Here is a 115,343-nt window from a genome sequence, read left to right on the forward strand (position 1 = left end):
CGAGCATCCCGACCTCTTCTGGGCGGTGCGCGGCGGGGGCGCCAACCTCGGCGTGGTCACCTCCTTCGAGTACCGCTTGCACGAGGTTGGACCCGTGGTGGGCGGCGGAATAGCATGGCCGCTTGCCCGCGCCAAGCACGTGCTGCCCTTCTACGACGAGTTCGCGCGCGCCTGCCCGGACGAGCTGAGCCTCAACGCCGGGCTCTTCACCTTGGAAGACGGTACCAAGCTGGTCGGCGTCAAGGTCGCGTGGATCGGTCCGCTAGACGCCAGTGAGCGGCTGCTCAAGCCGCTGCGGTCACTTGACAGTCCGATCGCCGACGGCATCGCTCCCATGGGCTTCGTGGATCTGCAGCGGGGCGGTGACGGCGCGTTTCCACTCGGACGCCGGCATTACTGGAAGGCGAGCTTCCTCCGCCGTCTCGAGCAGGGCGCGATCGACGTGCTGGTCGAGTTTGCGGCCACCTGCCCCTCGCCGTACACACAGGTCGGCCTCCAGCAGATGCACGGGCAGGCGGCGCGGGTGTCCCCGACGGAGACGGCGTTCGCGCATCGTCACGACCAGTGGGACTGTCTCATCCTGACGCAGTGGGACGATCCCGCCGACGACGAGCGCAACATTCGCTGGACGCGAGAGCTGCACGCCGCACTGCAGCCGTGGGTGGAGGACGCGGTGTACGTGAACGACCTCGGTGACGACGAGACCGACCGCGTTCGCTCCGCCTACGGCGCCAACTTCGACCGGCTCGTGGCCGTCAAGGCGAAGTACGACCCGGACAACTTCTTCAGGGGCAACCTGAACGTCGCGGAGCATCGCATCTGATGCGCGAGAAGCACGCATTGGCCTACAACGCAGCAGTCCAGTCCTTCCCGGCAACGCACCGTCAGGCGACCTGAGGTTCGCACGACTCATGGCCAAGGTCGAGCGCGTGCTGATTGCGGGTGGCGGACTGGCAGGCTTGGCGCTGATGATCGCTCGTGCCTTGCCGGGCTGGCGCGCGGGGCCATCCAGGCCATCGACTTGTCCGCTGAGCTGTCGCGTCGCGCCGAAAAACTGCTGACCGTAGCGCCAACGCTGCGCGCGAAGGGATCGGATGCCGTGATCGACAAACTCTTGTCCGAAGATGCGGTCGTCGCCTCGGAAAATATTCGCGGCATCAGCGATCGCGGCCTGCGCCGCCTGTTCGACCGGCTTGTCGATCTCGGCGCCGTGCGCGAGTTGTCGGGCCGGTCCACTTTCCGCATCTATGGATTGTGAGCGATGGTGGAGGCAGCAGGCACCACGACGGGAAAAACAAAAGCAGGCAGAGGCCGGCCAGATGGCCACCGACAAGGCGACCGCCGTTCAAATGACCATTTGTTTGATCGTGAGCTCGATCATCTGCCGCCTGACATGCGATGGCGCGAATGGATCGGGCGCGTCGAGGCCGTGGTCTTCGCAGCCGCTGCGCCGGTGTCGCGTGAGACGTTGGCGAAAATTGTCGGCAAAGGCTGCAATCTCATCGACGACATCCGCGAAGAGCTGCGCGGCAGGCCCTATGAGCTGGTGCCGGTCGCTGGCGGCTGGCAGCACCGGACGCGGCCTGCCTACGCCGATGCCATTCGTGCTGCTTCGGGCACAACTGACCAGACCATTGATCAATCGCAGTCGGAAGCGCTGGTGCTGATGACGATCGCCTATTTCCAACCAATCACCCGCGGCGAACTTTCGGCTTTCTTCGGCCGTGAGATCAGCCGCGACCTGATCGCCAATCTGCGCGGAGCCGGATTCATTGCCTCGGGGCCGCGCAGCCCGACCCCGGGAGCGCCCTACACCTATGTGACCACGAAGACATTCCTGGCCCACTTCGGCTTCGACACGCTGCGCGACCTGCCCGACGTGGAAAAGCTCGAGGATGCTGGCCTGCTTAACAAGGCCAAGCTGCTCGCGGATGTTCCAGGGGCACTCGGAATTTTCGGCGGCGATCATCAGGAAGGAATTGGCGATGATTGACATACAGGCCAAGCATAGCGATCTCGCGAAGATGCCCCCGGAAGAGCAAGGGGCCGGCCTCACGCAAAGCCGCGCCGCTGCCGTCCCGCGCGTACCGTCAGCGCGCTTCTCAAAGACCCTTATCCAGCCTACTCTCTACCTACCGGAGGGCAAATGGGTCGCTCATCTGGGACATGACGGCCAAAATCTCAAAGAATTCACCCAGTGGCCACCATGTGGCGTGATAACAGGAGATAACAATGGATTTCAACGACAGGCGCCTCTGGTACGGCGTGGCAGCCGTGATCGTGGTGTTGATCGTGATTGCATATGCGGCTGGTTGGTTCGGCGGCACACCGCCGCCCGCGCCACAACAATGAGAGCGATCGGCGCGCGGCAGATTGCGGATGCCGCGCCTCGTGCGACCCAGAGAAATGGTGCCAGAGAGTTCCCAGGCCGCAGACGGCGTTGTGCCTCGTGCCTTTCCTGGACCGTTTGGCCGTCCATCTCCCAGATCATCACCGTGACCGCGCCCGACATATGCGCATCCACGACACGATCGAAGACGTTCATCCAAATCATGGCTTTGGTTCCTCCCGTTCGGACCAAGGGGCTAGGTCAGCGCCCCGATGATTGCCATGACCAACGCAGCCACAGCGGCGACCCCGGCGAGCCGCGCCCAGAAGAGTGTCTGGGTGTTGAATTCGGTATTCCGCCTCTGAAGCTCCGCCCGTGCCTTGAAGGCAGGCGGGGTGTCGTTGAGGTAAGCAAGCTCGGTCAACTCTTCGTCGGAAAGCTTGCGTGCTTGCTCCTCCATCTCGGCTGAACTGCCGGTTAGTTTTGCCATAGCTGCCTCCCGTGCCTCCCAGAAGGCCGAATATTACACCCGTTTGACTGGGAGCGCAGCGGCGTCAAGCGTAACAAGGTCCGACCACATACGGCTGATCCCCGTCATGATCACGCGTCTGCGGATTCTTAAAGCGGCTGCTTTTCGGAAATCGACCACCGCTCCGGCGTCCGTGGCGGACCGGGCTAGGCGGTATCGATGCTCGTTTGCGCGCCGCCTCAGTCGCACGCCGCCACAGGGGATCGCCAAGCGCAGCCTGCCACATAGTCTTCCCGTCGATCACCTCGACGGGAACGGCCTCGAGTTCGACATCGACGACAGCTACACATTTTCCACGCATTCGCCAATTGAACTGGCCGGACCCTTGCGACGCCTCCACGTTTTCGTGAGCGAAGCCCTGCCGGGCATCATCGTGATTGGACTTCACCATCCGTTGGAGTCACGCTGACCCCTAGGTATGAGTTGGGTATAGGTCGGAAATGGGTGGGACCAACTATCGTCCGAATAGGAGGTCAAAATGAAACACCAGACGATCGAGCAACTGCAGATCGTCGCCGAGATCGATCAGGCCTACCCGCGCCAGGCCATGTCGCGCAGCGAACGTCTTGAACGCTGGGCGGAGCTCCTAGAACGGAAGCCTGACCGGCGCCTCTCGACGCTGCTCCAGACCGAGTATCAGCCGGTTAGAGCACGCGTGGCCATGCGCGGCGACAGCTCGCCGATCTCGGTCGCTTTCGAGGATCCGGTCCTCCGCGCCGCCGGGTTGGAAAACGACAGCTACGGCGAAGCGAAGCGATTCTTCGAACTGACCGACAGGCAATTGCACGAGGTCATCTGCTATTGCCATTTCGGCGCGACGGTCAACGCGGCAACGGCCGCCCGTCACATCCGTGCAGCGCTTAACGGGAGACAGCCCGGCATGTTCGCTCGCTTGCGCGAGGCGTTCGTCGGATAAAGCCGGCGCCATTTCGCAGGATCATTGTTGAAGCGGCTCGCCTGGGCCGGCGGATCGCCGTAAATAACAACGGTGGCGTATTCGATCGGCTGAACGCCCCCGCCGAAGCATGGAGCTGTCAGGCCGAAGCAGTATCGAGCGACAAGCCCCCGAACGCTCAAGGTCTGGTGCTGGCGCGGCCGGGGCTGTCGGCCGAGCTAAAAATCAGCCAGCGCGCGGCGCTCGACCTGGTCGCCGAGCTGGCCGTCCGCGAGGTGACTGGCCGGGGACGCTACCGGGCGTGGGGAATCGTTTAATACTCCTGTCCGTGCGGCGGTGCTTGCCTCGCCACCGATCTCGGCCGTGCTGCGGCCAGCTTTTGGGGCTGTGGGAGACTTCCACATTTGCGCCCGATTAGGTCGGGTTGTATACGGCGCCGACAGGCTCATGCGCAGCGAGATGGGAATGGCAGTCAACTTCAGCGAGCTTCTGGAGGCGTTCGAATTCGTGAGCTCCGGCGGAGGCGGCGAAAATACGGCCTATCTGGGCAAGGAGACAGGCAAGATCTACTGGCATTCCGACTGGGCGGACGATGTTGAAGAACTGCCTGACGACGTCGAGGACAGCGGGAGATATATCCCCATCCCGGACAAGCGAGAACTCGATCTCGGCAAGCCGCTGGTGCTGATATTCGCGCGCCACCACCTGCCCGACGATTGCGATAAGGTTCGGGAGATCTTCAGCCGGGCGGGTGCCTATGCCCGCTTCAAGGATCTGTTGGAGCACAGGGGCGCCGTTGATCGATGGTACGACTTCGGGCAAAAAGCCACGGAAGAAGCGTTGAAGACTTGGTGCGCGGATAACGACATCGAGGTCAGCGGCTGAAGTTGAGGTATCAAGCGTCTGGTGTCAGGATGGTTCCGATGACTGGCCCTGCGGAGCGACGGTTGCAATGCGGACAATGCAGACCTTCGTAAGAGAAGGGGCAATCGGTTTCGCGGCCCGATGCGGTCACTCGGATGTGGATGCGTCGTTGTGTCTACCCGGGCTAACGAATCAACTGGCTGTCCCAGACTTGGAAGAGCAGCTCCTTGAGCTTGGCGAATCGAGCCCGCCCAAGCTCGGCGCGCCATTCGCGTTCGATGTCGCGGAGGGTGTCGTGGACTTTCGCGTAGGCTGAGCGTCCACGTTCCGTTAAGTGGACAGCGCGCGCGCTCCTCGTCAGGTGAGTCGGACCGCTCGATATAGCCGTATCCTTCAAGGCTCCGGAGCAGCTGGTTCATCGCCTGCTTGCTTATTCCAGCACGCTCCGCGAGGAGGCTTGGGCGCATTGCGAAGACGAGTGTTGGCCAGGGTCTCGGAAGGCGCCTATCGTGACCCTTTGAAAAACCCGGAAAGAGCAGCTGGATCAGGCACTTGAGCGTTCCGGTGCTCGGGGTCACTGTTCGGTGCGATTTCACAGCTTGGGCTTGGCAGGGAAATACATAATTACATCAGGACGCGTCTTTCCGAGATGCTTTGAGTGTGGCGTTCAAGCCGCGCCAATCCTGCGCCTGGACGATACGCGCAACAGAGGGAGCCCTATGCGCAATTATTGTTGCGCATAGCTTTGAAAGTTGCGCGTAGATGTGGTTTAATTGCGCATAGAGGGTTACGCGCAACCTGCGCGGTTTACGCGCAACAAAGTGAGGTCAGGTGGTACGGCTCATTCAGACAGAGGATTTGCAGGCAATCGAGGCCGCCGTGCGAAACCATCCCGAGGGAATGACTGCACAGCAGATCGCCGATGCGCTCCCATCCGCCCCGCCGCGCAGGACCCTGCAATATCGCCTCAGGCACCTTGTCGACAGCAAGCGCTTGGTCATGGAGGGCCAAGGCCGCTGGGCGCGTTATCGCGTGCCCCGCATCGTCGAGGCGGTGGGCATGGCCGCAGGTAGAACCGAAGCCAGAGGCGTGGGTGAAGCCTTGCTGCCGCTCTCCAGGTCCGGCGCCGACATACAGGAGTATGTCCGCAGGCCGCCGGAGGCGCGCAAGCCGGTCGGCTATGATCGCGCGTTTCTCGATTCATACCGCCCCAACGAGAGCTTCTATCTGTCGCCGACCGAACGTAAGCACCTTCAGGAAGTCGGCACGCCGAAAATCGCCGAACAGCCTGCCGGCACCTATGCGAAGCAGATTTTGAACAGGCTGCTGATCGACCTGTCCTGGAACTCAAGCCGCCTTGAGGGCAACACCTATTCGCTGATCGACACCAAGCGACTGATCGATCTGGGAGAAGAGGCGGAAGGCAAGGAACGTCTGGAAGCGCAGATGATCCTCAACCACAAGGACGCGATCGAGTTTCTTGTCGGCACGGCCAAGGAAATCGGCTTTAACCGCTACACGATCCTCAACCTTCACGCGCTGCTTGCTAACAACCTGCTTGCCGATCCCGATGCGGCGGGCAGGCTCCGCCATATCGCCGTTGGCATCGAACGCTCGGTCTTTCATCCGCTGGAGGTGCCGCCAATCATCGAGGAGTGTTTCGACCAGATTCTCGCTACAGCCTCCGCGATAGCCGATCCCTTCGAGCGGGCCTTCTTCGTGATGGTGCAGCTTCCGTACTTGCAGCCGTTCGACGACGTGAACAAGCGGGTGTCGCGCCTGTCGGCAAACATCCCGCTGATCAAGGGCAATCTCTCGCCCCTGTCGTTCGATGGCGTGCCGCGCGAAACCTACACCGATGCCGTGCTCGGAGTGTACGAGCTGAACCGAACCGAATTGCTGCGCGACGTGTTCATCTGGGCTTACGAGCGCTCCGCCGCCCGCTATGCGGCGGTGAGGCAGTCGTTGGGGGAGCCAGATCCTTTCCGGCTGCGCCACCGGGCGGCGCTGCGCGAGGTTGTCGGCACGGTCATTCGCGAGCGCATGGACAAGAAGCAGGCGACAGCCCATGTCGGCACATGGACGCGCGAGCATATAGAACCGGGGGACCGAGAGCGGTTTCAGGAGACTGCCGAGAACGAACTTCTGAGCCTGCACGAAGGAAACTTTGCGCGTTACCAGATCAGGCCGTCCGAGTTCGCGGCGTGGCAGGACGCCTGGAGCAGGTGAGCGTCTTCGAGATGATCATCCTGATCACAGGACGCAGATGATTGCCGCCTTGTGCTCCCCGTCGGCCATCACCGCTTCCGACGTTCCCGCAGATGCGGCATCCTGAGAAAACGCTCGGCATCGGCATCTTCGGGCTTGCCGCGGCTGCAATAGCAGTCCGGCTTCGGCTTTGCGGTCGTCAGCCTGGGAACGTGGCCGTAGTAGTTGATCAGCCGCTGAGATTCTCTCATGCCGTCACGGCGACCATGAATTCCGTTGCCGCGAGGGCGGCGACGACGCCGTTGATCGGTGAGACGGACGGGCCGGCTTCCCGGAGCGCGTCCCCTCGGGATGCCGTAGATAGGGGTCATTACAAGAGTAGTGCTTAGGTGTCCGGAATTCATGAACGAAAGAGGAAGTGCGGACACACCGCGGCGTCTACCTGTTCGACGAGATTGATGCGCTTGCGGCGTCGCGAGGGGCGGACAACGATATTGGTGAGGCGCGTCGAATCCTGAATTCGTTCCTGCAGTTTCTTGATGAGAACACAGGCCCGTCGATTGTGGTTGCGACCACGAATCTCCCGGAAATTCTTGACCGGGCCGTTCTGCGCCGCTTCGACCTGGTGCTGCCTTATCAATTGCCGAATGCCGAGGCGATCGAGAAGGCGATGCGCCGTCGGCTGCGAGGCTTTGATGTCGGCACTGTCGACTGGAGGGATGTGGTGCAACACGCCGAGGGTCTGTCCACGGCCGATGTTGTCGCTGCAGGGGAAGATGCCGCGAGACGGGCGGTTTTGGGCAACTCAAGCGAGATCAGGACCGCTGCAGTGGTCGCGTCCCTCGAACGCCGCCGGTCGCTGCATAGCATAGGGGCGGGAACGTATGCCGAGGGACCGACAACATTTCATTCTCAACGCTCTGTCAAAATCCGAAAAGTTCAAGCCAAAAGGCCAGCCGTTAACAAAGCATCCAAGTGACGTTGCCGATCGTGCTGGTCACGCTCAGGCGCTGCTGCAGGCAATCGATCATCTCCCCGATGTAAAAGCCGAAGGAGCTGCAGGCGTCTATCTCGAGGTCGCCGGAAGAACCGGCGAGGTCATGGTTACCACCGGCCTCAACGCAAGTGATCTGACGCTTCTGCGTTTCGAGCCTGCCCAACCCGCTGCCAACCAACCGCCACGAGCAACTGTCTTTGCGACTGGCGATGGTGTGGCCAAGCTACGCCGTAAAATTGAGGATTTCGCACAGAAGAACCGCACGAAGAAGGATGGCACGGAGGGGCGTCCCTACATTGCCGATCTCGTGCAAAGCATCGGCGCCATCGTTGAGGCGGGACTTCGCGCGTTGTGGCGGAGCCCGCCTGCAAAGTTCCCGCCAGGCGATGTCGCGGTTCCATGGGAATTGTGGCTAGACAAGACACAGGCTGCCGGATTTATCGGAATCGCTCCCGAGTATGGGGTCGCGGTCGGTGCGGATCGGCTCGAGTTTCCCGAAGACATAGTAGCCATAGCGACCGCCACAAGAGAGGCGCTTGCGTTGGCGGTGAGGCGTCTCGGTGGCGTTCGTGCTCTAGCAGCTCCCTCGATAACCGCCGACTATTTCGATGCGATGCCGATCGAGGAACAGGCTAATTGGCTCGACAACTTATCGGGACGGACCACATTCGATGCCTCTGACGACCCCAGCTATGTCACGCTGCTCGACAGAGGCGTCAGCCGTGCCCATCCGCTCATCGGGCCGGCTCTCAATGCGGACGATAGGCATGCCGCAGATCCTGCTTGGGATGTGACGGACTTCGTCGGCCATGGCACGCAACTTGCCGGCTTGGCGCTCTATGGCGACCTGACCGTCGCGTTACAAACGATGCTGCCGATAGAAATTCGGCACCGACTGGAGTCGGCAAAGATCATTCCAGATGCGGGACACAATCCTCATCACCTGCTTGGAACTTTGACTCGCGCGGGAATCAATGCCGCGGAAGCGACCGGCGATCGGCGCCGTACCTTCGCCATGGCAAGCACAACGGAGGAGGATACTCCTCATGATGGCGCTCCCACTTCATGGTCCAGCGAAATTGATCAGCTGACGGCTGGTGTCTCGGGAATCAAAAAGTCCCAGAGGCTGATGGTGATCTCGGCCGGGAACACGGTCCAGAATATGTTCGGCAACGCGGACTACCTTGCGGTTTGCGATCATCCGGACAACGAAATTGAATCGCCAGCTCAGGCCTGGAATGCCATTTGTGTGGGCGCGTACACCGAGAAGAACGTCCTTCCGGCCGGCGAAGCGGGAGCCCCACTTGCACCAGTCGGCGACCTTGCACCGTCATCTCGAACCGCAAGCTGGTCCTCGCATTGGCCACTGAAGCCAGATGTCGTGTTCGAGGGCGGCAACTGGGTGGTTAACGGACCTCCGCCACCGATGCAGCATTCTGCATTGTCCCTTCTCACCACGGATCATACTTTCCCCAACCGAGCGTTCACCACCTGCGGGGAAACCAAGTGGCGCCACCGCCCTTGCTGCTCGGGCGATCACAGACCTATGGTCGGACTATCCTGCGCTATGGCCGGAAACGATCCGGGCAATCTTTGTATCGTCTGCTCGTTGGACCCAGCAAATGCTCACCCATCTTCCCGCAAATCCCGCAAAGGGGCATTTCGGTCCGCTGTTCAAACGCTATGGTTTTGGGCTTCCCGACATGGAGCGGGCTCGCCGCAGCGCTTCGAATGCGCTGACGCTGATCGTACAGGATACGATTACGCCATATCGCTTGAGCGACAGCGGCGGCGCTGATCATGTCCACAACGAGATGAGGTTGTTCGAACTGCCGTGGCCTGTGGAGGCATTGCGTAAGCTCGTCAACAGCCCTGTCACTCTAAGGGTCGCTCTGAGCACCTTCATCGCGCCCAATCCATCGGAGCCGGCGCGCGGCTCAAAGTTCCGTTATGCTTCGCACAATCTGCGCTTCAAGCTTAATCGGCCAAACGAAAACAGAGCAGCTTTCATCGCACGTATCAGCAAGGTCGCTGAGCAGACCGAGGAGGAGACCGTCGACGAGGACGATGGCTGGATATTCGGGCGCAATCGTCGCGACGTCGGATCGTTGCAAATTGATCAGCTTGCCTGTCTCGCATCGGATCTCGCTCGCCGCAACATCCTTGCCGTCCATCCCGTTGCCGGCTGGTGGAAGACAAGAGCGATTGCGGATCCACAAGAACGATCCGTTCGGTTTGCCTTGGTGGTTGAGATCGATGCGAGCGAGACCGAGGCGGATCTTTACGCAGAGGTTCAGTCGGCGATCGAGGCGCTCAACGTGGCGCAAGCCGTCGTCTAAGGATTTGAGTCAGCTGTGCGCACACATTGGTGGAAATAGGAGGTTGTCATCATGGCCGCTCCAAAGCGCAGCAAAATGACAGCCCGATTGCCGCCACGCTGCGCCAGTGGGACCAGCCATGGCAGTTGGAAGCTGCCGCCCGGCGTACGGGTCGCTCAAGCAAGAGGCCCAGTCGGCCCGGGACCCGCATCTCTTTGAATTATTTCCCCTGCAGATCAGGGAATCGGATCTCCAATGGCGCCTTGCGGCGCGTGACTCCGGAGAGCCTGACAGAGCTGTCTTCCTTAATTGCGAGGGTCCGAAAAGGATCAGGAAAAATCTTCCAGGACCCTCGAAAACGTCAAAACCGAGATGAGCTTGCAGGTACTCGCCTACAACATGAAACGCATGATCAACATCTTCGGCGTCAAGCCACTGATGACGGCAATCGCCGCCTGATCACGCCCCCGACCGCCAGCAGCCTCATCGCTGCCATGCTCAAACAGTGGCCGTCATACGCAATCTGCAATCGCGTTTTCACACAACCTCGGTCAGGTCACGACGATGCCCACACCAACCTGAATGGCCGCTCTTGAATATTCGCAGCCCGAAGCTGCCGGTCTGCTGTCGGCCCCAAAAACGGTCGTTGCTTCTTCGAGAAGTCGACCTCCGCGACTAGGCTTTGTATGGCACCACTTCTCGTTATAGTGTATGGTGACGCACATCCCGCGTTGTCGGTAGCGCCCCTTGTGAGGACGCTCAATATGACGGTCGTTAAAGAAGTTTTTACCACCCTCCTCACCGCAGCATTTGTTGTAGCCGCGCTAACATACCTTGCTAAAATGGTGATAAGCGGGTTTTTTCAGAAATCGATGGATGTTGAGCTTGCGAGGGCCAAGGCAGCCATCGAGGATGAATATAAAACCAAGCAAAACACTCTAGAGCGCGAGCAGGGCGAGAAGCTAGCTGCCATAAAAGAGCAGGCTGATAGGCGCATGGAGAATCTGAAGGCATACCTTGCCAGAGCGGAACGGCTGGAAGCTGAGCGTTTGAGACGCCGTGGAGAAAGCTACGGTTCAATTTGGGAGCTTACTGGCGCTGTAAATCTTTTCGGGCAAAGCGATGAAGTCAACCAAGTCGCGCTTTCGAAAAAATTGAGAGACTGGTACTTCAAACAAGGCTGGCTGCTCTCAGAAAGCGCCAAAAACCATTACTTTTTGGTGCAGGAAACGCTAAATTTCGCGATCCTCAGGTCGCTCGAATTGAAGCGCCCAATTGACGATAAATTATATGCCAGCGAAAAGCCTCCTGTCGAGGTGCTAAAGCAAATTCGTCGTGAAACGCTTCGTCTGCCTGAAAATCCACGCGAAGTGTCTCCCACACTGGAAGATATCCGAGCAGCCGTTGTTGACTGGAAGAAAAATTCCGGGGATGCCAACGGCTTCACTGCTCAGGAAAGGGCTTGGGTGATCTTCCAGTTTGTTCTGAGCAGTTTTCGAACACGCTTGACAGATGAACTAGGGTCTCGTCAGACGATACAAACACAAACGAGTGCGCTTACTATCGTAGAATAGGCCCAACTCTTGTCCTATTGCTTGCAGCCGATAATCCGAAGGGCCGCCGCATTTGGCCAAGAGAGCAGCTCATGGCCCTAGTTGTTCAGTCCCGGAGTGTGGGGGAATCAGTTTATCTGGTCCTGCATTCCGGGAGGGGCTATGGGACAGATACTTCACGGCAGCGCCGCGACCACGCACGCAGTCCGAACTGCGATACAGCGATCGAAGGCTTCGCTCAAAGAACTCGCCGCCCGGCACGGGCTGAATCCCAAAACGGTCGCCAAGTGGCGCAAGCGCAGCTTCGTGCATGATGCGCCGATGGGACCGAAGGACCCTCGTTCTTCGGTGCTGAGCGCCGAGGAGGAAGCTGCGGTCGTGGCGTTCCGCAAGCACACGCTCCTGCCGCTGGACGACCGCCTCTATGCCCTTCAGGCGACAATCCCGCATCTCACCCGCTCATCGCTGCACCGCTGCTTTCAGCGACACGGCGTCAGCCGCCTGCCGGAGATCGCCGGCGACAAGCCGGCCAGGCGACCGTTCAAGCAATATCCCATCGGTTACTTCCACATCGACATCGCCGAGGTGAGGACCGGGGAAGGCAAGCTCCACCTGTTCGTGGCCGTGGACCGGACTTCGAAGTTCGCCTTCGCTCAGCATGAGAGCGCAAACGTCAGGACCGCCGTTTCCTTTCTCAAAGCCCTGATCGAAACCGTGCCCTACAAGATCCACACCGTGCTCACCGACTAGTCGGAGGTCCGGAGAGGGGTGAGAGCGGCGTCGGCCGCTCCTAGTGCATTGAGACGTGAATGGACGTCGAGCGATGCGCTCGGCTTCAAGAGCTGGAACTGGAACCAGCGTCTCATTCTCGAAGTCGAAACCCCACAGGGCGTCGTCACGAATGGCAGCGTCGTCAGAATCGAGGTCGGAACGACGCCCAAATGGGCTCCCGGTCAGGGTGCCGGCGGCATGGGCGGCCGCGTCGCGGCCGGCGAGGCATCCGTTGTCGAGATCGCGCCCGGCAGATATCTGTTCCCCCTGCTCGACAACGGCACCGAGCAAATACCCTACTACACCTTCTTCCCGGCGGACGACAAAGATCGGGAGAGGCAGGCCGCGGCGCTGGAAACCATGCGCGGCATCCGCAACGTGCCGCACGAGCGCTATCCGCTGCTTGTGACCTTCACCGACATTGCCGACCCGACCACCGTACGGAAGGTCGATCCGGCCGACCTTGCTGAAACCTTCGGCCCCGGCGTGTCGCTCAGGCGCGTTACCTCGAAATGACCGATGAAACGGTCACGACAGGGCAGATTAAGAGATTGCTTTCGTGGATTGCCGACTACCACAGCAAGCGGCTGGACGGAAACCGGTTCGGTACCATCAAAACAGCCACCAGCGCTTTTTCTTCAGCCCGCTAGCCTTGGCACAGTCGCGGCCGTCACTGCCCGTTTCGTGGATGGCCCTACCGAACGCCGTACGTTGCCTTATGCACTTCGATCAATGCCCGCAACTCGCGGGACGGGACCTGGCTCCGCCGCTGCGGTTCCCTGGCGATGGCCCGTTCCGAAAACGGTCGAAGCGATGACGGCACTTGCGGAATTGACGAGCAAGGTGCGGCGGTTGACCCTGGACTATGGTGAGCTCCTGGCACTGTGCTGGCTGTGGGACTGCGCCCAGCCGCACGTTGACGCGTCACCGTGTCTGGCTCTACGGCGAAGTGTCTGAGACGGAAGCGGGGTCAGCCAAGGCGCGACCGCGAGCACGCACCAAGCGGCGCGCCGAGCAAACGCCACCTCAAAAAGCGGCGGCTGAACTGCAGCCGAAGCCGCGACCGGGACGCGCGAGCACGCTCATGGCCAGGATTTCGACCGATACACCGACAGGTGTGGCAGTTGAGACAAAGCGCCGACGCTTATTTCAACAGCCAGGCGCTTAGAGCGAGCGACTCTTCTTCCCAACCGGAATCCCGTTCACTCAAACTCGGGAAAGCACTAGTAGCCAGCAGCATTGGTGACGTTTTCGACAGGGGGCAGCGACATCAACCATACCGGATAGGAGAATGATGCTTCTAGTCGAAGCGGACTTGGACAATCCTCGGCGGCAAAGATGTGCTCGGCCGTCTCGAAAACGTATGCACTCTGTCGGTCGACGGCACCGAAAGCCTCAAAGCCAAGGGTCCAAAACTTGTGCTTTCCGTAATCCAGGGCCGTCAGCTCGAACAGACAACCCTCATTGGGGAGAGGTTCTTTGGATTCGACTGGTTCCGGTCTCCCCTTGTCAAAGGAGTAACGCTGCAGGCTGCGATCCTTGTCGATGTAGAAGAGAGGTGCGCCGCTCGCGATGATTGCGCTCTCGAGTGCAGCGACTGCAGTATCCTCAAGAGAGAATTTGATCCAGGCGTCGGTGTAGCCCGCAACGTCGTTTTTGAATGTGACCTCCCGCGGCGGGTCGCGTTCGGCTTTGACCTCGAAGCGGCCCTGACGCAGCTTGACCCCAACCCTTTTTGACCCCGGAAGAACCAAGTAAGTGTCGGTCCGCAAATCTTCTTTCTTGATCGAAGGCTGCCGCCGAAACCACTCTGATACTGTCCCAGGTATCGGCCCGGAATGGAACCATCGGATTTCTACGCTGGGCTGCAAGATTTCTGTGCTGGGCTTCATGATTTCGCACTCCCTGTTGAATGGTCTCCCCGCGCCCTGCTCTGCGAATACCTCTGTCATACCCGCGGATGGTGCCCGAGTAGCCTTGGATCGTCATTCACATCGGAAAAGCTTGTTCAGAATTTCTCACCTTCCTTCGTAAAATGGTCGCTGCCATCTCCTAGCGTGCTCCGCTTGAACGATTCCTCGGGGTTCTCTACGCATCGTTTGAGCTTTTCGGGCTGATTTCCTCGAATCCCGTCGTTCTCGGTTGCCGCCTATTCAATGCCATGGTTCGCATTTCGCCCGGAAGAAGCCGATAAGGATCGAAATCCGGCCAAGTCCAGAGAGCGACGAGGCGCATGCAGGAGGGCTGGCGTAAAGTGGCAACGCGAGCGATCTTGCTGCCGCCTCTGCAGGCTGTGGGCAGTGCGTCACGGCATGTCCTTTAGCAAGCTTTCTTGGGCCTCCATGACAACTTTGTCGTGGACCTTCGTCCCACGACGGAATTTGTACTGCTTCCCGCCGCGGATGTACTCGTGGCCGATGATGGTGTCGAAGTCGTCGACTTGCGCGCCGAGCATGTCGAGGAAGGGCAGGAGTGTCCGTTCATAGTAATTCTCGTTCACGAACCAGTTCTTGCCGTTCTTCTCCATGATCGGCCTGATGTACTCGTCCCACCGCCTGCCCATCGCTCCTTCGGTCAGGTCAAGGACCTTCCCTAGCTCCTGCTGGGTCAGCTCGGCTATGAGAACGATCTGGGTGTCCGCCCCTTCCCTCTTCAGTTTCGCGTACATCGCAGCGACTTCGTCGGAGGAACTGAAGTAGATGCCCTGCCCGAGGTCGTGGACGAGGTCGGCGACATCTCCCCACCTCCAGCGAATCGTCGTACCCCGGAACACGACGATAGTGGGAACCCCTCGGCGCATCGAAAGGGAGAAGAGGCTGCGCTTGTCCCTGAAGCTTTTCAGCGCGGCCTCCGCGGTCGCCGCGGCCGAGGCGGCGATGCGGCTTGCCACTACCTGGGCACCGCCCGCGACGAAGACATCGGCGACGACTTCCACGATGGAGCGGAAAACGGCATCGTTGATACGCTGTATCTCTTCGCGCGCCAATGTAGGTGACATGAGCCTTTCCTCGACGAACAATCGGAGGTCTCTGTTGAATGCCACATACACCTTGTGGACGAGACGTCCCCTCTGTTCCGACCCCGTAATGTCGACATAAAACTGCTCGTCTTCAGGAAAGTAATTGAACAACTCCGGTTGGCATGTTGTGGTATGGTTCCTACTTGCCAGTAAGCATACACGCTGGACGGCCGAGATGCGAGCATACGTGCGATGACGAATTGGTGGACAGTCGCCGGGACGGGTACCCTCGGATTGACGATCGGCTGGCTTGTGTGGACCTTTGTCGTCCGATCGACGACACTACCCGTCAAAGCGATATCGACCCTTGTAGCAATCGTGGCAGGCAGCGCCAGCTTGCTCGTATGGGAGTTCGCCGCAGACGCTCCCCTTCCAAAAGAAGCCAACTCCTATTTCATCGGCATTTTCGTCTCTGCTCTTATCCTGGGCCTGCTAAATTATAAACCGCCCACAAATTCAAACTGACCCACTACCTAGGGAAAGCTCACGCCCAAGGGACTCATCTGTTGCTCGTCCAGCGAAAGCGGTTCTATCAGCGGCGTGTGCTCGGCGAAGATCTCCCGGATTTGCTGCGAGACCGCCTTGTAGACGTCGAACGGGGGTTTGACGAAAATCAGATCAGGGCATTTGCGCCTCGCCGTCACTGAGGGCATCGCCGAGTGAACGCCGAACTTGCGAGCCTCACAGCTCACAGCTGCGACCACGCCACGTTCGAGGGCGTGCCCGACGGCGACCGGTTTGCCCCGCAGCTCCGGTTGTCGCGCTGCTCTACCGAAGCGTAAACGCGTCCATGTCCACATGGATGATCTTGCGCTGCAGCGCAGCCCTCTCAGCCCCGGCAGCTTCGCTTGTGACTGCGTGTTCCATGACTCGTCTGCCTCGAGTGCCGGCTCACCTCCACATGCCTCTCATCCGAGCGCCGACGTCGACGCTCACTGCCGTGCCTTCGAGCGCGCGGTCTGACAGGCCACAGCGATCGCCCGACGACGTTTGCGTCAGGTGCGGCAGACTTCTTTTGCTCACGCCATCCGAAGGAGTCCGATGGTTACCTTCTCGGGGAATTCCGCCTGTTGCTGCTGGGCTTCGGTGAGCTTTTCGTCGCGCGCCTTCAACGTCGCCTCCAGCTCGGCAAGCTTCTTGTCCTTGTCCTCCAGGTCGACCGAAAGCAGCAATTTTGCCTTGCGGGCTTCCTCGACCGCGATTCCGGCACGCTCAAGCTTGATTTGCTCAGCCACCTGGTTGCCGATGTCCTCTTTGGCGGTGGCGATCTCGGCCTGTTGGCGCTTAAGCTCCTTTTCTTTGGCAGCCATTGATGTGTTGCTCTGCGCCAGGCGCATTTCGTATTCTTCGCGCGTGGCGGCAATCAATGGGGCCGCGAGCGACTCATTGAGCTTGATTTCCGTCTTGCAGCTTGGGCAGCTGATTGTCGGTTCATTGAGAATCCTGTCCCCCTGCAGCATGGAATTGGTGGGCTGGACGGTCATCTGTGCGCTGCCTCCTTGAGGAATCTGTTGAAGGACACGCCAGACTATATCTCGCCCGGCGTTTTCAGAAAAGAACAAAGAGTGAACTGATGGGTTATCCCCCGCCGCAAAGCCAGGGGAGGCGCTTCTTGCACTTATTTTTTGGAATGATCGCCTGCTCGAGCGGCAATCGTGGAATTCACATGCCGCCTGGTCTGATATCCGAACGGACCGGGGGCAGATTCGCAATCAACCTAGGGTCAAAGTCGCATAAGATTGCAGTGCGGAACTAAACGGCGACCTGTGCCGGGGTCGCCCGATCACAACCCGTCCAAAGAGAAGATCCGGCCCTTTCACTACTCTGTCCTTCGCGGCCGCCCAACGGCAGGCCGTGACCCAAAAGCGACTTTTGTAGGCAGAGCCTTGGATGACTGCTTCGCGTCACAAAGGCGACGATGGATAGAGTCGACTAATTGAGATGCCTCAAGGGCGCGAAGTACGCGTATGTCACACTTTAATTGAATTAACTTTACTAATTAAATGTTTCTGATTGTATGCATACAATGCACTGAGGATTATTCTTTCTCATAGACGATGAGCAATGTCGTCGGTGTGAACGCAGTCTGTCCGAAGCGGGAGGGGCGCTATGGTTGACTCGGCTCCTGGGCGTGCTCCGCGGGGCATTCCTTTCGCATCTGCCACCAAGCCCGAACAATCGTTCGCCGACATCCGGGCGAAACTGCCCGTCACCAGTCCGGAAAGCATGCAGCTCGGATGGAAGGGCGTCCGTGAGGTTGGCGTCACTTTCGAGCGGGCGATCGGCCGCTACGTCACGATATCCGCTACGCTCCTGAAGGTGCTCGCCGATCGCAGGCGGGCGGTCGCTCGAATCCAGACGGATGGCATCGACTTTCGCGGCGATCCGGGAGCATGGGGCGGGACGGGCTTCCTCGTGGCTCCGAACCTCTTCCTCACGAACAATCACGTGCTGAACAGCGATGTGGTGGCCGGCAAGGCTCTGGTGGAGTTCGACTATGAAGTCGGCGAGGAAGCGCTGCTCGGGGGCACGAGTACGGTCTCACCTTCGAAGAAGGTCTTCAGGCTGGATCCGCGGCGGCTCTTCATCACCAGTCCTGCGCAAGATGGGCTCGACTACACCTTCGTCTGGATCGACTCTTCCGCCGCGGCTGAATTTGGAACCATCGTCCTCGAACGTTCCTCATTTACGATGATGGAAGGGGAACAGGCCTTCGTCATCCATCATCCGGACGGCCGCCTCAAGGAAGCTTCCGTCGACGACACCGATATTCTGAAGGTCGACAGTCGCGTGGTCCACTACTCCTCGGACACCGACTACGGCTCGTCCGGTGCTCCCGTCTTTAACAGGCAGGGCAACCTGATCGCGCTCCATCATGCCACGAGCGAGCAGGATCTGACGCTGCCGAACGGACACAAGTCGAAATACGTCAACGAGGGCATAAAGATCGCGGCCATCGCGCTCGATCTCGAGACCAAGGCCCAGTCCAGTGGTTCGGATGCCGCAACCGCCCAGGAGGTGCTCTCCGCCATCCGCGGATCCGACACGCTTACCGGCTTCTTCGGCGCGCTTGGCCGACGGCCTGAGGGGGCCAATGACCTCGAGCGCGTCGTCAACGCCTATACCAGTGACGACGCCGACATCGACATCGGGTTCTGGAATATCGAGCATTTGGCGTCGCGCTATCAGGAAGGCCCGAAGCTCGAGGCAGCGGCCGCGGTGCTGGCGGACATGAAGCTCGACATCTGGGGCCTGTCCGAGGTCTCGCCCAATGCAGTCAGGGCTCTGGTCAAGGAGCTCAAGGAGCGCTTCGGAGAAGATTACGGATGCGCGTTCTCGGAACCGGATGCCGGAGACGGCAAGCAGTCAACAGCGGTGATCTGGCGGACTGCCGTGTTGGACGGCTCCTCGGTGGAATGGCCGGAAGAGGTCCAGTTGCTGTTCAAGATGCGCAGCGACAATCCGGCCGCTTCGGAATTCGAAGCCGTGCACGGCAAGATCTTCGATCGGTATCCCGGCCTATTCCGGTTCGTAACTGGCAAGCGCTACGGTGCCGCGCCCGTCACGCTACATGTGATTCCGCTGCACCTTAAAGCCATGTCCGAGGGAAGCCTCCGTCGACGCATGGCCTCCGGAATCCTTCGGCGCGCCCTCGAAGTACTGAAGCGGAATGGTATCGAGGACGTCATCCTCGGCGGCGACATGAACGCGACACTCGCGAGCGGGGATCTCAACCATTTGAAGCATGCGGGTTTCCGTCCGATGGGCGCCGATGACGAACAGGACGGTGCCTTTACCTACCTGAAGAGCCCCTACAAATCCTTCATCGACAACATTTTCCTATCGCCGAACCTCAAGCACACCTTCGGGGACGACGAGTTCTTGGTCGTCGCGCGCGACCGGGAAATCGGCGACTTCGTGAAGACCGTGTCCGACCATAGGCCCATCATGATCCGCCTCGCCCTTCGGGATAAGCCAGCCACGGAGGAACCTGCTGGCACCTCGCTGGGGGCGATTGATGTCGACGGGCTGCTGGATAGCATTCAGCTCCACGCCAGCTTTGCCCGGAGGCCGCCCGCAGCGCTTGGCCTACCCGGCAAAATTACCTTCGAAGAGTTGAAACGCATGCTTAGCGATCCGTCTATACCGGACGCGAGGATAAGACCGTACCTACAGGTTTCGCCACGGGACCACGCACCCTTCTCGCCGATCGTCGAGCCCAATCCGAACAAGGTCATCATGGACCAGATCGACCGCGTAGAGGTGGAGAGCGCCATCAATTGGGGCAACAGCTTCTGCCGGTGGCGAAGGGAGCAGCGATTCGAGCAGAGGCTTAAGATCAACGATCCGAAGCCGATCCTCTTGGTCGAAGGCGACTCTTGGTTCCAGTTTCCCCTGCTCCTCGATGAGGTCGTCGATCATCTGGACGGCGATTTCGTTGTCCGCTGTCTCGGGGCCGCCGGCGACACGGCAGACAACATGATCCACCGCGATCCTGAGTACGCCCGCGAACTCGCGGCGCTGGATGGGCGGCTTGGTAAGGAGAAGCGCAAGGTTTCCGCCTTCCTGCTCTCGGCGGCGGGTAACGACGTTATCGGGGCCGATGCGGAAGGCAACTCGGTTCTTCTCAAGCTGCTCAAGAAATACCAACCTAAAAAGGGTGCCAGCGCACATATCGATCCCAAGGCCTCTAAGGCGGTGTTCTCATACCTTGAGGCGGCCTATCGCAAAGTGATCGCAACGGTCCACGCTATGCCCACGTACAGGGACCTTCCTATCCTGATCCACGGTTACGATTACGCAATCCCCGGCGGCTTCGCGGAGGATCCGCGCCATCCTATCTGGGCGGCGCAGGACAAGTGGCTTGGAGCTCCTATGAGAGCGAAGGGCATCGTCGATCCGATCCTGCAGCGCGAGATCATCAAACTCCTTATCGACCGTCTCTACGACATGTTCGACAAGGTCGCAGGCAATAGCCGCGTGACGAAGGTGCATATGGTGGATGCGCGGGGTGCCCTAGGCCCGGTCGACAGTTGGGCGGATGAAATCCACGGAACGTCGGACGGATTCGCCAATGTCGCGAGCCGCTTCAAGGCGGTGCTGAATCGGGTCATCAGGCTATGACGGCCGATGTCAACGCCCAACCCGCATTGAATCCATGCCCGGCCTTCGGCCGAAGCATTCCAAAACAGGCGAAGAGATGCCCGGAATGCCATAGCGAAATAGAGCGCCAATCAGTCCGCGATCGTCGTCGAAAATCAGCAGTCAGGGTTGCCGCAGCAATTCGCTATGACCGCGGGTATAAGATGAATTTTCGGTAGAGACGACGCCTTTAACTCTCCTCAAGTCAAATCGGAGTGGTCCGTGCTGCATCGGGCAGTCCTAATCGCCGCGATGTTTGGAATGGCCGATGTGGCATCGGTGCAGGCTCAGCCCTCTCAGCCGCAGCAACAGCTGGAGAATCCAGGTCGGAACGCGGCAGAACGCTGGGTCTGGGACGAGCTGCGGGCTGGCCGAGTGGCCGACTTCCACGGCCACTGCAGAGCTGATCTCGATCCACGGGCTGGCGACGATCCCCGCTGGCGTGACCCGTGCCGAGCGATTAGCGCCGCCTTTCTCGAGCGAGTGCTGACTGAGGAGCCCTGGCGCAGCGGCATCCCGTTCCGCGGTCTACGGATTGTTGGGGCACGGTTCTCGGAATCACTCAACCTTGCGGGGGCGCCCGTCTCGGCCGAGGTGTGGCTGGAACGTAGCCGGTTTGAAAGGGAAGTAAGTTTGGTCCGCGCGCGTTTCGACGGCTTACTCTCTCTTGGTGGCTCCACTTTCGAGAACGGGATTAATGCCAATAGCCTACTGGTTGGCAATGATCTCTTATTGAGGAATGGAGCAGTCGTGCGTGGTGGGCCTCTGGTGCTGCTGGGAGCCAAGATCGAAGGCCATTTGGTAATGGACGGCTCCACCTTCGAGAACGGAATTGATGCCGGCAACCTGCAGACCGGCAAACAATTTGTTCTAAGCGAAGGAGCAATCGTGCGTGGTGGGTCCCTCGTTTTGGCAGGTGCCAAAATCGAAGGCGATCTGGGGATGGACGGCTCCACCTTCGAGAACGGAATTGATGCCAACCGCCTGGAGGTTCGCGGTGACTTTGTGCTGAGGAACGGAGCTATCGTGCGCGGTGGCCCTCTGGTCCTGGTCGGGGCCAAGATCGAAAATGATCTTCAGATGAGCAGTTCCACCTTCGAGGGCGGGGTTGATGCGAACAGCCTGCAGGTCGGCGGCAGTCTGCTCCTCACCGAAAGAGCAGTTGTGCGTGGTGGGCCCCTGGAATTGGTATCGGCCAGGATCGGAGGTGATCTTCATATGAGCACTTCCACGTTCGAGGGTGGGATTGATGCGAACAGCCTGCAGGTTGGCGGTAGCCTCCTTCTTCGCCTAGAAGCAGTCGTACGCAATAAGTCCCTGCAGTTGAGCGGGGCCAACGTTGGCACTGACCTTGACCTGAGATTCTCTACGTTTGAAAGGGTTGAGGCGTACAACCTGAGGGTCGGAGCCAATATGTTCCTAGGAGGAGCAACCTTCAAACAGAGGTCGCAGATCACGTTCAGCCAAATCGACGGGATGCTCAACCTAAGTGGTGCAAGACTATCCGGTCTAGATCTCACCCACTCAACGATCGGCTCACTCCATCTCGGCGGCAGTCAGTCTGCGCCGCCGGAATGGACGGCGGAGGCAGATTTGACCCTCCGCGGCACACGCACAAAGATGCTGCTCGATCAATTGGATTCATCCGAATCCTGTCCAGATCAAGACGCATGGCCAAGTGAGCTCGATCTGCAAGGCTTTGTCTATGAACAACTCGGCGCCGACCCAGGTCGCGACAAAGTGGAAATGCGTGAGCGCAAGGACATGCGCGAACGCGATGCTTGCTGGTACGAAAAGTGGCTTGGACGTGACCGCCACTTTGCCCCGCAGTCTTATCAACAGCTAGCCAGCGTTCTGCGGACCTCTGGTGCGCCAGGGCGCGCCGACGCTGTGCTCTACGCTGGTCGGGACCGGGAGCGGGCCGAGGCTTGGACCAGAGGTAAATGCAGCAACCCGTTCGAGGAGTGGCCTTGGCTGAGAGGAGAATGCTGGAAGGCCGCTGGACTAGCTCTGCTGAAGGTGCTGATCGGCTATGGCATCGGCAGCGGACTATTCTTGGTCTTCTACTGGGTCCTAACATTCACACTGGTCGGCATGCTCGTCCTGTCGTTCTCGCCTTCGGCGCGGGCCAAGGGCACAACTTGGATGTTTGGCGCTAGCCTTGACCACCTGCTGCCGATTGTGTCGCTAAACAAAGAGTTCGAAGACTTTTTCGACGATCCCCGGCGTCAGCGCTTAAAAGGATGGCAGCTCAGCTATTTTGCATTCCACGCGCTGTTCGGGTTCCTGCTGGGCTCGTTCGTTGTTGCCGCGCTCGCCGGGCTGACGCAGACCGGATGAATGGTAACCTGCCACTGAAGTTTCGTGCGGCGGTCGTATCTCTTGCTGATACAACCAAAGTAGCTACCGGTCGGGCCGCGTTTTTCCGAGGAATCTTCGGCCAACTACCTCAATGAAGGGGTAAGCGGACCATCCGTCCGAAATGCGGAATAACCGCTTCTGGCGCCGAGTTGCCGACCGACATCGGGTCAAAGTCGCATAAGAGTGCAGTGAGGAACCTTCCCTTGGAGGAAACACACTGAAAGACCCACGGTTGCGGGGGGTCTGATGTGCTCAAGCCTGTGAATAGCGGCCATCGGTCCAGCCCCGAAACGAAGCCTTGCTCGAACAAGCTTGTTTGTGCGTCCGCGATTCGAGCCAGACGTCCGAAGACAAACTGATTGACACGTGGCTTGCGCGTTGGCGGATTTGTCCGATAAAGCTCCGCGGGAAAGGCGAGGCGACGGAACATTCGATCGTCGCCACACGACGCGAGGCAGATCTGATCGGGCGCGTCGTTTCTCATCGAGGAAGAAAGAATGAAGCGCCAGACCCGGCCGTTCATCGTTGAGGTCAAACACAAGCGGGGCAATCCCAAGCAGAGTCGCTCGATCTGGGGCGATCTGGACCTGTCCGCCATTGTCGCCGGAACAACGAGAGAATCTGAGAAGGAGACGTGGCAGCCCCACCGTCAGCTTGTTGACTCTCATGTAACACCCCTGATGTTGAAGATGGGCATCAACCGCGAACGGAGCATCTTATGGCTGACCCTAAGGAAGATGAATCAGCGCAGATCCCAACCGAAGTGCCTGCGACGGTGGAAGCAGCTGTAACGAAGAAGAAAGCTCCACGGGCGAAAGCAGCCAAGGCACAACCAGAACGCCCCGCTCGAAAGGCAGTCGCCAAGCCAGTGCCTGCGACGACTGACGCTTCCACGACAGTTCGCAAGGCGCGCAGGGTTTACTCCGAAAAAGAACGCGGGCAATTGCTTGGACAGATCGAGAAATCGATCGGTCGCGGCGAAAGCGTCAAGAACGCCACAAGCCGGGCCGGCATATCCGAACAGACTTACTATCAGTGGAAAAAGTCCGCTGCACCAGCATCGGACGGCGGCGATCTGAAGGATCTGCTGGCGCTGGAGGAAGAGAATGCTCGCCTGAAGAAGCTGCTGGCCGATCGACTGCGCAAGGAAAACGCGGAGCTGAAGAAAAAGCTCGGGCTCTAAGCTTGGCTCAGCGCGTGCCTTCTTCGCCACCCCGATCAAGCTGGTAGTGGCGGCACCTCGCCGTCCGCGACGCGCCAGACCCACCTGTCCATCTCCGGTCGCGAGCGCGACGGGACGCGGTTGGCGCTGCAGGAACATCGCGACCGCAATCGGGTAATCGGCGGGCAGATTGTAGCGCAAGCCCTTGGTGTCGCTTGGCACTTAAACGGGTTCTTCCTCACTTTGTGTGGAGCGGTGGCAGCATTCGCGCTCTCAGCAGTTCAGGGCCTGCCCTACCGTACATTGCGCGCTTGAGGGTCTTGAGGCGATTGATCTGGCTTTCGGCCTGCCCGTTGCTCCAGGGCAGCTCGATGGCGTTGTTGACGGCATCGATGTCTCTGCGCAGGACGCGGGCGAACCGCATGATCGGAATGAGTTCGGAGTCGATCGCATCGCCTGAAAATTGTCTCCGCTATTGGTGGCGCTCCCATGGAGAATCTGGCCCATAACGCCTCCCTTTGATTCGGATGACAATGATGCGCCATCAAATCCCGGGACTAAACATTTAGACAGCCAGCCTTGTCACCATCCGCGCCACCGCGCAGGTGATGTCGCGGGCGTAAGAGGTATCGACGACCTGATCGGTTTGCCGGTGGTAGTTCGGGTTCGCATCGGCGGCCGGCTCGCTGGTAAGGTTGGCGAAGAAATCCTCGCTCGCCAGCACCGCGCCCCAGCCCTGCTGATGAAAGGCGGCATGGTCCGACCGGTTGATCGCGCCGTCGTAGGCGTTCCGATCCGGCCCGCCCGACGTGCTGGTGCCGCGATAGATCTGGGCCGCGGCCAGCATGCCGTATTCCGCCGCCGCCGCCGCCAGTTTCGTGGCCAGAGGATCGCTGAGGTCGCGGATCGCGGGGTCGGTATAGCCCGCATGCACCTCGAACAGGCGGTTGGCATCGCTGTTGAACCCCATCATGTCGGTGCAGACGACGCCCCGAATGGGCGCCCCCATTGCCTTCAGATGCGCGGCATATGCCTTGGAGCCGACAAGCCCCGATTCCTCAGCGTTGAAGAAACAGAACCGGACAGTATGGGTCAGCTTGCCTTGAAGACCTCTGAACCAGCGCGCCATCGACAGGACGGCCGCCAATCCCGATCCGTTGTCGTCACGCCCCGGTGCCGCATCGGTCGGGGCGTGATAGCCCGGCTCGAACCCCGCCGTGCTGTCCAGATGCGCGCCAACCAGGATGATCCCCGCGCCAAGGCCGGGCAGGGGGCATTTCAGATTCCACCAGGGATACCAGGGTTGCAGTTTCAGCACCCGCTCGATCTCAGCCCGGATCGCCGAGTCGGGCAGGCCATCGAGGCCGCTCTCGTCCATCATCCCTGCCAGGTCATTCAGCAGGAGACGCAGCGGGTGGGGCAGGGGGAGGCGCAGGACCTCGCGGTACTTCTCGAGGATATGCGGCTTGATCCTGAGCCGCCCGAGGCCGGGCAGATCGGCGATGATGTTGGAATGCGTCGCCCCGGCATGCGTGAAATCGTTACGCGAGGGGCAATAGCCCATGGCCCGCAGATCGCGCATCAGTTGCGCTTCTGCCCGCTTGTTGTCTGGATGGGCGGAATGGCGCGAGACGATGGGGCCCTGCGCATCAAGCGCCGTGACCCCGGTATACCGGTCCAGATCGGCGGCATAGTGCGCGGTGACGGCCTTGCAGGTGGGCCGCAGCAGCAGAATGGCCTTGCGGACCCGTGGCAAGATTTCGACTACCTCCAGGATCTCGGGCAGGCGACCGACCTCGGGCGTCTCGAAATCCACGACGTCAGATTGTGTGGCACGCATCAGCCCCGGATCGGGGGCGAGATATTCGCTGTGGCCATGCGCCCCATGGACATGAAACGCCTCGGCCGTGTCTTCGGGGCGCATGGCGATCAGGAACTGACCCGGCTCGGCAAAAAGCACGCGGCGGCCTTTCAGCGCCTCGTCCAGTTCCTCGCGGTCCTCACCGGGGCGGGCCCAGAACAGGTCTTCGGTCAGCGGATCGTAATCCAGGCTCTGGAGCGTCAGCCCGTCCGCCACGGCATCGGTCAGGCGCGGGGGTGAAAGCAGAGCGATCAGCGCCCAGTGGTTGGGATTCTCCGGCGTGGGCTGGAACCACATCGGGACGACCTCTCCAAGGCGGACCAGCCGCTCCAGCGTGGGTCTGGGTCCGATCAGGCGGGCGGCGACAGGCCGCTGGCCGGCGGCCAGCATCGGCAGCAGTGCCGGATGCGGCGCGGGAACCAGACCGGCGGCGGCGGCCTCGCCGCGTAGACGGCGGTCGGCGGCAACAAGGGCGGTGTCGCCCTCGGCCACCGCGCCGATGCCGGTCAGGCCGCCATATTCCAGCGACGGCAGGGCCATGATCCGCAACCCCGCAGGTGCAGCAAAGCCATCAGGCAAGACGTCAAACCCGACCCTCTCCAGCCCAGGCACGGCCAGCGTCACGTCAAGCCCCATCGCCGTTGCGCCATCGGTCAGCGCCGCAAGATCGGGGTTCAGGTCCAGCCCGACTGGCCGCTCATTCTCGTCCCTCCGCAGCGCGCCGCTGGCCTGGTCGAGGATGACGATTGCCTTGGTGATCTTTCTCATCGAAGCCTCCTCTCAGGCTGTAGGGGCGCCATAGCGCAACCGCGTCAGGCGGGTGCCACACCAGTTGCGGGCAATCACAAACATCCGGTCGAACTGGCTATCCGCCAGTTCTCCGATCCCCGGCGCACCAAGGGCGCCGGCGATGTCATCCACCGTGTTGGAATGGGCCACGACCAGAACCGTCCGGCCCGCATGGCCGATGCGGATGGTCTGGGCCAGCGCCGCGCCATCGGTCGCGGGATAGGTCGTCGGGGCCAGCCCTTGTGCGTTCGCAGCCGGCTGCCCGGTCTGCTGCGACCGGAGCGTGTCGGTCACGAAAACAGCCGAGAGGTCTTCGTCCTGCACCATGTCGCGCAGAAGGTTGGCCCGCGCCTGACCGGTGGCCGACAGGGCCGGATTTGCCCCAGCAGCCCTTTCCGCATGACGTACGAGGATCACGGTCGCGGACCAGAGCAAGAGCTTGTACTTGCGCAGGATCGTCACCGTCGGGTCGATCCGGTGGATGCTATGGGGCAACCGATTGAGGATCGGCGTGAATTCATTGGCCATGGGAGCCCTCCCCGAAACGGGCGGGGCTGGCCGCAATGGACCAGCCCCGGCTGGCTTCAATCGTCGAGGTCGAATTCCAGACGCACGGTGCGGATCCTGCCGCCACCGAGGGGCGAGGCGGTGCCGCGCAGGATGCGCAGGATCTCTTCGATTGTCGGGCGCCGGGTCAGGATAGGCGGATCCTTTTGCTTGTCCGGGTCTGGCCGCTCGTCCTCGTCCTCCATGTCGAGCGTCAGCTTGTAGGTCATCCCGCCCGAGACCTCGCCATCCAGAAGCGTGGTCACGGTGATCTGGTCATCGCCCTTGGCAATGGCTTGGCGTGCGGTCTCCAGATCGAACTCGCCGCCCGGCTCGATCGACAGCACTACCTCGCGCTTGTCGCGCGGGCCCATCTCGAACTTCTGCGCGCCGTTCGAGACGACCTTCAACGACCAGCCGAGACGCCGCAGGAACACCGGCAACTCGATCTCGATCTGCGCGACGACCGGGCGCTTCCACGGGTTGCGCACCCAGATCACATGCTTGCGCAGCAGTTTCACCAGGTGTTTCAGGCTGGGCAGCACCGGGTTCACGTTGCGCTGGCCGATGTTGTTGTCGAAGGGTACCAGACGAGATTCCGGGATCGTGCCGGTGATCGTCGTGTCATTGCCGGGGTCGCCATCGGCATGGGCAATGGCCAGTAGGCATTCATGGCCGACCTGCGTGGGCACAAAGGCGAAAGGCCCGACGATGGTGCTGCCGCCCGAGCCGATGGGGGCCGAGGCGGGCAGCGTCGCCGTCGCCATCGGCGCCCAGTCGTCGGGGAAGGCAAGGCCGGTGCCGGGCAGGGCGTGATAGGCATCCACTCGCACCGCATGGGCCGTCTGCGTTCCACGGTTCTTGACGCGGACATACATGTAGTTGGTCTGGTTCACGATCGGGTCCTGATGGGTCAGCCCGCCATCCATCGCGCGCCGCACCCACATGTCCTGGCAGGACCAGTGGTTCGCCAGATGCTGGTATTCGCCCTGCCGTCCGTCGTCGATATAAACATCGACAGCGGGCGGGTTGCCTTCGGTCATCACCGTGTTCGGCTGGCCCGGCGCGGCAGCGGGCTGGAACAGACCCTGTTTCTCGAACGACCACCGCACGACCTTGTGCAGCGCCCCGCCGGGGATGCCCTGGAAGCTGGCGGTGGTCTTGTCGGCCGTCTCCATATTGCCCTCGAAGACCTCGGGGAAGGCGGTAGTCGAGGTCAGTAGGCCGATCGCCTTGAACACCAGATACATTGCCGTATCGGCGGCGCGGCGGCGGGTGGTGACGTTGGACGAATCCCCGCCGATCGAGCGGTAGAGGCGAAAGAGCGTGCTCGAAAGCACCTGCTCGCCGCCATACTGGGTGTTCCAGTTCGGCCCAAACCAGGCCCATCCCGCCGAAACCGCCCGATCATGCCGCCGGTCCAGTCCCGGCGCGCCGGCATGGACCCAGGGGAAGGTGTCGAACCGGTCTGCCGCTGCCGATCCGGGGTCGTTGATGATCGCGGCCAGCCCGTCGCCAGCAGAATGAGCAAAGCCGAAATTCGGGCTGTTGACGTGATCCCACAGCAGACCATGCCCAAACTCGTGCCAGGTGACCCGGTTCGAGGTGGCGATGCCGATCGTCTGACCCGTCATCATCTTGCCGAAGCGCAACTCCAGGAGGCCATTGCCGCTGGCGTTGCCAGGGGCCTGCGCGTTCACCGCATCGCCAAGCGCGCGGGAATCCACCGGCACGGGGAAAGTCGTGCCGTTGAAATATGAGGTGACGTTGAAGCCCAGATCCTGCATTTTCCGGAACAGGCGGTCGCAGTGGTAATAGGCGTTGACCGCTGTGAAGTCCTCGGTCTGCGCGTTGAAGGCGAAGTTACCGGCCGGGTTCGTCACCGTGGGCGGGGCCTGAACCGGGTTTTGGCGTTCGGTGACATGGACGTAGTTGCCGCGCAAATCCTGCGGCGTGTTCGCTAAAAGCCCGTCCAGCGTCAGGGTGCTACGGAAGGGGTTCAGCACCGCATTGGTCGAGGCCGCGCTGACGGCGGCCCCGGTCTGGGTCTGCGGATCCCGCTGGAACACCATACCGCTGGCGCAGGCGACAAGCGCGCGCAGGTAAAGCACGTCGCCCGACTGCGGCTCGACCAGCGCTCGCCAGTTGACGGGAGCCTGACCCTCGGCCAGCGCGGCCTGAAACAGCACCTCGTCGCAGATGTAATGCTTACCCTTTTCCAGCCCCTTAATCGTCGTCTTCGGCAGATGCGGAACATGCACTCCCTCGCCGGCGACGCAGCCTTCGTGATCGTGGCTTTCCTCGCGCTGGTCGGGCTCGAAGCGATAGACGACCTGCCGCTCGATCCGCGCATTGTCCATGTCGGGCAGAGCAAAGCCCAGCATCTTTTTCAGCGCCGCATTGGTAACCTTGCGAGTGCCGGCCGCATCCGACTTTGCGCTGGGGTTCTCGATCGTCACATTGGCATGCATAGCGCTTTGCAGGCTTTGCGGCTCCAGGCTGTCGCCGTCCATCTGCAGGCCCAGTGTGGCGCCGAACACATCGAGGCCCATCACCTCTTGCTGATAGACCACGACCTTGGTTCCGGCGATGTCCTTTTCCTGCCGGAAGTCCATCACGGGCTCAGAGCCGGCGCTTTCCAGCCCGGCGCCAAGATCGCTGGCCAGCGAAGTCCCGGCCAGCCCCAGCTCGCCCCGGAGGCCGCGCAGATAGAACTCGGCCACCTGTTGCGGCGTCGCAAGGAGGGCTGCGGATTCCGGAGCCGGCGGCGTAGGGTTCTGAAGATAGACGACCTCGCCGTATTCATTCCTGAGAATTGTGTCGCTCATCCAGGTATTCCTTTGAAAATTGTTCTGGGAATAACTCTACAAGCCGCTTCCGACACGTGCGGGAAGCAGTGATTTTGTCGCGCAATTTCCCGAATTACATCAGGTTTAAATTATTCTAGCAAAATGTAGCAAATTGAGCAACTGGGGGCTGCGTCGAATACGCCATTATTAATCTTTTACGCAGCAATTTAATATTTGTTTAATCAAGCGCTAGAAAGCTCTATTGTGATTGTCAATGTCGGCAGGGGGCGGCTCCATCCATGGCAACGGATGAAGAGCTGCCTTAAGCCTAACCTTGCGCCGATCCCACCGCTCGGCATATCTTTTATCCATGCCGGTCACGAGTTCGATACAGCTGTCGCTTGGCAGTTAATCTGGTATTCGGGGCCAACGGCGCTGTCGGCGAGAATGAGGCGAATTTGACGCCAGTCGTCGTAGAAGTACTCCTGCAGGAGCGGTAGGACTTCCTGTGCCATGACGACGCGTAGCCCGACGAGATCCTGCACCTTGGCAAAATACGCATGCCCGATCCTCTGATCGCGATGCAGGAGATGCGTAAGTCGGCTATTCAACGTATCGAGGAGCTGACGCAGATCGATCTCGCCGCCCTCGCCGTCCGGGATGATGCCGTCGGTCTCGCCGCCGATGGCACGAGCATTCGGCACCATCTCCTCAAATCTAAACCGCCGCCGGAGCGCGGTGTCGAGCAGCGAGATGGACCTGTCGGCGGTATTCATCGTGCAAATCAGATCGACATTGGAAGGCACCCCGAATGACTCGCCAGAATAGGGCAGGGTCACTTCCAGTCCGCTGATTTTCTTGCCATTCGCATCGAACCGAAGACGCTTGTCGCCCTCGATATGAGTGATTAACTCGCCGAATACCTTGGCGACATTGCCGCGATTGATTTCGTCTATAATCAGCGCGTAGCGGTGGCTAGGATCCTTTCGCGCGCGTTCACATAATCTGCGTAGGACGCCAGGGCGCACTTCGTAGGTTACGCTCCATTGACGGTTACCGGTCGGATGCCCTCGATGAAATCCTCATAGGCATAACTCTGGTGGAATGTGATGAACTCGAAGCGGTCGCCGTCTTTGTCAGTGTACCGAGGGGTATAGCTTTGCTGCAGCCGGTAGGTTTTACCGGTGCCTTGAGGCCCGTAGAGGATGAGGTTAAGTGGCTCGGTGGCATCAGGAATAATTTGCGCACCACCGTTGATTGGGCGCAGGCCCTCCCACAGCCGCGCGAGCGCCCGCACCGGTTTGGGTTTGATTTCGATGCCCGATGATTGCGGATTCCACGTCTGGTCGGGAGCATCCCGTTGAAGCTTGTCTAAGGGCAGGAAAGCGTCTTTGGACGCATCCCGAACCTCGGTAAAGCCCACGTCGATAAACTGGGTCGTCTCGCCCGATTCGGCTTTGCCAGTGTCATAGTGGGGCCCTGTGTAGGGTGCGCGGGTGACTGTTCCGAAAGCGACTATCCCACGCGGTTCAAGACCGGTACGCACGAGATAAACCCGATCACCTTCGACGGGGCCGGTTGCCCCCCGCAGCGCCATTGATGAGTGACTACCGAACCCACACGTGTCTTGGCCCGATCGTCTGCAAGGGTGGTCCAATCCCAGTTGTTCGGATTCCAACTCAGCAACCAGCTACGGGTCGCGGCGCGCCAAATGCTCTTAGATTCTTCTTCGTAAAAATCGATTTCTCTACCGTGCTCAGCTTCAAGACGATGACGCAGATCAAGGAGCGCATGATCAATCCTGTTCTGATCCATTTTCGAATCTCTTTTTCTGGGACGTCAAGGTTTGAGGCGAGGATCAACCATTTGTCTTTTTCAGAACTGATGCGCTCAAAAAGGTCGGGGAAAAGGAGATGAGGGAGGATGTGGCGCAGCTGTCGATTACGCGCTTCGGGAAAGTTGCTCAGCCATTTCCGCGAAACTCCATCCATCTTTGAGCAGGGTTTGCTGTTCGGAGCTGGGCCGTTGCTTGAAGGTTCTCAGTGCGGCGATCAAAAGCGACAGTTCCCGCCAGCGCTGAGTATTATAGGCCGTTCCGGCTGAGCCAAGACCCTCGAGCACGGCGTCGGAGAGCAATTGATGCTCTCTAGGCAACTCTGACCCCGACCAAGACCACACTCGGCGGACGTTTTCCGCCTTCTTGGCGGCACCGATGTTCGATTGGAAAAGCATTAAGAGCCACAGCGCTTCCGCCATCAACTGGTGGCATTCGGGTGACCCTGCTCTGAGCTGGCTTTCCAGCTTCTCGAAGAAATCGCCGTCGCCCTCATCGAGGTTCTGGACAAACCTGCGGTCAAGTTCGTCCAGCAAAGTGGGAGTCCAGAGCTGAGAATCTGAAAAAACCGACCCATCTTCGCTAAGGCAGTGCCGCTCCCAAGCCTGCGCAGCGTCGTATATGTGGCTGGCGTCATGATGCGGGTTGAAACGTGCCAAAGAAACCTCCTGGAATGATGGGGCTTGGGAAGAGCTAAGCAGCCCCTTTGAGCGCGAGTGACAAAGCAAGGCGCAACTCAGCAACCAGCCCCAACTGCAGGTCGTGGCGCCGGCTTTCCGCCAGATCCGTGACTAGGGGGCGCATGTTTTGCCATTTCAGGCGTTCCCGTTTCGCGTGCGTCATCGCTATGTACAGCTTTGCAGCATGCGCAACGCATTCCAAACGCCCAACCCCATTGCTCACCCCATCACCGTCTTCTTGTGCGATATGTCTGGCGTAGGTTGGGTGCCTTGCTCGGCTAGCTGACAGAACAGGTTCACAAGCGCCATTTGGGAAAGGTTGCTAACGGTCGTATCCTTTAGTGATGGATTGGCCACCACTATCGCAAGGCACTTCGCGCGGGAGATGGCCACGTTGAGGCGGTTCTTCGAAAATAGGAACTCCATACCGCGCGGGCTTTCGCTCGCGTCGGACGCGCACATCGAAATGATCACGACGGCTGCTTCCTGCCCCTGAAATTTGTCGACAGTCCCGACCTTTGCATATGGTCCAAGCGCATCCTGAAGCTTCCGGCGCTGGTGATTGTACGGGGTGATGAAAAGGATATCGTCCAGCGTGAGCAAGCGCGGTTTATCCGATTCACCGTCCGCGTATGGGCACCCAATCAACTCGGACACCAATGCCTCAATGGCCGCGACTTCTTCATCCGAAGCCTGCGTGTTGCCGTTATGATGCACCGGGTGGAAAACGATGCCCGCTCCCTTTCGGACAAGCGGGCCGTGGGCTTGACGTGCCGATCAGGCGCGTAGAACAAGACGAGCATTGCACCCTATCCCACCGAAACGCACGCTTGCGTTCTTCGCCGGCATAGGTCGAGATACCTATTCGAGCTATTTCAATCAGCGGGGTGGTCGGGCTCTGCATGGCAAAACGCGTTCTGATACTTGGAAGCGGCGTAGCCGGAAATGCGCTGGCCGGTTCTTTGCGGCGCCGTGGGCACGATGTCTACCTGATCGGACCTATGAGGACCGATGCACGCGGATCGATTGGAGAACACCTCGCGCCAGAAGCGCTTCCTCTCCTTCAGGCTCTCGGCGTGGAGGATTTGCTTCAGGACCGGACGCATTTACGAAGTCCCGGAGTAGTCAGTCTTTGGCAAGGCAGAATGGCGACCAAGGACTATTCGTTTTCGCTTGGCGGTGACGGCTACAATCTCGATCGCACCGTTTTCGACACCCATCTCCGTCTATTCGCAGACCAGGTCGGCGTAAGACTGCTTGATGGTGTCTCGCTGACCGCAATTCGACGTGCCGCAAGTTCCTGGATTGTCGAGCTCGGGTCAAAACGATCGAGCATGCGGATCGAGGCGGATCTGCTGGTCGATGCATCAGGACGGTCCGCCACACTGGCCCGGCACTTGGGGGCTCGGAGACGGTTCCTCGACAATCTTATTGCTGTTGCGGGCCGCTATCGCGGAGAAGATCGAGGCAACGCTCGGCTAATCGTCGAATCTGCGGGCGAGGGCTGGTGGTACGCTGCACGTCAGACGCAGCATCGGCGCATCGCTGTTTACATCACAGAGCCGGATGGTGTCGCAGGTTCGGACCGAACTGCGCTTTGGTACAGCAAGCATTCAGAAACTGAGCTCGTGAGAACTCTGGGTCCGCCTGAAGACGCGACAGTAGCCGCATGGGACGCCAGAAGCATGGTTCTCCTGCCACAAGGTGGAGCCGGCTGGATCTCGATCGGTGATGCGGCGATGGCATTCGACCCACTTTCAGCGGCAGGCATCACCAAAGCGCTGGCCGATGCCTGCGCGGTTGCCTCGCTGGTCTCCGACCGAGGACCAATCGAGAGTGAGGGGCTCGGTCGATTGCTTGTGGATCGTGGCAGGCGCTGGCGCGCCTATATTGCCGGGCTCCAGGCCAGCTATGGTGGGCTGGCATCGGATCAGGGGCAGTGGTGGGCTAAGCGCCGTCGCTGGGCAACGGAGCTCGATTCGGTCGAGCCCGCCGGATTCAGCGGTCCTGCAGATGGGGGAAACGCGCTCGCAGATACGAGTGGCGCTCGGAGTCACTAGACCATCCTGCCTTTTGGGCCTGCAGATCAGCTTCGCTTGGCGTTCCCTGGAGCTGACGGAGCGCTGCGAACTCGGCACGAAAGTCTGCTCGTGCCGTTTTCTCCGCATGTAGGTGCTCGACATAGATTTCCTTGGGCACGCCGAGCTGCGCGGCATCGTCAGGCCCGGGCAACAGGCAGACAATTCCGAGCTTTTGAAGATGATCGATCATGCGCTGAATTGCGTTGGCGAATGAAACGTCCGGGCCTAAGGGTGCGTACCAACTTTTGCGGGTCGTGAAGGCGCCGATCCGTTCTTCTGGCGACTTTGTCTTGTCCATCAAGATCTCGTAGTCCTCGCCAGTAAGCACATGGTTGGGCACGCGCGCCGGCCAGAATGTCGGGAGGTAAGGGTCCAGGTCGGGGAAGTACCCTGAGCGACACCCAAGCGTATCCATCTGCCATGGCAATGCCATCCATCGCGTTAGATCGCCCGGCCCTTGCGCCTGAAGGGGACCGTTGGCGGCGAATATGGCCTCTCGTGTAAGCCCGTTCCCGTAGTCTTGTGGCGGCGCCCCTGCGCTTCGCATCCTGATGCGGTATGGAGCTTCGTACAGGCCTGGGTGGCGCAAAAGCCAAGTCAGCTCGCAACCGGGATGAAATGCGTCGGCGAGGCAAAAATGCATTGCGGCGCGATCGAGCAGTCGCGGCTGTTCCGCTAGCGGTACGTCCTCAAACACTTGCACGGACGGTGGACCGCTCCAGTCGGTGTCAAAATGGCCTGCGACCCATTTGTCGACGCTCTTCTTCGCCCGATCCCACAGACTGAGCAGATTGCCAGGCTGATCCGCTTCTGAACCGCCGATGGTTCCAAACGTGTCGCCATAGATCGGCGGCAGCCCTTGCCACGACGTGCTGTCCTTGCCCCGGAATAGATTGGCGAGTGAGCGACGGAGCGGCTGGTAGGTATCGGCCTCGCCGTTGTGGATGCGCGCAATCTTGTCGACGAAGTCAGGATCGGTGAAGTCCGTTACGCCATGTGCGCCGAAGATATTGGCGATGCCCTGGTTAACCCATTGAAGTCGCGCGAGTCGCTCGAACAGGGGGTAAATGTCGTGCGAGAAGGAGGGAAGGGCAGGCCTGTCGAGCCAGCGTGCGTTGGTGAACACGTCCTGCATCAAGTCGTCCAGCGTCCGCCAACCCAGAATGTCGGGAGCAAAATTCGGCGGCGCCGACGCTACCCAGGCGTTGGAGCACGGTATTTTGCGACCATCTATGCGAACCGTGGCCGTGACCGGGCCGTCGGCAATGTCGTCGTACCAGCCGCTGGTGTTGCCGAACCAGTCATCGTCCTCGGTGCTGATAGGCGGCAGCCCCGTCGGCGATCCGCTCACGCCTCTGCCTGCAGCCACCACAAGGCGGCCGGCTTCGTCCGTGGCGAGATCGCCGAGCAGAACCTCCGCCCCAGCGTCCCGATACGTGAAGCGCCCGCTGCACTGAGAAGCGCTATTCCGGCCACCGATCGTCACCGGCCCGGGGTCGATTCTCAGATCCGAGCGCTTCGAGAGCTCGTAGTCCGGATTGCGCCTACGCAGCATCCGATCCTTCATCTCCGGGCGGTCCATCGCAGCGATGAAGATGTACCAAGCCGCCTTGGCGGCTGCGATGTGAACGGTCCATTCGATTTCGGCGTCGTCCGCGGTGAGTTCCTTCACCACCTCGCCATGTTCGTCATACCCATAGATTCGAAAGCGGACGGCTTCGCGCCGGATTGCGCCGGTCTCGTCCCGGCACTGCGCAGCGGTCCGGGGCGCGGGACGCATCACTTCAGGCGCGAGTATCCATTCCTGGCTATTGCCAACGCGTGCGATTCCGATGCCTGGATGGATCTCCGCCCGAACGACTTCTGCTGCCATTGTCCCCCTCCGATCTTTTGTTCCGTCGAACGGCCGCCTCAGAACTTCGCGGTCCGTTGGCCTGCTAGAGCCAGTTGGCAAAACGAGAGACAATGCGGTTTTGAGGCCGCTCTCGCAGTTCCTGCAGGGCCATCGTGTCCATTTCGAGCGCTCCGACGCCCCTGAAGATCACCACAATCGCTTTCTTCATCAGCTCCACGTCCATGCCACCGTGACCGTGGTCATGGCCATGATGGCCGCCATGACCTCCTTCGTCGGCTGGCCCCTCCCAAGGGTCGTCGACATTGACCCACGTGCCGTCGACGACGAACCACTCGACGTCCTTGAGCTGTCTTCGCTTGACCGTTCCGGGCCGTGCGGCTTCCTGCGCCTTGAACCAGTCTTCAATGCGGTGATCGACCCAGCCGTGCAGCCGCCAGAACACCGGGCTGACGTGGGAGGAGAAGGTGGCGCCCAGATGATCGTTCGAGGGATCGAACCAGCCTTGAGCGAAGTCGTCGTCCTGCCGCCCCTCCGGGATGGCCAGTCCGTTTCGGGCGGGATCCCGCTGGACCGAGGTCCAGCGCATATGCATCCAGTTATGGATCGTGAATTCGATCCACGCGCCGAGCTCGCCGAGCGTGACCGTGGCGAGCCAGGCGGGATTGGCGTATTGAACCTCCCACGATCGAAACCGGCCATTGAAGATCGCTGGGGTGCGAAGCGCCGCCAACCAAGCGGTCGTGCTCGCGTCATCCGGCACGATCCAGGCCGGCGGGACCGCATAACCGTCGATGTTGCCGATCACGCGCTTCGCGCGGCCGGGTGCGAAGTCGGCGAGGACGCGGGGCTCGGGTAACCTCTTCCAACCGGCGGGAGCGTTGGCGCCGGCGATGTCGCGAACCGCCTTGATCATACGCCGGTGCATGAACAGGAAATCTTCGCCGGAATGGTTCGCCAGATTGACGGGGCCGAGACCGGCTGACCGTTCTTTGTTGGGTGTTCCGGGCTGCCAATTATTGTCGCGAAGCCAGGTCTTTTGCTCTTCGGCGAGGTCGTCCCAATTGTCCCGGCTCGCATGCCATAGTTGATGATGGAGACGCATCTCGGGACTTGCCAGCATCGCCACGACCGGCGCGGGTAGGGGTGTCGCTATGCGAGACTCCACGAAGTCGTGCTTCACGGCATAGAAGGAATAGCTCGCACCGGCCGGCGTGCCGTCATGCTCTACCGTGCGGACTACGGTCCCGACGAGCGTCGGCCTCTGCTGCGCCGAGGGCTCGAAGTTCGGATGCCGAGGCCAGGTTGGGGCCAGCACACATTGATAATCGTAGATCCATGACTCCCAGGCCGATCCCTTGCGGCCGACAGCGCGGAATGAGACCGACACCGGATCGCCATCCGAATAGGTTCCCTCGAGCGAGAGGAACGGGTACGGCTTTCCAATGCCATCGTCGGCGGGCGTCGGATCAACGCGCTCGCCGAGGTGACCGAACACACGTTTCGTGGCCGGATCGATGTCCAGATAGAGTTCAGCTTGCCAAAGTTGAATCCCTCCGGTCGGTTCGGCTCCCTCCTCGACATTGAAGAAGCTTCTGTAAGTCCAGATACCACGAAGTGCTTCCATGACGTCCCCCCGTAATTCGCACTAGAGTCCGGTTGTCAGCTATTCCTGATGGCCGATGTTCAGGCACCGTTAAGGCCCGGTCGCACCTACCGCGCTGGCACCGAGTACGCCCTCGACGGTGATCTTGTGTTATCGTGGTTCATATCAGCGGCGTCGGCGCTGGGTTCGGCCGCGGCGTGCGCCTCTTTCCTGAGGTCCCGAAGCTGTCCCACGGCCGCAAAGCTGAAAGGAGGCGAGAAACTCGCCAAGGCGAAGCCTTCGTCATGGATTTCCCTCACAAACGTCCGCAGATTATACTTGAGCACGACTTTGCCGCGAAATAAATGCCGGAAATGATTCCTGCTAGGATCTAAGTTACTTATTGCATCAAGTTGGAGGATGGGACATTTGGACGATGGTGACCCGAGGTGCGGCGGAGGTCAGCACCTCGGGGTCATTCGTCGGGTCGTCCAGCTGTTTGCTACGGATATAAGGGGGGTGACTTTGCGATACCGTGCCGGCACTGCCGTGTCGCCCTCGGACTGCGGAAGCGCCACCCGCCGTCGTTGCACGACAACTACGATGCAAACAGACTTCCGATGCGGATGAACTTCACAGGAAAGCGAGAGCGGTGAAGGAGATGCGACATCACGCATTATTGGGAGCAGCGGTGTGCGGCCGCGTTCTAGTTTATCGGCAACTGTCTAGGGGCTGGTTGCCGAGGCCTGCGTTTCTGCAACGCCTGTTCGCCGTTTCGGCAGTACTCATGCTTTGCCTTGGTTCTGGAAGCGCACAAGACCCGTCCTTTCCCGAGCCTCTTCCTGCCGTCGTCGAGCCCGCAAACATAACCGGAAACTGGCAGTTCATCCCCATTCCGCTGCCGGAGAGGAATGTTACGCACATACTGGTCTCCGACAAAAAGGACCGGCTGTGGATCGGAACACCTGGTGGAGTCGCTTTATATGATGGGGTCGAAGCAACTGCGCCCCGCTTCCTGTCCTCCGAGCTGGAGCAACCCATCTATGTGAACTCGCTGGTCGAGCTCGCAGATGAAACGGTTCTCGTTGGCACCATCAACGACAGCCTCTGGCTTTGGAAGAATGGTGTCATCGAAGCGGTCTTTGGCGCGTGCCCGCGCTCGGTCGGAACCTGCTCGCGAGCGGAATGGGCGTTCGCGAAATCGGACGACAATCGCCTTTTCGTTGCGTCCAGTTCATTTGCTCCGCGACGCACCGAAGAACTCAACGCCTTAGCTGCTCGTATCAGCGAAAAGATCACTCCTGTCGAAGTGTCGGCCTCATATCTTGGCTTTGCAGGTGGCAAACTCGTAAGCGTCAGCAATAGCGGAACAGTGTCGCTAATAGACACGGCGACGGGCAAACCCGAGCGCGAACTCGACCTGGACTTAGAACCGTAGTCCTTTGCTCACGCTGTGTCGTTCGCTCCTGGTCAAGTGGTCATCGCAACGACCTCAGCCTGTTTGGGCCTTGATCTGGAACGAGGCCTTGCGCCAATCGTGCTGGCCACGGGCTATTGCTCATCGGGGATGATGCAGCGCGACGGAGCATCGTGGCTCTCCACAAGCCGCCTCTTTCGCCATGATATTCAGGGTTGGCGCAAATGGGAGCCCGAGCAAAGCGGTGCCACGAGAGCCAGAGTCATTGTCGAGGATGGCAATTCCAATGTTTGGGTCGGCGCCTCAACAGGACTTTGGCGTTATGTCGATATCGCGAAGGACCTTGAGTTCTCCGGGGAGCGATTGAGTATCTCGTCGGTTGTGGCTACGGATAGTGGAGATGCCGTTGTCGGTCTTCAGAGCGGCGAAGTTTGGCTCGTTCGACGCAATCTGACGCGCTCGAGCTTGCTGCCCCGGGACATCACAGTCCCAGTTTCACCCTATTACCGCGGCGCGCTTCTCGCCCGAGATGTTTCTGGACAACTGTGGGTTCTAAACGCGAACGGTCTTTTTAAGATCGAAGCCAGCGGCCGGTCGCTGAAGGTCGCGCCGTTCCCAATCCCCCTTGATGTCACTCCGCGCACTCCGGCCGCGCTGGCTGTTTCTGCAACGGGCAAGGCCTGCGTTGGCCTGGTCTGGTCGAACGAGGTTGTCTGTCTCGTTGATGGAGCATGGCAGACAGCGGCAACACTCTTGGAGGACATTGGGGGCAGTGCCGTCGGCGCGGTCGCCTTCACCAAGGAGGACACGCTCATAGCCGCCGGCGTCCTGAGCGTCAAAATGATTGGGGCGAATACGGAAGAGTTCGGACCGTTTCCTCCAGTCCCGTTCGGCAGCAAACATCTTTTCAGCGCGGTCGCGGAGACAACGCTCGTCCCTGGAGCCGACATAGCGGCGTCCGGCGGGTGGGGAGGCACAGTTTTCTTAAAGCGCACCGGCGACACCTACGTCGACACTGGTTATCGTCCACGCTCTCAGGGTGATCAGCCGTACCTAATCCGCCAACTCGTCTCACATCCGCAACTCGGGTTGCTTGCCGGTGCCGACGAGGGACTCTTCATCTGGCAAGGGCCAACTATCGACGGAACATGGATGAGCCTCAGAGAGATGGACCCAAGGCTTGCCGGGAGCATTGAGGCCGTGGCGCCATCGTCCGGACGCAGCTTTTGGGTGGCATCAGGAAGCAGGCTGAGCCTTCTCGAACTTCCGTCCGCCAACCCACAGATACTTTTCGCGCGCTTCCCGGAAGGCGAAACCATCGCGCAAAATACTGTGACTTATCATCTTTCCGTTCCAGACTTGTCGGCCTTCCAGCCCTGAAGACCACAGCAATTACATACGATCCAGTCATACCCAATGCAGAGCGCGTTATCCGTGGCCCAAAAAATCGGGTCGACCTGACTGGTTTGGACGATTGGACAGACTATCGCATCAGTGGCGTTGTGACCGACGGATTTCTCAATTCCGGGTCGCCGGCTACATCGACCTTTGCGGTCCAATTGCCGTTCTATCAGAACCCCTACACTCTGCTGGCCGCATTCGTGGCGACCGTTGCCTTTGTCGGCCTTCTCGTCACCCGCCGCGGACCGACAGGCTTTCTGCTCCGGTCGCTCGGGGGGCTCAAGTGGTCGACCCTGCGGTCTGCTAACCGTTTTGTCCTGGAGGTACAGCAGGTCAGCCCAACACTTGTGCGCTATGAGCTGACGAGCCCATCGGCTCAAAACACCATCACGCTCGCGATTGAAGTGCCCGCCTTGCGCCTGGAAGCCGCGCCACAGTTGGTGTTGCCGGAGCTTACTGCGTTGGCGGAAGAGGAGCTTGCCGCGGAGTTGTCGAGGCGGCAAATGACATGCTTGTGGACATCGAAACCAGTCGCGAGGGTTTGGATAGAATCGAGGCCGGTGAGCCTTCCAACGATCCAAGGGTATTCCGAGCTGATATTGAGCGCGGACTGGCTCGCGCGGCGGAGCTTGCCGTCCAGGGCAACACCTATATGCGCGAGGTAGCCGAGAAGGATCCGGAGCTCAAGCGCGCCATCGAGGCGGCAGAGCAGACCCGAGAGGGGCCGGCAGAAGGGCAGGGCAAAACCCCTGCCAATGTCGATGGCGTGACCGAACAGCAGCGGGATCTCCGCCCCGAGGAGGCTGAGCGCTGGCCGGACGAACCCAACGAGCGCGAGGCCCACGAACTGGCGTCGACCGTAGATGCTACAAATCGGCTGCAGGATAAGTTAAACAGGGACAAGGATGCCACACAACGCGGTGGCGAAACGACACGGACCGATCCGGCGCAACAACACATTCCTCGCCTCGAGGAGCTGGAACGCGAGGAACTAGAAAGAAGGGAACGCGACCGCGACGACCGGGACCGTTAGAGGACGATGTTTAATCGACAGGATTACGTTTACCAGCACAGCGACCCGAAAGGTGACGAGGGGTTTGGCAAGGTATTTGCAATCGTCATCTGTTTTGTTTTCTTCCTGGGCGCACTGCAGGTCGCTTATGAAACGGTGTCTGGCTGGTACCAAAACTTCATGCAGTGGAGCAGCGAAATGCTGGCTTTTTTGGCCGGCTTTTGGCCGTTCTGATAGTTGCGGGCCTCCGGCACTCGCGCCGCGAACATTCTGACTTTCTCCGGGCGGAGGTCTTGCGCTTCGTCCACCAGGACAACTGGAAAGCTTGCAGCTACCCATGCTCGCACGTCGTCACGTTCCAGCAGCATCCCTGCCGCATTGCAGTAGGCGTCGTACTGGTGTGTTTGGAGCGGTGGATCCATGGAGATTATCGATGACGGTGTAGGCATGAGCCGATCCGATGAAATCTGTAAAGCGCACTCGGTCACCCCGTTCCCATCGTGACTCACGGCTATGACTATCTAGTACCTGATGGCCGGGGTTTCTTGGGTGGCTGGGGTCCGTTCCCGGTCCTTGGCTCGATCCTAGCTTCCGCCGCAAGGGCTACGCGGAGATCAGCAAGCGAAAGAAAAACTGCGTGAAGCTTATTGATCGTTTCGATACGATGCTCGCTGACCTTGCCGCAAACCTCCCTTCGCACATGTTAGGTTTCTGGATTTGCGGAACACGCTTTCGACAAGCGCAGCCTACAAGACTTGGTGGGCCAACGAGTTGCACCCAACGCCAAAGGGCTTCCGCAATACGTCCGTCCTGCATCACAGGAAGGGTTAAGGGCATCTTTGCAAGTATGCGGGCAATCCGAGGTCTATGTCCGCCACGGACGAGCATTTACGGCCTGGCCGACCCGCGAAGGCCTGACACTGGTCATCGCCGGATGGCTATACGCTGAATTCGCGGAAACAAGAAAGACGTCGAAGGAAACTACCTGAAAACGATCGAGTTAGCGCCAGATTTTGCCGACCGCCTCCGCGGTGCCAAGCGCAAGGGCGGTTCGTTGGCATGGCCGTGCCGAACTATTTCCGCTGGCCTTACGGTCCTGGTTGGGCTCTCGTAGGCGATGCCGGCTACAACAAGGAATTCATTACCTCGCAACGAATTCTGGACGCTTTCCATGATGCCGAACTCCGCGCGACCGCACTCGACGAATCTTTTTCGGAAGCGCGGCCGTTTGAGGATGCAATGAATGAGTACCAGCGCACGCGACGCGCAGGTAAAGGCGATGTAATAATTCACATGCCAGCTGGCGCCGCTGGAGCCTCCGCCTCCGGAACTACAGCCGCTTCTTGCAACGGCAGCCGGAATGCCATGGATGGCCTCGCGTGGACGAACACCGGACCGCCTGTGGCGTTCTTCGCACCCGAGAACGTGAAGGCGATTACAGCCGCCGCCTCCCGCGAACACCCGCTACGGAGCCGCGCTGTGAACGGCAGTTCATGGCGGGTATTGTTGAAATGTCCGGCGCGCCGCCAAGCAAAGTGTCACTGGTGAAATTCCATCCTTTGTCACACTTCCATCGGCATCTGGATTCCGCAATCGACCGCGGCGGTGCTCGTCGCAGAGGCGATGCGCCGCCGATAGATCACCTATTCAATTCCATGGTAATTGACGATCGCGAAATTACAGGTATTCTGAAAAAATTGTTAGGGGGAAGAAGAATCGCACTGACGGCGGATGCTAAGCTTTTGATATCAGGTTGATACTTTCCTTCGAATCTTGATGAGAAGGAAGCGCTTGTGTTGTTGCCCAGGGCGCGACCTGCCTGAACACGATGGTGCTCACCAGCCCATTTTGATCCAGGCCGCATCGCTAGATGTTTCAATGTGCGTTGCCGATTTGGGTTCGGGTGCGATGGGCTTGGGGGAAAAATGACGTTTGCGCGCGCAATCAGTGTCTTGGCGTTGCTGGTGTCTTCAGTCGTTCCGTTCGCAGCCGGCGCGGGACCGTCCGATTACCCGGCCGCGTCCGTTGCGCCGAAGTTGCAGTCTGGATGGGACGCTGAGCCTAACCAGCTCGATGTTTCTGCTCCGCCAGACGAGGCGCAAGGAGGCATAACGGAAGCGGGGACGCCCATTAACCCGCGGACCGAGGATTTCTTCCCAGCCGAGCAGCGCAACCTCTTTTGGGAGGTCGACCAGGTCGTCGGTCCGGACGGCGGGCTGCATCCATTCCCGTATTCCGACGGATCGAAAGTGCCGCCGGAGGCGCGCGATGCCATCCGCGGCAAGAACACGTGGATTACCTGGGGCGAGGGCAACGAGGTCTTCTGGGACTGGGTGCAGCAGCACGGCTACGGGCTGGCGGACTTCCTCATCCTCATGGATTCGCGCCAGCGCGGGACCCGCTTTGCAAAGTCGGGGCTGATAAACCAGCCGGGCATGCAGGCCCAGCTCGAAAAGGACAAGAAAATCCTCGGCCTCTATCTCGACGAAGCGGTTGCCGGTCAGGTCGAGCTCAAGCAGCCCGATACGGAAACCGACAAGGATATCGACGCCGAGACCGGCAAGCCGGCGGTCCGCCGCGCGCTGCCCGACCAGGCCCCCAAGGAACTGTTCGAGCCCGGCGACCGTCCACTGTACACCGAGGTGCGCTCCAAGCTCGCCCGCGACGGCCTCGACCCCTCGATCTACGGCTATCCCAGCGGCATTGTCGGCCTGCGGCTGTTCCTCAATCCCAATTTCTTCGGCAACACCAAGGCCGCGGAAGGGGCGCGCGGCTATTGGAAGACACGCGTCCAGGATACCAACGACGCCTACTACACAGACCAGGCGATCAATGCCGATCCCAAGCTGGTGCGGCCGTTCCGGGTCAGCATGGCGTGCGGCTTCTGCCATATCGCGCCGCATCCGCTCAACCCGCCCGCCGACCCCGAGAAGCCGGGATGGGCGAACCTGTCCAGCACCATCGGCGACCAGTATTGGGACCCAGTCGCGACCTTCGTCAATCTGAAGACACCGAGCAGCTTCCTCTACCAATTCTTGGCCAGCCAGCAGCCCGGCACCATCGACACCTCGCTGGTCAGCACTGATCACATCAACAACTCCAACACCATTACCGCGGTCTTTGACGTGCCGGCGCGCCTGGAGCGCGCCAAGACCAACCTGCCCGAAAAGCAAAACTCGTCCAACTTGCTGATCCCTTACGCTGAGGAACCGAAGAAGCAGGACGCCAATCCAAGGCTCACGCCGCGCGTGCTGCTCGACGGCGCCGACAGCGTCGGCGTCTTCGGCGCGCTGTCGCGTGTCTATCTCAACATCGGCGCCTATTCGGAGGAATGGAAGCGCCTTCACAACACGGTGGTCGGCTTCACGCCGCAGCGCCCCTTCGCCGTGTCGACGGCGCTGAAGAATTCCGTCTACTGGAAAACCGCCGACAAATACCGCATCCCCTATCTGGCGGCCTTCTTCACCTACAAGAACCCGCAGACCGGCGAGCACGTCACCCAACCCATGCACCTGGCCACCACGGCTGTCGGCAAACCCATCATCGAGGCCGAGAGCGAGGCGGCGGGCAAGGGCCGTGCCGTCTTCATCCAGAACTGCGCGATTTGCCATTCGAGCAAGCAGCCCGACGGCTTCTCGCTGACGTTCTCGCGCGACTGGGCGAGCAAGCAGAAACTCGCCGCCGGCGCGCCGCCGGCGCTGACCCTGCCGATGGATTTCGCCGACTGGACGCAGTTCACTGCCGGGGACGCCTATCGCGAATATGTCAAACAGATCGAAAAGGATGCTGAAGATAAGCTCGCCCCGTTCCTCAAGGACAATTTCCTGTCGAACGAGATCCGGGTGCCGATCACGCTGGTCGGCACGAATTCAGCGCGCGCCGCCGGCACCAACGCCATGCGCGGGCAGATCTGGGACAATTTCTCGTCCGAGGACTACAAGAATCTGCCGGCGGTGGGCGAGGTTCATTTCTTCAATCCGTTCTCTGGCGCGAAGGTCGACGAGTGGGGCAACAACGATACCTACGCACCGCCGGGCGGCGGGCCGGGCTATTACCGGCCGGCCTCGCTGATCAGCTTGTGGGCGACGGCGCCCTACCTGCATAACAACGCGCTCGGGCAATACATGTTCAAAAACGCGCGCGGGGAATACACGCACGATCCCTCGATCGAGGGCCGCCTGAAGGCCTTCGAGGACGGCATCGACAAAATCCTGTGGAAGGAAAAGCGCGAATCGATCGAGCACCGCCGGCCAGGCGACCTGCGCGGCTCGGCGACGCCGGCCGACAGCGACGAGGGCTTCATCTACCGCACCACGCAGGCCAGCTACCTCGACTTTCCCGCCCCCTTCATCCGCCAACTCATCGAAGGCGTGGCTGGTCCGTTCCTGACGTCGGTCCTCACCACCTGGCTGTGGGTGGGTATCGCGCTTGTCGCGCTGGTGCTGGCGGTCGTGGCAAGGCCGCGGCACGCGGGTTTTGTCTTCCTGCTGATCGCCGTGCTTGCCGCCGTAGCGCTGCGCCTCACCCGCATCGACACGATCTATCCGCTGCTGTGGCTCATCCCGGCCGTCGCGGTGGCGGCGACCGCGCTGTTGTGGTTCAGGTCGTGGCCCAGGGACAGCTGGGCCGGCAGGGTTGTGTTCCTGGCGATGAGCGCGGTGTCAATCGTCGTGATGATCGTGGCAACCACCTTCGTCAACGGCGGAATGGGCGGCCTCAAGGTCGGTCCCATACCGGCCGGCACGCCGGTCAATCTCATCATGAACATCAATCCGGAAGCCCCGATCGGCGACCTCATGAACGCGGCGTTCGGCATGACGCGCGGCATCCTGCGTGTGCGCAAGGATTCACTGCATCTGAAACCGGGCGACGAAGCCTGGCAGGCGTTCAAGGACGAGGCGGCTGGTCCCCTGATGCGGGCAATCAAGAACCCAGACTTCGTGCTCGATCGTGGCCACTGGTTTGCCGAGAAGCTGACCGACGAGCAGAAGAAGGATCTCAAGGCGTTCCTGAAGACACTCTAACACTGACCGACCGGGGGCGGGCCGAGCCATGGAAAGAAAAGCGCAGCAGGCTCAGGACGAACAAAAGAGGGAGGCAGAGCGCGAGGCGGCTATCCGGAAGGCGACCGATCCCGCCTCCACCCCATTCGACTACATCGTCATAGGCTCCGGCGCGGGCGGCGGCCCACTGGCCGCGCGGCTGGCGCTCGCCGGCCGGCGCGTGCTGGTCGTCGAGGCCGGCGTCGATCCGGTCGTGAACAACCCGCGGGCGGAGGTCTACAACATCCCTGCCTATAACGGCGCGGCCACCGAAGACCCGGTCACGAGCTGGGACTTTTCGGTACGTCACTATGGCGAGAAGAGCCGCCAGGCGCAGGATAGCAAATACGACCCGACAAAGGACCCTGAAAGCACGGGCGGCAAAGGCAAAGGCGGCATCTTCTACCCGCGCGCCGCCGCGCTTGGCGGCTGTACGTCACATCATGCGATGATCATGATCCGTCCCAACAACTCGGATTGGGACGACATTGCCAAGTTCACCGGCGACGACTCATGGCGGTCGGGGAACATGCAGGGTTATTTCCCGAAGATCGAGAAGAACCTCTATTACGACGTCTACAAGCATTTTTTCGGCCGCATCCTAGGCGGCATCCTGGCGTTCGTGCAGTGGCTTGCCACCTTCATCAACCCGCGCAGCCAGCTCGATCCGAACGGTCACGGCTTCAAGGGCTGGCAGCCGACCAGCTTCATCGATCCGATCGTGATCGCCGCCATCGCGCGCGGCGACTGGACCTTCCTGCGGCTGCTCCTCAACGTTGCCTCGACGGCGCTGACGGGTGGCGGCATCTGGCGCGCGATCAGACGTTTCCAGATCATCCAGTTCCTCGATCCCAACGTCCCGATCAACCGCAGCGTCGGCCGCGAGCAGCGCGAGAAAGATCTGAAGAACCCGCGGCTGTCGCTAATCTCGATCGGAACCGACGGGAAGCAACGCTCCGGATTGCGTGAGTGGCTGGTCCAGGTGGCGGCCGACCTTCCCGACCACCTGGTGCTGCTGACCGGGGCGCATGCGACCCGGCTGATCTTCACCAAGGATCAAAACGAGCCGGCGCCGCGGGTCGTCGGCGTCGAGGTCGTGCGCGGCGCCTATCTATACAAGGCGAGCAAGGGCAACCTCACCGACGCGGATCGCAGCAAGGCGGTCAAGGACGGCACCGCGAAATATTTCGCGTCGGCGGAAGTCATCGTCTCGGGAGGATCGTTCAACACGCCGCAATTGCTGATGCTGAGTGGCATCGGCGACGCCGCCATGCTGAAGGCGCTCGGCATCGCCGGCCCGCGCGACGCCGATGGGACTGAGCTCACGCCGGTGATCGACCTGCCCGGCGTCGGCCGCAACCTGCAGGACCGCTACGAGGTCAGCGTCATCTCCGAGATGAAGAGCGAGTTCTCGACGCTGAAGGATGTCAGCTTCATACCCGGAGACATCAAGGACCCGGTGTTCAAGCAATGGGAGAAGGACAGGACCGGCCTCTACGCAACCAATGGCGGCGCGCTGGCGATGCTCCTCGCCTCGTCCGCCGGCATGGAAAAGGTAAAGAACAGGGATGAGATCAAGGCAGACCTGTTCATCTTCGGGGTTCCCGCAGCCTTCCGCGGCTACTATTGGAACTGGTCTAACGAACTTCTGAAGCCGACCAAGGGCGCGCTCAAGGATCAGCGCAATCTTTGGACCTGGGTGATCCTGAAGGCCTATACCGACAACAATTATGGCAACGTGAAGTTGCGCAGCAGCGACCCGTTCGATGTGCCCGACATAAACTTCCGCTCCTTCGTGGAGGGCCCGCCCGGCCACGTATCCGACATTGCAGCGCTGTGCGAGGCGGTCGAGCGCACGCGCGCGATCAACGCTAAGATCAAGGGGATGAAGGGCGAAATCCAGCCCGGCGCGAGCAGGCCGGACGCTTCGGCCGATCTTAGCCAGTGGGTGCAGGACGAGGCGTGGGGGCATCACGCCTGCGGCACCTGCCGCATCGGCTCGGATCGGCAATGGCGACCCGACGTGACGGCGCTGCAGGACAGAAATGCCGTCCTGCATAGTAGCTTCAAGGTGCATGGCATCGACCGGCTTCGCGTCGTAGATGCCTCAGTGTTCCCGAAGATCCCTGGATATTTCATCGTCACGCCGGTGTTCATGATCGGCGAGAAAGCGGCCGATACGATCCTCGCGGATTCGGCGACTTATCCAGCTAGAATCGAAGAACTCGAAGCCAAGGCGGTCTACGAGCGCCGCGGCAGGCCGATCGGTGGCCAGAATGCAACATCAGCCGAGAAGCTCTTGCCGCGGGACAGCATCGGGCTGGCGCTCTCCGGCGGCGGCGTGCGTGCCGCTACCTATTGTCTCGGCGTCCTACAGGCACTAGCCGCCACAAAGATGCTGCCACGCATCGATTTCCTCTCCCCGGTCTCGGGAGGCGGCTACATTGCCGGTTTCCTGGGACGCCTCTATTCGCGGATGGCTCCGGATACGCCGCATAAGGCCGAGCGTATCGAAGCGATCGTCAATGACCCGAACTCCTCCGAGATCTGGTGGTTGCGGCGGCACGCCAACTATCTCGCCGGCGCAGGGCGCTCCGATCTCGAGACGAACCTGGCAGTCTTCGCCCGCAACCTCGCGACCGTGCTGTTTTGCGTCGGCGCGCTATTTCTGGCCGGGCTGGGTGCGCTGCGCTTGATTGCCGACTGGGCCTTTCCTGCCGGCTCCGCAGGCTGGGAGATCGCGGCAATCCCCGTCTCGCCCTGGTGGCGGGCGCCAACCGCCGTGCTGCTTTTGGCTGCGCTGCCGCTTGCCATCGGCTACTGGCTGACGCCGCCTTCGCGCTCAAGATGGTCGTATTCTATCTTCGGCGTGCTGGCCTGGCTGATGCTGCTTGGCAGCGCGATCGTCGCCACTGGCATAACGGGTCTGAGAACCTGGGGCCTGGTTGCCACCGGCGTGCTCATCCTGGCCTGGCTGTGGCAGGAGGGCGTGCGCCTGGGTGTGCATCCGGAGGCGCGCCGGAAAGGCTTCACCGCGCTCTATCACAATCGCCTGGCGCGCGCACTGGGCAGCGTGCTGATTCTGTTTGCCGCAACGGTGGTCTTTGTTGTCATCGATTCGCTTGCCCGCATCGCTTCGACCAAACCGATCGTTCCTATCATGGCCGGCTCGGCCTTGATCGTTTCGCCTTTCCTACCGTTTATCCGCGACCTTGCCGTTTCCCTCATACCGGCGAGCGTCACCGCGACGGCGGAAAAGGTTGGCATCCGCACCAGCAGGATCGCGCTCAACATCCTAGCGTTCTCGCTGGCCGCCCTCCTGTTCTTTGCCGTGGATGTGATCGCCCATGGGGCGTTCGAAAGGGGCCAGTTGATCGGCATCTGGGTCGTCGCAGCGTCGCTGGTCGTTTCCCTGGCACTCGGCCAGGCGCTAAGTTTTCTCAACATGTCGTCGTTGCAGCAGCAACTCACCCAGAAGATCGCCCGCACCTTTCTCGGCGCCACCAACGACGAGCGCATCCATCCCGTCGGGACCACGCCTCCGGTTCCGGTCCAGGTTTCCGATGCGAATGACGACACGTGGCTCAGCCAATACCATCCGGAGAAGAACGGCGGGCCGCTGCATTTACTCAACGTCTGCATCAACCAAACCGTAGACCATATATCGGGGCGCCAGCTTAGCCAGAACAAAGGCCTGTCGATGTGTCTGGGGCCGACGGGCATCAGCGTGGGCCGCCACTATCACGCGACGTGGGAGAAGCGCCGATCCGACCTGCCGCTGAGCCAAGTCGAGGTCCGCGCGCTGCCTGCAGCCCCCGATCCCCATCAGTTCCATGTGCTGGCTCGATCCGGCAGCGAAACGGCCACGGTAGAGCATCTGACGTTGGGGCGCTGGATGGCGATTTCGGCGGCATCGGTGTCCACCGGAGCCGGGCGCAGGAGCAGCCTGCCGATGTCGCTGCTCCTGGGACTGCTGAACGTGCGCCTCGGCTATTGGTGGAACAGCGGCATCAATCCGGGTCGGCGACCCGGGCGCTACCCGCCCGATCTGTGGCGGCGCATCAAGTCGCTGCCCTCCACCGTCTTTGCCGCGCAGGCATTGCTGCTCAACGAATGGCGCGGCTATTTCGAAGGGCCGAGCGCTAGGCGCTGGTACCTTAGCGATGGCGGGCATTTCGACAATACTGGCGTCTACGAACTCATCCGGCGCCGTCTGCCGTTCATCATTGCCGTTGATGCTGGCCAAGACGAAGGATACGAGTTCGACGATCTGGCCATCCTGATGCGGCAGGTGCGTCTCGATTTCGGAGCGGAGTTGAACTGGCTCGATCCCGGGGCTGCGGGCGCCAAACCCTGGAGCAGCCTGAACGCGGCCGCAGCCACCCAGGAGGCGACGATACCGGCCTGGATTCAGGCCCTCATACAGCATCCGGAGGTGATCGGTGGGCTCGGTAGCATGAAACGTGACGGCCCGTCCTGCGCGGCACTGGCGCGGATTTCTTATCCCGACAGAGAAAGCTGGCTTTTGCTGATCAAGGCCAACCTTGCCCCGAAGGTCCGGGCCGACGTGAGAAACTACGCGCTGATGCATCCGAGCTTCCCCAACGAGCCGACGCTCGATCAGTTCTTCGACGACGACCAGTGGGAAAGCTACCGGTCGCTGGGCGAATGCGCCGCCAGGGCACTGTTTGACCAATGATGCCGACGTTGTCGCTTAGCGTCCGCGTTCACCACTTCGTCATCCTTGGGCAAGCGAGCAGAGCGAGCGCGCCTTGGGATCCTGAACGTTGTGGCAGCAACGTCTGCGCTGGGCGAAGGACGCGGACGTTGATGCCTTTACCTCACGCTTCGAAAATGCGCTGGACGGTCCAGAACAGCCCTGTGGCGGCGATCGAGGCTGAAGCCGGAATGACGAAGCGCGTGCGATACCACGACTTGTCCTGGAACCACTGTGCTACGGCCAGGAACGCCACTGCGATCACGGTCAGCTGTGCCAGCTCGATGCCGAGGTTGAAGCTGATCAGCGCCGGTATGATCTGGCCATACGGCAGGCCGAGCCCGGCGAGGGTGCCTGCAAAGCCCATGCCGTGCAACAGGCCGAACAGGAACACCACCAGCGGCCGCCATGGCGTGAGCTTCGCGGTCATGATGTTCTCGATCGCGACATAGGCCACGGACAGAGCGATCAATGGCTCGACGATGCGCGGGCTGAGCGCGATGACGTCGTACATGGTGAGTCCGAGCGTGACGGAGTGGGCAATGGTGAAGGCCGTCACCTGGACCAGGATCGGCCGCAGCTTCGTGTTGAGCAGGAATATCCCAAGCAGGAACAGGATGTGGTCGAGCCCTTTCGGCACGATGTGCACGAAGCCGAGCTGCAGATATTGCCTGACGATCTCGAAGGTTGTCGGCGGCCTGAAATTGGCGGCGATAGGGAAAGGACTGCTCTCGGCGTCGGCGTCGAGCCACAAGGTTTGCAGGCTGCCGCCTGTCTCGTCGGTGATGACCAGGGCATAGGTGCTGGCAACGAGGCCGTAGCGCCAAGTCATGGCTTCAGCGCCGGCGGGAACCAGTCCATCGACGCGCAGCACGACGAAAGCGGGCAGCATCACATCGGCAGGCATCTCGACCTGGGTCACCGATACCGTGGCAACGGATGCGACATCATCGAAGCGCACATCGACCCAGGCGGCGAGCGCCTGACTGAACTTTGTTAGTTTCTCACGCACGGCCTCGGGCGTAAGGCTCTCGCTGAACGGCTGGCCGGCTTGTCTCTCAAGCCGGTTGACGAGTACCGTAGGCGCGGTGGTGATCGACGCGGACCAGGTCTGATCGCGCTTCAGCACCAGATAGACCTGGGTCGTGCCGATCTCGTGCGGCCAGGCAAGGCGGGGCTGCAATGGAAACAACCCGATCAGGAGGAGCAGCAGCCACGCCGCGGAAGAACGGCTCAGCTTCACGTCATGCTGTAGCCGCTTGATCTTGCGCATGCCTTTGTCCCGAAACAGCTGCGCCCTTTCGGGAGACATGCGCTAGGGCCGCTCTTCGGGCATTTCGAATGTCAGCGATGCCCATGAACTCTCCCAATCGCAGTCGGAAAAAAAGCCGGCCCGCACCATGTGGACCGACTTGACCAACCAAACGCCGGCCTGCGGCAGCGTCAGGGAGAAGCCGCCCTGCGCGTCGCTGCGAACGGACAATCGCACGGACGGATCTTGCCTGTGGAGCGCCTCAACCCGTGCGTCGGCGAGTGGCTCTCCGTCATAGAAGATATGCCCGCGAAATACGCCGAAACCAGTAGTTGGATCTCGGTCGGGGACGATCTCGTAGGCAAAGGGCAGGAGTTGGGTGACCGACGGCGACGGTGCGGTGCCACTCAGCAGCGCCTTGGCGTAGCGATAGAAACATTCCCGCGCCGGCTTGGCATCTTCCTCGCGCAGCCTCCGCTCGGAGATGGTCTCGTCCAGGCCATATTGCTCGAGATAGGCTTTGAATCGACCGGCGGGCAGCTCGACAGTGGAACCGGCGCTGCTGTAGGCGACGATAGCGGTCGCATTGCCCGACGCCCGCAGGAAGGCGGCCGGTTCGAGGCCCTCCGAACCGGAGAGCGTCTCATCCTCGCCATCCTGTCGCACGAAGAAAGCGTCGATCGCGTTCGACATATAGGGCACCGGATCGCCGATGAAATCCTGCCCGACACGCAGCGCCACCGAGATGGTCATGCCCGGCAATGGCTGGAAGGTCGAAGGCTCGATCCAGAAGTCATGGGCGCAGGCAGGGTTCGGGCACAGCAGGGCGACGGCGAACAGCCCACGCCAGCCCCAGTGGCCGATGGATAACATGAGGCCGACGCGTCGGCGCTAAGCCGGAGCCGCGGCAGGCGCGACAGGTTTCCGCCGAAGTAGAAGCCACAGCCTTATCAGCAGCCGCCGGATGATCTCGCCCACGCCCCAGAACACGATCGCAAGCAGGATCACGGCGCCGATGATATAGGGCCAGATGCTTGCGGCTGCTTGCGGCTTTGGCTGCTCGTCCTCCCACTTCTCGGCAAGGAACGGCCATTGATCGGAGATCAGCTTTTCGTCGTCGTTGGCCGTGGCGCGCGGCCACAAGTTTTTGTCGACCTCGATGAAAGAGAGTTCCATCAGCAGGCAGTCGCCCGTGGCGCAGGTCTTGGCGACGACGTCGTCATTTAGCAGGCGCCCGTTCGGATAACCGGCCGGGAAGCGGCTGGAATAGATCATCACGTCCGGCACCAGATCGTAGTCCCGGATCTGGAACGTGACCTGGATGAGTTCCGCGATTCCCTTCGACCATCCCTCCCGCTTGTTGAAGAAGAAATCGCGGATGCGGCTCGTGAATTTCTTTTGCTCCATCAGCGCCTTGACATGCTCGCTGGGGTGAATCGGATTGAGGAAGCCAAAACGCGGGATTTGCGTGCGCAAGGAGCGTCCGACATAGTCTATGAGCTCGCCATCCTTCGAGGCGGTGCCCCACAGGATAAAATCCTGCTTTCCCGCCGGAAAAGACGTCATCGGCACGCTAATCACCATTGCGATGGTGTTCTTCTTGAAGAAACGCGGGAAGATGAATGGATCGTCCCGCACGCCAGCATAGACGTTGATCTTATCAGTGTCCTTCAATCCCTCATAGGTCGCGTTCACTTTCAACAATCCCGGGTCCTTGTCGTCCGGTTTCTCGAGGTCGGTGAGGCGCAATTTTATTGTTGCCGTCGCAACGATGCCCTCGGGCTGCGGGATAGTGCCGCCGTAGCGGGCGCGTTCCGCCTCGTTGTCGAAGATGACCGGCGTGTCGTAGTCTATGTTGATCTGGTATTCGAACGGGTCGGGTTGATAGGGCCCGGGATCACGCAAGGCACGTCGCACGTCGAAGACGATGATCATCCGATCGCCCTGCGGGAAGAAAAACAGGTCCGTTACATTTGCGTTGGGGTAGACCAGTTCAATCGGGTCGGCGTGATCGGAGGCTCGGGTAGCCGAAAGCTCGACGCCCGTGGCGACGGAGATCACGCTGAGCGCCAGAAGCTTCCAGAAAATGCCTCGCCCGGCGCGTTCGGCGCTGACGGAACGACGGCGGCGCTCGGTGGCAAACAAAGAACCGCTCAAAAAATGAGCAAGGTGGCGTCGCATCAGTCTTCCCCCTGACGACCGAGACTACTTGGCATTGGTTGCAACTAATATTGCACCTTAACACTCGGACTTAGGAGAGGGGAAGCTGATTGGTGGCGTATTCCAAATATTTCAGGCAAGACGAGAACAGGATAACGTGTAGAAAGGCGGGATGGATCGTCGTGGCGTCATGATGACGAGCGATCGGACCGGTTTCCGGGAGGTTCTTGTCCCGCAGGGGGAAGTCGATGAGCAAAGCAGCGCCTTTCAATGAAGCCTTCTCGACCGAGGACGCAGCCTATGTAGGCTCGCGTTTCGCGGTGACGCGGGAGGCGTTGTTCGCAAACCCGTACCAGGAGGTGTGGGGCAAGCCCGGCAACCTGCCGATACCGACCTACGCAGTGACGCTTGGCAGCGTGCTCAAGGGCATATTGCCGTTCGGATTGCCCTATGCGTTTCGCGAGGCAAGCGCACGTGCCATAGACTCTTCGGCAGACCTGCGCTGGGGACCGGACCGCAAAGGCTACCGGCGCCTGCTCCACCCGAACGGCATTTGCCTGACAGGCATCTGGAACATCTCGGCAAAAACGGAGTATTCTGGTTATTTCCGGGAGGGCAGCCGGGCGCTCACCATCGCCCGCTACTCCACATGCTGCACCGAGACCAAGCGCGGCCGGGCGCGCTCGCTCTCGATGGTAGGAAAGCTGTTTTCGACGCTGGATCGCGAGCATACCAATCCCGTGCGCACCGCCAGCTTCATCACGCAACAGGACATAGGCGGCGACTGGAGTGACCACATCAACGATGCCGAGCTTCTCAATGCGCCCAACACAACGGTCTGGCGGCGCGGCCTCGGCACACCGGTCCTGGTGATTACCGGCATCCTGTTCGGCATCGTCGACCGCAAGCCCAGCATCCGCCAGCTCTATCCAATCGCCGAGCTCGGCAAGCCGGCGGGAGAGCCGACGCGTGCGCCGACCTTCATGCGGCTGCGCGTTGACCAGCAGCAGCCGCGGATTGCCGGCGAGGATCTGGACTTCCGCGACGAGATCATGGCGCAGATCTACAACGCCGGAGATCCCGCCCCCAAGAGAACGCTGACGTTCGACATCGAAGTGACGGATGACGGCGAAACGCACGGCATTGCGATCCGCGAAAGGCGTGTGTTCAGGAACTGGCGCAAAATCGGAACGCTCGCATTCGACGAGGCCGTTGCCTCCTACAACGGCGACTTCGTCATCCATTTTCCGCACCCGACTTGGCGTGACGATAAAAACGACCCGGCTACGGCTACACGACTAAATCGGAAGAAGGTGCGTTGATGGCAACTAGTTATCGAAGGAAGACCGCGGAGACGAAGTGTCCGTGGTCCCAGGAAGCTGTACCGGTAAATGCGGCTAGTAGCCTGAGCAGGGATCAGCCGGGTGACCTGCTCCCCTGGAAAGTCCTCGCTTTGAGGTTAGCCTGTTCTCTGAAAGAGGAGACGGGCAATGAAACGATCCAGGTTCACGGAAGAACAGATGATCGGCATCCTGAAGGAGCATCAGGCGGGGTTGTCCGCGCCTGATCTGTGCCGCAAGCACGGTATCTCGGATGCGACGTTCTATACGTGGCGCAAGAAGTATGGGGCATGGAGGTGTCGGAGGCCAAACGGCTGAGGGCGCTTGAGGAAGAGAATGCGAAGCTGAAGAAGCTTCTGGCGGAGTCGATGATGGACGTGTCGACGCTGCGCGAGATGCTCGGAAAAAACTTCTGACGCCCGGCTCGAGGAGGAATGCCTTGAGCTGGGCCATGGAAGAGAAGGGTTATTCCCAGCGCCGCGCGTGCGGTCTGGTGGGCATTGATCCGCGTGTCTACCGCTATCGATCGACGCGGCCGGACGATGCCGGGCTGCGCACGAGATTGCGCGAACTTGCGAGCGAACGCCGGCGCTTCGGCTATCGCCGCCTGCACATCCTGCTGAAGCGTGAGGGCGTCGAGGTGAACTGGAAGAAGAGCTACCGCCTCTACCGCGAGGAACGGCTCACCGTCCGCAAGCGTGGCGGCCGCAAGCGGGCTTTGAAGGGCCCGCGGGCTGCGGCAAGACCCATCGATTGATTGGGGCTTTGAGAGCTGCATTGCTGGAGACACCTTTGCACGACGGCCAGCGGGTTTTGGCATTGACCTTCATGCATGGCGCGCGCCGACGACTGAATGAAAAGCTGCGGGGCATCGAGGGACTTCGCGGCAAGACCGAATGCATGACCGTCGACAGTTTTGCGCAACGGCTGGTTCGACGCTGGCGGGGTCTCGCGTCCGTATTGGACGATCCGCCAACGATTGGCAGTGGCAAGGGTAACGTCGCAGAGCGGAGCACCCGCGTCGTAGGCGCTCTCGACGAGCTCGGCCAACGCAGTCTCCTGCTTGGCCACGAGCCCACGACCGAGACGTCGAACCATAGCAGCGTCCCTGGTGAAGCGGACAACATCTGGCTCATGTCTTGCTATAACCGCGGAGAGACGAACAATACTTTGAAAGTCAGTTGATCCCAGAGTCAGCAATGCGCTGAGCTCGTCCTTCAGCGTTTCTAGTTTTGATATCTGCCACCTGCCCCACTACGCATATTTTGGTCACTGAAACCTACGCTGTCCGCGACGCGATGGCGAGGCACCGCTAGAGGGTCCTCGCCATGGTGGCATACGGGGGCGACATCGGCACCGTCACTTCTCATGAGACATGTTTGCGTTCCGGTCGAGCACCCCCTTAAACGTGGTATCCCGTCATTTCACAAACGCAAACCGAGACGATCCAGGCGTTCAACCCCCGGAAAAATGGACATCGGCGACAATCCGCTGCCCATCGGTTTCTCACGCTATTTTCTTTTCGCACGTCTAAGGATCCGAGTTCCGCGATCGAGGGAGGGATTGTCGTCCACCGGCATCGCTTGTTTCCAGCGGCTCGCGCAGGTGAAAAGCTACGACGCACGATCCAGTGTTCGCGTCGCCGCCCAGGCTTCGGGCTAGCCATTGCCACTTGTTCGACTTGGCTCCGGGTGTTCCTGAGAATGGGCGGACTCGGTGAAATCTGCGTATGTCTACGTGCAAGGAGAGCAGCTATTGCGTGGTGCGATAATCTTTCGGCAGTAGATTCTACTCAGATTTCGTGCTTGGGTAATTATCGCTTGTGTAAGGCAAGCAGAACGTTCGGCCGACGACATCGAGATCCGGGGGGATGAAATCGTGAACGGCGACCAGGAACAAATCGCGCGCATCGTTTCGGAAGTGCTTTCCCAGCTCGGGTACCAAGCCGATACTAGTATCCCTGCGATCGCGAGGGCCGCCGCTACGTTGACGGACACTGCAACGTCGTCCCCTCTTCAACGACCTCACGCTTTGACCGACATACCATTTGTCGAAGATGTCGATCCTTTGGCCCCACCATTCTCAGATGTCGGAACCAAAGGAGGGGTAGACGATCCAACTCGTATGCTGCGCGGCTGGACCGGATCGATGGAGACCGAGCTCGTTCTCGAGACGGCCGTCGGTAGGTATCTCACTTCTCCTGCGGCGCTGCTGCACGTTCTCGGCGATCGTCGACGGGCGGTTGCGATCGTGTCGACGCAGGGTACGGACTATAAGGGCGAGCGCGGTCAATGGAGCGGCACGGGGTTTTTGGTCGGACCCAATCTTTTCCTGACCAACCATCATGTCCTGAACTCGCTCGACGTGGCGGTGGCCGCAAAGATCGAATTCAACTACGAAATTACGCCAGAAAACCTTCTCCTAGGCAATGGCGCACCACCACAAGCAACGCAGATTTTTGCGCTCGATCCCGACCGCCTTTTCGTGACAAGTCCTACCCAAGGCGGACTTGATTACACTTTTGTGTGGATAGAAGACGCAGCGCAGGCCACGTTCGGCGCCATTCCGATGGAGCGATCTTCTTTTACTGTCGAGGAAGGTGCTCAAGCATTCGTGGTTCACCATCCCGACGGTCGGCCGAAGGAAGTCAGTCTGGACGACACCGACATCCTCGGCATCAAGACGACGATTATCCACTATTCGTCGGACACAATGGGTGGCTCCTCCGGCGCACCCGTCTTCGATCATCGCGGGCGGTTGATCGCCTTGCACCATGCGAGCCGCCGACAGGCTGTTGATCTACCAGATGGTGGCCAGTCCGATGTCGTCAACGAGGGAATCAAGATCGCGGCCATCGCAATCGATCTCGAGAACAGGATGCGCTCGGGCGGTGCGGATGCTTCCTTTGCCGAGACCATATTGCGGCAGGTCAAGGGCTCGGACACGATGTCGGGCTACTTTGGCGGCATCGGTCGAGAGATTGCGTCTGGAGCGACTGGACCGGAAGCTGTGGTCGACACCTATCGGGGAACAGATCAAGATATCGATATCGGCTTCTGGAACATCGAATGGCTTGCGACCAAATGGACTGACGAGAAGAAGCTCAACGGAGCCGCCCGCGTCATCGCCGATCTCAATCTCGATGCTTGGGGGCTTTCAGAGATCTCGCCGGCGGGGGTCGAAGCTTTGGTATCGAGAATCGAGCATATCTACGGAGACCGTTACGATTGCGCCTTTTCGGAACCGGACGCGCCGCAGGGCAAGCAGTCCACCGCGATGATCTGGAAAAAGTCCGCGCTCTTTGGCGAGAGTATAAATTGGCCTGCCAGCATAGAACCTTTGCTGCGCCAACGCAGTGACGATCCGGGTGTGGGCGTCGAAGCTGTTCATGGTAAGATATTCGATCGTCGCCCTGGTCTCTTCCGGTTCCGGACCTCAGGCGACTTACCGGCCTATAGCTTTTTCGCGGTCCCACTGCACTTGAAGGCGATGGACGAAGGCAGCCTGCGGCGACGGCTTGCCTCGCGGATCATGGCGCGGGCGGTCGAGGAAATCAGCCGCGAGTATGGGCTCGACGTCATTCTCGGCGGTGACATGAACGCGCCGCTCGCATCCGGCGACTTTGCCACTATCGAGCAGGCCGGCTTCACCATACTTGGTGCACAGGATGAGCAGGATGGCGCATTCACGTATCTGAAGGCTCCTAAATCGGCGATCGACAACATCTTCCTTTCGCCAGGCATGAAGCAGACGGTGGGGGCGACCGACTACTTCATCATCGCGAAGGAGCGCAGCATGTCGGATTTTATCAGGAGTGTCTCTGACCATCGGCCGGTAGCCATGCGGCTGTCGCTGGCAAAAGCCGCGCGGCCCGCAGGCGCGACTGAAGCGGCGGACCTAGACGCAATCATCGACGCGATGCTCATATCCGAGAAGGCGCAACGGACCCGGAGGGGGCAAAGACGGCGATCGCCAACGACCCGGCCGCAATGAGGGGATGGACCGATGAAGAAACTAAGCTACGCCGAGTTCAAGGCAATGCTGATGGACCCGGATGTGCCAGACGCCAAGATAGCTGAGTATCTTACCGCAAGGCCGAAGGAGAGCGGACCTTTCGACCCGATGATCGTTCCCGACCCGGCCAAGGTCGAAATGACGCCAGAGGGCGACTTCGACGTCGAGAGTGCCATTCGGTGGGGTAACGCGATATGCCGGTGGCGCCGGCATGCCCGTTTTGAAAGCCGCATCGCAAACGGTGAAAAGAAGCCAGTCCTTGTCTCCGAAGGTGACTCATGGTTCCAGTTTCCCTTTCTCATCGACGACGTCATCGACCAGCTTGAGCCTGACTTTCTGATCTGGAGTTTGGACGCTGCGGGCGACACATCCGACAACATGGTGAACCGCAGTCCCGAATACATGCAGGCGCTTGTTCAGCAGAAACCAAACAAGGTGGCGGGCTTTCTATTCTCCGCAGCCGGAAATGACGTGATCGGCGAGGACCTTCTTGGCAAACCGGTCTTGGGGCGGCTTCTGAAACCGTTCAAGGCGGGGAAGGATGCGGCCTGGCATATAGACAACGCTCAGCTCGCCAGCATCCTGTCCGCATTGGAAAAGGACTACAAGAAAGTCGTCTCGACAATCCGGTTGGACAATGCGTTTGCCAATTTGCCAATACTGGTCCACGGCTACGACTACGCAATCCCCGGCGGATTTCCGGGCGACAGCCGTAATCCGATTTATGCGAAGCAGGACGAATGGCTTGGCGGCCCGATGAAGAAGAAAGGCATAACCGACCCGACGCTGCAGCGCGAGATCATCCGCCTGCTGATAGACGCTCTCTACGACATGCTCGGTAGCGTAGCCGGCAAAAGCTCAACGACGAATGTCCATGTGGTGGATGTCCGCGGAGCGCTCAAGACCGCAGACTGGGCGGATGAGATTCATGGGACGTCGGCTGGTTTCAAGAAAATCGGCAAGCGCTTCAAGAATGCGATCAACAAGGTGATTTAGAGGACATCATGCCGAAGCGGGCTCACCTTACATAAACGCCGGCTATGCTACAATGAATGGTTGTCCGACATGCCGGACAATCGACAGCTCGACTTGTTCGATCAGAATTGTGCGGTGATCGTGCGACTTCGCGCGATCACCGCACAGTTAGCTGTCGTTCAGTCAGTGGGCCTCCACCCCGCATCGAAGTAGCCGCAGAGGCCACTGGTAACCCGGTGAGCTTGCTCCTACGAGCTCGCGGACGAGCGACTGGCGTCCATGAAGACGAAGGTGCCCTGCCCTCGCCTGGGCCTGCAAAGCCCTCACTGTAGATTCTGCGGCGACATCGTGAAAAGACATGTACAGGGCGGGAATCCGCCGTTGACGGACATATAGCTCACAATCGATGGTCCATTCCACGCAAATAGCAGACGCTAAAAATCGGCCTGCCATATAGCCAAGATGAGAATTGCGGGTGCGGTTGGCTGACCTTTCGTTCTTTCGACCTCTCGATCGTGGTCCCCCACGACTGTGCGGCCTCATGTGCGACCCCGCGACTCAATCGAAGCTCAGAGCTACTTCAGATCCGACGCCAATATTAGGCCGTTGTATTGAGTCGCTTCTCGCAGCAAACTACGTAGCAGCTCAGGGCGTTCTCGATGCAAAAGGTTGGTCAGGCAGTATTAGGGGCGGTCGCAAGTGGCGTCATTGTGATGAACTGCGTCTTCACCATTGCGTGGTCTAGCGAAGAATCTTTACCCCGTAGCGCCGAGCAGCTAACGCTACCTAGGCTCCATAGTCATCTGGCAGCCGAACGAGTCGACATCCTTGTTGGGCGTTGGCTCGCTCAGATGGACCCGGCTGATGTAGACGGGTCCATCGCGGCGATTGAACTGCTTGACGGCGCACCGAAAGCTTTCGTCGACGCTGCAGTCTCGCGGCTCCGAAAATCTGGCGACCTCGAAAAGATCTTCGCCGCGGGAAACGCAGCACAGGTGGATAGGCTCCGGAATTCCGTCGCCATAAATCAAAGTGGACTGCGAGACCTCCTTTGGAGGGACTACCTGCTATCCCTGCAGTCCGCGCTGGCAGCGAGAAGTGAGATCGACGTCATCGCGTTAATGCCGAGCGCGGAATTCATGCAGCCACTTCCTGAGCCTGTGGCAGTTGCTTTGTTGGCAGCCCTTGAAGACGGCCAGCTCGGCAATCAGGCTCGCGATGAGACCTCGAGACTTCTAATCAGAAAATGGGACTCTCTTGGAGATGAGGTTTCTAGGCTTCGCGGCTGGCTCTCTGCGCAAGACGTTCAAGGAGATGGTTCGGCGAACCGCAAGCAGGTTGCCCGCTCGGTTCTGGCTCGTCTAGGACAGCCGCTCTCGGGTGAAGATCTCGGCATACTTCTCAGCGAGGGTGATGCCGGCTCTCGGATGGCGGCCTTGGATCAACTGAAGTCCAACGAGCCGCAGCGTTGGGCGCAGCTCTATGACGATATTCAGCAGACCACAGCTCTAGAGACATGGGATCTTGCCAGCATAGACCACTTTATCGAGGCGGCGGGCCTCGCACAGGCAGCGACGCTCGACGGGTGGAGCGCGACGATCAAGCTTTCGTCTTCTCCGGGTGATGAGCTCGAGTGCGCCGACCTTCGTTGGCGGTTATCGCTGTTGAGCCGGCAGTCAACACCACGCGGCGCACGGTTCGAAATGTTGTGGGATCTCCTGTCAAAGCGGTCCTCCTGCCGTGACGACATCTCGTCCGAGGTTGACAAGGCGCTGGTCGCAGTCGCGGGAGGCGAGTTGAGAAGCTTGGTGATGGCCGTCACTGATAGAGACGGACCGGGGCAGCTCGCAAATGCGCCGCTTCGGCTCCCGTTTGTGTCGCAATCTATTTCTGATTTGCTTGAGGCCCGCCTGGCGGCTGGAGACAGTGCCGGCGCCGAGCGCCTCCTTGACCTTGGAGTTGTGCCTTCAGCGATAGGCCTCGAAAAGCTGGGCTACTGGACGAAGGCCTTCTCTTGGCCGCCGGCCCGAACTGTGACAGTCGCCGATTTGCGCGCACTTATGACCGCCAAAGGCGCTCCATCGACTGCGTTTGAAACGGCGGCGCACCTAGCTGCCGACACGACGATGAGCATTCCACTTCGAAGCACTGCCCTCCTTGCATTGGCGGGACGTTCGGAATCTGACCTTGAAGCCTTCATCAGCGCTTTGTCCGATTCGAACGCAGCGATCGCCCGTCCGGCGTTGATCCTACTCGCGAGGAGCTACGACGAGGCCTACAAACTAAAAGGTCTGCTCGTCCCCGATGCCGAACTTATGGGCGACGTCCGCACTCGCCCGAACTTATCAGCGGGCGCCCTCATCCTCTTGCGATCGCTGGTCCGCTATGATCAGGTGTTTGCCACTGGCTACGCCGATGCCATAGGCGAAGATCATTGGCGCACGAAGCCGGGGGAACCCTGTCTTGTGCTTGCCGAGGCACCAGCGGCCACTCCACAGACATTGGTACCTGCCTTTAACGCGCTGCCCACTTCCGATGCCAAAAAGCGAGATGCTATCTTAGCTTGCGTCCTGCTCTTGAGTGAACCGAGATCGGCAACGGCACGGCTCGCCAAAGGGTGGGGTGGCGGCGCTCCCGAAGACGCGGCGGTGCTTTTGGAAGGGATCAGGACCCTTTGGGAGGACGAAGCATTTCGGAGCGCGCTAAGTACCGACGTCATCACAAAACTCGGGCAGATCGTGAGCGGCGCCGTTCGCGATCTGCCCTACCAGGCGTCGTCCATGCAAACTCTTGCATACTGGCGCGACCAACTCGCGATTACTGCACCAAACGAATCCCAGTCGATCGCATCCGAACTCAGGAAGCAGTGGATCGTCGTGGCTATTGCGGCCGTTCCGGCCGGACTGATGGCTCACCTCGCCCTTTGGGTCGTACTGCTGACCACATACCCGCGGTCGCCGTGGATCCAGGCTGTCGTCTTCTGGAACCCATTCGTTCGAAAGCTGCTCGGCCTCGGTTACATCGACCTCGTCTTGCTTCATGTCGGCTTTGCGAGGCGGCAATTGTTCGCGCCGTTCAAGGTAGCTCTGCTCGGCGACATCGTCGCCGAAAACCTTACTCAATTGGACCGGCTCTCATACTTCAAGGACAGCCGGGTCCGGCATCGCCAGACCGTCACGAGCCGCCATAGCCAAGCCGCTGACAAAGAAATGCCTATCCTTGAGGCGCTCTACCGCCATCGTGGACGCGTACTACTGCTCGGCAAATCGGGGCTCGGAAAGTCCAGTTTCCTTCGGTTTTCACTTGCTGAGCGCGCCCGTGAGGGCCGCGATGTCATAGTCTATCTGAGAGCAGACCAATGCCGGCAAGGTGTCGAGACCGAGATCGAGCAACGAATGAGTGGACTTGGTAAGGAACAAGACCTTCTAAGATCTATGATATACTCTGGAAGAATATATGTGTACATCGATGGATACAACGAAGTTGATTTGACAACCCAAGACCTCATCACTGGATTTCTATCGCGATATCCATACGCGAATATCTTGGTAGCAAGTCAAATCCCTCTCCGCGGATTTGGTACGATCGACCGCTTTTCGATCGTACCGCTCGGCGCTGATTCGGTCCGGGCATTCCTTCTTTCACGCGAGGCCGTACTTGCTGAGGGAGCCCTGATACGGGGCGATCTGTTCGAGAAAATCGCCACCGACTTCCTCCAACAAGTCAACTCAGCTTCGCAAGATGACGTCGAACGCAGAGCGTTCGACGAAATTCTCTCGAACCCAATGGACTTGACGTCCGTCGCTATTCTGCTCGGCGACGGCCGTACGCCCGATTTGTTCGCGCTGGAAGCACAGCAGTTCGAAGGTATCTCCAGGCGGCTTGCCGAGACTGGCGTGATGTTTCGGACGGCCGCTTTTTCTTCGGCGCTGCTTGACCAAAGGCTCCAGGATCAAGAAAACCTCCAAAGACTTCCGTTCCAACCGGAAGTTGTCGCTCTCATAGCAGGGAAACTCGCGCTCGTCCGTACGGACGCTGATGAGGCCGGAGCGGTCGCCTCCCAGGAAGTGCGTTTCCGCCACGATCGTATCCGCGATTTCTTTACACACTTCGCATTCTTGGCGATCGACCAGGAGACGCGAACTAAATATGCGGAGGAGGCAAGGTTTTCAGGGGTGTTTCCCTACCTTGCGCGAGCCCTGCCGCCCAGCGAGGCGGAGGAATTGCGGGAGCTACTCATTACGCGTGCAGCTGAGATCGAGGATCATCGGGTTAGTGACAGCTTCGTGCGCGAATACAGCTGGCGTCAAAGGATCTTCGCGCAAGATGCTGAGTGGATGCTTTCTTATGATCTGCCCGAGGCCCGCGAAGCCGATCGCAAGCTATTCGACCTAGCCGCCCGCCGGCAGGAACTGAGCTGCGAGCTAAACACGCAGCGAGACGCCATCTCCAACGCTCGCGGGATGACGCGAATTCTCGCGACAGCAGACGCTAGCGCTATCCGCGATGCCGCGATTGGAATTCTCTGCGCTGTGGGTGCCACCGCGGAGACGAGTGCCGACGGTGTTGCAACAGGCGTACTGAGAGGTCCGACGGGTGACTCCTTGCGGGTGGTTGGACTTGGCCAGATCGGGCCGATCAAGAGTTTCCACGTAGAGGTATTGGCGTCGCGCACGATGGCCGCCGACACTACGCTTTTGGTGGTAACCAACGCGCGAGTGGGTCAAGACCCAAAAGACCGGCCGCCCGACCTTGATCCAGCAGACGCGCAACTGTTGAAGAGAGCCGGCGCGCGCGTGGTCTCGGCCCGCGATCTTTACACGGCATTCATGGACGCGCGTGGGAAGGGAGTAACGGAAGACTTCTGGCGGCGTCCGCCATTTGCAGAGACTGCAATGCTAGTGGAGCACCTTGATCAATGAAGAGCTCCGCCGCAGCCTTGCTGCTTTTTGCTCTTAATGGGTCTGATCCGGTCGAAGCGACCGAGTTTCAAAACAGCTATCTGCGCTTCGACCTGCCGGCGGGCTGGGCGTGCGACACAGAGGAGACAGAGTTCGTTTGTGATCCGCCGCACGTCCAGGGCCAGCCAGTCTCTGCAGTCATGATCCTAACGGCGAAGGTTCCCGGGCCCGGTGATGGACTTGCTGATTACAAGCAATTCCTAGAAAGCCGAGCCGCCGCCCTTGGCCAAGGAGCCATGATCAAGGCTCCGGCAAACGTCCAGATCGGAGACGCGATTTGGGTCGACGGAACCCTCAAGGGATCAGAGATCCCAAGCTACCGAACACGGTATCTAGCGACAGTCAAAAACGGAATCGCAATTCTGTTTACGTTCTCGGCTCACGAGTCCGTGTATTCCGACTTGGAGGGAGCCGCAGTTCTATCTGTGAGCACGCTCAAGGTTCTCGACGATTGGAAGAGGTAGGAGGCTTGCTTGAACGGACTGATTGTACCGCGGCCACCACTGAGACAGGCCGGCATCTGAAGCGCTTCACAAAATACGACGTTCGCCGTTTGTCAGAAGCCAAGACCGCTTCAGGATCAGAGGCTGACATTTGCTTTGGAGCGCCCGTCGGGGCTGCGCAAGGCTTGTCGGCTTGCTTGCGTGGCAGATGCTGATCGCGTTTCTGAGGAGGCGCATGTAGCAGCGCTGCCATGCGCACTCGGGGATTCCCTGCCCGCGAGGACAGCGGGTCGCCTGCGATCGCGGCGTTCGGCGTCGGGCGATCGTCGATCATCGTGCCTCCTCCCCCCAACCATTCCGCAACGCCCGCGCCTACGAAATTCCGCGTTCACACCATGCCTTGCGCGTTCGCAGGACCGGCAGGCTGCCAATCAGCGACGTCCGGATATTTCAGTATCCTCCGATGCGCTTATTGCTGCAGCACCCGTCGGGATGCTGTTGATCGCAAACAACGTCTTCAGATGGTCGGACTTCTGTACACCTGGAAAATGACCGTTGAACAGGCCCTCGATAGTCCCGTCTTGAAACATTCCGTACAATGCATACGCCAAGCGTTCGGGAAAGTCCGGAAAGCGTCGCGTCGATGCCACGAGTGCGTAGGGCTCGTAGGTCGTACCGGCTGAGGCGGGCGCGGCAGCGGCCTCGCATCGAACGTTGTGGCGCTTTTCATACGTGGCGAGCGAGGCGGTGATGATATCCAGGTCACCGAAATACCGCGCCAGGCGGCCCTTGCAAAAGGCTTCCGCCGCAAGGTCGTGCGATGCGTAATCATCTGCACAAATCTTCAGATGGCCCTTGCAGGAGGCGTCCGTCGCAAGGTCGTGCGATGCGTAATCATCTTCACAAATCTTCAGTCCATCCTCACCACTGCGCTTGGCCAGTTCCTGCACCTGCTCGCCGATTGTGGAGCCACGAACATAGCCGTAGGCGGCGAACATTTTCGTGTCGATCGGGTCGGGCCGGCGCAGGGTCAGGAATGGTTTCAGCTGCGAATCCTCGATCGTGGCGTCGACATAATCCGCTGGGTGTCCCGTGCCTTGTGTGAGCTTTTTTTTCAGATCATTGCAGCCGAATGCCTTATTCTTAACGTCGACCCTGTATGTGCCCTTCAGAAATGTCTTTCCCGTCTCTTTTTCCCGCTCTGGTTTCTGGGCGACGAACGACCCGTTCGCGACGAACACAATTGGTGAAAACGACAACTTCCCGACTTCTCCATCGCCCGTGAAGGTCTCCATCCTTGCAAGGTTTATCGTGGTCGGATCGCAAAGCAGATCATAGTCGCCCTCTCCTCTTTGTAAGAAAGCGACCCGTTTATCGGCATCGACATCCACCACGGTGAACTGGAATCCGGCGCGCACGACCGATTTGGTGCAGATGTCCAGCAAGAATCCCGAATAGGCCTTGGTTGCCGGATTCCTCCAGACGAAAGGTCTTGCATCTATCCGGGCGCCAATCACGACATCCGGTTTCTGAGCGGGGTCGGCGCGCGCCGCACCTGGCATCAACGCGTCGAGGAGCACCATTGCGACGATGAGAAGCGAAACGCGCATCGATCAGGCCTCGTCCCGCTTGAGCGCTGCGCGCCGAAGCGCGAAACTGCGGTGGTTGGACAACAGTTCGCTGACGCAGAAGACCACGACGAAGCCAATGATGGCCGAGTTCAGCATTGCGTAGACGATCAATCCGCGATCGACTGCGTCCAGCGACGATCGGGGCGCGAACGCATTTTGCGCACTCGCCCAAGACGTCAGGGTACGACCCAGTCCGCCGGCGATACCCACGACCAGAGCAGCCGAAATCCCCCACAGGAAGCTGGAGAACGGCCGAAATCGGAATTTGGTAGGGTCCGTGACATGGACGGCCTGGGCGTCGAGCAGGAGCATCACCATGATGGCTAACACGCTGCCGCGGAGGGGTGTCGGCGCATTATACTCGAAGGTGAGCCGCATCGTGGTCCATGCCCTGACGAACTCTGCCTGCCAGAAAGCGACGCCGACCACGAATAGGGTCGATACGGCCCAGGACAAGACGAACACCAGCAGAAGTTGCGGCAGGCTTACCGTCCAGTGCACACGCCAGATGTTGCGCCAGCGGTTCGCCTGGATGCCGGCATCGCGGATCGCGAGAACGACCACCATCGGAATGCAGTAGCAGGTGAAAGCCGTGGAAACATGGTTTAGTGCCCGCAGATAGATGTTGCCCGGCTCTTCTCGCTGAAGCTGCCACTCGAGGGAGCCGGGATAATAGCTCCAGACCAGCGAAAGCAGAACAATTGTGCCGCTGCTCCACAGCCAGACGATGATCGAATGCGAGCGTATCGGTGCGGGAGACAATTGCGTTCCAATCAAATCTCCAAGAAAACCGTGCAGCTTCGCTCTCGCAAGGCTCTGCTGTCGATTGGATGTCTCCTTGTTGAGATCGCGTGATGAAGCAATATTCTTCTCAACGATGATTTCGTGTTCGACATAGAGCGCGAGCAGGAGGCACAAATCGTCCGCGAGCTCCTCGGCCTCCCCGGCAATCCTATCCCAAGTGACCAGGTTGGCTTTGGCCGGCGTCGCAGCCTCGCCATTAGCTGGCGGATTAGACTCGGCCTTTACAGTGGGAATTTCGACAGGTGCTGCTTCGCCAGGTGAAAACCCGGTCTTTTCGTCGAGTGCTGAAATGAGCTTCTCTATGCGTAGGCGCAACTCATCTTCAAGCTGCGCAAACTGCTCGCGGCCCCGCGAATTCGACAGCTTCAGCTTTCGGTCGAGTATCCACACCAACGTGCCGAATATCAGCTCCAGATCGTTCCGGAAATCTTCCGGAGCCGTCAGCGCGTTTCCCGCGTGCTTTTTGTAGAACCGCAAGCGCTCCCAATATCCCCACGGAATCAGGAGAGTGTCACCCAACTTTTTCTCGTCCGTGCCGGGGTCGAGCTCAAGCGAGCGGCGTCGGAGGTCTTCGCTGGCAGCCAGAACGCGCGTGGGAATCCCAGCCAGGCGGTGGGCGGCGGACCGCATCCATTCTTCGAAACGCTGCAGGATGGGAAAGGTCGGCGCCAGGCCGACAAGAATGAGCGCCACCGTCAGCGAGACGCGCGCGTCAATTCCAATGCCACCTTCCACCTGATTGACCACCGGATTGGGAGGCGTTTGCGTCCAAGAAGGGAGAGTGCCGGTATTGGCAGGCGTGAAGCCAGTGAAAATTCGCGCCGCGTCGGCGGCGCTCTCTGGAAGTTTGCTTGCTCCGAGAGCCTTCGAGGTGAGATCGGGACCACCGATGAGAGGCAGGATCTCCGCATAGGCGCAAAGAAATGCATAGATCAGAAGAAGCGTGGACGCATAAAGTGCGTAGGCGTTCAACACGACGCGGCGCGCTCTCAGCTTGTCCGGCGACAAGACGTCGATCAGCCGCTGCAAATGCCGGCCGCCACCTTGATAAGTCGCCTTGTTGAATCGTTCGTATGAGAAGAATACGATAACGATCGCGCCAAAGAGTAACGCGATAACATCATCCATCGCGATTTCTCACATCTTCCAGTCAGCGGCAGGTCTGGACAGCCGGGTTACAGGCCGCTTGCGCGAACACTGTTGCCGGCATAGCAGCGGTGAAAAAAAGCAGGAGAAACAACGTCTTCATCGACACTCTCCACTCAATTATCAATAAAGTATCCGATAAAGCGTGATCCGGCAATATATTTAAATCGAGGTAAGTAGAAACCTGAACCACTGCGAGTTTTCTTGTCGGGCTTACATGGCTCTCTAGGCCGCGCCTTAATTCCGCAACCACCAGCAAACTGAGCCATCCCGATTAGGTCTCGCTGGGACGCCCAGGTGCATCGACGCGATCCACCCGCGCTCAAATCGCGGAAAGTTACGACTCGGTAGCCATCAAAGCGTGGGGGCGGCTCCCGACGCGTTTCCGCGAACAGGTACTGTTTTTCAGGATTGTTCTGCGCCGTGCTCGCTGATTCCCGCTCAGGTCGCCATGTCGCGAGTAGTCTTGCCAGCCTTCGGCACCGTCGCCGCGCCTAGTTTTGCGATGTGTTCGCCAGAGGAACAGAGAAGTCGTTCAGCCGTTCAGAGGGCCGTTAACGAGGAAGATAGCGCGAGGAATCCGTGTTTGATCGGGACGTCAAAGTGCTGAGCAAATGCGACCAGGCCCAAGCGTGGAAAATCACGAGTGATCACTTTCTACATGCCCCAGTTAGCGGCCCCATCTCTTCACCATCGGCATGCAAGCGTTTGAAATTTATTAGGATTCCTGTCATGGTGTTTTGACGCATAACCTTCCGTTGCTGCGGGTCGTCAACTCTCTCCCTCATCGAGGTGGCGATGGGCGAGACCGACGGGTACGTGGCCGTGGGCGACTCGACTTGGGACGTGATGGCAGGACTACCCATCCTCGCCAATCTGGGGATCTCGCATACCATCGACTGGGACCAGACAGAGCTCCAGGAGAAGCTCCGATTCGCGTGCGGAAGCGATGAATTCCTGGAGCGAGTGCGCCCACTTCTGGAGACCGTCGGTGCGGCGTGAAGTCAAGCACACGCGAGCCGACAAGCCAGCAGAGGACTATCCGGACTATCCGTTGACTCTGGGACAATTGCGGCAACTTACCGTCGATGGCAGGGGCGTCGCAGACATCCGCCTGCTGCAAGTCGAAGACGGTCCCGGCAGAGGCCAGCGGCTTCTCGTGGTCCGCAACGCGACCGGTGTCGGCTTCGAGATCGCAGTAGACCGAGGCTTCGATGTCTCGAGCGCCACCTGGCGCGGAATAAACATCGGATGGAACAGCGCAAACGGCTTGCCCTGGCCGCCAAACTCTGTCGATGCCGAAGAAGGCGTCGGCTTTTATAGGAATTTCGATGGTTTTCTCGTCACCTGTGGCCTGGACCACATCGGTGCCGCCCGACGCGATGGTGCGGATCGCTACATCCACAAGCACCGAAGACAGGTCTTCAATCCGCTGCATGGGCGGATTTCCAGCCAGCGGGCGACAATTTCAGGGTACGGGGATGAACGCTGAGATTCTGTCGATGCGAAGGACAAGTCTGCCTTCATCGCCTCTGCGTGGATTCATCCCAGAAGTCCTGCAGTGAGGCATGGCGAAGATCTTCCTCGCCCCGAAGGTGCTTCACGCGGGCTTTGATGCCTGGCTTGACCCACTGCGTTGCCGGCCGCCTTGGCATGTCTTTGGGCGGTGGCCCGGCATGTTCCTGGACTCTTTTCCAAAGTCGTTCCCGCATCTCGCGGTTGACGCTCACGAACGCGCTCCCCACATATTTTCGAGTGCCGGGCTCGGCCATGAGCGCGAATGCCGGCTTACCCCTTTCACGCTCAACGCCGAGCAGTTCGAATTCGCCGATGGTGAAGCATTTAGTCTTCAGCCAATTGGTCGTCGGGCCGCTGCGGTACTTTGAGTCAGATCGCTTCGACACCATTCCTTCTAGACCGGCCAAATCTAGGAGATGATAGATCGCGTCTGGCTCGCCGGGCAATGACTCGCTGAATTGGATGCGGCTACCTGGCTCTATCAGGCCGGCCAAAATTTCCCGCCTGTCCTCCAGTACCATGTCGCGTAGGTCGTGGCCATTTAGGTGCAGCAGATCGAAAGCGCCGAGATAGAGGTCGTGCTGGCGGCTCGTGATGGCTTTCCGTAGGGCTGCGAAATCGGACAGCCCCGCCTCATTGGTGACGATGATCTCACCGTCGATGATGGCGTTTTGGACGTCCAGCCGTTTAGCTGCGTCAACCAAGTCTCGATATTTTGCCGACCAATCCAGACCACGACGGGTAAAGATGCGAACGTCCGCGTCGTCGATGACAATCTGCGATCGGTAGCCGTCGAACTTGACCTCATGAATCCAGTCGTCACCCTCGGGAGGCTTCTCCACCAAGGTCGGCATCAACGGCGCGACGAACTTCAAACGCATGAACGGCACTCACAGACCGCGATTCAATCCTTCCGGTTATATTAGGTTCAAGAAATACACGGTGCGGCAACAAACCGACATCGTCAACGTTGCAGATCAATGAAGCTCCGCACCGACAACGAAGCCGCTGGCTACATGGGAAGGCCGCACGACAGGAAGCCGAGAGCTGAAGCCGAGCCCCGTGACAGCAAACGGCTACCGCTCACAGCCCGACCGAGAGTGGTTCTACCACTTCAGGGAGGGCGGATACGAATCCATCCTTCACTTAGACATTCAGGTCGAAACGCACGCCCAGCGAGAACTTGTCCGCTCGGCTCTCAAGAAGGTGCATGTGCCCGGCGAGGAAATGCCCGACGGCTTTGGCCGGCGATGTGCCCGCGGACTCCATTCGGATGCGCTGTGAGCAGTGCGGAAAGCGAGAATGGATGCGAGTTTCGTTCGAAACGTTGCCTGCCGTGGAGCGGCAGACGATCCGGGTGAGGCGGCTTGTCGACATCAAGACAAGGCGCATTCCGATTGGCGGGATGAATAGTCACCCACCCTAGCCCAGACCTCGATCTCGAAAACCATCGTCGCCTTCAAAATTGGCCGGTGGCGTTCGTCGCAGACCTGGATTTCCATGCGGCGGCGGCTTTGGGTAAATGCGACGCTCCTTACATACTCAGCCAATGCAGCGGACGCCTCCAGTCGGGCAGCATCGAGCCCCGCGGCCCACGGGTTTAGTTAGGCCCCAGCAGGTCCAGCCTGACGAGGCTAAGCGTAGTCCGGTAGCTGTTGATGAACGATTTGAAATGTTCCCCCTCTTTCAGGAAGTCGCCGAAGAAAGGCAGATTTTCGAAAAAATCCATAGCGTCAGGCACATGGGAGTCCTTGACGGATCTGTATTCGACAAGCATTTGGTCGAAAAATTCCTTCATGGCTATGACACCTTCCTTGATCTCCTCACTGTAGGTCAGGGACTGCTTCCCAGTCTCAACGTCATGCCAAACTCGCGATAGCTTTTCCTTTACGACAATGAACTCATCCTCCACCATGGATCGGTAGAGGCCTGCCAATTTTGGCGACGGGGCGTTGAGAAACGTGTCGCGCTTGCCGGTTGCTTCATATCGGGCGTTGACGAACCCGTTGATGAGATCCTTGCGGAATTGATCCTTTGCGGCCTCAACCTGCCGGCGTGCTTGCACGCTGTCGGACAAGACCTTCAGCAAACTCGTCACGATCGCGCCGCCAATGCCTATGTAAATCAGTTGGATGCTGGTTTTCGCCACCTCTAGCCAGAACAGAAAGGTCGGGGTGTCCTTGTCTGGGGCTGTACGGACAAAGCCGTAGGCGACACAGATCACGGCAAGGGCAACCACTAGGATGAACATGATTGCCAGTATGATTGCCGTGGAGGAGCGCTTGAACATAACTCTTCTCCAGATGGCAGCGCGTTTTTCTAAGTAGACCCAATAGGTGAGTCTGCGCGCTGCACCAAAGCTCGTCAAGATGCGCTGCGGCGCCCACCGATCTGCAACTGCCATGCCGGCGTAGGCCAACAAGAACGATAATCATAGTGGATCACTGTAGGTAATTTTCGCGGCATAGTTGCCTCGATCCAATAGCAGCCGCTTTCGGCCGGGCCTCCTTCTTGGGTAGCGCCCTCTCTTCCGCCTTGACTTTCCTTAGCCTAGCTTTCTCACCGTCGGGTTTCGCCTGGGCAAAGCCCGCTTCGGCGGGCTATTTGTTGTGTTGCAGGTATGTTGCATGGACTGAATTGCAACACGTTGCAAAGCGCACAAATGCGCGGAATATGTTGCAACGTGTTGCGCTAGGTTTGGTGTATCAATCTCAGGCTAATCTATTGAGATTGCTATATGAATTGGCTAAAAAGCTCAGGCCGAAGCGCGGACGTTGTGCTTGCGCTTCATGAAGTCCTTGGCGGTCTCGACCGCCACGGCAGCGTCGCGGCAATAGGCGTCGGCGCCGACTGCCTTGCCGAACTCCTCGTTGAGCGGCGCACCGCCGACCAGCACGACATAGTCGTCGCGGATGCCCTTTTCCTTCATCGTATCGATGACGACCTTCATGTAGGGCATGGTCGTGGTTAAAAGCGCCGACATGCCGATGATGTCGGGCTGATGCTCCTCAATCGCTGCCATGTATTTTTCGACGGCATTGTTGATGCCGAGATCGATGACGTCGAAGCCGGCGCCTTCCATCATCATGCCGACGAGATTCTTGCCGATGTCGTGGATGTCGCCTTTGACGGTGCCGATGACCATCTTGCCCTGCTTGGGCGCGCCGGTGGCGGCGAGCAGCGGGCGCAGGATGAACATGCCGGCCTTCATCGCGTTGGCGGACAAAAGCACTTCCGGCACGAACAGGATGCCGTCGCGGAAATCCTCGCCGACGATGCGCATGCCTTCGACCAGCGCCTCGGTCAGCACCTTGTAGGGCGCCCAACCGCGCTCGAGGAGGATCTGTGTGCCTTCCTCGATCTCGTCCTTCAGCCCGTCATAAAGATCGTCGTGCATCTGCTGCACCAACTCGTCGACGGAAAGGTCGGAAAGGATGATCTCGTCGTCGGACATGTCGGGTCGCCTCACGCATAGTTCAAAGGAGGTCGGTACCCCATGCTCGATGGGGCACCGACCAGGCTTCCGGTTGGAGCCTTGGGAGTCTGCTAGGCTGCCAGCCAGACTTTCTGCAAATCCATCTGGAAAGTCTGGTGGATTGCATAGTCCTGAACTTTTTTGTTCATGTGACCAAAGAGGCTTTGCCAGAACGGCTGGATGATGACCCCAGAATCCTGCAGCACATCTTCGATGTCCTGCATCAGTTCCTTCCGCTTGGCGGCATCGCTGACCGAGAACGCCTTCTTGAGCTTGGCGTCGAAGTCGGGATTTGCGTAAGCAGTCTCATTCCAAGCCTCGCCAGTGCGATAAGCCAGCGCTAGGACCTGAACCCCGAGCGGTCGCATGTACCAAACGGTCAGCGAATAGGGATACTTCGCCCAGTCGTTCCAGAAAGTCGAACCCGGAAGCACCGTGCGCTTGACCTTGATGCCGGCCTCTCGAAGCTGCGCCGCAATGGCGTCACCGGTGTTCTTCTGCCAGTCTTCGTCGATCGAAATCAGCTCATGCTCGAAGTCGGCATTTCCGGATTCAGCAATGAGTTTCTTCGCGCCCTCGACGTCCCGGCTTTTCTTAGGCAGGGCAAAATATTCCGGGTGGATCGGGCTGACGTGATGGTTTTCGCCGACCGTTCCCCGTCCTGCATAGCCGAGTTGAAGGACAGTGTTGTTGTCGACCGCCATCTGCAGCGCGTTACGGACCTTCTTGTTGTCATATGGTTTGTTGGTCGTGTTGGTGCGGCACACCAGCGTCGTTGCGGTGGCGACTTCCAATTTGACCACGTCCATCTTGTCCAGAATGTCGATGAAGTCAGCCGGCGTCTCCATACTGACGTCGATCTCACCGGAGTCGAAGGCAGCCACCGTTGCCTGGAAGTCGGTTCCATAGTCGACGAATTGCACGCCATCGAGCAGAGCTTCGCCGCCCCACCATTTGCCATTCTCTCGGCGTTTGACTTCAGCCTTGCTGCCGACAGAGTAGGATACCAGTTCGAATGCCCCGGTTCCGATCGGCTTCGCGACGGGGTCGGCGCCGCCGGCATCGAAACTGCGATGGACGATCAGTCCGGGATAGTCGGTGAAATTCGCGATGATGGCTATGTCCGGCTCGCTTAGCTTGAGGTTGACGGTATGATCGTCGACCTTGACGATCGCCCCATCTCTCGCCTTGCCGGTCTTGGCATCGATCAGCCCCCCGACGCGCGCGGCCATCGAATTGCCGGAGACGCCCTTCTCGCACCAGCGGGTTATGTTGAGGACTACGTCATCGGCGTCGAAAGCATCGCCATTGTTCCAGGTCACACCCTTTCGGACATGGAAGACATATTCGGTGGCATCCTCATTGACCTCCCAGCTTTCCAGCAGGACAGGTTCAAATGTGAATTCGTGCGTGTAGCGAACCAGCGGCTCGAGCCAGCAGCGAGAAATGTTGGCAAGTTCCACCCAGTCATAGGTACGTGGGTCTTTCTGCGCCTTGACGGGCATGGACACACGCAGGGTCCCGCCCTTCTTTGGCTCGGCGGCGCGTGCGGGCTGGGGCAATGCTACGCCAATCAAGCCGTAGGCCATCGCAGCCGAGGCGCCGAACGTGCTCGCAAGCGCGAGAAACTCGCGCCGGTCCATTTGTCCCGCTTTCACGTCGCTCGCCATCTTTTCGATGGCAGCCGGAACGCGATTTCCATTGCTTCTGAAAAGTCCCATTTTCTTCTCCCTTGTTAGTGTTCCCGATATTGATCTCATGGGCTCCTGGTCGGATGCCTCATCACCTCGGTCGGCCACCGCCGTAGATTGCTTGCGGCAATTGCCGCCCTCCGCGACGGCGCGGGTTCTGCGCCCGCCCGTTCTTCGCAAGCCTTCGCTGCGGTCGACGTCACGACCGTGGCAGCCCCAGACGCCGAGCGCCGCCAGCTGACAGTGATGTTTGTCGACCTGGTCGACTCGACCGCGCTCGCGTCAAGGCTCGATCCCGAGGAGATGAGTGAACTTTTGCGGGCCTATCAGAGCGCCGTGGCGGCCGCAATTGCGCGCTACGAAGGGCACATCGCCAAATATATGGGCGACGGCGTGCTGGCCTATTTCGGTTATCCGCGAGCCCATGAAGACGAGGCGGAACGCGCAGTGCGGGCTGGCCTCGCCGCGGTCGAGGCCATTCACAGCCTTAAGCCAAAGTACGACCTGTCGTTGGAGGTCCGCGTCGGCATCGCAACAGGCGGCGTGGTGGTAGGAGAGCTTATCGGAGCCGGGGAGGCGCAGGAGAGGTCTGTCGTCGGCCAGACACCCAACCTGGCAGCACGGCTGCAGTCGCTGGCTGAGCCGAATAGCGTGGTGATCAGCCGGAACACGCGCCGCTTAGTCGGTGGTCTGTTCGAACTTGCCGACCTCGGCTCTCAGCATATCAAGGGCTTCGCCCAGCCAGTGCGTGCTTGGCGAGTGATCGGCGAAAGCCAAGCAGAGAGCCGCTTCGAGGCGCTGCACCCAGCCGCGCTCACACCGCTCGTTGGCCGCGAGGAGGAGCTGGCTCTGCTGCAGCGGCGATGGGACGAGACGCGAGATGGCGAAGGGCAGGTTGTCTTGCTCTCAGGGGAACCGGGAATTGGCAAATCGCGCCTTACGCGCGCTCTACAGCAAAGATCGGACGAGAGCACCTACTGCGAAGATTTTCGGAGAGTGCCTGGTTCGCCATATCGGAGAAGGTTTGCGCGATGGTGTCACGCGCGAGCTCTTCGCCGCGCTTAGCATCATCCTTTTCGTCGCCGAAAGCTTCGTCGCTGCCATAGCCGGTCAGATAGCTTGCGCCGGCGCCGACGATCGAGAGAAGGACGGCTGATCCGAACCTCTCGCGCCACTTGTTGTCGACAATGCCGGTGAGGCCGGAGCGGCCGAGGCTATCCGTGCCGATGGAATTGAGGCGCACTGACACCCCATCGTCACGGATGAGGCGCGTCCAGATGACGAAGATGCGCTTTTGGCCCCTGACGACATCGGACTGATATTCGCCGATCAGCCGGGTTCCCGTCGGGATCAACACGCGCCTTCCGTCGAAGGAATAAACGTCCTGCGAGGTGATGGCGCGTATCTGTCCTGGCAAGTCGCTGACGATTGCCGTTTCGAGGATGCCTGGAATCAATGTTCCTTCCGGGATCATGGCGTCGATACGCTTGATCTGGCGTGCTGTCGCTGATCTGTCGGCCAAGTTCGCTGCTGCCGCCAGATATTTGCTGTTGCGGTCCTCGCCGGCGACACTCAGGCCTTCGCCTTCGTCACCGGCCAGCGTACCACCATCGGCCGCCGAACCCTTGTTGTCGAATACGACCATCGCCGACTTGTAGCGCTCCGGAAATTCTTCCGGCGGCGGTTCGGCGGCTTCGGGTGGCGGGGGAGCGGCAACTACAGGTGCCGGAGGTGGCGGCACGTTGAACGCTGTCGTGTCCGGCTTTTCTTCAGCGGGGGGCGGCGGTGGCGGCGGCAACGATATGATCTCACTGTCAGGAGCGGCCGGCGGCTCTTCGACATCACGAACGAAGGACGGGGGCCGGAACGTGGTGGTCCTGAATTCCTCGTCACCATCCAGCACGTCACGAGGCCTTTCCTGGGCACCGGCGAGAACGAAATAGGCCGCGACGGCACCGCCGAGCAGGAGTGCCGCGGCGCCCAGGACCTGGTTGCGTTTGGCATTCTTGTTGCTGACGTCCGTTTCGTCGGCCGAGAGCATCGCTTCTAGTTCGGGGGTGCGTTTCATCAGTTGCCGCTCCTTCTGCGCTTGGACGCAACGCGATCGGGAGCTGGACCGAGGATATCGGGATCCGGTGCGCCAAAATCAGGCTTTCTCAGATTGAAAATGCACGTCCACTGGTTTCCGTCACGCAGCGTGTATTGGGTCGCCACGCCATCAATGACCAGATATTCCCCTTCCTTGCGGAAGTTGCGGAGCGTTTCCGAGAAATCGGAATTCACAGCGAATATTGCAGGCATGCGCCCGCTGAATTTGAAGAACGTCTTCTTCCCGTCGTCGAAAATCATGGACGGCTTGAGCGACGGATCGCCGGAAAAAGAATAGTCGATATTGACGTTTGCCTTGTCGATGTTCGAGACATTGGGGTGAGAGGCGCGATGCTCGGCCTCTTTCCGTAGTGCGGCGTTCAGGTCGTTTTCCGGGTAGACGAACCTAACCCCAAAGACCTTCTTGCCGGCATCGGGCGCAAAATCGTTCAATTCGATGAAATAGATCCTCTTGGTGGTGACGACGTTCATGTTTGTTGCCACGTTTTTCGCGATGGGCTTCACAAACAGGATGTTGCCTTTCTCGGAGGGCGCGACCTGCCAGCTTTCGGTGTCGCCGAGCGAAATGGTCTCGAACTTCTCATCTTCATCGAAGATGATCATTGTTGAGATTCCATAGGTCGCGGCCACCTTCACCACGTTGTTTTGCTGATAGACAACGCTCGTCACCCTCGCATCGAGGCTGCCTGGCCGAGGCGTTTGCGCCGCATGGGCGTGAGTCAGGATCGCGGCGCAGATCGCCGCCGAAATCAGGAGGCGTTTCATCATCCCTGAGCTCCTGGCGTCACGGTCTCTTGATCGCGACGATAGTTATAGACCTGGAAGCCTAGCGGGTTTTCGAAGCGCCACTCGTTTGTCACCGGCGTATCAGTGTAGCGGTAGCGCACGACGGAAATGTAGTGCCGGACGATCGAGTCCGTGTCGGTCTTTTCCGTCGTCGAGAAACGGACCAGCGCTGTGCTGGCGTTCGAAAACGTCACCGATTTGATCTCGACGAGGACGCGCTTGTTCTTCCCATAAACCTTCGCCGGATTGTTCGGGTTAGCGGCGCTATAGAGCTCTTGCAGCTCGCGGGCCGCGTCGCCTGTCGACAACAGTGCGGCGATGCCGAAATTTTCTTCTATGGCGAACGGATCATAGCCTTCGTGCGCGCGAATATATCGTACGACGTTGGCCTGGGTGATTGCCTGCTGTTCGGTCAGGTTCGACGGCCTGGTCAGGCCCGTTTTGACCTCCATATAGCCGGTGTTCTTGTCGACCTCGACGATGTATGGCTCAAAGCTCTTTAACGGTACGAGCAGCACCAAAGCAGCAAGCGCCAGAAGCGTTGTCGCCCCGAAAATCGTTGTCACAAACCACGCGAGCGCGCGCGAGCGCTTCGCCTTTTTGACGATCTCATTTTCCCAACGATCACCGTCCTGAAAATAACTCCTGAGAGCAACGTCCTTAGAATCTGCCATCTGGTCTAGCCCTTACTTCTTACGAACCAACAGCCTCAACGAGGCATGCTGTGGCTGCTTATCCGGTTCTGCATAGCCGCCTTTGCACCGTCTCCACCGGATGTCATTGTGGGGCCGCCGTTGCCACGGAAGCGGGTGTAGAGGCTCTTGCCACCCTGGAAGCCGATCCTTGCGCCCTTGATGCCGGCCCGCGACACGTCCATAGGCGCCGTCAAGCCGGTGTATCGACCAACCATTCTCGCAACGCTGCCGATACCGGCCGCCACTCCGCCGACTATCCCTTGTGCGAGGATCTGGATGTTGATCAGTACAAACGTGCCGGCGCAGCAAAGCAGAAGAAAGGCTGAAATATCGCTGAGCTGGAGCCGTCTTTGGTTCGCCGCGTTCGATACCTTCGTCAACTCAGGGTCCATGGCTGCGATCAAGAAAGCGGCAACGACATAAACGAAGAGCGGAATCAGCGCGTAGAGCAGAACCTGTTGAAACCATGAGACGCCCAGGTTCCGCGTTTGTTCAAAGAGCATGCAAGCGATGAAAATCGGCGCGGTTCCAATGAGGACCCACATCATCACCTTGGCGAGCAGCAAGATTGCGAGGGCAACGGCAATGAAGACGGCGACGCACAACATGATCAGGAAGCCGACCATTGAAGGGAGAACCGAAAAATACCCTGACTGTTCGGCAAATGCCGAAGCCGCTTCATTCGCTGTTTTCCAGATCATCGACAGGCCGTTCGTCGGCTCGGTGATACCTGTCCCGGTCGCCGTGAGGATGGCCCGCCCGACGTCTTCAGGGGTATTGTTGAGCCAGGAGTAAAAGAACGTGTTGAAATGGCTCCACTGGCTCACCAGTGTCAGGATCAGCAGCATGCGAACGACGCGACCGATGATTTCGCTGACACTGACGCGAGCAGTTCCCATAAAGAGCTGCAGGCCGTAATAGCCGACATAGGCCAGGAACATGACATTGAGCAGTGGAACGATCTCGCCGCCGACAATTTCGTAGGCTCGTTCAGAAAAATTCGCCCCTGTCTGCTCTATCCTGTCCAGCAGTTCGCCCAAGAAATCCTGCATTGCCGCCTAGCGTCCCTATTCCACTTCGATCGCCTCGAAGGCCGCAGATGCATCGCCATTGACATGCATCATCGGTCCGCACTCGAGACGGGGATCCGGCGCATAAGACGTCAGGTTTGCCGGCCGCTTGCAGGGCGCGGTCTTCTCCTTGACCGTGCCGCAGCCGGAAAGAGCGGCCACGACCACGAAAAGCGTCGTCACTGTCGCTGTTTTTATCGGCTTAGTTCCCACTGTAGTTGAGCGCCTTTTTCGAGTTGGAGATATCGGTCAGACGCCGCTGATTGTCCGCCTGGAGAGACGAAACCGCGCCGTTCATCACACCGATCAGTTCGTTGATCGTCAGGCCCGCTTGCACCTGAAGCTGCGTGTTTTGGTCGATCGAGCCCTTGATGTCCTGCGCCTGGCCGATCTGCTGGCCTGCCTGCTCAAAAGCACTTTTCCGCGTCTGGGCCGCCTGTTGCGACCCATTCACCAGTGCCGCGACACCAAGTACGGTGTTCACCAGCTCCTCGTAGGACTTATCGCCAGAGAACGTGCTGTTCGCTTGGCCAGAGAGACTTTTGACCAGTTGCAGACCATTGATGAACGTCGTGGCAACTTTGGCGATGTCCCCGCCCATGCCGCCGAAATTCGGCACACCGCCTTGGAGCAGGCTATCGAATGACGGCATCGACGAAACTGAAAAGCCATTGCCGACGGCCAGGTCCTGCATCTGGTTGGCATCACTGCCGCGATCGCCTGTCACAGACTTCAAGGTCTGCTCGACGGTCGTGAGGATTTCCTTGTTCGTGCCGAGGATCTTGTCTGTGGTCGCGGCTGTCTGTTTCGCTACATCAAAGTTTGCTCCGTCAATCACAGGAACTTGTGCGGATGCGGCCGATGCAAGGACTATCACCGACGCAGAAATGATAAGGCGCTTCATGGTATTCTCCCTCATTGTGGCTTCAACATCAGATTTACGTTGGCCGCGCGTTCGCGTTTCTGAACGCATGCTTTCTCCGTCGGGCTCCATTCGAGGCCTTCGCGCGGATCGCAGAGGCCGGCTGTCTCGCGCGGTTTTTTGTCCTCGTCCTTAAAATCTGAGGACTGCGAAGTGCCCGAGAGATTGCTTGCCGTGCTGGCGTTGCGAGAGTTGATCAGGTCGCCCATTGCCGTTCCCATGCGGATGACCTGATTCATCATTTCGAGATTGGCATTGCGGGCGCCGGAATTGTGATCCCAACTGTCCTGGATCGTACCACTCTGCATCCCACCCAACTGCTGCAGCCACGAGGCAGCATTTCCGACGCTATCGGTCGCCGCTTGCGACGTCGCCATGGCGTTGATCGTTGAGTTCCGCATGCCGCTATAGGCAGTGTTGCCGCCACCGTAGTTGAGCGGGATGTTTGCCTGATCCGAGCCACCAAAGGCCGGAAGCCATCTTTGCGTGATGTTTTTTACGTAGCCCTGGGTCTCCTTGAACGGCGGAATGCCGCCGTATTTTTGGACGTTGCCGTGACCGGAATTGTAGGCCGCAAGGGCAAGGTTCACGTTGCCGTTGAAGCGCCTCAATTGCTGCCGGTAATATTTGGCGCCTCCGCGCAGGTTTTCCTCGATGTTGTGAGGGTTAACGCCGAGATCGGCAGCCGTGCCGGGCATGAGCTGTGCCAGGCCGATCGCGCCCACGCCTGACTTTGCACAAGGGTTGAAACGGCTTTCCTGGTACACAAGAGCGAGAAACTCGTTCTCGTTGATGCCTTCCTCTCGGGCGATACGCTTCACCAGACCGGCAATTTCCGGATTGGCGTTGGCAGCTGCTACCGGATCGTCTCGCCGGCCAGGCCGGTACACCGAGCAAGTGACGCTCTTGTTTACGGAAAAACGATCCTTGTCGACTTTTTCGATTTCGGTCGTCTTTTCGTCCCTCGTCGTACGCTCAGTCAGGTTCGCACCGTCGATAACGGGCACTCCTCCCGCCAATGCCGGCGCCGGTACGGCAAGCGCCGTCAACATCAGCCATAGAGCAGGATTATTCTCCATTGGCCCTCTCCCATCCGCAGAATTCAGCCAGCCAGTGTTCAGGCTCATCGCCATATTTTTCCCGCAGCGCTGCACACTCTTCGATCGTCTTCTTGTTGCCGGAGAGCACCTTTACGACCTCCGGCATTGTCGACAGATCGAGACGGGCAATGACGGAGTCATTGCCGTGCTTGATGAGAAACGTGCGCTTTTCAGGCGGGGTATTCTTGATGAAGTTGAATTCTTTGACCGTCAGCCCAAATCGCTTGATGTAGCTCTCGTCATCCGCGCGCGGATTCGGGAAATGGATGTTCGTTGCTGCTTGCTCGATAATCGTGTGAGACGCTTTGGCCTTGGCGATATCGGCCGCTGATTGCGTACCAAAGCCGACGATGCCATTCAGCTTTCGGATGGTTTTCATCTTGTCGACGATGAAGTTGCTGAACGTCTCGTCCGAGAGAAGCTGCCAGCCTTCGTCCATGAAGAACATGACAGGATCGCCGGTCAGCAGTTCGTCGAGGCGATGGTAGATGTACATCAGCGCCGGCGTGCGAAGATCCTCAGTCAAGAGGATGCTCGTCATGTCGAAACCGAAGACGCTTCTTCCGGAGAACGACAAGACATCGTGCGGAGCGTTGAACATCCACGCCTTTTCACCGTCGATCCAAGGTCGCAGTCGGGAATGAAGATCATTCGCGTCGGCTCGAGAACGGCCGACGAGGAGGTCCGAAAGATTTGGCAGATTGCGTTCAGCCGCAGGCTCCTGCATCAGGCGGGCGATCGCTCGTTCGAGCGTGTCTTCGTCTTCTGGTGAAAAGTCCTGCCGATCGCCCGACCGCAGCATGGCTTTGAGCAGGCGCAACAGAAACTCGCGGTTCGGCCCGGTGTTCTCAAGCTGCAACGGATTGAAGCCGGTCGGCGTGCCAGGCGACAACACTTCGTAGGAGCCGCCAATCGCACGGATGAAAATCTCCGCGCCCCTATCCTTGTCGAAGAACACGGCCTTGGGGGCCGGCGATACCCGGAAGGCTTGCGCCAGAAGGAAAGTCATCGCCACGGTCTTGCCCGACCCAGTGGGACCGTCGACTGTGAAATGACCGATATCGCGACGATGAAAATTGAACCAATAGGGCGTTTGCGATGTTGTCTCGAGGATCGTGATCGGCAGGCCCCAATGTGTCCGGTCGGCCTGCCCGGTCGCGAAATTGTGCATCGACGATAGGCCCGAGAAATTTGCACTCGACAGCATGGCCTTGCGGGCGATGTAGCTGTGATTTCCCGGCAGTTGCGCCCAAAAGGCCGCTTCAAGGTTCACGTCCTCTCGCAGCCAGTTGATGTTCATGTCGGTGAGGCACGATCCGAGCTCCGAAACGGAGCGGCTTACACCTTCCAGATCTCGCGACAGGCACAACAATGACAGATGATGGAACCCGAACACGGCTTCCTGGTTCATGAGACTATTGAGCGCAAAGTCGATGTCGTGCTCGACCGAACTACCGGCTTCATCAGACGCCTGGATTTGCCGCTGCAGGCGACTAATCCGCTCTTGGGCAATTGGCTTGTCCGCGATCGTGAATGATTGCGTCAGGATGAATTCGTGGTTCACCTGCAGCAGGCCGTCCAGCATCCCTGGACCGGTGAATGGCGGATATTCCTTGACGGACAACAGCGCGCCAAACCGGTTGTCTTCTTCTATGGCACCCTGCGCCTGCATGGTCCGCTTGCTGAAATGCAACCGCGACGTTCCGACGTAATTGCGCATGCCCATGCGGGGCAGCCTCATCTTCCGGGGCACACCGCAGGTCAGGATCGTATTGAAAAACTCGCAAGGTTCCGAATAGGGCTCGCCGTCGCGATTGCTGATCCCGAGCGCCCGGGCACCGTATTTCTGAAGCTCGCGCGTGATGTTTCCGATCAGCTCCTCGAGCTCCGTCACATCCTCGCGCGTTTGCTGCCCGCGCGCATCGCCGCCGGCAGTCCGATCCAGAAGGCGCTTGGCCGCATCGCTCAAGCCGAGCGGTCCGCGCATCCCCGATCGCACGATGGTCAGGTAGATCTCGTTTGTGAACATGCGCTTCCGGCGCAACTGCTCCATGTAGCGCCTGTTCAGGAGATCGCAGAACGGATCATCGAAGGTTCCCTCAATCTCCGTATCGACCTCGCGCCGGATGACCGTCGACCAGACGGAAAAACGGCTTGATCCGAGCGCCCGGATCATCGTGTTCTGGACGACCGAGCGCATATTGAGCTCAGCCTGATCCTCCGTCTGGAAGAACAGGCCATCCAGCTTGATCACGCAAAGAAGGGCGCCATTCTCCAACCCCACGACCGTATTCGAGACGTGCCGTAAATAAGGAATATGAGTCGCCATAGGCCGCTCTTTGTTAGCGACCTTCCCAAATCCGAGTTCTTCTCTAACGACTTTCAGCATCCGTTACGGCCCATATGAGTTGGCTCCCCAAAATGTCTTATTGGGCGTCCGCGGAGTCTTCCGGGACGCCACCTGCAACACGTCAAGAATCTTGCTATCCCAAGTGCAGAGCGAAAACAGGAAGAGGTAGCTCACCGGAGCTACCAGGAGCGCCCACAGCGAATTCGTCCCAAGCCAGCCGATGATGGTTATGCCGACGATGATGATGACGGCCATGTACGGCACGCCCCACAGCGTTGGTGACCGGGTTAGTCCGATCACCAACGGGGTCACCAGAGGCTTTTCGTCCTGGTGCTCAGCCATCGGTCAATTGCCGACAGCCGAGATCATCTCATCGACGATATTGGGAGCGCCGAACACCAAACCGATGCCGATGACAACCGCGCCCGCTGTGAACCAAGACAGACGGCCCGCAAATGCCAGAAAGCCCAGTCCGATGACGGCAATGATCGCGAGCAACCGACCAAACGGACCGGTGATGAAGTCAACAATCATCTGTACGGCGGTTTGAAGCGGCCCGAATGCACCACCACCACCGCCAGTGCCTTGTGCAAGCACCAGATCGGCGCCAGCCACCTGCATAACCGCCACGAGCCCGAGTAGCGCCGCCAGCTTGACAGCCCCTGCCCCCGGTCCCCTTACCGCATCAATTCTCATACTTCTCTCCTTCAAAAATGCATCACGCCGCCGACGAACCTGCCGGTTTTCTTGACCGCGATGACGCCAACATCTCGATCATCGCCTGCATCGGCGATTGCTTCCGAAGCATCCGCCGGCGACTTGCCCGTGGTTGCCGGCATCGGCAGGCCAAGCTGATAGTTCACAACCTTCGCCACGTAGCCGACGGTCTCTCTGAAAGGCGGAATGCCGCCGTACTCATAAATCCGCCGTTCCCCGGCGTTGTAGGCGGCCGCGACCAGCAGTGGATTTTGAAATTCGTCGAGGAGCACCCGCAGGTACTTCATCCCGCCTTCGATGTTTTCCGCGGGATCGCAGACGTCGCGCACACCGAATTGTGCCGCAGTCGCAGGGATGAGTTGCATCGGCCCGCGCGCGCCCTTCTCCGAGTTTCGGATTCGATCAAAGCCGCTCTCAGCCCAGGCAATGGCCGTCGCAAATACTTCATCGACCTTGTGGCGACGTGCTGACTCAACGACCAACGTCTTGGTTTCAGACGCACTTAATGGAGATGGGCCGCATTGCCGCACGTTTTCCGTGTCCTGTTTGTCAGGAACAATAATGCCATTGTGGCTTATTGCGCCCGTGGCGCTTCTAACTAGATCGGCGTCAACCGATTTATCTTCCTTGGCTCTCTGCGCTGAAGAAGTGTTACCGATATGGTTAGAAGTCATGGCGGCTTTTTTAGCCGCTGGCTCTGATAGCACAACGCCATCGGCACCAAGGACGAAGTCGCTTTCAGGGCTGGACCACCGTCTATCGAATATGGCCGTGATCGCGGTTTCGCTAAGAGCGGCAGGGCTCCCCTGATTGCTGATGGAAGCATGCTGTTTTGGCGCTCTTTTAAGGATTTCGCCGCCCTGGGATGCTCCTCCTCCCAAGGTCGAAAGCGCCGCTACACCTATCAGCAGAACGATGCGTGAATCAGCTGCCATCCTAGCCCTTCCTGCCAACAGCCCCACCTCATTTGAGGTGTTGAGATCGCGATGAAAACCGATTAAGTTCTAACAGGTATGATATCGATATGGCATACTGGTACATGTTTTTGCGCCATACTTAAACCCCCTAGGTGCAGGGAATCCAATATAACCAAGATGGTAAGGGCTAGAAAATGAAAGGCACGATCATCGCCGCACTCGCAAGTTGCATATTGGCAACGTCTGCCTTCGCTGCGCCGGACATCGACAAGGACTACGTCAAATCGCTGGCGTCGCCGGGCAAGACAGTCCTGGTCGTCGAATACTATGACGGCAGCGGTAAAGTCGTGGATCGCAAGGGCTTTGCATCTGCCAGTGGATATAAGGCTGTCTCGGCGACCGACATTCAGATCGACGACAAGACAACACTGCATCTCTACGGCGTCGAGCCATGCAGCGGCGAGATGGTGAATCGCACCGAAGGATATTCGGGATCATGCAGCGGCTTCGCGCAGCAAGAATTGCAGGTGATGCTGAGGTCAGCAAAGGTTCTCTTCTGCCGCGCCTTCGTCAGCGAACAGAATGCACCGAGCCAGGATGCGACTTGCTACGGCTACTATAACTATCCCGGCAGCCTCGACAGCGTTGACATGCTTGAAGACGAGCTGGTCTCCCTTGGCGCACTTCGAGTGGTGAAAAACCCGGATGGTTCGCCCGCGCGCGCGGATCTCGAAAAAGCACAACGCATCGGCAAACAAGGGTACGGGATGTGGGCCGATCCGAGGGTCAAAGGCCAATGAGAAGGGCCGCGATTTATCTAGCGGCAGTCCTCACATCAGGAGAGATCAATGCCGCGCCTGCGGGATACTTCGATCTTCAACCTGGCGTGACGCTCGAATCCGGCGACACATGGGTTGCCGACGGCAACCGCTATCGTCTCTACGGTGTGCAATCTTGCCTTCGCGGCACCACTTACACCGACAAGACAGGCCAAAAGCGAGATTGCGGCGATGCCTCGCTCGCCGTTTTCTCCGCCTACATCAAAGACACCCGACCGGTTTGTGCGCCTGTCGCGAAGACCGCCAATACGGCTTACGTCGTCTGCTACGCCACAGTCGGCAAGGACAGACTTGACCTTGCGACCATGATGGTCACTAGCGGATATGCCTTCGCTGCCCTCAATGCCGAAGGGCTGCCGTTTCACCCTCCCTATGCCGTTGCCGAACAAAGCGCCCGAGAGCAACGGGCCGGTCTGTGGCAGTTCGAAGACGTTCAGCACCCGGCCATCCTCTTGAGCAGGTTGGCAAACGAACGCGCCAAGAAAGCGAAGTAATGAAAAGGCATATATTCGCCGCCGCCGTATCCACCGTCATCGCGGATCCCTCGATCGCCGCGGACATCATCGACGAGCCGCCATTGCCGCCGCGACTCGAGCCGCAAGCCGCAGCGCCGGCTCCGGCCTTCCCCGTCTTTCGCGGCCGGGTGGCGGTCATGGATGGCCGGACGCTTTGGTATCCGCAATATGCACAACGGGTGCGCCTCGCCGACATCGATGCGTGCGAGCTGCCGCAATGGGCGCTTAATCCCAAGTGGGGCAACCGCGCGAAGACGAAAGCGCCGCTCCCGGTCCCATGTGGACCGCTCGCCAAAGCATGGCTGAAACGCACAGTCAGCGACAAGAGAATCGAATGTACGGTTCTCGGCTACAATCGTGACGGCGTGCCGCTCGCTCGCTGCGCCGCCTCCGGCCGCGACCTCGCCCTCGAGATGCTTCGTGTCGGTTGGGCGCGGGTCGCCTCTCCCAACCCTGTCAACGGCCAGTATCTCACCTATCAGAACTACGCGATGGCAGCACGCTACGGCATGTGGGCCACTTACGTCCTCGATATGAATGAGTGGCGACTGAAGGCCGTGGACAAGACCTTAGATCGCCGGCCGATCGCTGATTTCAATCTTCTTGCAGAACGGGAAAGCGAAATTTCGCCTCCCTTCGCCGACGCTCGCAAAAAACCGAAGAGGACAGATCGATAGTTGCCAGACTTCGCCCATACTGCGAACTCCATCGCAAACGATCCCTTGGCGAGCTTGTTGCTTGCCATTCCGATATCGTTCGCGCTGATCGTCCTTTCCTCACGAATCTGGTGGGTGCATGGCCCCTTTGCTGTGCTACTGCTCGCCGTGTCGATCCTTTTTCAAAGTCAACGCAACCTCGCATTCGACAGCTTTCTGGTTGGGCTCTTTGCTTTCCCGCCACTGTGCCGGGACATACCCAACCAGCTGCTTCTGTTCCGCATAGGGATATTCTGGTTCTCAGCCTTCGCGATCATCGCCGCCATCATTTATGCCGCTGGCGATCGAGCGCAGCCCGCCCTACCCGTCGACAATCTCCATGTCGATCGGGCGACACCGGCAGTCACCATCGAGAGGACCACCTGACATGAAAAACCTGCTTTATGCAGCAGCCGGCCTAGCAGCCGTCGCTATCTTGCCTGCTACCGCCGCCAAGGCTCAAGATGCCTCCTGGGGTTGCCAAGTACTGCTCTGTGCTGCCTCGCAAAGTCCGTCCTGGCATGGCGTCTCCTACTGCGTTCCGCCAATGACGAAACTCATTCGCGCCATGGCGAAGCCAGGCTTCTCTTGGCCGATTTGCCACGAAGCAAAGGCTGGAGAACCTGGCCGCCAAGAGTACGCAGACTGCCCGGAAGGCTCGAACGTCGGCTATAGCGAGCGGGGCAAGGAAGGCAATCGCCGCGTCCCCGATCAGTGCGTCAAGACCGTGAATGTCTGCAAATCGAGGTTTAACAGCCAGGCCGACAAAAATGGCCTCACTATTCCCGTTCGTCGCGCTGGTCGTGACAGCGACAACGGAAGCTATAGCTGCACTAAAGAAATTTCGTCAATGCGTCCCCGCCGCACCGATCCCTGGTATTTCGACATCCCAAACGACCAAGGCGTAAAACAACGCCACTGGTTCAATTTGAATCTTTAGGTGAGGACTCCAGCGTGAACCAAAACGCACTTCTCGCGATTGCCGCCACCGTTGGCTTGTTAGCCGGCGCTGGCGGCACATGGCTTGCGATGCCCGGCGTCGAAGCACAGGCACTTTCTAAGGCCGAACTCACAGCGGCTATTTCGGCCGATCCTTCGCTGTGCCCTGTTCGGCAGGCCCCGATCGTCGAAGCGCCGACGGAGGATGAAGCTCTAGCCGCCTTTCGGAAGGCACAGCAAGCTTCGCCGCTCGTTTGGGACCGCAACAACATGCCCGAGATCTCGCTTGCTCTCGGCCAGTGCGACAAGAACAGCAGCGGCCCCGGAGTTTCGTGCATGACATCAATCAGGATGTCACCACAGGCGCAGCCGCTGGATCGCGTTGTCGGGTTTGCAAAAGGTGCATCCGGCGAATGGATCGCTACCATCGACTAGCTGTAGTAGCGGCTTGAGAACATCCGGGCGCGGGCGCGAGATCATCGTGATTTTCGGCTCAGATAATCTGCGACCATCGGAGGTGCCTTGGACCGGGCGCAGGTCGGTGAGATCGAGGCGAACAGCAAGGAAAACGTGCGTTTTTCTGGTGGTCGTCAAGCCGCCCGCTTCCGTTACGAAATTCAGGGCCAGATTGCACCCTTGCGTTCTGCCTAATCTTGCAGTGATTCACTTGCGCCAACGGCAGGGTACGGACCCCGTTGCTGTCGTTCGACCGCCTCAGCCTCAGCGACGCGATTTGACCCGAGGCTGCCGTTCAGTCTCGCGATCTTGAAGGTCCGGAAAGCGCTGGAGCCGACATTCACCCAGGCCACTTTGGGGGTGTATTTGCTCCGAAAGCGAAGACATGAATTGCGGAGTCTTGCTGTCCGGCGCGCGACGGTCGTGATAGATTTCCGGCCAGCGAGGTAGCATCATGCCGGACATCGCTTCTTGGCTCGCCCGCCTCGGGCTGGACAAATATGCAGAGGCGTTCACCGCGAACGAAGTTGATTTCGATGCGCTTCGGCATCTTACAGAAGATGATCTAAGGGAGCTGGGTCTACCCATCGGCCCGCGCCGTAAGGTTATGGCGGCGATCGCCGCACTGGACGACGATACCATGTCGCCCATGAGTTCCGCTTCCGCTCAGGGGTCTGCGCCGCCTGCACGCGGGGCTGAGCGGCGGCAGCTGACCGTGGTGTTCATCGACCTCGTGGGTTCGACCGAGCTGTCACAGCGGCTTGATCCGGAAGAAATGCGCGACGTCTTCCGTGCCTACCAGAGTGCAGTGTCGGCGGAGATTGCACGATACGAGGGTTATGTTGCTAAACTCATGGGCGATGGGGTGCTCGCCTATTTCGGTTGGCCCAGAGCACACGAAGACGACGCCGAACGGGCAGTGCGCGCGAGTCTGGCGGCAGCAGCGGCAACCGCTAGCCTGAGGACGCTATCAGGCGAAGCCCTTGCAGTCCGTATTGGCATTGCCACCGGTCTCGTCGTGGTCGGCGACCTGGTGGGCGAAGGATCAGCGCAGGAAGAGGCCGTCGTCGGCGAGACACCCAACCTTGCGGCTCGCTTGCAGGCCCTGGCCGAGCCGAACAAGGTCGTGATCGCTGGTGGCACTCACCGGCTGGTCGTCGGATTGTTTGACATGATCGATCTCGGCCACCAGCAACTGAAGGGCTTCGCAACTCCCGTTCCCGCTTGGCGCATCACCGGCGAGGCAGATGCGGAGGGGCGCTTTGATGCGCTGCATGGCGTTGCAACGCCGTTGGTGGGGCGATCCGAGGAACTCGAGCTTCTGCTCCAACGCTGGCAGCAAGCTCGCGCCGGAAAAGGCCAAGCTATATTGTTGTCGGGTGAGCCGGGCATCGGTAAGTCGCGGCTGACTGCCGCGCTGGAGGAGCGATTGAGCGCCGAGCCGCACGCCCGGTTGCGCTACTTCTGTTCCACCTACCACGCAAACAGCGCACTCTATCCCGTCACGAAGCAACTCGAGCGCGCTGTGGGACTGGGGCACAGCGACACTTCGGATACGAAGCTCGATAAGCTCGAAACTCTGTTGCGACAGGCTGTCTCCGATATTGCCGAAACGGTACCATTGTTGGCGGAGCTGTTGTCGATCGACACACTTGGCCGCTATGCGCCCCTGAAGCTGACGCCTCAGGCGCGTAAATCACGAACGCTGACAACCCTGATCCAACTGCTCGAAGGATTTGCGGCGCGACAACCTGTCGTGATGATCATTGAAGATGCCCACTGGATCGACCCGACGACCAGCGAATGGCTCGACATGCTGATCGACGGTTTGCAGAACCTGCCTGTGCTTCTGATCATCACCTTCCGCCCCGAGTTCAAGCCACGGTGGACGCTGCTATCGTACGTCACTGCGGTATCGCTCAACCGCCTTGATCACGATCAGGGGTCAGCGATCGTCGACCGGGTGGCTGGTGGCAAGACGCTGCCGGCGGACGTTAGAAACCAAATTCTGGCCAGGACCGAGGGCGTGCCCCTATTCGTCGAAGAACTGACCAAGACAGTTCTCGAGTCCGGCCTCCTTACCGATGAAGGCGACCACTATGTCCTGTCGCGGACGTTGCCCTTCCCTGTGATCCCGTCGACGCTGCAGGATTCGCTGATGGCCCGCCTTGACCGTTTCGCCCCGGTCAAGGAGGTGGCCCAGATCGGTGCCTGCATCGGTCGTGTCTTCCAGCATCGTCTGCTGGCTGCCGTGGCCGGTTACGATCATGCCCGGCTCGAGGGCATCCTGCAGCAGCTTGAAAAGTCCGAACTCGTATTTCGACGCGGTGTCCCGCCCGAGGCGACCTACACGTTCAAGCATGCGCTCGTCCAGGACACCGCCTATCAGAGCCTCCTCAAAAGCCGACGGCAGCAGATCCACGCTGTCATCGCGTCAGAGTTGGAAGCGCAGTTCCGCAAGATCACAGAGGCCGAGCCTGAGATGCTGGCGCACCATTACACCGCCGCAGGCAACGCAGAGCAGGCTATTGAGTATTGGATAAAGGCAGGACAGCAAGCCCTGAAGCGGTCCGCGAACCGCGAGGCTGTGGCCCACCTTAGCAAGGGACTTGAGGTGGTTGGTTCCCTGCCCGACTCCGAGGGTCGCCTGCGCCAGGCGCTTCAACTACAGAACGCCATGGCTGTGGCCATGAAGACGGCCAGGGGCTGGAGCGCTCCGGAAGTACTGGAGGCCTTTTCGAAGGCGCGAACGCTTGCCGAGAAGCTGGGCGACAGAAATCAGCTGTTCGTCGCGGTCTGCGGTGAAGCCTCGTACCACATGATTTCTGGCAATTTGCCCGCTGCTGACGAACTCGGCCTTCAATGCCTGGAGCTCGCACGGGCATCCGGTGACCCGGGCCATCTCCTCGAGGCCCATCATCAGCTCTGGGCCACCAAGTACTATTTGGGAGACTATGCCGCGGCAGAAGCCCACGTGAATTTCGGCATTGCGACCTATGACGCCGACCGGCATCATGCTCTGACTTACACCCACTCAGGGCACGACCCCGGAGTGTGCTGCAGGATCTACTCTGCGTCGATGCTTTGGCTTCGTGGCTATGCCGACCAAGCCCTTGTCCGTTGCCGAGAGGCCAATGTGTTGGCCGAGCGAGTGTCTCATCCCATCACGCTGGTGCTTGCGCAGTCGAACCTCACCAACGTCCATCTGATGCGGCGCGAACCTGGCGCGGGACGCCAATGGTTGCAGAAGTGGACTGCGCAGGCTCAGGAGTTCGCCCTGCCAATTTTAATCTCTCAGGGTAGGTTCTATCTCGGCTGGGTGCTTGCCGAAGAGGGACGGGCAGCCGAAGGCATCCCGGAGATGCGCGAGGCTATTGCAGTCATCGGCGCGACTGGCGTCAAAGTGAGTATGCCATATTACCTGTGCGTCCTGGCGCGGGCCTGCGGCGAGTGTGATGAGGCGAGCGAGGGACTTGACCTGCTGGATAAGGGCTTGAGCATTGCCCAGTCCGGCTCGAAGTATCAACTCCCGGAGTTGTTCCGCACCAAGGGTGAACTCCTGCTGCGGCAAAATCCGAACGACGATACCGCCGAAAGCTGGTTCAAACGGGCCGTGACGATGGCCCGCGATGAAGGTACGAAATCGCTGGAGTTGCGGGCGGCTCTTAGCCTCGCGCGGCTGTACCACAACCACGGGAGCGACGGAGAGGCGCGTGACCTGCTCGCCCCCGTCCACGCCTGGTTCACCGAAGGTCTCGATACTCGTGATCTCGTCGAAGCAAAGGAACTACTCGATCAATTTAGATAGATGCACTTTCAGAAGGCCGCCAAGATCAAACCGAGCACGCGTCGTTCTTTGTATTGTCTCGACGACAAGAACTAATCTCCCGGACGTCTGAATAGGGTCCAAATCACCTCACATCGCCTCGACCGTTCTGCATCAGTGGCCGTTCCTTCCGCCACAAGCGAACGGCAACAATTGGCGCAACGTGCTCGTTCTGGCTGTTGAGCCGAGCGGCAACTTCCCGTCCATCTCGCACATTGGCGGCAGCCAGCAGATAGAGTTTTGACCTTGGAACGCCAGCCGTGTGAGATCGCCACCGCCGGGCGGCCGTGGCCGATACCCGCCCCGCCGGGGTTCGGCAGCAGAGGCAGGGTGACATGTAGGCCCCACCCGTCTGGTCACCACCGTGGACGATGGCTCCAGCGAGTTCAATGGAAAGCGGATGGTTCTGCGGCTCCCTTGGACTGCTCGGCCCGACGATGTGGTGCCCGAACGTACGTGGGAGCGCATCACATCGAGCCGTTGAGACCGGTTCGAGGTGCAGCCGCCCGGTATCTACTTACGCGGCGCGTCGTTGAGCGAGGTGGAAACCCGAACGGGCTCGACGAGGCTCGACGGCGGTCACGATGCTGTGGTGGTGATCACAGTAGACGCGATCCGGCGAAGTTGGCCCAGCGCAAAAACGGTAACCGCCAGGTACTGACGGGTCTTCGCTCACCGGAAAGCGGCACTGATAGAGGCCTAGCTGAATGAGGGGGACATCCCTCGAAGTTAGTCTGATATTATCAGGCATGATGATTTTCAGGTTCCTAGTTCATAGCCATTGCCTGCTGACGGCCGCGGTGCGACTGCGTCGGTGCGAGCTTCTCTCGGTTTGGAGGGCTACGGATAACCATATGGTGTTGGTCGCAGCGTCAATGAAGCCCGACGCCTTGCTTCTGAAGCCAATGGTTTGCGACTTAAGGCCACACCTGAGCGGCTAAGAACGCACAGGCAAAGTGCCATCGTAGGCTGACCCCGGCACCCGCCCCGCCGGGGTTCGTCGGTGGCTGGGGTGGGGTTGGCTTGTGGGGCCCCTATCAGGCGCGCGCTACCGACACCCTCGTTCACATTTCGGGAACTTCTCATGGCCGGCCCCTCTCATCCCCAAAACCCAAATCACTCTGAACGACCGAGTTCGACCCTTTTGCGGTCATTCAGTTGCGAGCGTTGCATGACGCGATCTGACCCTAGTCGGACGTTCCCGTTGGACGAGCACACTGCAACGATCTCGTATCCCAATCCGGACATTCCGCTGCTCTTGCGGTTCGACAACAGCCTTTTCGCCACAACGTGGCGCCACGCGGCAAATCGGATTCGGTCGTCGTGAACGGTCGGGCGCTTCGGAGCGGGCAAGGGCAGTTCCGTGGCGGGCGTTGGAGGGGTCGCTCCGATGTTGGCTCCGGGCCGCTGATCAGAGGCCCTGGTGATCAGGGATAAGGGTCCGCGGCCCGTCGCTGCTCAACGCGAAGTCGTGACCCTGAAGTGGTCGTTTGGCGGACAGCGATTAGCCCGGAAGCTCCGGCTATGTTAGAGTTCTGGCGATCGCATCGTCAGAGTTGAGCGCATTTGGCGCGACACTCTTGGCCATGACGTCACCAAGGTCCTATGGAACGCAAGCTTGCGGCCATTGTCGCCGCCGACGTCGTAGCTTACTCGGCCCTGATGGAGGCGGACGAGGGAGGGACCTTCGAACGGCTCAGGGCCAGCCGCAGGGAGCTGTTCGAGCCCGAGATCAACAAGCATCACGGGCGCATCTTCAAGCTGATGGGCGACGGTTTGCTGGCGGAATTCGGCAGTGCAGTCGATGCTGTCGAGTGTGCGGTGACACTTCAGCGCGGCATGGTGGAGCGCAACGCAAGCGTCCCCGAAAGCGAGCGCTTCGAGGTCCGCGTCGGGATCAATCTGGGAGAAGTGATAGTCGAAGGAGACGATCGCTACGGCGAGGGTGTCAATGTCGCCGCTCGCCTGCAGCAGCTCGCTGATCCCGGCGGCATCTGCGTTTCAGAGAAGGTGTCCAAGGAGGTCGAGAAGAAGCTGGCGTTTGAGTTCGAACCCATGGGCGGGCAGCGGGTGAAGAATATAGCCGAGCCGATATACTGCTATCGCGTGAACTTGCAGTCGGCGAGAGCCACTTCGGCCGGTCGACCGATATCGCTGGAACTGCCCGACAGGGCGGCCGTCGCCGTCTTACCGTTCGACAACATGAGCAGCGATCCGGAGCAGGAGTTCTTCGCCGAGGGATTGGCTGAAGACTTGATCACCGATCTGTCAAAGGTGCCCGGCCTTCTGGTGATCGCGCGCAACTCCTCGTTTGTCTACAAGGGAAGGTCGGTCGACGTCCGATCGATCGCGAAGGATCTTGGCGTCCGCTACGTTGTCGAAGGCAGTGTGCGGAAGGCGGCGGCGCGTGTCAGAATCAACGCGCAGCTTATCGACGCGCGCGAGAATGCGCATGTCTGGGCAGACCGCTTCGACGGCGACCTGGCCGATGTCTTCGCCTTGCAGGACGAGGTTGTTGGTAAGATCGTTAGTGCACTTTCCGGTTCGTTGCCTTCGGCGCGCTCGATGCCTCGGCAGAGGACGTCGAATTTCGAAGCGTACGAGCTTCTGGTGCGCGGACGGACCTTGGTGACGCAGTCGCCAGACGCGAACAAAACCGCGCGTCCGCTCCTCGAAAGAGCGATCCAGCTCGATCCGGGCTTTGCGGAGGCGCATGCTTGGCTCGCGATGTCACACGTCTGGGGTTGGATGCACTGGGGAGAGACTGAGGAGCACCGTTCACTTGGTCGAGCGGAGGCTGAGCGGGCTGTGTCGCTTGATCCAGGGAACGCCGGGGCGCACTCGATCCTGGGTTATATTTTACAGTTCGATTTTAAGGCGGATGAGGCAGCGGCGGAATTTGCGACAGCGCTGAGGATCGACCCCAATCACGCCGACTCTTGGATCTTTCTCGCTGAATCGAAGGCGCATCTCGGTAACGCGGTCGAGGCGATCGAGTGCATTCAAAATGCCTTCCGGCTGGATCCCTACCCGCCCGGACGATACTATTGGATGCGCGGATACGTGGAATATGCGGCGCACCGATACGAGGAAGCGGTCGACACCCTTCGGCATGAAACAACCTACCGGACAGGGTCGCGGCGGATTTTGGCGGCCGCCCTTGCACAGCTTGGCCGGACGGACGAGGCCAAGGAGGAAGCACGAAAATTCCTCGCCGCCAACCCGCATTTTTCTATACGGCAATGGGCGAGCACACAGCCGTTCCGCCGCGACGCGGATCGCCAGCATTTCGTGGATGGCTATCTAATGGCGGGTCTACCGGAATGACCCTCCGGTGTGCGCGAATGACCGTTCCTGGCGCGCGAAGCAGCCGTTCATTCGCGGGCGAGCGAGCGACGGCTTCTGGCGCAACCGGCTTGTTCCGATGACCAGCGCTAAGGTCAAAAATCCACCCATTGGAGACATTTGCCATATTCAGAACGGGCTATCACTGAACCGCAGCCATCACGGACAGCGTTCTGCAAGACGTGTCTAGCACGGCTTCCGTTCCGATCGGCACTGCAACCGGCCGATCCCCGTGCCCCAAAGGTAGGCCTCCGAGAATCGGGACGCCGAGATGGGAAAGGCGTTCGCGCAGAAGATCCACAATGGTGACACCTTTGGAGCTGGCGAAGCCGCTAAATTGACCTATCGCGACGCCGGCCACGCCATTGAGCGCACCGGATTTCAGCAGTCGCGTAAGGTTTCTATCGACATGGCCGAGCCCCTTCTCAACATCTTCGATGAGGAGAATGGCTCCTCTCAGGCATGGCAGTGCCCAACCCGCCGCGGTTGCAATCATGTCCAGATTACCCCCCAGAAGGATGCCTCGGGCTTGTCCGCTTGTGGTCAACGCCGAAGTGATTTCACCAGGCACAGACTGGACCGTTACGGCTTCCGTGGACAGAATAGCGTGAAGGAATGACTGTTCGGCACGTACTCCGAACTGCTCAGCAGGCCAGCAAGCACCGTGGATGCCGGGGACACGAGCGTTGCGCCACATCGCTAGATGCAGAACGGTGATTTCGCTAAAGCCAATCAGCGGCTTCGGGTCTGCGCGCAACGCGGCGAAGTCAAGGGCATCTGCAATTCGATAAGCCCCTTTTCCGCCACGCGTCGCGATGATCGCCCGAACCGATGCGTCATTGATAGCTTCGTTCAAATCCTTGAGTCGATCTTCGTCCCGTCCGGCGAGATATCCAAACCGATCAAAGACATGACGACCTAGCTGAACTCGTAAGCCGTTGCTCTCAAGCAAAGTCGCGATTTGCTCTACATCTTTCTCATCTGGCCTGCTGGCAGGAGAAACGAGGCGCACAATATCGCCTGCGCGAAGCACATTTGGCTTAACTTGAGCGGTCACATTTGTATTGATGGGCAGGCCAGCCTCCTTACCCTAAATCGAGGCAGTGCTCGCCCGCAATCTACAATGCTCAATGGCGGCTAACCACCGATAGTGTTGAAAAAGTCCGGGTTGCAGCAGTCCTGAAGCACTGATTCAATCTTCTTGGTAAGAGGAGATTGAGTCGATGATGGGCGAGCAAAGTATGATGCAGGAGGAGCTGTTCTACGGCTTCAGCCTGGAGCGGCATGTGCCGGCGGACCACCTGCTCAGAGCCATCGACCGCTTCGTGGACCTGTCCGGCATTCGCCAGCATCTGGCACCCTTCTACAGCCCGATCGGCCGTCCCTCGATCGACCCTGAGTTGCTGATCCGGATGCTGATCGTCGGCTATTGCTTCGGCATCCGCTCGGAGCGGCGGCTGTGCGAGGAGGTTCATCTGAACCTGGCCTACCGGTGGTTCTGTCGGCTTGGCCTGGAAGGCGATGTGCCGGACCATTCCACCTTCTCCAAGACTCGCCACGGACGCTTCCGCGATGCCGATCTGCTGCGTGAGCTGTTCGAGACCGTCGTCCGGCGCTGCATGGCGGAAGGCCTCGTCGGCGGCGAAGGCTTTGCGGTGGATGCCAGCATGATCGTCGCCGACGCTCATCGTCAGCGCGGGATTGAAACGGCTGAGGAGCTTAAGCCTGAGGCCAAGCGGGCCGTGGCCGAATATCTCGCCACGCTGGATGATGCCGCCTTCGGGGCCGCCACACCGGTGGAGCCCAAGTTCATCTCTCCTGTCGATCCCGCCGCACGTTGGACTGCCTCTTGGGGCGGCCCGGCCGTCTACGCATATTGCACGAATTATTTGATCGACGTGGAGCACGCCATCATCGTCGATGTGGAGCCCTCGACCGCCGTGCGCCAGGCCGAGGTGACGGCCGCCAAGACCATGATCGAGCGCACCCACGACGATCTCGGCCTCTGGCCAGGGCGGCTGATTGCCGACACCGGCTACGGCTCGGCCGAGATGCTGAACTGGCTGGTGCATGAGCGCGGGATCGAGCCGCATATCCCGGTGTTCGACAAGTCCAAACGCAAGGACGGCACCTTCTCGCGTGAGGACTTCACCTACGATCACAAGGCCGATGCCTACATCTGTCCTGCCGGAAAGAAGCTCAGGCAGCGCCAGAAGACCTATCGGATGCCGCGCCCTCTCGTCGACGAGGACGGCATGATGCGCTATCGCGCCAGCAAGCTGGACTGCGACGCCTGTGCCCTGAAGCCGCGGTGCTGCCCGAACGCGCCGGCGCGCAAGGTACCGCGCTCGATCTATGAGGGCGTGCGCGACATGGCCCGCGATATCGCCAAGACCGACGCCTACCAAACCTCACGCTATCAGCGGAAGAAGGTGGAGATGCTGTTCGCGCACCTCAAGCGCATCCTGAAGCTCGACAGACTGCGATTGCGCGGTCCCTGCGGTGCCCGCGATGAGTTCCACCTCGCAGCCATCGCCCAGAACCTCAGGAAATTGGCCAAGATCTGCCCCCTTGGGACACCAATCCAAGCCACTTAGGGCGAGGAGGTCGCGTCGACCTTAATCAAGACGCTCGGTGCGAGTGGATCCACGGCTTCATCGCCGACTTCTTCAACACTATCCACCCATAGCGGAAGTACAAACTGCGACACCTCCCTGGCCAGCATTATCATACGCAGGCCGGACGGCGCGTTGAGCGCGCGCGCGGCACGCATACGGCGTCACCCATTCACGCGTCGTCCGGGCGCTTGCAGACGATGGACGCGCCTACGAGCATGCCGTTGTTATAGGTGGCGATCTTCAAAAGCTCTTCCGGCGTGTGTAGGGTCATTTGAGTTTCCTGATCCTTGGTTGGCTCAAGCAGCGTTGAGGCGCTGCAGAATTGCAGTGGCGTAGGCGTGCGTGGTGAACTCGGCCCCTGTGGGGTCGACCATTTCGCGGCGGCCGGCCAGGCACATGTCGAGGCGCGAAGCCATGCCGCGCAAGACGCTCTTGTTATCGCCGTTCGGCACGTTGCGGCCGTTCGCGGTGCGGCGAATGTGGATAGGGTAGATGTTGATAATCTCGAACCCGCCGAACGAGCGGATGGGGAATCGGGCTGCGATTTCTTCGGGTGTCGTGATCATTTTTCCTGATCCTTGTTGGGTTGTGGCCAGTCAGGCCGTGATGCCGTGGTGCTGCTTCCAGCGCGGTAGTTCGGTGGTGAGATTCCCGCGGTTCAGTTTCTTGGCTACGCCGCGCCGGACGATTTCGTTCGTGTTGGTGGTTTCGTGCCAGCACCGGGCAAAGTGATCCCATGCCTGAAAGCACAGCCCCCCTGTGGCGGTGTACTGGTTCGGGGTCGGGACGCCGTTTTGCGTGACGCCCTGACGCGGGCGCAGGGCGGCGTAAACGCCGATGGAAAGGTCAGTGACGACGATGGGGCGGGTCATTGGTCCTGCTCCTAAGCCGCTGTGAAGATCAGGGCCATGACGCCGCCCTGCTCACGAATCCAAGCGTTGTCGGCGTGGTCGGTGACGCCACCCGGGCTCTTGATGCTGCGTAGCTTCTCGCTCGCGGAGCGTGCGCCCTTGCCTTCGATGATGCGCGCATCATGGCCCGAACGCAGTACGATGAACACGTAAGGCGCCTTCGGCAGGCCGGCCGTTGCGGCGTCACTGATGGCCGCGTCAGCGTCGAGCCAAACCTTGTGCAGGTTCAGGGTCGAGACGTCGACCGGAGCCGCCACAGGGACAGGCGCAGCGTGGCGCTGGCGTGCAAGCTGGGTGCGCACGGTGTTCGGGTTGTGGTCCGGCAGGGCGGCGACGGCCTCGCCTGCGGTGATGTCGGGGTTGCGCGCGAGGATATCGCGCACGATGGCCGACGTTCCGGTCTTGGGCATTGTCCTGTTTCCTTGTCGCGTGATTGCGACAATTGCTATATAATAGATATGCAATTGCGTTGCAAAGTGAGAATTGCAAATGTGCAAAATAAAAGGGCAGCACAGGGCGACCCTTTGAAGCGTGCCGAGACGGGCACTGTTGGTCTAATCTTCCCCGAAAACCTCGTCGCCGCATGTGGCCCGAATGCGCGTCAGCACCTCTTTCGCCAGATTGATTGCCGCCGCGCGTGGCGGGCAGTTCATCAAGTTGGCCGGCAATCGATGAGACGAGAAGCAGGAGGTCGTGTGTCGATTCAAATTCAAGCTCGCCGCCGTTGGGCAAAGCCGCCAACGTCTGGCTGTGGATCGCATTTTCATCACCAGGACGCTCGTTTCGGATCAGCAACTCTCAGCCCCATTATTGCTATGGCTCCATTTTAGTTCTGTTTCTCCGAACTCCAACGACCGCTCTGTCCACTATTGAGCCGTTCGGCAGAACCACGCCGAACGGCAATCTCTCACCCGGTGCGGATCTTGCCGACAGACGCGCGCCGGCGGTCTCGCTTCCGCCTCGATCTCACCGACCTGCGCCCGGTCTCACCGATTGTGAGCCGGAGCAATTTTTATAGTCTCTCGGAAAGTGAGCCAGAAATCGCGACGATCTCAAGCCCGACACTCGATAATCTCAAGCCGCTACAACTAGTTGGCCTTCGCCGCCGTTCTCGAACGGCGGGACCGACGAAAACAGGTGTTGCTGAAAATGGAAGGCGAACTGCTCGACTACGCCACAGTCTGTGCGACAGGTCTGATCTGCCTCGTCATTGCCCTGCTTTTCGGCTGGAACTTCATCGCCGCTTTGATTTGGGGATGCTTGACCGGTGCCGTGCAAGCCGGTGCGATCAGGTTGATCCACGGAAGAGCAGATCGACTTTGACCCGCAAGCACCTGTGGCATGAAGAAGCCCCGCTTTTCAGCGGGTTTGTTCACCCCAAAGATGGCCGATCGCCTCACCCAAAAGGCGCCGCCATCTCCATAACCGTCGCCATTTCCCTTTCCTCGAGACGCTCCCGCCTCGCGATCAAATATGCCGCGATGTATACCAGCTTCCCGATGGATTCCCGGTGATCGGCGGGCTGATACGCAATCACGTCGCGCCGCGCCGCGGCCTCGTCCAACTCGATCGCGCCGCCAGCCCCGGGCCCCTTCTCAGCCTCTCGCAACGCTTTGGCCGCTCTTTGAGCTGCGACATGTCGTTCGGTTATGTCGGCCAGGGTGCCGAGCCGCGCCTCAGCATTAATCGCCGTGCGATTCTGCCGAGTGAAATGGTTGTCTCCGGATAGGTCATTTGAAGATTTTCCTAGGCTCAGCATGGCAACATTCCTCATGCGGGCGCACTCCGCCCCTGCCACCCCCGGCCAAAATCGAGTTGATAAAAACGTTGATCAAGGACGAGAGCACGATAGGATACGAAGGCTAGCGAAACGAAACGAAAGCAGCGCCTGTAAGTCATTGATTAAGAATGGAAAAATATTTCTCCCTCCGCCGGGAGACGAAAGTGATTTCAAAGAATTATTCAAGCGGTTGGCCGCAGCGGGTGCTGGTCGGCCATTGGGCAAGGACGGGTTTCCTGCTGGCCCATGGACGCCCGAGCTTCTCGCAGAGGCGATTTCACAGATCGATTCCAACCGGATTGGGGTCGATCTGCGAACGGTGCAGCTTTGGTTTCAAGAGAACGAGAAGGGAATTAGCACTGCCAATGTTCGTTGGCTGGCGAGGGTTTTTGGGTGCGATGATCCGGTGGCAACCAGCGAATGGCAGATGGAGCTTAGTGCGGCGCAATCGCGGTTATCGGCCAAGAGACGAGAATGGAAGAGAGCCGGAAGCAGCATTGCACAGGAGATTCCAGATACAGCGCTGGCTGCGACCTTCGATGACGACACAGCGTCTCCGGCAGAGCTAAAACGGGATACTGACGCCAAGGGGCCGAGGCGGCGTTTTAGTTTGGCGAGAAAATCGGAGGCGTTTTTTAGTCACGGATCTCCCCTGAATTTACCGGCGTCGGTGTTTGCGGGTGTCACCGCTCTTGGGTTTTTGTCGTATATTACGGGGATTCACAGCGCGACATATGGCCGGGCGGATGGCGTCGTCAAGCAGGTTGGGTTTCTTTGGACAGCGAATTGGACATTCGTCTTCATGGTATTTTTGCCACTGTTTTTTGCCTTCGTGACCGAGCTAGTGACCTTTTGGAAAGATGAAGGCCGCCCAAAGCTTGTAGCGCAGGGCGACAAGATGGGAAGCGACGATGCCTGGGCGCGCAGCGTAGAAGCTTCTTCGTATTCATATTGGGCGGTTTTTTTGATTTGTGTGCTGTTCGCCGGTCTTTTTCAGTGGATCGGCGTGTCATTGATCCCGTTAATGAAAGGTGGTGGCAACTATGCGACGGATTGGGGCTCGTTAGCGATTGTGCGCCCTGAGGTCATATCGGTGCCAGAAGCGGTCGTATTCACCGGGCTCGCTTACCTATACATGTGCCTGTGCTTTTATCTGTTCTTCGTAGGTCTCATTTTGCTCTATACGGTGATCCATGATCTTTGGAGAATTGGAGAAGCAGCGAGTAATCGGCCGGAAGTGGATTATCAACACGAGCACAACGAAGCCAGCCTCAGGGTTATGCGTGGGATTTTTCGGTGTACTGTTTTGGGGGTTCTGATCGCCATAGTCATGAAGGTCCAGAGTGCTTACCTGACATCGCGTGGAGAGAATATTGTGGCTTGGTTGGTCGGCGATATGTCTTCCGCCTTCTATGGGCGCAGTGATGTGAGCGCCGGGATCAGCTATCGTAGGCCGACCCATTACAGTAGCCTTCTTATCGCTATTTCGACCTGTGTTGTATTTCTGTACGGCTCCATCCGTTTAGGTGTCGAACGTCGGTTTTGTATGCCTTTGTGGAGGATGTCAGCGATCGTAGCGTTACTCGTGGCTGGCTACTTGCTGATCGATGCATTTACTGGCTTTTCGATCCTTCTGGGCGTTGGAGTGCTGCTCGCAATATACGGCCTGTTTGATCCAGGGTTGGGGCGATGGCGAGCGAGTAAGTTAGGAAACAATCAGAGTGTATCATAGTTGGCTTGATCATTGGGATGAGCGGCGGGCGCGACGCGGTGAGGAAGGGAAGAAACCAACGGATTTCGTCCTTGACGCGGAACGCGCCTTTCCAGGTGCGAAGAAGATAACAAGTATCGAGGAATTCTGTGCCCTTGCGGACCAAGCAGTGGCTGATCCAGCCTTTTTCGATGAGCCGAGTGTGAGTGATCAGGGTTTTGAAAGGCTAGATGGGTGGCTCAAATTTCCATCGGACATTTCTACTGATATCGAACAGAACAATGTCGTCTCGGCGAAAATCACAGAAAGCGGGTCGTTCGATCAGGCGATGGTGATTTTTCACCATTGGAATGCAAGCGCCCGGAATCGTCAGATTGCCAACTTTTTCTCGCAGCGTGGCATCACGGTTGTCGAGATTGCTATGCCTTATCACTTCGAACGCAGCCGTCCCGGCTCCGTGCACGCCGACTATATGCTTAGCCCTAATCTCGGTCGAACGATCCAATCTGTAAGGCAGGCAGTGTTGGATGGGCGAAAACTCATACGTTGGTTGAAAAGCGAAGGCTATCGAGAGATTTCGGTTCTCGGAATGAGCTTAGGTTCCTGGGTTGCGGCCATAGTCGCGGCACACGACTTGGCTGTGTCAAAAGCCTCGTTGTTTCTGACGGCGGGGAGTCTAGCGGATATGGTTTGGACGGGCCGCGCGACACGATCGATACGCGATAGCCTTGAGCCTGAGATTGAGCTGACCGATCTCAGAAGGGCCTGGGGTCCACTTAACTTGGAGAATTACGCGCATAGTTTGGCACGGCCTGATCTCGATCTTCAGGTTGTGTTGGCTAAGAGAGACAAAGTGGTGTTGCCAGAGCTATCGGAGAGGTTCATGCAGAGGCTGAAGGACGCCGGGGCTAGGCCAAATATTTTGGAATTAAACTGTGGTCACTATTCGCTCGCCATGCCGCCTTACATTTTGTTGGCCGGTTTGAGCGTGAAGCGGTTACTAAGGCGCGGCCGTTGAGCGGTTTCTGTCGTCTGCTGACAAGTCGGCCCGGCGAGCATGAGTTTGGCGTTGGCCGGTCAGTTCACCAGCAAATTCTCTGGTAGGCGTCACGACACGAAAGTGATGAATCTGGGGTCGCCCCCTACCGGAACCGACCCGTGCCGCTAATCCTCGCTTCAATCATCGCCGCACCAGCTCCTTCAAAAGCGGCCGTACCATCATCTTTCCTTCCGAATGGAAGGCAGGGCAGGTCTCGCCCTGCCTCTGCCTGTCCGGCGAGGACCGGGAGAGCGGGGGACAAGCAGAAAACCGGAAGGGGGATCGCCCACCCGAAGGGCCGGCCCAGATCCGCGTAGCGGCTTCAGGCCGGTGCTGCAGGCCGAAGGCCGAAGCATGGGGAAAGCCGGCTTTCTGCTTGTGGGGGAGAGAGGGCAGAGCCCTTTCTACCCTCTCAGTGGCATGAAGTTTGGTCGACGATATGGCTATACGGCTGGGTTCACGCTATTTTTCGGCAGCGCTAATTCCTTTCGGATTTTCACGCTGTGACCTGAGCCCCTGAACTTCCTCCAGATTTGGGTAGAGTCCGTCGAACAGGAGACGGACGATGCGACCCTCGCGGTTCACGGAAGAACAGATAATCGGGATGCTGAAGGAGCAGGAGGCCGGCGCGAAGACGGCGGACGTCTGCCGCAAGCACGGCATCTCGGCAGCGACGTTCTACAAATTCAAAGCGAAGTATGGCGGGATGGAGGTGTCCGACGCTCGCCGGCTGAAGGCTCTGGAAGACGAGAACGCTCGGCTGAAGAAGCTGCTGGCCGAGCAGATGCTCGACAACGCGATCCTGAAGGATGTCGCCGCAAAAAAATGGTGACGCCCGATGCGAAGCGGAAGGCGGTGGTTCATGCCTGCGAGGTGCATGGGGTGAGCCAGCGTCGGGCGTGCCAAGCCTTGAAGATCGACCGTTCGACGGTGCGCTACACCAGCACCCGTCCGGACGATGTCCGCTGGCGGTCGGCAAGGATCTGATGTGGTTGTGACGTCAGCGAAGGCGGCGTAAGTGTCTCTGGAGGCAGACCTTGATCGAGCTACCGCGGACTCGTCACGCCTCGCGGTATACGAAAGCTGTTTTCGTTGGACCTGCTGGATCAACCCATTTCTCGTTCGCGCATATCGCCGCAAAGGCGCTCCAGGCGCGCTCGGCTACCTCAGGAGAGCGGGACTCCTTCTTGATTTTGTATCGAAGACTAAACTCTGCGGCGACCATTTCGTTAGGATCGCTCCCTCTCTCCGACCAAAGGATGATCGCGCATTCGGCTTTTACTTTGCCGGAAAGCGTCAGTTCTATGCCCTCGAAGACCTCTTCGCGCGCCTCGAACCCGTGCACGATCGACAAGTCGGCAGAACCATCGGGAAGCAGACTTCGCTGCAGCTGCTTGTACAGAGAGAGGGCATCGCCGACCTTTTCGGGAGCGCGGCTGGTTTCCACGTCGGCTGACCTACTGAACAAGGGAATGAATTGGAAACCTGAACCGGCTGGATGGGCTTTGATATCCTCCTCGAACTTAGCATTCTCGCCGGATTTCGGTTCGAATGCTTGGGCGCTCGCCCTCACCCAATCGCTACTCCGAAACTTCAGCGTGACACTCCACTCCCCATTGGAACGAACTGGACGGCGACGCCGCAAAATGAATCCGGCACGTCGATAAAGAGCGTGTTCGTTCGTGTCATAGAAGCGCACAAGACGCTGTTTTTCTTCGCCTCCAACTTCCGGTTTACCGTGCGCAGGAACGCCGACTGCCCTGGCGGAACGGGAAAGGCTCTCCCAACATCGTCGGGTCGCTATATTCTGTTCTTTCGCGCTGCCGCAAAATCGCGCCGCCCTCAGCATGACCTTGTACTCGCGGGCCTCTATGCGGTTGAAATCAAGCGAGATATCCCCCATCCATCCGCTCCTCCACGAAAACGCGTGGGGTACTACACCAAACAAAAGGGTATCTTGGAAGAGGGTGATCTTGAGGGGGCGCTCAACGCAGCAGCGCATTGGGTGACGACACCCTTCAGAAAGGTCGCGGGGTTACGTGGTCCCGGAGACTTTCGTGCACGGGACGCATCGCTCACCGGGACGAAGAAGGCCGACCGATCTCGACTCCACACGCTGACGCCAGCGCAGCGTACGATTTGGGCACTCATACAAGTCGATCCTATCGCTTAGCCGCGGCGATCTTCTAGCTCAAGACCCGCGCCCGCTGGAAGGCGACGATCGTCAACGAACATGGTGGCGTGCCAGGATAACCCGATCCGACAGGTCCATACCTCGAGATGGTTATCGTTGATCCGCCTGTCCGGGACATGAAGCTGCCTGCGATCCTGGACCGATGGGGTGCGGCGGCCCCGCCACGACGACAGCTCCCACGGCGCCGACGGCTTGCCGCCACTCCCAACGGCTTGGCGTCCGGACCACCCGCGAGTCATTGTGCTCTGAAGCCCCTAACGGAATCGCTGGCGGCTCCACCGCTTGGTGTCGTTGCCCCCAATAGCCGATGCTCGCAGAATAGTCTTGGCGTCTCCAGCTACCATCGAACGACTACCTCACTATAGCTCAGTCTACTGATAGAACGGATCCTGTCTGGCTATTTTCTCTAAACTGCGGCGGTCAACCGAATTTAGCCGGGAAGCCCCCTCGCATACTTTTGGGTTTAGTAGACGGCGGGCAAACGGCCCTGATTGTACGCCCAGATCGCGACCCGGCATCCACAGTCCCTGGGCGAGGCGCTGGACAATAGCCTGCGCCACAAAGGGCGCGCCATCTTCATCGCATGCCAAATCCGACAATCTCTTGGCGATCCTAGCGGCCGGAATCACCCCGCAGGCTAGCCAAGTTGATTGTAGTTTTGCCTCAAGGTCCCGCTCCATGGAGCCGGTTAGACTTTCGAAGGGACCTGTCTCGTCGAAGTTGCTCGATACCCACTCCTTCCAACTATTACTGCCTCCTGGAGGATCTGCCGAGAAGTTCAGACTGCACCGGTCAGAGTCCGCCAGCGCCACAGCATTTTCTTTCGCATCAAAGTCTCCGCGATATCCCGCATCAAGCTCTGCGCGCCAGAGAGCCGCCCCTTGGAGGAACGCCCCCTGCAAATGCACGCCATTGAAAGAGGCCCCCTGAAGTTGTGCGCTCTGAAAGTCAGCACCGACCAAGTTAACGTCTTCAAACCAAGCGCCTTGCAGGTCAGCCGAGTCGAAGGATGCTGCTATCATCTTCGCATTGCGAATCTGAGTCCCTCTCAGGTCAGCTAGCGCAAATGACGCCCCCGGCGCTCTTGAGAATTCGAACTGCGTCTGCTGGAGATTTGCCGAAACGAAAGAAGCGCCTCCCAGATCCGCGTCTTGGAGAGACGCCCGTCGAAGGGATGCACCTTCGAAAACCACGCCTCGGAGATCGGTTGAACCGAGATCCGCATCGCTCAAGTCCGAAGAAGTGAAATCCGCGTTTCTGAGAACGGCTTCTCTCAGTACTGCCCCGCGGAAGTTCCTCTCCTTAAGCGAAATCGTCGTCTCACCCGCGTCAAAGTCTACATCCTCCTTCCACTTCGTACGGTCGATGGGTTGGACCTTCGGCAAGAAGAGGCGATTCGAGAGAATACTATCTTGCGAGCCTTGATTTCCAAATAATTGCTGTTTAGCCCACGTCGTTAATGGGAGGCGATCCATCAATTCGTCAGGAAACGTCACAACACCGATCACAAAATATAATAAAAAAATGGTTCCCGTCAGTGACCCCAACATTTCAGCCGAACGTAAGTCGCGAATTCTCTTCATCCTGCCACTTATAATCGACGGCCAGAGTCGCCACAGAATAAATAGGTCAATAACAAACACAAGTCTATGACTCCATGTTAACGACTCGCTTTGGTACGGAAGAAATATTACCTGATAAGTAATTAATAATACAACAGGCGCCACTACAAGACTAATGAGAGCAATAATACGAAGCATCAAGCCGACGACCCCCTTACGCACTTCGCGCGCTCCAGCCAGAAATTGCACGAAGACGTTGCTCGGAAGCTGACGACGTAGCCTTGTTCTGACTTCCGCATCAGGAATCTGACGTTCAAGTTCGGAATGGAACACACCAACCTTATCTGCAAGAAAGAAGCAGTGCAGCAGTACGTAAGTATGGACCGTTAGGAATAAAACGGGTCCTAACGAAAAGAAGCCCAACAGAGGAAGTTTAACACTGAGAAACGGCAGATCTACTGGTGTCTCACGAAATACATCTTCGTGATTTACACCCAAAACGGCGATAAAAAGATATAGCAGTGCGAACAAGTAGCTGAACCATAGTGCTGTGCTCACACCTGCGGCATCTATAACGGCACTCCTGAGTGAAGTGAGATCTATCGCGGTTGCGGCAAGTTCCGACGCCACCGGTGCAAGATCGGCTATTGGTTTCTGAGGCGGGTGCGGGGGCATCTCATTGGATGGGTCAACGCGACGCCGCGGTACTCTTTTTGCCATGACTAACTCCGCTCAGTGATGGCGCGAATGCCGACCAGAGTGCGATCGTTGACGAGCCCGAATCGTTTCGAAGGTGGCTCGCTCGTATCGGATTCCAGCGTCCGTTGTCGCAAGTCTGCTCGTCGCATTTTCGTTCCGGTATGGGCTTACAACAAGAATCTGGACATCACGAGCTGCACTATCATCACCGCGGCGGCCGGAGACCCAATGCGGCAAATCCACGATCGCCAGCCAGTGATCCTCGACCCCGGTTTACGATGCCTGGCTTGACCCGGATACGCCGGCGGACGCGGCAAAGACGCTGCTCGCGCGGAACCTTGACGGCGAGCTGCAGTTCCATCGCGTCTGCCGCGCGGTCAACAGCGTTAAGAACCAGGGCGGCGACTGCATCGAGCCAATCTCCTTTGCGCGGCGATAGTCCGGCCTCAACTACCACTTCAAGTGGCTTTTTCGCGGGCACCATCCAGCTCAGCGCTGAGCCCATTTGCGAATTCTGTCGAATACAGCAGGAGTAATTCTCAGGCCACGATTGACAAAATCGCCAGTCGTATGGATCGCGACCACATAACGTTGCTGTTTCTTTTCGTCAAAGTAGTAGATTGGACTGCCGCTGTGCCCGCCCTCCGTATCGACCATATATTCTACGAAATCCTTATCCCATTTGCTGATACGGCCTGCATTGTACCATAGCGTTCCCAATGGCTTGTTGGCTTCCTTTGGATAGCCGGCGTTGTTGACGAAGAGCAGGTCGACCTCGCTTTCTTCATCCGCCGTATACGCCCTCAGGCCAAAATATCCGAGCCGCGCGCCGAGAGCTTCGTGTTCCACTTCGTTCTCCGAGGTCTTCGGAATGCGAATTGCTGCGAAATCAAATGCGGGCGCGGCGGCCTCCTTGGCATCCTCCGCAGTCCATTCAGGAGGGATCTCGAAACTGTCGGTGACGACATAACCGTAAGGCGCGAGCGTCCCATTCCGACCCGGAAGGATGCGGACTCGCTTTGCCTTGCGAGGCCGCTGCCAGCCGAAGAGCCGCCGATCGACCAATACGTGGGCTGCGGTAATGACTGTATGCGGACCAATCAAGAATCCGGTGCCCATTCCTACAGGCCCGCTCTCGTATTCAACCTCCAAGTGGCAAATGCAGCGCCAGGGCGTCATCGCCGTATCGGTGACGCGCGTGCGGTTGTCGGCTCCAATCACGTTTTCAGGTTTTGCGGCAGGCGAACCGAGAAAAACGGGGCCCGGGTTACCACTCCCTTGAGAAAAAAAGCCGCCGTCTGGCATCGCTGCCACAATCGTTGCGCCTGCTACCCGCTTGGTTTCAAAGCCTGCTGTTACTGCGCGGAATAGGTCGAAACCGGGAACATTCTCTGGCGAGCCGCCACCATTGGTCTCGCCCATGCGGCTTGGCAGAATCAAAGCCTCTCTCTCTGCTTTGGCCCCCGAAGCTTCCGGCCGTGGCTTCGAAGCATTCCCGGCTTTCCGATATGTGCGCTTCGCCATCACGTTTCACCCAGATATTCGGCAATCGAGACGCGGCGGTAGCCCTTCGGGACAGGTGTTTCCACTCCAGCCGGAACGATTGTGAGCGGGCTAGGGAACGCGCTTTCGGCATGTGTGCGATTGCTCGCCACCTGCGCCCAATCGTACTCGAACAGCTCGGCAAAATAGGCATTCGCCTCACGATTCCAGATCACTAGGCTCGCATCCCGATTGGGGCCGGTTCCGGCCGCTGTCCAATTCTGTGAACCAAGGATCGCGACCCCGTCGTCGATTAGGATGCCTTTAGTGTGGCACGTACCGAAGTAGCGCAGGTGCTCAGGATCAGTCTTGATCCCAAATTTCTTCAGGCGTCGGATCGTCTCTTTCTCGCTTCCTCGAATGCTGCGGAAAATGATCCGCACATCAAGGCCCGCGCGCTGCTGCTGGCGAACCGCGTCGGCGATCTTGAGGAAATGCGCGGGCGTATCATTCACCTCGGTCCACAGCGAGAACGACTGATTCTCGATCAGCACGCGCTCCTGCGCGTTGGCGATGAGGCTAGCGACCACTTCGGGATAGTTGTCGGGCGTCAGCAGCGGCTGGACCATGATCTCTCCGCTGAGGACCTTCGGCGGAAAGGCTCGGAAACGAGCGGGGCGGCGGGGTGCTTCCTCCAGCGGAACAAGGATATGTGGCAGCTCGGGCACGAACGCTTCAGTCCGGGCAGCCTCGTCATTGTCCACATAGTCCTGTTCGAGATGATTGCGGAACGTGTGGGCCAGACCAGCATGCTCCACGACCGCATGCCATTCTCGGTTATATGCGGCGACATCATCCCAGGTTAGTGCCTCGATTTCTGAGATCGGCCGATCAATCGGCGCTTGGTTCGAGGATTGCCAGTTTCCGCTGGAGAGCCAGAAGGCTTTGTCGGAAACTGTACTGCCGGACCGGTCGCTCCAGACAGCTACCTTGATATGATAGGCCGTCGGAAACAATCCCTGGCCGCCAAGCGAGGCCCCCGCCCATTTGAAGCGGCTTTCGGCAATCTGTTCCAGTTCGTCGAGCGTCTTGCTTTCCGGGATGTCGTTCTTTTTGGTCTGGCCCTCAGTGTCGTCAGGGAACTCCGCGTCAGCACGTTGGCGGTCAAGCGTGAGCGTGATTCTTGTGCGTGCCCGACTAGCAATGTCCTTGATGGCCTTCACCACGTGCGGAGCTGTCATGTGATACATGCCGACAGTGAACTGATTGTACGTGTGCTGGGTCAAGAACTGTTGGAGTACCGGCCAGCCGGCTTCGGGACTAACATGGAGCGTGATTGTCATCTGGTCGGTAACCGGATTCAAATTGAAACGCGGATCGCCAAGATCGCGTCTATATCCGGCCTGGCGGCCGCCGAATGCTTCGCGCGAGACAGCCATCAGTTCGGCCACCACCGTCTCGGGGTCGGCAAACTCGACCGCGATTTCGACGCCATTGAACTTAGGCGGTAAGCCGTACGTTGCGGGGTCGACGCTTGCATCCGGACGCACCCCGACGATGACACCCAAGTCATCGGTGACGAGTCCATCGCGGAACAAATAGTCGGCTTTGACTGAGAGGATGGCCTTGTCGCCTGTAAGATGTTTGCGCACCGACGCGGCCGCGGTCTCCACCACTTTTGGGTCGGGGTTGGAACTCACGGGCGCCGTGGACGGTGCCCCCGTCCCATTCGGCCCAAGCTGCTGCCTGGCCCCGCCTGGCAGCGCGGGCGTGCCGAGGCGCACGCTGATCTCGAGCGGCACGACGATCTTGAGGCTGCTGTCGCTCGTCAGTCCAATTTGACCGCTGTCGACCGCACCGGCATTCGCTATGGACCCCGAGCCGGGCGGGCTTTGCGTGGCGGCGGGAGACGCCGGATCCACCAACAACGATGGGCGCGGTGTGTCGACGGCCACGATCTTCCAGGGTCGCTCACGCACAATACGGGCAAGTTCGGTAGCAGGAACCGCGTAGTTGGCGCGAAACATCGATCCGCTATAGTGCAGACCGAGTGCCTTGCCGGTTTCAATATCGAGTACGACGGACCCGGAATTACCGGGGAGAGTCGAGCAATCGTGCGTCAATCCCCATTGATGTGGCGCCGTCACCCGGCCGGGTGCAAGTCGCTTCTTGCCGAAGACGCGTCCGAACAGCTGAACGAACTTTTCAGCATCATATGACCTGGAATCGTCACCGGGATATCCGATGACGGCAACGTTGCGCCCTGGAGCCGGCGCCTCGACGGCAAGCCTAATCGGTCCGGACAGCCGGTCCTCGCCGGCTTTCAGGGCAACCCGTAGAAGCGCGATGTCCAGAACTTCGTCGTCGGAAATCCAGATCACATCTGTGACCACAAATTCGCGCGGCGGGCCGTCTTCGATCTCCTCGCGAAAGTCAATACGGGCTGATTGCGGGCGGCCGAAATCACGCGTGCCTCGGCGAAACACGAAACCTGCGCCCGAGCGCTGCGCGAATTTGTGTCCGACATGCGCATTGGTAACGACAATGTCGCTGTCGAGGTCGGTGGCGAGCACCCAACCGGTACCGACCCACTCGTATTCCGCGTTGTTGTCGAGTTCAATTCGTCCGATTGCGGGAAGTGCAGGGGTGAGGATGTCGCGCCGTTGTTCAAGGAGCTTCAGGATTTCCGGCGAGCTACGGTCGTTTGGATCGGTGAAGGTGAAATTGCGTTCGACTTCGTCGCGCCGAATCCATAGCACCGGGCGATGCCAAAGTATGACCGCCTCGAGACTGGCAACCTCAGGGTGTCCGGACTCCAGCCCGCCCGTCTCAGGTTGGGCCTCGTGCGGCGGGGCACTTTCAAAGTTGGGGCCCTCCGTACCCTTGATTGTCGCAACCTTGC

The 115,343-nt window shown here is 59.4% G+C and carries 88 protein-coding genes and 12 pseudogenes (2 of these 100 cut by a window edge); 52 read left to right on the top strand and 48 right to left on the bottom strand.

The annotated features are described in order from the left end of the window. From IHQ72_RS36235 to scpB, 3 genes and pseudogenes are all read left to right on the top strand, one after another. Positions 1-823: the 3' portion of an FAD-binding oxidoreductase gene (locus tag IHQ72_RS36235; protein WP_258124278.1), read on the top strand. It extends 533 nt beyond the left edge of the window; the window shows 823 of its 1,356 coding nt (coding positions 534-1,356); its start codon lies off the left edge, out of view; it ends in the stop codon at positions 821-823. Between the two features lie 54 nt (positions 824-877). Next, a pseudogene (locus tag IHQ72_RS36240) lies at positions 878-1,258 on the top strand (DUF1403 family protein); the annotation flags it as partial. Between the two features lie 3 nt (positions 1,259-1,261). Continuing rightward, a complete protein-coding gene (gene scpB / locus IHQ72_RS36245) occupies positions 1,262-1,993 on the top strand; it encodes an SMC-Scp complex subunit ScpB (RefSeq protein ID WP_374120434.1) in 732 nt (243 codons plus the stop codon). A 592-nt stretch (positions 1,994-2,585) separates the two neighbouring features. Here scpB and IHQ72_RS36250 read toward each other — a convergent pair. Further along, positions 2,586-2,819, bottom strand: coding sequence for a hypothetical protein (locus IHQ72_RS36250; protein ID WP_258124279.1), 234 nt, complete (start codon positions 2,817-2,819; stop codon positions 2,586-2,588). A 106-nt stretch (positions 2,820-2,925) separates the two neighbouring features. Between IHQ72_RS36250 and IHQ72_RS36255 the strand changes: the two genes are divergently transcribed. The 4 genes from IHQ72_RS36255 to IHQ72_RS36270 all read left to right on the top strand — a co-directional run bounded on the left by IHQ72_RS36255 (position 2,926) and on the right by IHQ72_RS36270 (position 4,638). Beyond that, complete coding sequence (locus tag IHQ72_RS36255) at positions 2,926-3,267, top strand: hypothetical protein (RefSeq protein ID WP_258124280.1); 342 nt, start codon at positions 2,926-2,928, stop codon at positions 3,265-3,267. 69 nt (positions 3,268-3,336) lie between these two features. Continuing rightward, positions 3,337-3,774 (top strand): hypothetical protein, encoded by a 438-nt coding sequence (locus IHQ72_RS36260; protein WP_258124281.1) that lies wholly within the window; start codon positions 3,337-3,339, stop codon positions 3,772-3,774. A 167-nt stretch (positions 3,775-3,941) separates the two neighbouring features. Then, positions 3,942-4,070: a helix-turn-helix domain-containing protein gene (locus IHQ72_RS36265; RefSeq protein WP_374120435.1), complete on the top strand. Its 129-nt coding sequence runs from the start codon at positions 3,942-3,944 to the stop codon at positions 4,068-4,070. Positions 4,071-4,218: 148 nt separating this feature from the next. After that, positions 4,219-4,638 carry a hypothetical protein gene (locus IHQ72_RS36270; RefSeq protein WP_258124328.1) on the top strand — a complete coding sequence of 140 codons (420 nt, stop codon included), beginning with the start codon at positions 4,219-4,221 and terminating at the stop codon, positions 4,636-4,638. 377 nt (positions 4,639-5,015) lie between these two features. Here IHQ72_RS36270 and IHQ72_RS36995 read toward each other — a convergent pair. Then, a pseudogene (locus tag IHQ72_RS36995) lies at positions 5,016-5,084 on the bottom strand (MarR family transcriptional regulator); the annotation flags it as partial. Between the two features lie 364 nt (positions 5,085-5,448). Between IHQ72_RS36995 and IHQ72_RS36275 the strand changes: the two are divergent. Next, positions 5,449-6,846, top strand: a complete 1,398-nt coding sequence (locus IHQ72_RS36275; RefSeq protein ID WP_258124282.1) for a Fic family protein — start codon at positions 5,449-5,451, stop codon at positions 6,844-6,846. A gap of 68 nt (positions 6,847-6,914) precedes the next feature. Here the strand turns inward: IHQ72_RS36275 and IHQ72_RS36280 are convergent, their stop codons facing one another. After that, positions 6,915-7,076 (bottom strand): hypothetical protein, encoded by a 162-nt coding sequence (locus IHQ72_RS36280; RefSeq protein ID WP_258124284.1) that lies wholly within the window; start codon positions 7,074-7,076, stop codon positions 6,915-6,917. 167 nt (positions 7,077-7,243) lie between these two features. Here IHQ72_RS36280 and IHQ72_RS36285 point away from each other — a divergent pair, with 167 nt between their 5' ends. From IHQ72_RS36285 to IHQ72_RS36315, 8 genes and pseudogenes are all read left to right on the top strand, one after another. Further along, entirely contained in the window at positions 7,244-7,804 is a 561-nt protein-coding gene (locus IHQ72_RS36285) for an ATP-binding protein (protein WP_258124285.1), read from the top strand. A gap of 631 nt (positions 7,805-8,435) precedes the next feature. Further along, positions 8,436-9,254 (top strand): annotated as a pseudogene (locus IHQ72_RS37375) (S8 family peptidase); the annotation flags it as partial. Beyond that, a pseudogene (locus IHQ72_RS37380) lies at positions 9,199-9,456 on the top strand (S8 family serine peptidase); the annotation flags it as partial. The pseudogenes IHQ72_RS37375 and IHQ72_RS37380, both read left to right, overlap by 56 nt. A 186-nt stretch (positions 9,457-9,642) precedes the next feature. Continuing rightward, positions 9,643-10,161 carry a hypothetical protein gene (locus IHQ72_RS36295; protein ID WP_258124287.1) on the top strand — a complete coding sequence of 173 codons (519 nt, stop codon included), beginning with the start codon at positions 9,643-9,645 and terminating at the stop codon, positions 10,159-10,161. A gap of 743 nt (positions 10,162-10,904) precedes the next feature. Continuing rightward, positions 10,905-11,714 carry a hypothetical protein gene (locus tag IHQ72_RS36300; RefSeq protein WP_258124288.1) on the top strand — a complete coding sequence of 270 codons (810 nt, stop codon included), beginning with the start codon at positions 10,905-10,907 and terminating at the stop codon, positions 11,712-11,714. 141 nt (positions 11,715-11,855) lie between these two features. Beyond that, positions 11,856-12,440, top strand: a pseudogene (locus IHQ72_RS36305) (transposase family protein); the annotation flags it as partial. A 21-nt stretch (positions 12,441-12,461) separates the two neighbouring features. Continuing rightward, positions 12,462-12,980 carry a hypothetical protein gene (locus tag IHQ72_RS36310; protein WP_258124289.1) on the top strand — a complete coding sequence of 173 codons (519 nt, stop codon included), beginning with the start codon at positions 12,462-12,464 and terminating at the stop codon, positions 12,978-12,980. Further along, a complete protein-coding gene (locus IHQ72_RS36315; protein ID WP_258124291.1) occupies positions 12,977-13,114 on the top strand; it encodes a hypothetical protein in 138 nt (45 codons plus the stop codon). Before IHQ72_RS36310 ends, IHQ72_RS36315 begins: the two co-directional genes overlap by 4 nt. A gap of 573 nt (positions 13,115-13,687) precedes the next feature. On the opposite strand, the gene IHQ72_RS36320 is transcribed toward IHQ72_RS36315, so the two are convergent. The 4 genes and pseudogenes from IHQ72_RS36320 to IHQ72_RS36335 form a co-directional block, all read right to left on the bottom strand. After that, a complete protein-coding gene (locus IHQ72_RS36320; RefSeq protein ID WP_258124292.1) occupies positions 13,688-14,356 on the bottom strand; it encodes a hypothetical protein in 669 nt (222 codons plus the stop codon). A gap of 413 nt (positions 14,357-14,769) precedes the next feature. Then, complete coding sequence (locus IHQ72_RS36325) at positions 14,770-15,594, bottom strand: hypothetical protein (RefSeq protein ID WP_258124293.1); 825 nt, start codon at positions 15,592-15,594, stop codon at positions 14,770-14,772. Between the two features lie 398 nt (positions 15,595-15,992). Beyond that, positions 15,993-16,350, bottom strand: a pseudogene (locus IHQ72_RS36330) (Y-family DNA polymerase); the annotation flags it as partial. 152 nt (positions 16,351-16,502) lie between these two features. Further along, positions 16,503-16,967: a hypothetical protein gene (locus IHQ72_RS36335; RefSeq protein ID WP_258124294.1), complete on the bottom strand. Its 465-nt coding sequence runs from the start codon at positions 16,965-16,967 to the stop codon at positions 16,503-16,505. A gap of 625 nt (positions 16,968-17,592) precedes the next feature. Here IHQ72_RS36335 and IHQ72_RS36340 point away from each other — a divergent pair. From IHQ72_RS36340 to IHQ72_RS36350, 3 genes are all read left to right on the top strand, one after another. After that, positions 17,593-20,607: a trypsin-like peptidase domain-containing protein gene (locus tag IHQ72_RS36340; protein WP_258124296.1), complete on the top strand. Its 3,015-nt coding sequence runs from the start codon at positions 17,593-17,595 to the stop codon at positions 20,605-20,607. Between the two features lie 240 nt (positions 20,608-20,847). After that, positions 20,848-22,965: a bactofilin family protein gene (locus IHQ72_RS36345; RefSeq protein ID WP_258124297.1), complete on the top strand. Its 2,118-nt coding sequence runs from the start codon at positions 20,848-20,850 to the stop codon at positions 22,963-22,965. Between the two features lie 739 nt (positions 22,966-23,704). Beyond that, entirely contained in the window at positions 23,705-24,169 is a 465-nt protein-coding gene (locus IHQ72_RS36350; RefSeq protein WP_258124298.1) for a transposase, read from the top strand. Positions 24,170-24,386: 217 nt separating this feature from the next. Here IHQ72_RS36350 and IHQ72_RS36355 read toward each other — a convergent pair. The 9 genes and pseudogenes from IHQ72_RS36355 to IHQ72_RS36395 form a co-directional block, all read right to left on the bottom strand. After that, positions 24,387-24,602, bottom strand: a pseudogene (locus IHQ72_RS36355) (transposase); the annotation flags it as partial. Positions 24,603-24,713: 111 nt separating this feature from the next. Further along, a complete protein-coding gene (locus IHQ72_RS36360; protein ID WP_258124299.1) occupies positions 24,714-26,777 on the bottom strand; it encodes a M28 family metallopeptidase in 2,064 nt (687 codons plus the stop codon). A gap of 12 nt (positions 26,778-26,789) precedes the next feature. Next, positions 26,790-27,326: a phosphoglycerate mutase family protein gene (locus IHQ72_RS36365; protein ID WP_258124300.1), complete on the bottom strand. Its 537-nt coding sequence runs from the start codon at positions 27,324-27,326 to the stop codon at positions 26,790-26,792. Positions 27,327-27,382: 56 nt separating this feature from the next. Then, positions 27,383-30,067: a hypothetical protein gene (locus tag IHQ72_RS36370; protein ID WP_258124301.1), complete on the bottom strand. Its 2,685-nt coding sequence runs from the start codon at positions 30,065-30,067 to the stop codon at positions 27,383-27,385. Positions 30,068-30,510: 443 nt separating this feature from the next. Then, positions 30,511-31,161, bottom strand: coding sequence for an McrB family protein (locus IHQ72_RS36375; protein ID WP_258124302.1), 651 nt, complete (start codon positions 31,159-31,161; stop codon positions 30,511-30,513). A gap of 8 nt (positions 31,162-31,169) precedes the next feature. Continuing rightward, the gene (locus tag IHQ72_RS36380; protein ID WP_258124303.1) at positions 31,170-31,730 is read right to left on the bottom strand and encodes a hypothetical protein; all 561 of its coding nucleotides are present in this window, start codon (positions 31,728-31,730) and stop codon (positions 31,170-31,172) included. 82 nt (positions 31,731-31,812) lie between these two features. After that, positions 31,813-32,124, bottom strand: coding sequence for a hypothetical protein (locus tag IHQ72_RS36385; RefSeq protein WP_258124304.1), 312 nt, complete (start codon positions 32,122-32,124; stop codon positions 31,813-31,815). Continuing rightward, on the bottom strand, positions 32,075-32,626 hold the full coding sequence (locus IHQ72_RS36390; RefSeq protein WP_258124305.1) for a hypothetical protein: 552 nt from the start codon (positions 32,624-32,626) through the stop codon (positions 32,075-32,077). Before IHQ72_RS36390 ends, IHQ72_RS36385 begins: the two co-directional genes overlap by 50 nt. 240 nt (positions 32,627-32,866) lie before the next feature. Beyond that, a complete protein-coding gene (locus IHQ72_RS36395) occupies positions 32,867-33,364 on the bottom strand; it encodes an AAA domain-containing protein (RefSeq protein ID WP_258124306.1) in 498 nt (165 codons plus the stop codon). A 185-nt stretch (positions 33,365-33,549) separates the two neighbouring features. On the opposite strand from IHQ72_RS36395, the gene IHQ72_RS36400 reads away from it, so the two are divergent. Next, positions 33,550-34,707: an NAD(P)/FAD-dependent oxidoreductase gene (locus IHQ72_RS36400; protein WP_258124307.1), complete on the top strand. Its 1,158-nt coding sequence runs from the start codon at positions 33,550-33,552 to the stop codon at positions 34,705-34,707. On the opposite strand, the gene IHQ72_RS36405 is transcribed toward IHQ72_RS36400, so the two are convergent. Both IHQ72_RS36405 and IHQ72_RS36410 read right to left on the bottom strand, forming a co-directional pair. Then, entirely contained in the window at positions 34,646-36,601 is a 1,956-nt protein-coding gene (locus tag IHQ72_RS36405) for a LodA/GoxA family CTQ-dependent oxidase (protein WP_258124309.1), read from the bottom strand. The two genes, IHQ72_RS36400 and IHQ72_RS36405, sit on opposite strands and share 62 nt — an antisense overlap. A 64-nt stretch (positions 36,602-36,665) precedes the next feature. Continuing rightward, positions 36,666-38,207: a hypothetical protein gene (locus tag IHQ72_RS36410; protein WP_258124310.1), complete on the bottom strand. Its 1,542-nt coding sequence runs from the start codon at positions 38,205-38,207 to the stop codon at positions 36,666-36,668. A gap of 610 nt (positions 38,208-38,817) precedes the next feature. On the opposite strand from IHQ72_RS36410, the gene IHQ72_RS36415 reads away from it, so the two are divergent. From IHQ72_RS36415 to IHQ72_RS36445, 7 genes are all read left to right on the top strand, one after another. Beyond that, complete coding sequence (locus tag IHQ72_RS36415; protein WP_374120436.1) at positions 38,818-39,603, top strand: hypothetical protein; 786 nt, start codon at positions 38,818-38,820, stop codon at positions 39,601-39,603. A gap of 99 nt (positions 39,604-39,702) precedes the next feature. Continuing rightward, complete coding sequence (locus tag IHQ72_RS36420; RefSeq protein WP_258124312.1) at positions 39,703-40,962, top strand: hypothetical protein; 1,260 nt, start codon at positions 39,703-39,705, stop codon at positions 40,960-40,962. A 529-nt stretch (positions 40,963-41,491) separates the two neighbouring features. Then, complete coding sequence (locus IHQ72_RS36425; protein ID WP_309508989.1) at positions 41,492-42,016, top strand: hypothetical protein; 525 nt, start codon at positions 41,492-41,494, stop codon at positions 42,014-42,016. 6 nt (positions 42,017-42,022) lie between these two features. Next, on the top strand, positions 42,023-42,229 hold the full coding sequence (locus IHQ72_RS36430; protein WP_258124314.1) for a hypothetical protein: 207 nt from the start codon (positions 42,023-42,025) through the stop codon (positions 42,227-42,229). 1,145 nt (positions 42,230-43,374) lie between these two features. Further along, positions 43,375-43,752, top strand: coding sequence for a hypothetical protein (locus tag IHQ72_RS36435; protein ID WP_258124315.1), 378 nt, complete (start codon positions 43,375-43,377; stop codon positions 43,750-43,752). 168 nt (positions 43,753-43,920) lie between these two features. After that, a complete protein-coding gene (locus IHQ72_RS36440) occupies positions 43,921-47,019 on the top strand; it encodes a hypothetical protein (protein WP_258124316.1) in 3,099 nt (1,032 codons plus the stop codon). A gap of 28 nt (positions 47,020-47,047) precedes the next feature. Then, on the top strand, positions 47,048-51,736 hold the full coding sequence (locus IHQ72_RS36445; protein WP_258124319.1) for a GMC oxidoreductase: 4,689 nt from the start codon (positions 47,048-47,050) through the stop codon (positions 51,734-51,736). A 142-nt stretch (positions 51,737-51,878) separates the two neighbouring features. Here the strand turns inward: IHQ72_RS36445 and IHQ72_RS36450 are convergent, their stop codons facing one another. Genes IHQ72_RS36450 through IHQ72_RS36460 form a run of 3 tightly spaced genes read right to left on the bottom strand, consistent with a single transcriptional unit; the run spans position 51,879 to position 55,187 of the window. After that, a complete protein-coding gene (locus IHQ72_RS36450) occupies positions 51,879-53,027 on the bottom strand; it encodes a HupE/UreJ family protein (RefSeq protein WP_258124320.1) in 1,149 nt (382 codons plus the stop codon). A 42-nt stretch (positions 53,028-53,069) separates the two neighbouring features. Continuing rightward, complete coding sequence (locus tag IHQ72_RS36455) at positions 53,070-53,879, bottom strand: DUF4198 domain-containing protein (protein WP_258124321.1); 810 nt, start codon at positions 53,877-53,879, stop codon at positions 53,070-53,072. An 18-nt stretch (positions 53,880-53,897) separates the two neighbouring features. Continuing rightward, a complete protein-coding gene (locus IHQ72_RS36460) occupies positions 53,898-55,187 on the bottom strand; it encodes a hypothetical protein (protein WP_258124322.1) in 1,290 nt (429 codons plus the stop codon). Positions 55,188-55,414: 227 nt separating this feature from the next. Between IHQ72_RS36460 and IHQ72_RS36465 the strand changes: the two genes are divergently transcribed. The 7 genes and pseudogenes from IHQ72_RS36465 to IHQ72_RS36495 all read left to right on the top strand — a co-directional run bounded on the left by IHQ72_RS36465 (position 55,415) and on the right by IHQ72_RS36495 (position 66,920). After that, entirely contained in the window at positions 55,415-56,488 is a 1,074-nt protein-coding gene (locus IHQ72_RS36465; RefSeq protein ID WP_258124324.1) for a hypothetical protein, read from the top strand. 168 nt (positions 56,489-56,656) lie between these two features. Continuing rightward, positions 56,657-57,227: pseudogene (locus tag IHQ72_RS36470) on the top strand (transposase); the annotation flags it as partial. Positions 57,228-57,283: 56 nt separating this feature from the next. Further along, positions 57,284-57,691, top strand: a complete 408-nt coding sequence (locus IHQ72_RS37385) for a hypothetical protein (RefSeq protein WP_374120431.1) — start codon at positions 57,284-57,286, stop codon at positions 57,689-57,691. A 693-nt stretch (positions 57,692-58,384) separates the two neighbouring features. Further along, positions 58,385-60,499 carry a trypsin-like peptidase domain-containing protein gene (locus IHQ72_RS36480; RefSeq protein WP_258124145.1) on the top strand — a complete coding sequence of 705 codons (2,115 nt, stop codon included), beginning with the start codon at positions 58,385-58,387 and terminating at the stop codon, positions 60,497-60,499. A gap of 12 nt (positions 60,500-60,511) precedes the next feature. Next, entirely contained in the window at positions 60,512-61,516 is a 1,005-nt protein-coding gene (locus IHQ72_RS36485) for a hypothetical protein (protein ID WP_258124146.1), read from the top strand. A gap of 638 nt (positions 61,517-62,154) precedes the next feature. Beyond that, positions 62,155-66,417, top strand: coding sequence for an NACHT domain-containing protein (locus tag IHQ72_RS36490; protein WP_258124147.1), 4,263 nt, complete (start codon positions 62,155-62,157; stop codon positions 66,415-66,417). Beyond that, positions 66,414-66,920, top strand: coding sequence for a hypothetical protein (locus IHQ72_RS36495; protein ID WP_258124148.1), 507 nt, complete (start codon positions 66,414-66,416; stop codon positions 66,918-66,920). Before IHQ72_RS36490 ends, IHQ72_RS36495 begins: the two co-directional genes overlap by 4 nt. A 410-nt stretch (positions 66,921-67,330) precedes the next feature. Here IHQ72_RS36495 and IHQ72_RS36500 read toward each other — a convergent pair whose 3' ends face one another. Next, entirely contained in the window at positions 67,331-68,509 is a 1,179-nt protein-coding gene (locus IHQ72_RS36500; protein WP_258124149.1) for a transporter substrate-binding domain-containing protein, read from the bottom strand. Between the two features lie 3 nt (positions 68,510-68,512). Further along, positions 68,513-70,462: a hypothetical protein gene (locus IHQ72_RS36505; RefSeq protein WP_258124150.1), complete on the bottom strand. Its 1,950-nt coding sequence runs from the start codon at positions 70,460-70,462 to the stop codon at positions 68,513-68,515. A 765-nt stretch (positions 70,463-71,227) separates the two neighbouring features. Here IHQ72_RS36505 and IHQ72_RS36510 point away from each other — a divergent pair. After that, positions 71,228-71,482 (top strand): annotated as a pseudogene (locus IHQ72_RS36510) (inositol monophosphatase family protein); the annotation flags it as partial. Beyond that, a complete protein-coding gene (locus tag IHQ72_RS36515) occupies positions 71,472-71,972 on the top strand; it encodes a DUF4432 family protein (RefSeq protein WP_258124151.1) in 501 nt (166 codons plus the stop codon). The pseudogene IHQ72_RS36510 and the gene IHQ72_RS36515, both read left to right, overlap by 11 nt. Before the next feature lie 31 nt (positions 71,973-72,003). Here the strand turns inward: IHQ72_RS36515 and IHQ72_RS36520 are convergent, their stop codons facing one another. From IHQ72_RS36520 to IHQ72_RS36535, 5 genes and pseudogenes are all read right to left on the bottom strand, one after another. Then, positions 72,004-72,879, bottom strand: a complete 876-nt coding sequence (locus IHQ72_RS36520) for an ATP-dependent DNA ligase (protein WP_258124152.1) — start codon at positions 72,877-72,879, stop codon at positions 72,004-72,006. Positions 72,880-73,374: 495 nt separating this feature from the next. Beyond that, positions 73,375-73,575 (bottom strand): annotated as a pseudogene (locus IHQ72_RS37390) (DUF6894 family protein); the annotation flags it as partial. A 23-nt stretch (positions 73,576-73,598) separates the two neighbouring features. Beyond that, positions 73,599-74,420: a hypothetical protein gene (locus IHQ72_RS36525; RefSeq protein ID WP_258124153.1), complete on the bottom strand. Its 822-nt coding sequence runs from the start codon at positions 74,418-74,420 to the stop codon at positions 73,599-73,601. 333 nt (positions 74,421-74,753) lie between these two features. Continuing rightward, positions 74,754-75,452, bottom strand: a complete 699-nt coding sequence (locus IHQ72_RS36530) for a cobalamin B12-binding domain-containing protein (protein WP_258124154.1) — start codon at positions 75,450-75,452, stop codon at positions 74,754-74,756. Positions 75,453-75,544: 92 nt separating this feature from the next. Next, positions 75,545-77,194, bottom strand: coding sequence for an ABC transporter substrate-binding protein (locus IHQ72_RS36535; protein ID WP_258124155.1), 1,650 nt, complete (start codon positions 77,192-77,194; stop codon positions 75,545-75,547). A gap of 213 nt (positions 77,195-77,407) precedes the next feature. Between IHQ72_RS36535 and IHQ72_RS36540 the strand changes: the two are divergent. Next, positions 77,408-78,130 (top strand): annotated as a pseudogene (locus IHQ72_RS36540) (adenylate/guanylate cyclase domain-containing protein); the annotation flags it as partial. Here IHQ72_RS36540 and IHQ72_RS36545 read toward each other — a convergent pair. Genes IHQ72_RS36545 through IHQ72_RS36595 form a run of 11 tightly spaced genes read right to left on the bottom strand, consistent with a single transcriptional unit; the run spans position 78,102 to position 87,848 of the window. Beyond that, the gene (locus IHQ72_RS36545; protein WP_258124157.1) at positions 78,102-79,232 is read right to left on the bottom strand and encodes a TrbI/VirB10 family protein; all 1,131 of its coding nucleotides are present in this window, start codon (positions 79,230-79,232) and stop codon (positions 78,102-78,104) included. The pseudogene IHQ72_RS36540 and the gene IHQ72_RS36545 sit on opposite strands and share 29 nt — an antisense overlap. After that, positions 79,232-80,041 (bottom strand): P-type conjugative transfer protein VirB9, encoded by an 810-nt coding sequence (gene virB9, locus IHQ72_RS36550; protein WP_258124159.1) that lies wholly within the window; start codon positions 80,039-80,041, stop codon positions 79,232-79,234. Before virB9 ends, IHQ72_RS36545 begins: the two co-directional genes overlap by 1 nt. Further along, positions 80,038-80,733: a VirB8 family type IV secretion system protein gene (locus IHQ72_RS36555; RefSeq protein WP_258124160.1), complete on the bottom strand. Its 696-nt coding sequence runs from the start codon at positions 80,731-80,733 to the stop codon at positions 80,038-80,040. Before IHQ72_RS36555 ends, virB9 begins: the two co-directional genes overlap by 4 nt. A 35-nt stretch (positions 80,734-80,768) precedes the next feature. Continuing rightward, positions 80,769-81,806, bottom strand: a complete 1,038-nt coding sequence (locus tag IHQ72_RS36560) for a TrbL/VirB6 family protein (RefSeq protein ID WP_258124161.1) — start codon at positions 81,804-81,806, stop codon at positions 80,769-80,771. Positions 81,807-81,821: 15 nt separating this feature from the next. Continuing rightward, complete coding sequence (locus tag IHQ72_RS36565; RefSeq protein ID WP_258124162.1) at positions 81,822-82,007, bottom strand: hypothetical protein; 186 nt, start codon at positions 82,005-82,007, stop codon at positions 81,822-81,824. 19 nt (positions 82,008-82,026) lie between these two features. Beyond that, positions 82,027-82,728, bottom strand: a complete 702-nt coding sequence (locus IHQ72_RS36570) for a type IV secretion system protein (RefSeq protein ID WP_258124163.1) — start codon at positions 82,726-82,728, stop codon at positions 82,027-82,029. An 11-nt stretch (positions 82,729-82,739) separates the two neighbouring features. Next, positions 82,740-83,825, bottom strand: a complete 1,086-nt coding sequence (locus IHQ72_RS36575) for a lytic transglycosylase domain-containing protein (RefSeq protein ID WP_258124331.1) — start codon at positions 83,823-83,825, stop codon at positions 82,740-82,742. Then, positions 83,815-86,235: a VirB4 family type IV secretion/conjugal transfer ATPase gene (locus IHQ72_RS36580; RefSeq protein ID WP_258124164.1), complete on the bottom strand. Its 2,421-nt coding sequence runs from the start codon at positions 86,233-86,235 to the stop codon at positions 83,815-83,817. Before IHQ72_RS36580 ends, IHQ72_RS36575 begins: the two co-directional genes overlap by 11 nt. A 3-nt stretch (positions 86,236-86,238) precedes the next feature. Next, positions 86,239-86,538: a VirB3 family type IV secretion system protein gene (locus tag IHQ72_RS36585; RefSeq protein WP_236372195.1), complete on the bottom strand. Its 300-nt coding sequence runs from the start codon at positions 86,536-86,538 to the stop codon at positions 86,239-86,241. A gap of 3 nt (positions 86,539-86,541) precedes the next feature. Next, positions 86,542-86,892 (bottom strand): TrbC/VirB2 family type IV secretion system protein, encoded by a 351-nt coding sequence (locus tag IHQ72_RS36590; RefSeq protein ID WP_236372199.1) that lies wholly within the window; start codon positions 86,890-86,892, stop codon positions 86,542-86,544. A gap of 11 nt (positions 86,893-86,903) precedes the next feature. After that, positions 86,904-87,848, bottom strand: a complete 945-nt coding sequence (locus IHQ72_RS36595) for a lytic transglycosylase domain-containing protein (protein WP_258124166.1) — start codon at positions 87,846-87,848, stop codon at positions 86,904-86,906. 176 nt (positions 87,849-88,024) lie between these two features. Between IHQ72_RS36595 and IHQ72_RS36600 the strand changes: the two genes are divergently transcribed. From IHQ72_RS36600 to IHQ72_RS36640, 9 genes are all read left to right on the top strand, one after another. Further along, positions 88,025-88,630: a hypothetical protein gene (locus tag IHQ72_RS36600; RefSeq protein ID WP_258124167.1), complete on the top strand. Its 606-nt coding sequence runs from the start codon at positions 88,025-88,027 to the stop codon at positions 88,628-88,630. After that, positions 88,627-89,163, top strand: coding sequence for a thermonuclease family protein (locus IHQ72_RS36605; RefSeq protein WP_258124168.1), 537 nt, complete (start codon positions 88,627-88,629; stop codon positions 89,161-89,163). Before IHQ72_RS36600 ends, IHQ72_RS36605 begins: the two co-directional genes overlap by 4 nt. Further along, a complete protein-coding gene (locus IHQ72_RS36610; protein ID WP_258124169.1) occupies positions 89,163-89,861 on the top strand; it encodes a thermonuclease family protein in 699 nt (232 codons plus the stop codon). Before IHQ72_RS36605 ends, IHQ72_RS36610 begins: the two co-directional genes overlap by 1 nt. Further along, positions 89,862-90,266, top strand: a complete 405-nt coding sequence (locus tag IHQ72_RS36615; RefSeq protein WP_258124170.1) for a hypothetical protein — start codon at positions 89,862-89,864, stop codon at positions 90,264-90,266. 1 nt (position 90,267) lies between these two features. Beyond that, positions 90,268-90,819 (top strand): hypothetical protein, encoded by a 552-nt coding sequence (locus IHQ72_RS36620; protein ID WP_258124171.1) that lies wholly within the window; start codon positions 90,268-90,270, stop codon positions 90,817-90,819. Positions 90,820-90,833: 14 nt separating this feature from the next. Beyond that, on the top strand, positions 90,834-91,253 hold the full coding sequence (locus IHQ72_RS36625) for a hypothetical protein (RefSeq protein ID WP_258124173.1): 420 nt from the start codon (positions 90,834-90,836) through the stop codon (positions 91,251-91,253). A gap of 87 nt (positions 91,254-91,340) precedes the next feature. Further along, on the top strand, positions 91,341-91,469 hold the full coding sequence (locus tag IHQ72_RS36630; RefSeq protein WP_258124174.1) for a hypothetical protein: 129 nt from the start codon (positions 91,341-91,343) through the stop codon (positions 91,467-91,469). Positions 91,470-91,728: 259 nt separating this feature from the next. Further along, the gene (locus IHQ72_RS36635) at positions 91,729-95,082 is read left to right on the top strand and encodes an adenylate/guanylate cyclase domain-containing protein (protein ID WP_258124175.1); all 3,354 of its coding nucleotides are present in this window, start codon (positions 91,729-91,731) and stop codon (positions 95,080-95,082) included. Positions 95,083-96,705: 1,623 nt separating this feature from the next. Then, on the top strand, positions 96,706-98,427 hold the full coding sequence (locus tag IHQ72_RS36640; RefSeq protein WP_258124176.1) for an adenylate/guanylate cyclase domain-containing protein: 1,722 nt from the start codon (positions 96,706-96,708) through the stop codon (positions 98,425-98,427). 160 nt (positions 98,428-98,587) lie between these two features. Here IHQ72_RS36640 and IHQ72_RS36645 read toward each other — a convergent pair whose 3' ends face one another. Further along, entirely contained in the window at positions 98,588-99,502 is a 915-nt protein-coding gene (locus IHQ72_RS36645) for a S66 peptidase family protein (protein WP_258124177.1), read from the bottom strand. 166 nt (positions 99,503-99,668) lie between these two features. Here IHQ72_RS36645 and IHQ72_RS36650 point away from each other — a divergent pair, with 166 nt between their 5' ends. Further along, positions 99,669-101,042, top strand: coding sequence for a transposase (locus IHQ72_RS36650; RefSeq protein ID WP_258124178.1), 1,374 nt, complete (start codon positions 99,669-99,671; stop codon positions 101,040-101,042). 317 nt (positions 101,043-101,359) lie between these two features. On the opposite strand, the gene IHQ72_RS36655 is transcribed toward IHQ72_RS36650, so the two are convergent. The 3 genes from IHQ72_RS36655 to IHQ72_RS36665 are packed head-to-tail and all read right to left on the bottom strand — an operon-like array spanning position 101,360 to position 102,384. After that, the gene (locus IHQ72_RS36655) at positions 101,360-101,629 is read right to left on the bottom strand and encodes a hypothetical protein (protein ID WP_258124179.1); all 270 of its coding nucleotides are present in this window, start codon (positions 101,627-101,629) and stop codon (positions 101,360-101,362) included. Positions 101,630-101,659: 30 nt separating this feature from the next. Next, a complete protein-coding gene (locus IHQ72_RS36660) occupies positions 101,660-101,935 on the bottom strand; it encodes a hypothetical protein (RefSeq protein ID WP_258124180.1) in 276 nt (91 codons plus the stop codon). 11 nt (positions 101,936-101,946) lie between these two features. Next, a complete protein-coding gene (locus tag IHQ72_RS36665) occupies positions 101,947-102,384 on the bottom strand; it encodes a hypothetical protein (RefSeq protein WP_258124181.1) in 438 nt (145 codons plus the stop codon). Positions 102,385-103,123: 739 nt separating this feature from the next. Between IHQ72_RS36665 and IHQ72_RS36670 the strand changes: the two genes are divergently transcribed. Next, positions 103,124-103,297, top strand: a complete 174-nt coding sequence (locus tag IHQ72_RS36670) for a hypothetical protein (protein WP_258124182.1) — start codon at positions 103,124-103,126, stop codon at positions 103,295-103,297. 73 nt (positions 103,298-103,370) lie between these two features. Here the strand turns inward: IHQ72_RS36670 and IHQ72_RS36675 are convergent, their stop codons facing one another. Further along, the gene (locus tag IHQ72_RS36675) at positions 103,371-103,733 is read right to left on the bottom strand and encodes a hypothetical protein (protein WP_258124183.1); all 363 of its coding nucleotides are present in this window, start codon (positions 103,731-103,733) and stop codon (positions 103,371-103,373) included. Positions 103,734-103,872: 139 nt separating this feature from the next. Here IHQ72_RS36675 and IHQ72_RS36680 point away from each other — a divergent pair, with 139 nt between their 5' ends. The 3 genes and pseudogenes from IHQ72_RS36680 to IHQ72_RS36690 all read left to right on the top strand — a co-directional run. Further along, positions 103,873-105,486, top strand: a complete 1,614-nt coding sequence (locus IHQ72_RS36680) for an RcgA family putative transporter (RefSeq protein WP_258124332.1) — start codon at positions 103,873-103,875, stop codon at positions 105,484-105,486. Beyond that, on the top strand, positions 105,476-106,483 hold the full coding sequence (locus IHQ72_RS36685; RefSeq protein ID WP_258124185.1) for an RcgR family putative quorum lactone hydrolase: 1,008 nt from the start codon (positions 105,476-105,478) through the stop codon (positions 106,481-106,483). Before IHQ72_RS36680 ends, IHQ72_RS36685 begins: the two co-directional genes overlap by 11 nt. A gap of 586 nt (positions 106,484-107,069) precedes the next feature. Next, positions 107,070-107,476: pseudogene (locus IHQ72_RS36690) on the top strand (transposase); the annotation flags it as partial. Between the two features lie 88 nt (positions 107,477-107,564). Here the strand turns inward: IHQ72_RS36690 and IHQ72_RS36695 are convergent. Continuing rightward, positions 107,565-108,407 carry a hypothetical protein gene (locus tag IHQ72_RS36695; protein WP_258124186.1) on the bottom strand — a complete coding sequence of 281 codons (843 nt, stop codon included), beginning with the start codon at positions 108,405-108,407 and terminating at the stop codon, positions 107,565-107,567. A 662-nt stretch (positions 108,408-109,069) separates the two neighbouring features. Continuing rightward, positions 109,070-110,980, bottom strand: a complete 1,911-nt coding sequence (locus tag IHQ72_RS36700; RefSeq protein WP_258124187.1) for a pentapeptide repeat-containing protein — start codon at positions 110,978-110,980, stop codon at positions 109,070-109,072. Between the two features lie 27 nt (positions 110,981-111,007). Between IHQ72_RS36700 and IHQ72_RS36705 the strand changes: the two genes are divergently transcribed. Beyond that, entirely contained in the window at positions 111,008-111,250 is a 243-nt protein-coding gene (locus IHQ72_RS36705; protein ID WP_258124188.1) for an SOS response-associated peptidase family protein, read from the top strand. Positions 111,251-111,448: 198 nt separating this feature from the next. Here IHQ72_RS36705 and IHQ72_RS36710 read toward each other — a convergent pair whose 3' ends face one another. Together IHQ72_RS36710 and IHQ72_RS36715 are read right to left on the bottom strand one after the other, a co-directional pair. After that, positions 111,449-112,483: a trypsin-like serine peptidase gene (locus IHQ72_RS36710; protein ID WP_258124189.1), complete on the bottom strand. Its 1,035-nt coding sequence runs from the start codon at positions 112,481-112,483 to the stop codon at positions 111,449-111,451. Then, on the bottom strand, positions 112,483-115,343 hold the 3' portion of the coding sequence (locus tag IHQ72_RS36715; protein ID WP_258124191.1) for a phospholipase D-like domain-containing protein. Its footprint extends 1,489 nt past the window's final position; 2,861 of the gene's 4,350 nt are visible here — the last part of the coding sequence; the start codon falls outside the window, past its right edge; it ends in the stop codon at positions 112,483-112,485. Before IHQ72_RS36715 ends, IHQ72_RS36710 begins: the two co-directional genes overlap by 1 nt.

Source organism: Mesorhizobium onobrychidis, from assembly GCF_024707545.1.
Classification (GTDB): domain Bacteria; phylum Pseudomonadota; class Alphaproteobacteria; order Rhizobiales; family Rhizobiaceae; genus Mesorhizobium; species Mesorhizobium onobrychidis.

What these genes read in the sequence shown, in the direction of transcription:
- IHQ72_RS36405 (WP_258124309.1), bottom strand. Translation starts at nt 36,601, where the DNA reads ATGGCAGCAGAAGTCGTTCGGGCGGAGATCCATCCAGGCATCGGAATC.
- IHQ72_RS36500 (WP_258124149.1), bottom strand. Translation starts at nt 68,509, where the DNA reads ATGCGCGTTTCGCTTCTCATCGTCGCAATGGTGCTCCTCGACGCGTTG.
- IHQ72_RS36535 (WP_258124155.1), bottom strand. Translation starts at nt 77,194, where the DNA reads ATGGGACTTTTCAGAAGCAATGGAAATCGCGTTCCGGCTGCCATCGAA.
- IHQ72_RS36580 (WP_258124164.1), bottom strand. Translation starts at nt 86,235, where the DNA reads ATGCTGAAAGTCGTTAGAGAAGAACTCGGATTTGGGAAGGTCGCTAAC.
- IHQ72_RS36675 (WP_258124183.1), bottom strand. Translation starts at nt 103,733, where the DNA reads ATGCTGAGCCTAGGAAAATCTTCAAATGACCTATCCGGAGACAACCAT.
- IHQ72_RS36670 (WP_258124182.1), top strand. Translation starts at nt 103,124, where the DNA reads ATGGAAGGCGAACTGCTCGACTACGCCACAGTCTGTGCGACAGGTCTG.
- virB9 (WP_258124159.1), bottom strand. Translation starts at nt 80,041, where the DNA reads ATGATGAAACGCCTCCTGATTTCGGCGGCGATCTGCGCCGCGATCCTG.
- IHQ72_RS36410 (WP_258124310.1), bottom strand. Translation starts at nt 38,207, where the DNA reads ATGGAAGCACTTCGTGGTATCTGGACTTACAGAAGCTTCTTCAATGTC.
- IHQ72_RS36460 (WP_258124322.1), bottom strand. Translation starts at nt 55,187, where the DNA reads ATGCGACGCCACCTTGCTCATTTTTTGAGCGGTTCTTTGTTTGCCACC.
- IHQ72_RS36300 (WP_258124288.1), top strand. Translation starts at nt 10,905, where the DNA reads ATGACGGTCGTTAAAGAAGTTTTTACCACCCTCCTCACCGCAGCATTT.
- IHQ72_RS36490 (WP_258124147.1), top strand. Translation starts at nt 62,155, where the DNA reads ATGCAAAAGGTTGGTCAGGCAGTATTAGGGGCGGTCGCAAGTGGCGTC.
- IHQ72_RS36270 (WP_258124328.1), top strand. Translation starts at nt 4,219, where the DNA reads ATGGCAGTCAACTTCAGCGAGCTTCTGGAGGCGTTCGAATTCGTGAGC.
- IHQ72_RS36610 (WP_258124169.1), top strand. Translation starts at nt 89,163, where the DNA reads ATGAAAAGGCATATATTCGCCGCCGCCGTATCCACCGTCATCGCGGAT.
- IHQ72_RS36635 (WP_258124175.1), top strand. Translation starts at nt 91,729, where the DNA reads ATGCCGGACATCGCTTCTTGGCTCGCCCGCCTCGGGCTGGACAAATAT.
- IHQ72_RS36530 (WP_258124154.1), bottom strand. Translation starts at nt 75,452, where the DNA reads ATGTCCGACGACGAGATCATCCTTTCCGACCTTTCCGTCGACGAGTTG.
- IHQ72_RS36620 (WP_258124171.1), top strand. Translation starts at nt 90,268, where the DNA reads ATGAAAAACCTGCTTTATGCAGCAGCCGGCCTAGCAGCCGTCGCTATC.
- IHQ72_RS36555 (WP_258124160.1), bottom strand. Translation starts at nt 80,733, where the DNA reads ATGGCAGATTCTAAGGACGTTGCTCTCAGGAGTTATTTTCAGGACGGT.
- IHQ72_RS36360 (WP_258124299.1), bottom strand. Translation starts at nt 26,777, where the DNA reads ATGAGAAAGATCACCAAGGCAATCGTCATCCTCGACCAGGCCAGCGGC.
- IHQ72_RS36570 (WP_258124163.1), bottom strand. Translation starts at nt 82,728, where the DNA reads ATGAAGCGCCTTATCATTTCTGCGTCGGTGATAGTCCTTGCATCGGCC.
- IHQ72_RS36440 (WP_258124316.1), top strand. Translation starts at nt 43,921, where the DNA reads ATGACGTTTGCGCGCGCAATCAGTGTCTTGGCGTTGCTGGTGTCTTCA.
- IHQ72_RS36660 (WP_258124180.1), bottom strand. Translation starts at nt 101,935, where the DNA reads ATGACCCGCCCCATCGTCGTCACTGACCTTTCCATCGGCGTTTACGCC.
- IHQ72_RS36590 (WP_236372199.1), bottom strand. Translation starts at nt 86,892, where the DNA reads ATGAGAATTGATGCGGTAAGGGGACCGGGGGCAGGGGCTGTCAAGCTG.
- IHQ72_RS36705 (WP_258124188.1), top strand. Translation starts at nt 111,008, where the DNA reads ATGCCGACCAGAGTGCGATCGTTGACGAGCCCGAATCGTTTCGAAGGT.
- IHQ72_RS36380 (WP_258124303.1), bottom strand. Translation starts at nt 31,730, where the DNA reads ATGGCGCTGCGGGGGGCAACCGGCCCCGTCGAAGGTGATCGGGTTTAT.
- IHQ72_RS36315 (WP_258124291.1), top strand. Translation starts at nt 12,977, where the DNA reads ATGACCGATGAAACGGTCACGACAGGGCAGATTAAGAGATTGCTTTCG.
- IHQ72_RS36335 (WP_258124294.1), bottom strand. Translation starts at nt 16,967, where the DNA reads ATGACCGTCCAGCCCACCAATTCCATGCTGCAGGGGGACAGGATTCTC.
- IHQ72_RS36340 (WP_258124296.1), top strand. Translation starts at nt 17,593, where the DNA reads ATGGTTGACTCGGCTCCTGGGCGTGCTCCGCGGGGCATTCCTTTCGCA.
- IHQ72_RS36710 (WP_258124189.1), bottom strand. Translation starts at nt 112,483, where the DNA reads ATGGCGAAGCGCACATATCGGAAAGCCGGGAATGCTTCGAAGCCACGG.
- IHQ72_RS36400 (WP_258124307.1), top strand. Translation starts at nt 33,550, where the DNA reads ATGGCAAAACGCGTTCTGATACTTGGAAGCGGCGTAGCCGGAAATGCG.
- IHQ72_RS36495 (WP_258124148.1), top strand. Translation starts at nt 66,414, where the DNA reads ATGAAGAGCTCCGCCGCAGCCTTGCTGCTTTTTGCTCTTAATGGGTCT.
- IHQ72_RS36655 (WP_258124179.1), bottom strand. Translation starts at nt 101,629, where the DNA reads ATGATCACGACACCCGAAGAAATCGCAGCCCGATTCCCCATCCGCTCG.
- IHQ72_RS36280 (WP_258124284.1), bottom strand. Translation starts at nt 7,076, where the DNA reads ATGAGAGAATCTCAGCGGCTGATCAACTACTACGGCCACGTTCCCAGG.
- IHQ72_RS36520 (WP_258124152.1), bottom strand. Translation starts at nt 72,879, where the DNA reads ATGCGTTTGAAGTTCGTCGCGCCGTTGATGCCGACCTTGGTGGAGAAG.
- IHQ72_RS36455 (WP_258124321.1), bottom strand. Translation starts at nt 53,879, where the DNA reads ATGTTATCCATCGGCCACTGGGGCTGGCGTGGGCTGTTCGCCGTCGCC.
- IHQ72_RS36250 (WP_258124279.1), bottom strand. Translation starts at nt 2,819, where the DNA reads ATGGCAAAACTAACCGGCAGTTCAGCCGAGATGGAGGAGCAAGCACGC.
- IHQ72_RS36595 (WP_258124166.1), bottom strand. Translation starts at nt 87,848, where the DNA reads ATGGCAGCTGATTCACGCATCGTTCTGCTGATAGGTGTAGCGGCGCTT.
- IHQ72_RS36365 (WP_258124300.1), bottom strand. Translation starts at nt 27,326, where the DNA reads ATGGCCAATGAATTCACGCCGATCCTCAATCGGTTGCCCCATAGCATC.
- scpB (WP_374120434.1), top strand. Translation starts at nt 1,262, where the DNA reads ATGGTGGAGGCAGCAGGCACCACGACGGGAAAAACAAAAGCAGGCAGA.
- IHQ72_RS36600 (WP_258124167.1), top strand. Translation starts at nt 88,025, where the DNA reads ATGAAAGGCACGATCATCGCCGCACTCGCAAGTTGCATATTGGCAACG.
- IHQ72_RS36575 (WP_258124331.1), bottom strand. Translation starts at nt 83,825, where the DNA reads ATGGAGAATAATCCTGCTCTATGGCTGATGTTGACGGCGCTTGCCGTA.
- IHQ72_RS36320 (WP_258124292.1), bottom strand. Translation starts at nt 14,356, where the DNA reads ATGAAGCCCAGCACAGAAATCTTGCAGCCCAGCGTAGAAATCCGATGG.
- IHQ72_RS36505 (WP_258124150.1), bottom strand. Translation starts at nt 70,462, where the DNA reads ATGGATGATGTTATCGCGTTACTCTTTGGCGCGATCGTTATCGTATTC.
- IHQ72_RS36585 (WP_236372195.1), bottom strand. Translation starts at nt 86,538, where the DNA reads ATGGCTGAGCACCAGGACGAAAAGCCTCTGGTGACCCCGTTGGTGATC.
- IHQ72_RS36695 (WP_258124186.1), bottom strand. Translation starts at nt 108,407, where the DNA reads ATGGGGGATATCTCGCTTGATTTCAACCGCATAGAGGCCCGCGAGTAC.
- IHQ72_RS36350 (WP_258124298.1), top strand. Translation starts at nt 23,705, where the DNA reads ATGGCTGACCCTAAGGAAGATGAATCAGCGCAGATCCCAACCGAAGTG.
- IHQ72_RS36640 (WP_258124176.1), top strand. Translation starts at nt 96,706, where the DNA reads ATGGAACGCAAGCTTGCGGCCATTGTCGCCGCCGACGTCGTAGCTTAC.
- IHQ72_RS36430 (WP_258124314.1), top strand. Translation starts at nt 42,023, where the DNA reads ATGTTTAATCGACAGGATTACGTTTACCAGCACAGCGACCCGAAAGGT.
- IHQ72_RS36485 (WP_258124146.1), top strand. Translation starts at nt 60,512, where the DNA reads ATGAAGAAACTAAGCTACGCCGAGTTCAAGGCAATGCTGATGGACCCG.
- IHQ72_RS36425 (WP_309508989.1), top strand. Translation starts at nt 41,492, where the DNA reads ATGCTTGTGGACATCGAAACCAGTCGCGAGGGTTTGGATAGAATCGAG.
- IHQ72_RS36260 (WP_258124281.1), top strand. Translation starts at nt 3,337, where the DNA reads ATGAAACACCAGACGATCGAGCAACTGCAGATCGTCGCCGAGATCGAT.
- IHQ72_RS36445 (WP_258124319.1), top strand. Translation starts at nt 47,048, where the DNA reads ATGGAAAGAAAAGCGCAGCAGGCTCAGGACGAACAAAAGAGGGAGGCA.
- IHQ72_RS36700 (WP_258124187.1), bottom strand. Translation starts at nt 110,980, where the DNA reads ATGGCAAAAAGAGTACCGCGGCGTCGCGTTGACCCATCCAATGAGATG.
- IHQ72_RS36650 (WP_258124178.1), top strand. Translation starts at nt 99,669, where the DNA reads ATGATGGGCGAGCAAAGTATGATGCAGGAGGAGCTGTTCTACGGCTTC.
- IHQ72_RS36605 (WP_258124168.1), top strand. Translation starts at nt 88,627, where the DNA reads ATGAGAAGGGCCGCGATTTATCTAGCGGCAGTCCTCACATCAGGAGAG.
- IHQ72_RS36255 (WP_258124280.1), top strand. Translation starts at nt 2,926, where the DNA reads ATGATCACGCGTCTGCGGATTCTTAAAGCGGCTGCTTTTCGGAAATCG.
- IHQ72_RS36560 (WP_258124161.1), bottom strand. Translation starts at nt 81,806, where the DNA reads ATGCAGGATTTCTTGGGCGAACTGCTGGACAGGATAGAGCAGACAGGG.
- IHQ72_RS36465 (WP_258124324.1), top strand. Translation starts at nt 55,415, where the DNA reads ATGAGCAAAGCAGCGCCTTTCAATGAAGCCTTCTCGACCGAGGACGCA.
- IHQ72_RS36545 (WP_258124157.1), bottom strand. Translation starts at nt 79,232, where the DNA reads ATGAAACGCACCCCCGAACTAGAAGCGATGCTCTCGGCCGACGAAACG.
- IHQ72_RS36450 (WP_258124320.1), bottom strand. Translation starts at nt 53,027, where the DNA reads ATGCGCAAGATCAAGCGGCTACAGCATGACGTGAAGCTGAGCCGTTCT.
- IHQ72_RS36665 (WP_258124181.1), bottom strand. Translation starts at nt 102,384, where the DNA reads ATGCCCAAGACCGGAACGTCGGCCATCGTGCGCGATATCCTCGCGCGC.
- IHQ72_RS36385 (WP_258124304.1), bottom strand. Translation starts at nt 32,124, where the DNA reads ATGGATGGAGTTTCGCGGAAATGGCTGAGCAACTTTCCCGAAGCGCGT.